This is a genomic window from Paraburkholderia elongata (assembly GCF_013177735.1).
Lineage (GTDB): Bacteria > Pseudomonadota > Gammaproteobacteria > Burkholderiales > Burkholderiaceae > Paraburkholderia > Paraburkholderia elongata.
On sequence record NZ_WOEZ01000126.1, the window covers coordinates 1 to 114,885 of the forward strand.

The window sequence follows — 114,885 nt, forward strand, 5'->3', positions numbered from 1 at the left end:
ACGTGGTCGGTTTCCAGACCGAGGCGGACCGCCAGTCGTTCGTCGATTTTATCGAGCGCGGCCAGCACGGCACCTCGAGCGAAGACGGCATGGTGCACGCCTACAACCGCTTCCTGAAAGTGGCGGCGTACCCGATCGGCATCTATCCGGACGTGATCGCCAAGGCCGCCGAGCAGTTCACCGACCGCAAGCCGGTGCGCAGCCTGCGTGACGGCATGCGCGGGCGCAAGCTGATCATGAGCGTCGACCGGCTCGATTATTCGAAGGGGCTGGTGGAGCGCTTCCAGGCATTCGAACGGCTGCTGCTGAGTGCACCGGGTTGGCACGGGCGCGTATCGCTGGTGCAGATCGCGCCGCCGACGCGCGCGGATGTGCAGACGTATCAGCGCATTCGTCAGACGCTGGAAGGCGAAGCGGGCCGCATCAACGGCCGTTTCGCGCAACTCGACTGGACGCCGATCCAGTACCTGAACCGCAAGTACGAGCGCAATCTGCTGATGGCGCTGTTCCGTCAGTCGCAGGTCGGCTATGTGACGCCGCTGCGCGACGGGATGAACCTCGTCGCCAAGGAGTACGTCGCATCGCAGGATCCGGCTGATCCGGGCGTACTCGTGTTGTCGCAATTTGCCGGGGCGGCCGAGCAACTGCCGGGGGCGCTGGTCGTCAATCCGTTCGATCTGTCGCAGATGGCCGAGGCGCTGGAGCGCGCGCTGTCGATGCCGCTCGCCGAGCGCCAAGCGCGTCATGCGGACATGATGGCGCCGATGCGCGAGAACAATCTGTCGGTCTGGCGCGATACATTCCTGGGCGATCTGCGCAACGTCGCGACCGCCTCTTCGGTGACGGCCAAAGCGGTAAAGCTCGCTGACGTGACGGCATCGTCGTCGTAGCCGTATCGGCGGCGGCGCGGGTTCCTTCAAGAGCCGCGCGTGCTGGTCACGTCGAACTGATTGGAAGGTTGAAGCATTAAAAAGGGCGCGGATCGCGGCATGCGATTCGCGCTCTTGTTGTATCTGGGTTCAAGCGGATAACCTGCTTACGCCGGTCGTGCTCATAGGCCTGCAACGTATTCCGGCAACAACGCACTCGAATCTGCAAGCGCCGAAGCCTGCCACACGCTCACGCCGCTTGCACATTCGCGCGCTGCATCACCCGCAACGTGCTGACCACGGCGGCAACCGCTGAAAAGCACGCGGCCACATACAGCACGATAGTCGGCCCATGCTGCGGCGCGATGCCGAAAATCAGCGCGACCAGCGCCGCGCCGAGCGTCTGTCCGGTCAGGCGCGCGGTGCCGAGCATGCCGCTCGCGCCGCCGCTGCGCTCACGCGGCGCGGCGGACAACATGGTCCGATTGTTCGGCGACTGGAAGATCCCGAAGCCCGCGCCGCATAGCGCCATGCGCCACGCGATCTGCATGGGCTCGGGATGTGCGCCGAGGGTGGCGAGCAGCAGCAGGCCGATCGTCATCGCAGCGAGTCCGACGCCGCCCAGCCAGCCTGACGACACCTTGTCCGACAGTACGCCGGCAATCGGCGCGGCGATGATGATCACTGCCGGCCACGGTGTTATCAGCAAGCCAGTCTCTACTTGCGAGAAACCGAGCGTGTCCTGCAACAGAAACGGCAACGACACGAAGGCCAGCATCTGCGCGCAGAACGAACAGACCGAGGTGCCGATCGACAGGGCGAACACCGGAATCCTCAGCAAATCGATCGGCAGCAGGGGCGCGGACTGGGTCAACTGACGGCGCACGAAGAAGTAGCCGATGACAACCGCGCCGAGTGCCTCTGCGACAACCCAGCCGAAGTGCTCGCCATGACCCAGACCGTCGACGGCGAAAATCAGCAGGCCGAACACGGACGCGTTCATCACCGCGCTCAGGTAGTCATAGGGCGAATCGTGCCCGGGATTCATCGGCAGCGCCTTGAAGCCGCCGACAATCGCCGCGATCCCGATCGGCACGTTGATCGCGAACAGCCACGGCCACGAGGCGACGGCGAGCACCCCGGAGGCGACCGTCGGCCCGACCGCGGACGACACCGCAACGACCATCGCGTTGATTGCAACGCCGCGCCCAAGCTGCGTGGGCGGATAGATCATGCGCACGAGCGCGGCGTTCACGCTCATGATGCCCGCCGCGCCGAAGCCCTGGACCACGCGGGCGAGCGCGAGCGCCGGCAGCGAGGTGGACAACGCGCATCCGAACGACGCCACGGTGAACAGGATCAGCCCGGCCAGATAGATGCGCCGGTAACCGATGCGATCGCCGAGCGACGCGAGCGGCAGCAGTGAAATGGTGATGGCGAGCTGGTAAGCGTTGACGACCCAGATCGAGCCCGCTGCGCTCGCATGCAGATTGCGCGCGATGGTCGGCAGCGCCACGTTGGCGATCGCGCTGTCGAGCACCGCCAGCGTGAGGGCGAGGGCGATAACCAGCATCGCCCAGTAGCGTTGTGGAATCGGCAAGCCTTGTTCGGTGCTGTCCGCGAGCGGTGTGCCGGCGGCGAATGGGGCAGCCGAGGCGGCATCGGCCGGCATCGAACTGTCCTTGCGCGATGGTTGTGCGTGCATCGTTCTTCTGGATTTGGAGTGGGGCGGCTTATCGACCCTGCGACCGTGCGACCTTGCGACCCGGCGATGAACCACGCGCGCTACGTGCCGCCCTGGAAAGACAAGACGGCACGCAGCGACGATGCCGGCGCTGCAACAGCGCACCGGCATCGCGTCTTACGCATTATTTGAGTTCGTACAGACCGGTGTGGGTGGTCGAGTCGAGTTCGTTCAGATGCGTCATGAAACGCGCCACCGCATTAGTGGTGTCCGCGTTGATCGGCAGGTGCGGCACCTTCAGCGCATGCAAGCGGAAGATGTAGCGATGCGTCCGGTCGCCACGCGGCGGCGCGGCACCCCCGAAGCCGACCGTGCCGTAGTCGTTCCGTACCTGCAGTGCGCCTTGCGGCAGCAGCGAACCATCGTCCTTGCCGGCGTTGCGCGGCAGTGAGCGGACGTCAGCCGGAATGTTGACCACAACCCAGTGCCAGAAACCACTGCCGGTGGGCGCGTCGGGATCGTGAACGGTGAGCGCGAAGCTTTGGGTGTCGGCCGGCGGCGCATCCCACTGCAACGAGGGCGAGATGTTCTCGCCGTCTACACCGAAGGCCTTGTCGTGATATTCGTGGGCTTTCGGCATAAAGCCGTTGGCGGGGAAATCGTCGGACCAGAGACGGAAATCAGCCATCGTGTGCCTCCCTTCTTGAGTGTTCTGGGATGGTCGGGGCGTGCTTTCTTGCTGCCGGCGTGCCATTGAGTTGCTGGCAGGGTGTGGGTCACTTGTTGCCGGCTTACTGCCCGATTTCTGCAAGTTCGGCTCGCAAAAATGCCCCGAGCTAGCCAATCGAGTGTATCACCAGCGGCTTCCAGATTCGTTCGAACCGAGCAGGCTACAAGCAGCTTTCAGCCGCGTTCCTCGAAGCGCGGCGCATCGCTCTTCAACCACTCGACGAGCCGCTGCAACACGCCCTCGATATCGCGATTCGCTCCACGCAAAGCACATTCCCATACCACCCCGACGCGCCAGCCGCTCGCGAGCAACGCCGCCTGAACCTTGTCGTCGTTGCTGCGATTGCGGCCGATCTTGTCGCGCCAGAACTCCGGTCGCGTTTGCGGCCATTTGAAAAGATGACAGTCGTGACCGTGCCAGAAACAGCCGTGTACCAGTACGACCGCGCGGTAGCGCGGCAGCACGATGTCAGGGCGGCCCGGCAGGTCGCGCGCGTCCAAACGGAAGCGAAAGCCCTGGCCGTGCAGCAGGCTGCGGATCAGGATTTCCGGTTTGGTGTTGCGGCCGCGAATGCCGGACATCATCCGGCTGCGCGTTGCGCTGTCGACGATATCGACCATCGCTAGCGCCTGGATAACGGATCAGGCCGCTCAGGAATAGAGCGAAAGGGCTTGCTTCGAACCATTGTGCGTTTCCTCGGCGAGCAGGGTTTGCACGTGCGGCAGTATGATGCGCGCCACTTCCCGCATCACCGGCATGACGACGCTGTTGCCGAATTGCCGGTAAGCCTGCGTGTCGCTGACCGGAATCCTGAAGGTATCGGGAAAGCCCATCAGCCGGGCGCATTCGCGCGGTGTGAGGCGCCGCGGCCGCAATTGCTCGCCCTGATAGACCAGAATTTCGCTCCCGTCCTTGTGATAACGCGCGGAGAGCGTGCGCGTGACGCTGTCAGGATAAGCCATGCCGAAGCCGAAGCCATTCCCCGCTGCGCGATGCTTCGCCGCGTAGTTTTGCAAATAGGTCCAGAGATTCGGCGTGAGCGTGTACTTCGGTTGCACGCGTTTGCCGGCGTGGTCGAAGAAGCGATCGTGGTCCCACGGCAGCACCGGTTCGCTGCCGTCGGTGCGATGCAGGATCGAGCCGAGGCGCGGGCCGCTTTCCGGCAGACGCAGATCGTCCCAGGAAAACGACGTTTTGCCGCGAAAGCCGACGATGATGATGCGCTCCCGGTGTTGCGGCGTGAAATGCTGGCCGTCGACCACGCGGTAGTGCACTTCATAGCCGAGCTCGTCGCGCAGGGTCTGCAGGATCACGTCGAAGGTGCGGCCTTTATCGTGCGAGAGCAGATTCTTCACGTTCTCCAGCAGGAAAGCGGCAGGGCGCTTCGCCGCGATGATCCGCGCGACGTCGAAAAACAGTGTGCCTTGCGTCGTGCACTCGAATCCGTGCGGGCGGCCCAGTGCGTTCTTCTTGCTGACGCCGGCGATCGAGAACGGCTGGCACGGAAAGCCGCCGAGCAGCACGTCGTGGCTCGGCACTTCTTCGGCGGGAAACGAAACGATGTCGCCGATCAGCGCGTGTTCGGCGTCGGCTGGGTAGTTCTCGCGATAGGTTTTAGTGGAGAAATCGTTCCACTCGCTCGTGAATACGCAGTCGCCGCCGTGCTCCTCGAAACCCATGCGAATGCCGCCGATTCCGGCGAACAGATCGATAAAGCGGAACTGGGCGCCGCCCGTAGCCGTGCCGGCCTTCGCCCGGTCGCTGTTGTGCAGCAGATCGCGCAAGGCCGGTTCGAGCATGGACGGGCACGGCGTTTCGCCTTTTTCCCAGCGGCGTACCGTCTTGATGTCCTTACCGACGTGCGCTGCGATTTCGCGTTGGGTAAAGCGGGTGCGCGCTTGTCTAAGCAGATCGAGCGGTGCGGCGAGGGTCACGGAAGTCCTTGCTGGGAATTTTTGCGGACATTATGACCCAAGGTCGTCCCTTTTTCCTATTTTCGCCGACAAAGAGCAGAAAGTTTCCGGCAACGCAAAGACCGCTTTCGCCTAAACGTGACTGTCACAGTTGGACGTGTAGGCTTGTGGCGTGACGCGAATTCCCCGCGTTGCGACGTGTTCAGGCCGCGACAAGGTTCGCGGCCTTTTTTTAGCGGGGAGGAGGTCGGACTGGCCGGCGCGGAAGGCCGGCCATCAGGGCTTGCGGCGTGTCAGATATGACGGTCGGCGGCTACGAGGTGTAGCGGCTCGGGGAGCGCGGCTGCTGCCGGAGCCGGCTCAGCCCATACTGGCTGGGGATTGGCTTCGAACTGGTCGATCTGCAGCAGGAGGCTGTCGACCCCGCACAGTTGCGCATGGGACAGGTGGCCGGTGTCGAGCAACTGGTGCAGACGCTTGCGCCAATAGGCGGGGGGCAGAATCGGGCCGCCCAGATCGCCATGTAAGGACGGCCGCATTACACGCCCGATATGCGCGATGTCCTGGTCGATCAGCGCCGCCTGGGATGACCCCGTCAGCGTAGTGAGTGTGCGTTCCATAGCCCCTCCATGGCACCTTTACGGCAAGCGGTGGTGGGACTTTAGGGCTTTTTGAAATATTTTTCGCGGCCGGCTTCATCGGACAAAACGGGCTGGCACGGGCACAACTTGAAGGGAAAAGGAAACGGCGCTTCGGCGCTTTCTTTCGCCTGGGAGTAACCCGGGTTCGGCGCCGCGGACGCTCCGCGCACCGTGCGCCCACTTTAGACTTGGCGCATCCAATATGGAGGAGGCGCCCATGACACCCGAAAAAATGCTTTCGATGTTCGAGCGGCAGTATCTGGAGGGCAAAGTGCCCGTCGACCTCGAAACCACCTGTGCGAGTTACGCCACCTGGCTGGCTGCGGCGTGGGAGCAACTCGATGGCGAGCAGAAGACGTTGCTGCAGACGGTCGGCGCGACGCTGTGGCGCGACGGGTATAACCTGCGCGCCGGTACGGCGACCAAGGACTTGTGGTGAGCCTTGGTGCCTTCGCGCGGTTAGACGGTAGGGAAGAGCGCTGAGTGGCCATGCTTGCGTTGGGGTGTTTTGAGGCGAGCTCGTACGCGTTGTGCTGAGTCGGTTTATATTTGGCGGTCGCGCGTTCGAGTCTTTCTTTTCGGCCATCTGGCCGATCGCAGATTCCCGATTCCGATTTCCAGCCGCAGCTCTCGCACAAGGGTTACACCATCACCATGACCGATCTCTCCGCCTTCCCGATCACCAAGAAATGGCCTGCCGAGCATCCGGACCGGATCCAGCTGTATTCGCTGCCGACGCCCAATGGCGTGAAGGTGTCGATCATGCTCGAAGAGACCGGTCTGCCCTATGAACCGCACCTCGTGCGCTTCGATGCGAACGATCAGATGTCGGCGCCGTTTCTGTCGCTGAATCCGAACAACAAGATTCCGGCGATCATCGATCCGAATGGCCCTGACGGCAAACCGCTGCCGCTGTTCGAATCCGGCGCGATTCTGATCTACCTGGCGGAGAAGACGGGCAAATTGATTCCGCAGGATGCCGCCGGCCGTTATGAAGCGATCCAGTGGGTGATGTTCCAGATGGGCGGCATCGGCCCGATGTTTGGCCAGGTGGGTTTCTTCCACAAGTTCGCCGGCAAGGAATACGAAGACAAACGTCCGCGCGACCGCTATATCGCCGAGTCGAAGCGGCTGCTTGCGGTGTTGGATCAGCAGCTCGAAGGGCGTGACTGGATCTTGGGCGATGCGTACTCGATCGCCGATATCGCGACCTTCCCGTGGGTGCGCAATCTGATCGGCTTCTACGAAGCAGGGCATCTGGTCGGGATCGAAGACTTTCCGAATGTGAAGCGGGCGCTGGCGGCGTTCGTTGCGCGTCCGGCGGTAGCGAAGGGATTGGAGATTCCGAAGCGGCCGTCCTGATGGGTTAGTGCGGCCGGGGGCGTCGATCGTCTCCGGCCGTCGTTCCCTTCGGTTCGCGCGTTCTGCGTGGACCACCTGTTCCCTCTCCCGATCATCTTCCTCGGACTTAAAGCAACTTCAAGTTCATTCCGCTGATGTTTCATCAGTGGTTGCACCCGCAACTATCGTCCCCTCGCGTGAGCGCTATTTTCGAGCGCTGGACGATCAGTGCCTTTTTATAGCTTCCCGGTCATTGATGCTGATTTTTGCGGCATCGAGAATCTGCCCGTCGACGTCGCTTTATCTGCGGCACTCACAACAAGACGACAGCATTCCGGGAGACACGCGATGCAATTTGAACTCAACGGTCGGCCTTTCTCATTCGATGGAGAGTCGGACACGCCGCTGCTATGGGTGATCCGCGAGCATGCCATGCTGACCGGCACGAAGTACGGCTGCGGGATCGGTGCATGCGGCGCATGCACCGTGCATCTGGAAGGCGAAGCGGTGCGCTCGTGCGTGATGCCGGTCTCGGCCGCGGCGGGCAAATCGATCCGCACGATCGAGGCTTTGTCGCCCGACGGGGCGCATCCGGTGCAACGCGCATGGGTTGCGAAAGACGTGCCGCAATGCGGCTACTGTCAGTCTGGCATGGTGATGGCCGTTGCCGCGCTGCTCGCGCAGCATTCTAAACCGACCGACGCACAAATCGATCAGTCGATCACCAATTTGTGCCGCTGCGCGACCTATCAACGTATCCGCGAGGCTATCCATGTCGCAGCGGAACACTGACGCAACGCGCGGGCATCGGGCGCAAAGCGGTGCAGTCGCAGCTTCGGCGAGCCGCCGTGGGTTTTTGAAGCGTGGCCTCGCGATCGTAGGCAGCTTTATCTTGCCGCTCAGTTTCAGCGAATTCGCAAAGGCAAGCGACGGCACTGCGCACAGCTACGAAATCAACGACTGGGTTCGGATAGACGCGAGCGGGCATATCGTGATCGGTCTGTCGCAAGCTGAAGTGGGGCAAGGTGTGTATACCGGCTTGCCACAAGTGCTTGCCGATGAAATGGACGCCGACTGGCAAAAGGTCTCCGTCACCTTCGTGACCGGCCGCGACGCGTATCGCATCGACGCGGCCAATGAGATGCCGCAGCAATTCGTCGGCGCGTCGATGTCGGTGACCATGTTCTATGAACGCTTGCGGATCGCCGGTGCGCAGGCGCGGGCCGCCTTCATCGAAGCGGGTGCGCGCCGCTTCAAGGTGCGCAGCACGCAATGCACGGCGGCCAAAGGGCAGGTCGTGCATATCCCTAGTGGCCGCGCGTTGAGTTACGGCGAACTGGTAGTGGATGCCGCGAAGATTCCATTGCCGGCCCATCCCCGGCTAAAACCCGAGTCGGCGCATAAGCTGATTGGTCAGCCGCTGCACAAGCTCGATGCGCCCGCCAAAGTCAACGGTTCGGCGCAGTACGGGCTCGACGTGCAGGTGCCCGGCATGCTGGCGGGCGCCGTCAAAATGGCGCCGACGCTCGGCGGCAAGCCGCTGCGCGTGACCAATTCAGACGCAGTCCGAAAGATGTCCGGCGTGGTCGATACGGTGCTGGCAAGAGATGCGCTGATAGTTGTCGCCGAGACGTACTGGCAGGCGAAGAAAGCGTGTGACGCTGCCGAGGTCGAATGGGATACGCCGGCCGGTGGCGCGTTCGATAGTGCGACGATCCTGAGCGAATGCAAGGGCGCATTGCAATCCGATCACGCGGTGGTTGCCACCCGCATTGGCGATCCGGACGCGCGGTTCAGCGGCGCGCAATCAAACGCGCACGCAGACGCACGAACAATCGTCCAGGCTGACTATCACACGCCGTACATCGTCCACGCGACCATGGAGCCGGTCAACGCGACTGTCCATGTGCGCGACGACGAGATCGAAGTGTGGGGCCCGATCCAGGGGCAAGACAAAGTCCGCTGGACGATGGCCGCGATGTTCAAGCTGCCGGCCGACAAAGTCATCGTGAACACCACGTTTCTCGGTGGCAGTTTCGGCCGCAAATATGTGCCCGACTTTGTCGTGCATGCGGCGGTGGCCTCGAAAGCGGTCAAGCGTCCGGTCAAGGTGATCCGTTCGCGCGAAGATGACATTCAGCATGGGTTCTACCGGCCGTGCGCGTCGGCGCGCATGCGTGCGGTACTCGGCGAGGATGGCATGCCCATTGTGCTGCATGCCCGCGTGGTGGGGCACTCGCTCTACAAGTCGATCAAACCCGACTACTTCGAGAAGGCTGGCGGATGGGACGAAACGATGCTCGACGGCATCTACGATCTTTGCTACGGCGTGCCCAATCTGCTAGTCGATTCGGTGAGCGTACCGCAGCCGATTCCGGTTAGCTTCATGCGCAGCGTCGGCAGCACCTCGAGTGTGTTTTTTCTCGAAAGCTTCATCAACGAATTGGCCGACACCGCGGGGATTGATCCGCTGCGCTATCGGCGCACCTTGCTGCGCCACGATCCATTGAGCCTGGCTGTGCTCGACGCCGCCGCGGCCAAAGCGAACTGGTTCGGCAAGCGCGCGCCCGGGCTGCATCGCGGCGTCGCGTTCTGCCTTTATACCGGCCGTGGCGGCGCGTTTTCGACCTACGTCGCGACGATCGTCGAACTGCGTATCGTGAACCGGCGCGTAAAGGTCGAGCGCGTGGTGTGCGCCGTCGATTGCGGCCGGCCGATCAATCCGATGCTGATTCAGGAAATGATCGAAGGCGGTATCGGCTTTGCGCTGACGAACACCTTCAAAAGCGAAATCACCTTTGCGAAGGGCGCCGTGGTGCAGAGCAATTTCGCCGATTATCCGCTGCTCAATCTCTCCGAGATGCCAAGGGTGGAAACCGTGATCGTGCCGAGCGACCGCGTGCCGCAAGGCTGCGGCGAGGTGGCATTGCCGCCCGTCGCGCCGGCGGTCGCCGCGGCGCTCTTCCGTGCGACCGGACAACGGCTGCGTTCGATGCCGCTACCGCAAAGCTTCGACGTTTGATGCGTAGAGGCGGCGTGCGCTGCCGCCAACCCTTTTCCCTACTTGTTGAAGGCGACCTTATGAAACGAACTGCTTTGATCGTTGCGCTGGCGTGCATTGCTGCACAGGCGCATGCGGATACCGACTTCGCCCGCGCGCGGGCGATTGCCGGCGAACATGCGTGCCTTGGCTGTCATGCAGCGGACAAGAAGCTTGTCGGACCCGCCTATCGCGACGTGGCCGCGCGCTACAGCGGCCAGAGCAACGCCGCGGCTCTGCTCGTCAAACATGTGCAGCAGGGCAGCGCCGGCGTGTGGGGCAACGTACCCATGCCGCCGAACCGGATCGATACCGCCGATGCGCGTCTCGTCGTCAACTGGGTGCTCGCAGGCGCACCGGATCACTGAGGTATTCATGAAACGTCCGCGAACAGGCGGGCGTTTTAGCTTCGCTTTCTCGCTCACCGGAGCGCCGGCCGCCGAATCGCCGGCCGCCGGATCGCTAGGTTCAACAGAGCTGCATAAGCAGCCTAAATGATTCGGATGACTAATTTGACAAAGGTCTGGAAATGAAAAAATATCTTGCGGCAGCGTGTCTCGCCGGCGTTGCTGGCATGGTCCACGCACAAAGCAGCGTGACGCTGTACGGGATCGTCGATACGGGAGTGCAGTTCTACAACCATGCGGCGGCCGGCGGCTCGGTCGTGGGCATGCCTGCCCTGACTGGCGAAGTCCCGTCGCGCTTCGGCTTGCGCGGCGCCGAAGATCTAGGCGGCGGCATTCAGGCATTCTTCCAGTTGGAAAGCGGTTTTGCGACCGGTACCGGCGCGCTGAACTACGGCGGCCGCCTGTTCGGCCGCGCGGCGAATGTCGGGATCAGCAGCCAGTACGGAACGCTAACGCTCGGGCGCCAGATCAACATGTCGTACTACGCGCTGTTGCAGGCCGACGTGATCGGTCCGTCGATTCATTCGATGGCGAGCTTCGACACCTATCTGCCGAATGCGCGTAGCGACAATGCAATCGGTTACCTCGGCAAGTTCGGTGGCTTGACGATGGGTGGCACGTACAGCTTCGGCCGCGATGCGGCGGGACCGTCCGGCCCCTCGGCCACCGATTGCGCGGGGCAGGTCGCCGGCAACTTCCTCGCGTGCCGGCAATACACGGCGCTCGTCGCCTACGATTCGGCGCACTTCGGCGCGGCGGCATCGTACGACGTGATGCGCGGCGGCACGGGCGCGTCGGCGCCGTTGACGAACAGTGCGTACACCGACACACGGACCATCGTCGACGCTTACGTCAAATACGGCGACGCGAAACTCGGCGGCGGATGGGAGCGGCGCAATACCTCGGCGGCAGTTCATACGCAGACGGATCTGTTTTTTGTCGGCCTGAACTACTTCGTGCTGCCGTCGCTTTCACTCGACACGCAAATGGTGCGATATAACGTCAGAAGCGTATCTGACTCGACGTTGCTGATCGCGCGCGCCACCTACTTGCTGTCGAAGCGCACCTCGGTGTACTCGTCGGTCGGGTATATGTTGAACAGCCAGAAGGCTGCCGCGCCGGTGGCCGCGGCGGGGACCGTGCAAGCCGGCGCCGAACAGCTCGGCGTGATGGTCGGCATCCAGCAGCGCTTTTAGCATGATGCGAATGGCCGTTGGCGTTTCGCACGGGGATGACGCTGCGCACATCACAGAGGGGTGAACCATGGATCTGCTGAGCGATGTGCTATCCGATTTGCGGGCCGACACGGTCGTCACGGGGCGGTTTTCGCTGGCGGCGCCGTGGGCCATCAACAAGCCCGCGGTCGTCGGCGCGCCGTTTCGGACCTGCTCGGGCAATCCGTTCTATATCGTCGTCAAGGGCATGCAGCCGGTGCGTGTCGAACCCGGTGACTTCGTGCTGTTGCCGCACGGTCATGAGCATGTGATGTGCTCGGCGCTCGACGAAGTGCCAGTCCCGTTCGACGAGTTGATGGCGAGCCAGGGCATCCAGCCGCGCTTTGACACGCCGCTGGCGTTTTCGGCGGGCGGGCAAGGTGCGGTGAGCGAACTCTACACCGGCATCGTGGTGTTCCGCGAATCGATGCGCAATCCGTTTCTCGGTGTGCTGCCGCCGTTGATTCACATTCGTGCCGGCGACGCCGCGATTGCGCCGTGGCTTGCCACGACGCTGACCAGCTTCGTTCAGGAATCGATGGCGGCACAGCCCGGCTGGGCGATGGCCGCCGCGCGCCTTGCCGACGTGCTGTTCGTCCATTTGTTGCGCGCGCATCTATCGGCCAGCACGGGCGGGCACACCGGCTGGCTGCGCGGGATGGCCGATCCGCAGATCGGCCAGGCGATGGCGCTGATTCATCGCGCGCCCGCGAAAGAGTGGACCGTTGCGAACCTGGCTACGGCGGCGGGCATGTCGCGCTCGGGCTTCAGTGTGCGGTTTGTGGAGCTGGTCGGCGAAACGCCGATTGCGCATTTGACCGCGTACCGGATGTATCTCGCGGCAGGCGAGTTGATGCGCGGCAGGAGCCGCTTGATCGAGGTGGCCGAGAACGTGGGTTATGCGTCGGAGAAGGCATTCGCGCGCGCGTTTCGCCGCTGGGCCGGGATGCCGCCGAAAGCGTACGTGAGATCCGCGCCCGATCCACTTGATTTGGAGCGTCGCGGTGCTCGATGAAGTGTGGGCGGGTATTTCTTCCGGTCTTTCAGGGAGTGATGGCGGCGCGTTGAGTCCGGCGGGTTCTCCCAACTTGGTGCCGGCACTCGTGCGCGGGCTTCAGCTCATGCAAGCGTTTTCAACCGCACGGCCGAAGCTGCAGATGAGCGAGTTGGTGGCGTATGTGGATGCGCCGCGTAGTACGGTTGCGCGATTGGTGCGGAGTCTGGTGGCGCTTGGCTTTCTGGTGGCGGACGATGCAGGGCGATTGAGTCCGGGGCCTGCTGTTCTGGGTATCGGCGCGAGCTATCTGGTGGGAGCGGAGGCGGTGCAGATTGCTTCTGCGATTATCGAGGAACTGGCGAATCAAACGCTGGCCGCCGCGCAATTGCTTGCTGTCGATGGCGCTGAGGTTGTGGTGCTGGCGCAAGCGTTGCCCGTCGCAGTGCGTGGCGCGTGCGCGGTGACACGCGTAGGCGCACGGTTTGCAATTGGCGGAACGGGGTTGCGCGTCTGGCTATCAGGCTTGGCAGATGGCGGCTCCGCGGGAGGGCAATGCGCCACTGTTGCGGACGGTGGTGAATGGACACCCGGCGATGTGGTTGCCGGCGGTGGACGTTCAGATGATGTCAATGCGCTCCCGCTGATGGCCGCGCCGATTCTGCGCAGCGGACGAGTTGTGTATGCGTTGTCTGTTGGCGTGCAGGAGGGCGTGGATGCGGTGTCGATGGTCGAGCGGGCGGCGCTTGGGGTTACGCATGCAGCGGAGCGGTTTGCTCGGGCGCTGAATGGGTGACGGCTTGCCCCGTTTTTGCGTAAGCCGCCAGCATGCGCGCGAGTTGGACTAGCGTGCGTCGAGAAACCCACTTCGAAACGCGCTCAATGCGTCTTCCGACCCGTCTGCGTAGTCATCGAACATCTGTCCAGCGGCGCGCGCCAGCACGTCGCCCCTGAGCAGATCGTAGGTCGTGTGGTCGGTCAGGATTGCGTCGATCGCCTCGGTCGTCGCAGCCAGTGCGACGGCTCTCGCGTCGCGGCCCAGCAGTCCGCATGCGGCGAGTGTCAGGTCGAACTCGTGCTGTTTGAGGAGGCCCTCGCCAACTTCCCAGATCCGCTCGGTATTGCCGGCTTCCAGGTAGTTACGAAGCAGAACCAGCAGGTCAGACGCGTCCTTGTTCGTCAGGGCGCGCCGGTCCTTCCAGGCCAGGATCTTGAGCAAGGCGAGCGCGGGAAGCGTCACGACAGGAACAGCCAGACCCTCATGTATTTCGACCTCCACAGCCGTGTCGACGGCCTCCTGAAATCCCAGGACGTTCATCACAGTTTCGCCGGCGGGCGGCCAGGCAATGGAGCCTTCAGGCTGTTCGATCTGGCCGAAGGGGACGAGATCCAGAAGGGGCATGGATCGTCCAACTGCTGGATCAGTGAAAATCAGCCTTTGCTGCGCGTTCTCATCCCTTTTGAAACACCCGGTCGCCTCAAGCGCGGCGATAAGGGATTCATGTGCGTCCCAGCTGACTGCGCAAACCGCGACGTCGACGTCACTTGTCGCGCGGTCAGGGCGTTGCCCATAGACGTGCCAGAGCAGGATGTCGCGCGCGGTGGCACCGGCCACAACAAAGGGCGTGTTAATACCTCGCGTCGCCTCGCTCACGCGATTGAGCAGCGTTATCGCTGCCGGATGAAGCGGGCGGTCCTCGCTGGCCTTAAGGCGCAATTTTGGAGAGGTACTGTTCATTGATGACTTGAGCGGTGTCGAGGTTTCGGCTGTCGCCAGAGGCGACTAGATCGGCGTAGATCAGAAGAGGGTGGACAAGCGGGAGGCTCGCATCCGGCAGCCAACCCTGCGAGAGCCGCTCAGGCCAAAAGGCTTGGACAATCTCGACGTCGCCACTCGGGTCGGGTCGCAACCGAGCCTTGAACATGAACTCGTGCTCCGGCGCGATCTGACTGTAGATCGTGACGTGAGCGGACAGCAGATCGTGCGTCAGAATCTCGGCCGCCGCCTCCCCGCCGAGCCTGGCGTCGAACTGTGTAAAGTCGAATGTCTTCCACCAATCGCGGGAGGTGCTGGCAAATCGACGTGAACTGAGTTTGGCGCGTAGCCGCGAGGGGTACAGGCTCGCCCATTCCTGGACGTATTTCGACCAGTCAGGAATCGTGCGATCGCCGTTCCTGCGCGTCGCGAGAAGGCCGCGGTAGATAAGGTCGTCGACCACCTGGTTGACTGTGCTCAAAGCGACACCCGAGACATCGGCGATCGTCCGGTACGGTTGGTTGGCAAGGCCGGGCTGCGTCGCCAGGGCAAACATCACCTGGAGGCCCTTGCGCGTGGTTGCGCGCGTGGTTGGCTTGCTTTTGATCGTCTGCGGCTTGGGTCGTCCGGCGATCAGGATGGTCGCTTCGGGTTCGCTCAGATAAACGTTGCCGGCCGTGTCGAGAAAAGGTTGCTCAAGCTCGACCAGATGCGACGCGAGATCCGGCTCAATGAACGGCGCGACCAGCATCAGTCGGCGTTGGTCGCGGCCCTCCAACTCTGTCGAATACAGACGTTGCGGCGCGAGCAGCACGCCCGGCAAGGTGACCCTCTCCTCCAAATGCACCGGCATCGTGAATTTCTTGCCGGCCACGTCAAACTCGATGGCTGCATCCACCATCGTGCTACTGAAATCTTGCGCGGCTGTAGGCGCCGCGCTGAAGACACGCGTCGAGTTCGCGAAGGCATTACAGGCGTTAGCCAGAATCTGGTAGTCCGTGATTGAGAGCACTTTCCCGGATGGCATTGCTAGCCCCTCTGTACGATTTTTAACCAGTGTACCGAAAAATCGTACAGAGTCAATAAATCGTACGGATGGTTGATAATTTATTGATTTAGAATAGTTTTGTGTGCGATAGAGACCCTTTTGTACGATTCAAAGATCGCGTACGATTTTTGAGAACAAGCAATAAAAATCGTACATTAGGGGTGCAAATAAGACGGTCGAAGCCTCCCACGACGCCAAAGGAAGCTGTCGCGTCGATCATGGCGTAGGAAGTGGCGCGTGGCCCATCCACTCCCGCACGCGTTCCTTCTTTGCGCCAATCTGCGCACGGTCGAAAAGGCCCGGCAATTTCCTTGAGCAGCTCAAGCGAAACATGGGCAACGACGGCAGCAAAAAGCCCCGCAGCGCAAGGCATTCGGGGCTTTTATAGGCAAACTTGGGTGACGCTGGGAAGCTAGCTGGTCCCCCCGACAGGAATCGAACCTGTATCTAGCGCTTAGGAGGCACTTGTTCTATCCATTGAACTACGGGGAGAGGACCGAACCAAAATAATCGCCGCAATCCCGCCGACTAACAACCCCCGGCAGGGACCAGGCGAGTCCAAATTCGCCAGCGAGCGCAGAGTATATCAAACACGCTCAGCCGCGAGGAGGGCTGCAAAGCCCGTCCCACAAAGCAAACGGCCCAGCAGGCTTCACCCACTGGGCCGCGCGAACCGCCCGGCGCACTACCGCACTAAACTACATCAAGCAGCGCACCACGGTTCAATCGAGCTCACTCAGAATTCCACCACCGCAAACTCCGCTTTGCCTACATCGCACAGCGGGCAGCGCCAGTCGTCCGGAATCGCGGTGAAGCGCGTGCCCGGGGCGATACCTTCTTCGGGAAGGCCTTCTTCTTCGTTGTAGATCCAGCCGCAAATCAGGCAGACCCAGCTCTTATATTCAGTCACTTCAATTACTTCGCTCACGACGTACTCTTCTTTGGTTCAGTGCAATGATCCGCCCAGTCTGCCCCTTTTTTGGGCACGGCGGCGACCCGCAATATTACCGGAATTTGTCAAATGGGCCGCTAATTACCCATGCGGCATCGCCGCAAAGCGCCTGAGACGGGCCCGGGCCCGCGCGACGGACCCGTCATACACAGCGTGTATGCTTTGATCCGCAGTTCATCTTTTGGACAGGCGCAGCGGGCGCCTGGCATGCGTTGCGACGATCGGACTCAGGCAAAACCGGAGCCGCAATCGGCGCCTGCATGGCCCGCGCATGACTCTCGTTTCCCAAAAAGGAGAAAAACGATGTTTAAAAACAAATGGTTGGCCGGTACGGTGCTGGCCGGGTTGCTCGCCGTATCGGGCGCGGCGCAGGCCGCAGGGGTGTCTTTTGTGCAGCCGGCGGACGGCGCAACCGTCAGCAATCCGGTGCACGTGGTGTTCGGTGTCGACGGCATGAAGATCGCGCCGGCCGGCACGATGACGGAAGGCACGGGCCATCATCATCTGCTGATCGACGGCAAGCCGCTTCCCAAGGGCGAAGTGATTCCCGCCAACGACAAATCGCTCCACTTCGGCAAGGGCCAGACCGAAACCGATCTGACGCTGCCGCCGGGCGACCATACGCTGACGCTGCAATTCGGCGACGGCGCGCATCGTTCGTATGGCCCGGACATGAGCAAGACCATCACGGTGCATGTGAAGTAATCTGCACGCTCGAATGGACCGGGCGTGTGCAAGCGCCGCCCGGCCGCGTTTCGCCGCTCAGAATCCGTTTTGCAAGCCGGCCATTCAGCCTGTCTCTTCCGGCATACAGGCACCCGCCCGCGCGCCCGGTACAATGAGCAGTTCCGACTCATCGCTGTCTTCTCCAATTCTCCATGTCGCTTTACACCATTACCGGGGCCCAACTGGCGTTCGGTCACGTCGCGTTGCTCGATCACGCGGATTTCTCTCTCGAAGCGGGCGAGCGCGTTGGGCTGATCGGCCGTAACGGCGCGGGCAAGTCGTCGCTGCTGAAAATCGTTGCCGATCTGACCAAGCCGGACGATGGCCTCGTCACGCGCCAACAGGGTCTGACGTCGGTCTATGTGCCGCAGGAGCCTGAGTTCGATACGGACGACACGGTGTTCGAAGCGGTCGCTGCCGGCCTGACCCACGCCCGCGAGCTGCTGGATCAATACGACGCGGTCGCCAATCAGCTCGCCGACGAGCCGGAAGGCCCGGAGCACGACGCGCTGATGTCGCGCATGAACACGCTGCAATCGGCACTTGACCATTCGGACGCCTGGAACTGGAGCACGCGCGTGGCCACCACGCTGCAGCAGATCGGTCTGAATGGCGAGGCGCGGGTCGGTTCGCTGTCGGGCGGGATGCAGAAGCGCGTCGCGCTGGCGCGCGCGCTGGTCGTGCAGCCGGACGTGCTGCTGCTCGACGAACCGACCAACCACCTCGATTTCGACGGCATTCGCTGGCTCGAGGAACTGCTGGTCTCGCTGCGCGCGGGTTTGTTCTTCATCACCCACGATCGCGCGTTTCTCGACCGTGTCGCCACGCGCATCGTCGAACTGGATCGCGGGCGTCTGCTGTCGTATCCGGGCAATTTCAGCGCCTACCAGACTAGGAAGGCGCAGCAGCTTGAGGTCGAGCAAGTGGAAGCGGCCAAGTTCGACAAACTGCTCGCACAGGAAGAAGTGTGGATTCGCAAGGGCGTGGAAGCGCGCCGTACGCGCAGCGTCGGCCGGATTGCGCGGCTCGTGGAGATGCGCAACGAGCGTGCCGAACGCCGTAACGTGCAGGGCAACGTCAAGCTCGACGTGGGCCAAGGTGAGAAGTCCGGCAAGATCGTCGCCGAACTGACCGACGTCACCAAGCGCTATGGTTCGCGCACGGTGGTCGACAACTTCACGGCCACGGTGATGCGCGGCGACAAGATCGGCTTTGTCGGTCCGAACGGTGCGGGCAAGACCACGTTGCTGAAGATGATCCTCGGCGAGTTGCCGCCGGACGAAGGCACGGTGCGCATCGGCACCAATTTGCAGGTCGCGTACTTCGACCAGATGCGCGCACAGCTCGATCTGGACAAGAGCCTTGCCGATACGATCAGCCCGGGTAGCGAGTGGGTCGAAGTCAACGGTCAGAAGAAGCACGTGATGAGCTATCTGGGCGACTTCCTGTTCGCGCCGGAACGCGCGCGGTCGCCGGTCAAGTCGCTGTCGGGCGGCGAGCGCAACCGCCTGCTGCTGGCGCGTCTGTTCGCACGGCCGGCCAACGTGCTGGTGCTCGACGAACCGACCAACGACCTCGACATTCCGACGCTCGAATTGCTCGAAGAACTGCTTACCGAATACGACGGCACCGTGTTGCTGGTCAGCCACGATCGCGCGTTTCTGGACAACGTCGCGACCTCGGTGATCGCTTCGGAAGGCGGCGGCAAGTGGCGTGAGTACGTCGGCGGCTTTACCGACTGGCAGATTCAGCGCGATCGCTCGCAGCAGATGGCGCAGGAAGCGCAGAAAGAAGCAGCTAAAGAAGTGGCGTCGAAGGACAGCGGGGCAAGCGGCGCGGGCCGCAATACGCAGCGCGCCGCCAAGCTGTCGTTCAAGGATCAGCGCGAACTCGAGGCGTTGCCGGCGAAAATTGCCGCACTCGAAGCCGAGCAGAAAACCATTGGCGCTCAACTCGAAGACGGATCGGTCTTCGCGAAAGATGCGCAGGAAGGCACGCGTCTGACCGAGCGGTACGCCGCGATCGACGAGGAACTGCTGATCGCGCTGGAACGCTGGGACGAGCTGGAAAACAAGCGCAAGTGATGCGCGGGGGCGGCGCGATCCGAGCTTGCGCCGATTTCATGCCTGGGTCGAGGCCGCGGCTGCGCAGCGGTCCCGTCGCGGTTTTTTCACGGTCCCGTAGCTGTCTCATCGCGGTCGCATAATTGGCCGAAGCTGTGCGCTGCCCCTTATCCAAACGGCCAATCCCACATGTCGTGAATTGCCGCCTGTATCGAAATCAGTAAAATACCCCGCGAACAGGCTTCCCCGGCGTTCGCACCGGCTGGCCGTTGCTGGGCTGTAGAACCGGCATCGAGCCGCCGTCGAGCGCGCCTACGGGAAGCCAGGCGATAAAACAGCTTGCCCGCACTGCGGGCACCCCACCTAACCCCGTTGTTTCGTTTCGCTTTTTTTGAAAACTCAACGCATTGTCCACGGACCTGTCCACAGGACCTGTGGACAACGATGAACCGACGCACCCGAGTCAACCATGTCTACGAAAAAGCCAAACGCCGCGTATAGCGAAGCGTCGATCAAGGTGTTGAAGGGCCTGGAGCCGGTCAAGCAACGGCCCGGGATGTACACCCGCACCGAAAATCCGCTGCACATCATTCAGGAAGTTATCGACAACGCGTCGGACGAGGCCCTCGGCGGCCACGGCCGGCAAATCACGGTCACGCTGCACGCGGACCATTCGGTCTCGGTCGAAGACGACGGCCGTGGTATTCCGTTCGGCCTGCATCCGGAAGAGGGCGTGCCGGTTGTCGAAATCGTTTTCACGCGCCTGCACGCGGGCGGCAAGTTCGATAAAGCCGCCGGCGGCGCCTACACGTTCTCGGGCGGCCTGCACGGCGTCGGCGTGTCGGTCACCAACGCGCTGTCCACGCGCCTCGACGTCACCGTGTGGCGCGATGGCAAAGTCGCCGAGTTGAGCTTTGCCAATGGCGACGTCGCCAAGCAACTCGAAGTGCGGGCTGCAACAAAGGCCGACAAGAAGTCCGGCACGCGCGTCACCGCGTGGGCCAATCCGAAATATTTCGATTCGCCGAACCTGCCGCTCGGCGAACTGCAACGTCTGCTGCGCTCGAAAGCGGTGCTGTTGCCGGGCGTCGAAGTCACGCTGATCAACGAGAAAACCGGCGAGCAGCAAACCTGGAAATACGAAGACGGTTTGCGCGGTTACCTGCTCGAAGGCATGAACGGCAGCGATCTGCTGATTCCGCTGTTCGAAGGCGAGCGCTATGTCGAAAATTCACGCACCAGCGAAGAGACATTTGCTGAAGGCGAAGGCGCCGCATGGGTCGTCGCGTGGAGTGAAGAAGGCACGCTGATGCGCGAGTCGTACGTCAACCTGATTCCGACGCCTGCGGGCGGCACACACGAATCCGGTTTGCGTGACGGTCTGTTTCAGGCGGTGAAGAGCTTTGTCGAGTTGCACAACCTGCAGCCGAAGGGCGTGAAGCTGCTGGCGGAAGACGTGTTCGCGCGCGTGTCGTTCGTGTTGTCGGCGAAGGTGCTTGATCCGCAATTCCAAGGGCAGATCAAGGAGCGCCTGAATAGCCGTGATGCGGTGAAGCTGGTGTCGTCGTTTTCGCGGCCGGCTTTGGAGTTGTGGCTGAATCAGCACGTCGAGCACGGCAAGAAGCTCGCCGACCTCGTCATCAAGCAGGCGCAGGCGCGCACCCGTGCAGGCCAGAAGGTCGAGAAGCGCAAGAGTTCGGGCGTGGCCGTGCTGCCGGGCAAGCTGACCGATTGCGAATCGACGGAAATCGGCCGCAACGAACTGTTCCTCGTGGAGGGCGATTCGGCGGGCGGCTCGGCGAAGATGGGCCGCGACAAGGAATACCAGGCCATCCTGCCGCTGCGCGGCAAGGTGCTGAACACATGGGAAACCGAGCGCGACCGCCTGTTCGCCAACAACGAAGTGCACGACATTTCGGTGGCGATCGGCGTCGACCCGCATAGCCCGGACGACAAGGTCGATCTGTCGAATCTGCGCTACGGCAAGATTTGCATTCTGTCGGACGCTGACGTCGACGGCTCGCACATCCAGGTGTTGCTGCTCACGCTGTTCTTCAAGCATTTCCCGCAGCTGATCGAACGCGGGCATGTGTGCGTGGCGCGTCCGCCGCTGTTCCGGGTCGATGCGCCCGCGCGCGGCAAGAAGCCGGCGCAGAAGCTCTACGCGCTCGACGAAGGCGAGCTGGAAGCGATCCTCGACAAGCTGCGTAAAGACGGCGTACGCGACACGCAATGGTCCATCAGCCGCTTCAAAGGCTTGGGTGAAATGAGCGCGGAGCAGTTGTGGGACACGACGATGAACCCCGACACGCGGCGCCTGACGCCGGTGGCGCTCGGCGAACTCGACTATGACGCCACGGTGGCGCGCATGACGATGCTGATGGGCAAGGGCGAAGCGGCGTCGCGGCGCAGCTGGCTGGAAGAAAAGGGCAACGAAGTGGAAGCGGATATCTGAGCGTCTTTTAAAGCGCTCACGGTTCGCACGAAAACTTCACGCCAAACACGGATACGGAATCTAGATGGACGACGATAACACTCTCGACCTTTTCACCGAGCCGCCGCCCCCGGAAGGCGACTTTCTCACGCTCGGCAACTATGCGGAACGCCAGTACCTCGACTATGCGGTGAGCGTGGTCAAGGGCCGCGCGCTGCCGGATGTATGCGACGGCCAGAAGCCGGTCCAGCGCCGCATCCTGTACGCCATGAACGACATGGGGCTCGGAGACAACGCCAAGCCCGTCAAGTCGGCGCGCGTGGTCGGCGACGTGCTGGGTAAGTACCACCCGCACGGCGACCAGTCGGCGTACGACGCGCTGGTGCGTCTCGCACAAGATTTTTCGATGCGCTATCCGCTGATCGACGGCCAGGGCAACTTCGGTTCGCGCGACGGCGACGGCGCAGCGGCGATGCGGTACACCGAAGCGCGCCTGACGCCGATCGCGAAGCTCCTGCTCGATGAGATCGACCAGGGCACGGTCGACTTCATGAAGAACTACGACGGCGAGTTTGAAGAGCCGAAGCTGTTGCCCGCGCGCTTGCCGTTCGTGTTGCTGAACGGGGCATCCGGCATTGCAGTGGGGCTGGCCACGGAAATCCCGTCGCACAATCTGCGCGAAGTGGCGGCTGCGGCGGTCGCGATGATCCGTCATCCGAAGATCGAGCACGCCGAGTTGATGCAACACATCGCGGGGCCGGACTTCCCGGGTGGCGGCCAGATCATTTCGAGCGACGCCGAGATTTCCGCCGCGTACGAAAGCGGTCGCGGCAGTCTGAAGGTACGTGCTCGCTGGAAGATCGAAGAGCTCGCGCGCGGCCAGTGGCAACTCGTGATCACCGAACTGCCGCCGAACACGGCCGCGCAGAAGGTGCTCGAAGAAATCGAAGAGCAGACCAACCCGAAGATCAAGCTCGGCAAGAAAGCGCTCACGCCTGAACAGTTGCAGACCAAGCAGACCATGCTCGCGCTGCTCGACGCCGTGCGCGACGAGTCGGGCAGGGACGCGCCGGTGCGCCTCGTGTTCGAGCCGAAGTCGAGCCGCATCGATCAAACCGAGTTCGTCAATTCGCTGCTCGCCCATACGAGCCTCGAATCGAACGCGTCGCTCAACATGGTGATGGTGGGCGGCGATGGCCGGCCGCGTCAGAAGGGCTTGAGCGAAATCATCCACGAGTGGATCGCGTTCCGCTTCGCGACGGTTACGCGCCGCGCGCGCCACCGTTTGCAAAAGGTCGACGACCGGATTCACATCCTCGAAGGCCGGATGATCGTCTTTTTGAATATTGACGAAGTCATCCGCATCATCCGCGAATCAGACGAACCAAAGGTCGCGCTGATGGCCGCGTTTGGTTTGTCGGACCGCCAGACCGAAGACATTCTCGAAATCCGCTTGCGTCAGTTGGCGCGGCTCGAGAAGATCAAGATCGAGAAGGAACTGTCCGAACTGCGCGACGAGAAGGCCAAGCTCGAAGAACTGCTCGGCAGCGAATCGGCGATGAAGCGTCTGCTCATCAAGGAAATCGAAGGCGACGCGAAGCAATACGGCGACGAACGCCGCACGCTGATCCAGCAGGAAAAGCGCGCCACGTTCGAAGCACGCGTGGTCGACGAGCCGGTGACGGTGGTGGTGTCGCAGAAGGGCTGGGTACGCGCGCTGAAGGGCCACGGCCTGGATGTGGCCGGCTTCACGTTCAAGGCCGGCGACGGGCTCTACGCAGCGTTCCAGTGCCGCACACCGGATACGCTGGTCGCGTGGGGCAGCAATGGCCGTGTCTATTCGGTGGCGGTTGCGATGCTGCCGGGCGGGCGGGGTGATGGCGTGCCGGTCACGTCGCTGATCGAACTCGAATCGGGCAGCCACCTGATGCATTACTACGCAGCTTCTGCGGATCAGGCATTGCTGCTCGCATCGAGCAACGGCTTCGGCTTTGTTGCCAAGGTCGGCGACATGGTGAGCCGCGTGAAGGCCGGCAAGTCGTTCATGACGATCGACGCGGGTGCCACACCGCTCGCGCCGATGCCGATGCTGCCGGATGCGACGCACATCGCGTGTCTGTCGTCAGGTGGGCGCCTGCTGGTGTTCGGCCTCGACGAGATGAAGACGCTCTCGGGCGGCGGACGCGGCGTCACGCTGATGGCGCTCGACGACAACGAAACGCTGCTGCAGGCGCTGTCCATCAACAAAGCGGGCGTGATGTTGATCGGCACGCGTCGCGGTGGCCGTGTCGACGAAGAGAAGCTGAGCGGCGCCACACTCGCGCCGCATATCGGCAAGCGGGCGCGCAAGGGGCGTGCGCCTGAGAGCAAGATGAAGCTCGAAGGTATGCGTCCGGTGCTCGCGGCGTAATAGTAAATAGAAGTAGATAGAAGTAGAGTGGGGCCAGGCATGAACGCGGCGTGTGCTTCGAAGCGCAAGCAGCAACATCGCGCGCTTTGAAGCGCACGCTGCGCGTAGCAAAAGTCCGGGGTGTAACGCCGTCGCGGTATCGGGCGCGTTGCAATAACAACTACAAAGAATGTTAAGACGCTGCCAGCGCACGGAACTGCACGCATAGCGCGCGGTCGAACGCGCTCAATAACCGCTACTAATATCACTCGTCATAAGCGGTGTGGCGTCGTCGGGAGAGGAAAACAACATGAACAAAGCTATCGAACTCGCGCTCTTTTTGCATCTGCTCGCGGTCGCGGTGTGGGTAGGTGGGATGGTGTTCGCGCATTTCTGTCTGCGCCCGGCCATTGCGGATCTTTCGCCGCAACTGCGCTTGCCTTTGTGGGAATCGGTGTTCGGCCGCTTCTTCAACTGGGTCGCCGCGGCCGTGCTCGTGATTCTCCTCACCGGTGGTTTTCTGCTGATGCAATTCGGCGGCGGTCACGCTACGTGGCCGTTGCATGCCATGGCCGGCCTCGGCATCGTGATGATGCTGATCTTCGGGCACATCCGCTTCGCCGTGTTCCCGCGCATTCGCCGTGCGGTGCAGGCGCAGAAGTGGCCGGACGGCGCGCAGGCGGTCGGCACGATCCGGCGTCTGGTACTGGTGAATATCGTGCTGGGCGTAGTGACGATCGGTGTGGCTGTCCTCTCACGCGGGTTCTGAAATCGCCGTTTGAATCTTGGGCGTGGCTTTGCCTACGGTATGGCGCCGTAAGCAAGCCACAGTCCACACACGACCGCCACGGTCCCGTACACCACATACACCGGCACCTTGAGCTTCGCGAAGCACATGGCGGAGAACAGCGCCGTCACCAGATACACCGGTTTGAACGGCACATGCCCCGCGATGCGCAGTACGGCCACCGCCAGAAACGCGGTAGTGACCGCGCGCAAGATCCGCATGCCGTGCTCGAAACGCGGATTGGCCTTCAACTGATGCAGATGCCGCTGCGCCAGCACTACCAGGCAGCCCGACGGAACAAAAAGCGCGAGCGTAGCAATCAGCGCGCCCACCCAACCATCCACCAGATAGCCGAAGAACGGCACCACGTTCAACAGTGGTCCGGGCGACAACGGGGATAGCGAAAACGCCAAGGTGAAGTCGTTATCCGATACACCGATCGCCGGCGTGACGAACAGTGTCTTGAGGACCGGCAACGCCGAGAATCCGCCACCGAACAACGTCATACCCGCACCGGCCAGCCGCGGCCATAGCAGCGCCAGTTCATAGCGATGTGGCAACGGCAGTGCGAATATCGCCAGCAACACGCACAATCCAGCCAGCATGTGCCAGTCGCTGCGACCGATCGACACGACGATGCGCGTATTGCGGACCGGGCTGACCAGCCAGCCGACGCCGAAAGCCGCGCTGAGCATCACCACGTAGGCCGCGGGACTGCGCGCATAGAAGAGCGCCACACACCCGAGCACCGCGGCGATCCATTCGAGCTTGCCGCGCACCAGCGCGCGCGTCTGTTTGTACCACGTGATCGCAATCAGCGTGGCCAGCACCACGCTGAAATGATTGAGCAAAGTTTGAGAGGCAGCGGCGCGCACGAGCGGCGTGCGATAGAAGGTCGCGAACAGCGTCATCAACATGAAAAAGGGCAGCACGCTCGCGATGCCCGCCACCCAGGCGCCGGCGCGTCCACGCAGCGCATGCCCGAGTTGCACGGCGACATTGCAGCCCACCGGTCCGGGCACCATCCAGGCAAGCGCGATCAGATCGGAAAAAGCGACGCGCGAGAGTCGTCCCTCGCGTTCCACGTAGTGATTTTCAAGTTGCGCCATCAGCGCGAGGCCGCCCCACGACAGCGCCGACAGGCCAAACACGACCCGGAACAGTGTCCATAGCGGTTCTCGTTTTCCTCGCCTGGCGGCATCCTGGGTCGTGATCGTCTGCATGGCGCCGCGGGCCCCGGCACGCGGGCGGCCCGCCCCTTTTGGATCATCGTTGTGTGTGGTTTGGCGCGGCCTGCGGCCGACATCGCGCTGTAACGCGGTACAGCGTGAATGTAGCTGGTTTTGCGATGCCGCGGTTGGATAAGCGCGGGGGCGCTGCTTACACGCTTATAGGCTGAATGGGGAGCGCTTGTGCGTGACAAGCGCGCCACTGCCGGACCGCACACTCAGCTATTGGTGCTGGACACGCTGTTGGTGCTGTCGGTTTCATGCGCGGTGCGGTGACCCTTCATGCCGCATACGCCGAAGCGTTCGAGCAGCGCAGGAATCGCGTCGACCGGTACCGGACGCGAGAACAGGAAGCCCTGCGCTTCGATATGGCCGAGCGCGGCGAGCCACGCAATCTGCTCTTCGGTCTCGGTGCCTTCGACCACCACCGTGAGCCCGAGCGAACGCGCCAGGTTGACGATCGCGGTGACCATGACGCATACGCTGCGGTCGCCGGGAATCGCCTGGACGAACGAACGGTCCACCTTCAGCGTGTCGACCGAGAAGCGGTTCAGGTAGGAGAGCGACGAATAGCCTGTGCCGAAGTCGTCGAGCGCGATGCGCACGCCGAGGCGCTTCAACGCGAAGATCTTCTCCGAGACGAGTTCGGGGTATTCCATCATCGCCGTCTCGGTGATTTCGAGTTCGAGGCGGCGCGCGGAGATGCCGCTTTCCTCGATTGCGTGCGAGATGGTTTCGTACAGATCGCCGCGCCAGAACTGCACTGCGGAGATGTTCACCGCGAGCGACAGCGTGTCGTAGCCCTGTTGCTGCCACAACGCCAGTTGGCGGCAGGCGGTTTCGATTACGAAGTCGCCGATCGGCACGATCAGGCCGGTCGATTCGGCGACCGGAATGAATTCGTTGGCCGGAATCAAGCCGTGTTGCGGATGGTTCCAGCGCACCAGCGCTTCAAAACCGGTGATGCAGCGGCGCGTCAGATCGATCTTCGGCTGATAGGTGAGAAACAGCTGGCCTTCGGCGAGCGCGACGCGCAGCTGCTGTTCCCACTTCATCAAATGGTCCGCGCGGTGCGACAACTGCGGCGAATAGAACTGGTAGCAGTTCTTGCCCGCGTCCTTCGCGCTGTACATCGCGAGGTCGGCTTTTTTCAGCAGGTCGATTTCGCTCTCGTTGGCGACCGAGTAGAGCGCGATGCCGATGCTCGCATGCAATACGAACGAACTGCCGCGCACTTCGAAGGGCTTGGAGAACGCTTCGGCCGCCGCTTCGGCAAGTGTCACAGCGCGCTTCTCGACGTCGTCGCCCTTGATCACCACGACGAACTCGTCGCCGCCGATGCGGCTCAACGCGCCGCCGTCACCAACCGCGGTGGCGAGGCGCGAGGCCGTCATTTGCAACACGATGTCGCCGGCGTTGTGGCCCAGCGTGTCGTTGACAGTCTTGAAGTTGTCGAGGTCGATGAAGAGAATCGCGAGGCGCCCGAGATTGGCGGGCTGTGCCACGTCGTGCCGTAAAGTTTGCAGCGTCGCATAGCGATTGCGCAAACCGGTCAGCAGATCGTACTCGACCAGATGCGTCATCTCGCGCTCGCGCCCGAGCAGCTTGCCGATCAATCCGGTGGCCACCGCGAAGAAGCTCAACATCGCGAGTGAGATGAAGCCCGCCATCATCAGATAGACGTTGCGCGTGTGGTTGTAGTCGGCGAATTCTTCGGCTTGCGACAGACCTACCAGCACGCCGAGCGGATAGCCGTCGATATGCCGGTACGAGACGATGCGCGTGACGTTGTCGATCGAATCGACGTAGGTGCCCGACACGTGCTCCGAGGTCGGATACAAGCCGCTCGCCGAGAATGCGCCATTGGCGCTTACGGCGCTGCCCGTGCGGCGCGCCAACACCGTGCCGTTGTCCGAGATCACCGCGATCACGCCTTCGCGGCCAATGGCCGCGTTGTTGTAGAAGTCGCTGGTGAAATAGCTTGGATCTTCGGAGACCACCACGACCCCTGCGAACGAGCCGTCGGGATGATTCAGACGCCGCGTCATCTGCAAGGTCCAGTGGCGGGATACGCGGCCGAGCACCGGCTTGCTGATATACAACTGGTCGTCGTTTTCGTGTTCGTGGACCTTGAAGTGTTCGCGGTCCGACAGGTCGATGTGCTTGGGATTGAGTTCGGCCGTGTTGGCGATCAGCGTGCCGTGCTCGTCGATCAGCGACACCTGCACCAGCGTCTCGCTTTGCACCACGCCTTTTTCAACCGTGCTGGCCAGATCGAAATGATTCGGCGTTTTCTCGAACTCGTATTTGACGAAGCGGGTGATCTGGTCGACCTGGTGAATCGCTTTGACCGTGTGCTGCTCCAGTGCCGCGGAGAGAATCGCAGCGGAGGCCATCGCTTCACGATTCGTGGCTTCTTTCTCAACCGACAGGCGCGCGAAGATCACCGTCCAAAGCAGGATCAGCACCAGCACGCCGAGCGCGGGAATGGCGAGCAAGGCACGGCGGCGCGACACGACAGGATCGCGACGGGGTTTGGCTTCGCGCTGGTCGGAGAAGCGGGGCTGGCTCATCGGGCTGCCCGTTCCCTGGTGCAGGCCAATTGCAACTGCGCGAGCGTCGACTGCGCTAATTTCATAGGTGGCTGCATGGTGACCAAGGTGCCGGGACTGCTGCGCAGTGGAACGGAGCGTGGCGTCGTGCCTGACCATCCGCAGGTCATCGGGTACGTCTCGATATTACTTAATGCCACTGGATTAAGGAAGGGTCCGCGCATCGGGTATACGCGGGCGCCACAGACCGTTCCGGCCGGCTGAATTCGCAGCCGGCGCGGCCAGCCTTGGGGCTGCAGCCTGGCAGTCGTTTTCGAATATTTCATCGGGGTCCGGAATTCAGGTGTGCCAGGCCTCTGATCATGCATGACGCATTAGTTGTGCAAACCGTGCGGCGTTTTGTGGTCAAGCGTGGCCGGAAGCGGCGAGACACGGGCGGCGTTCAGCGGCAGGCCGGCGGTCGCTAGCCTGTAATCGGGAACCGCGCCGTTCATGGTAACCGGAACGTGCCGTCGACGATCGTCACCGACGGCCCACCGATCCACGTCTTGCCAGCTGCGTCGTCGTAGTGCACCGAAACGTTGCCGGCGCGACCCAGTACGGTGCCCTGGCGTGCCGTGTAGTGTGAGCCCGGGCGCAACTGCTGGGCACTCAGGAGGCCCGCGAGCGCGGCGTTCGCGCTACCCGTGACCGGATCTTCGCCGACACCGAAACGGCCGCCTGCCATCAGGCAGCGCACCTCGAAGGTGGCCGGACCGTCAGCGCCGTGCGGTCCGTAGACGGCGAGACCATGGGTGTTCATCGCATGCACGATATCGGCGAGCGCAGCGGCGTCGGGTTCGAGCGCGAGGCAGTCGAGCGCTGAATTGACGCGCACCACGAGCCATGGCGCACCATTGTCGACCGCGCAGGGCGTTGCGCTGAAATCGATCGCGTCGCTACGCAAAGCCGTAGTCAGTGCCGCGTACTGATCTTGGGGAAGCGGCGTGACGCGCGCGGGCGGCGCGGCGAAAGCCCATCCGCCTTGCGCCTTGCCGGTCGATTCAGATTCAGTCAGCGCTTGCAATTCGACGAGACCCAGGCCGCATTGCTGTACCAGCTTGTCGGCCTGCTTCGGTCGATATCCACTCTCGAGCAACGCATGCGCGGTGCCGAGTGTCGGATGACCGGCGAACGGCAATTCGCCATGCGTCGTGAAGATACGCACGCGATAGTCGGCGTCCGGGTCGGTCGGCTTCAGCAGGAAGGTGGTTTCGGACAGATTGGTCCAGTGCGCGATCGCCTGCATCTGATCCGCATCGAGCGCGTCGGCGTCGAACACGACTGCAAGCGGATTGCCTTTGAACGGCACCGACGTGAACACGTCGACCTGTTTGAAACGAACGGTGTTGGCGGGCATCGGGCGCGATCCGGCGAATCCAGCAGATTGATAGGGTTCGGGGATTCTACCTGGTGACAAAGGAACGATCTACCTTGCCACAAAGGCAAAACGCGCCGCAGGCGACAGACACCTTGCGACGCGTTCAGTATGTTCAGAACGACCGGCCGGGCGAACCGGCAGCAAGTTCTGTTCAAGTTTGTTATTCGACTTCGGCGATCATTTCGATTTCGACGCATGCGCCGAGCGGAATCTGCGCCACGCCGAACGCCGAGCGCGCATGCTTGCCGCGCTCGCCGAACACATCCGCGACCAGTTCGGACGCGCCGTTGGTCACCAGATGCTGCTCTGTGAACTCGAGCGTCGAGTTGACGAGGCTCATCAGCTTGACGATGCGCGTGACGCGATTCAGATCGCCCACATGCGCGTGCAGCGTGGCGAGCAGGTCGATCGCGATCGAGCGTGCGGCGGCCTTGCCTTCTTCGGTGGTGAGCGTGGCGCCGAGCTTGCCGGCCCACACCTTGCCGTCCTTCTTGGCAATGTGACCGGACAGGTACACCGTGTTGCCGCTTTGCGCGCTCATCACATAGGCGGCTGCCGGAGCACCTGCGCTCGGCAGTTCGATGCCCAGTTCCTTAAGCTTGTCGTACACATTCGTTTGAGCCATGGTGCATCCTTGGTCAGTAGTGAAATTCGGTAACCCGGCGGGGCGGCCGGGGTCGCTTAGACCTTCGCGCGGATCAGCGCCGCGAGACGCGACACGCCTTCGTCGATCTTGGCCGGCGGCACCGTGACGAACGACAGGCGCAGCGTGTTGTGCTGGGCTTCACTCGCGAAGAACGGACCGCCCGGCACGAACGCCACGTTCTGCGCGACGGCTTCTTCCAGCAGCTTCATGCTGTCAATCTGTGCGGGCAGATTCACCCACACGAACATGCCGCCTTCCGGACGATTCCAGCTTACGCCTTCAGGCATGTAGCGTTCGAGCGAAGCGAGCATCGCCGCGCATTGATCGCGGTACAGCTCGCGAATGGTCGGCACGTGCGTGTCGAGGAAGCCGTCCTTGATCACTTCGTACACGATGCGTTGCGTGAAGCTCGGCGTGTGCAGGTCGGTGGCTTGCTTGGCCTGCACGAGCTTGAAGATCAACTCTTCGGGCGCAATGATGTAGCCGACCCGCAGGCCCGGCGCCAGCACTTTCGAGAACGAGCCGAGATGGACGATGTGATCCGGCGCCATCGACAGCATGGTGGGCAGCGGTTCGCCGGCGTAGTCGAGCGCGCCGTAGGGATCGTCTTCGATCACCGGGAACGGCGCGGTCTTCGCAAACGCGGCCAATGCGCGGCGACGCTCGACCGGCAGGCGGCGGCCGGTCGGATTCTGGAAGTTCGGTTGCGCGTACAAGAGGCGCGCGCCGGCCGTCAGTTCGGGCGTAAGCGCTTCGGGAATCAGGCCTTGCTCGTCGGTCGGCACCTGCACGTAGCGCGGTTCGTACATCGAGAACGATTGCAGCGCGCCGAGGTAAGTCGGCGTTTCGACCAGCACGGGGCTGTCCGGGCACACCAGCACTTTGCCGAGCAGGTCGAGCGCTTGTTGCGAGCCGGTCGTGATCAGTACCTGCGAAGGGCGAATCTGCGCACCGTTCACCGAATAGCGTTGCGCGACCCATTCACGCAGCGGCAGATAGCCTTCGGTGGCGCTGTATTGCAAAGCCGCGGCGGGCGCGTCGCGCAGAATGCGGTCGGATGCTTCGCGCATACGTTCGGCCGGGAAGGTCGCCGGCGAGGGCAGGCCGCCCGCGAACGAAATGACTTCGGGCCGTTCCGTAACCTTCAGGATCTCGCGGATCGCCGAGCTCGTGAGCTTGCGTGCGCGTTCGGACAGTTGCCACGTGGGGGCTTTCAAGTCGCTTTGGTCCATGGTCTCCTCTGCTGGTATCTCTGGAAGCGGTCAAAATTTCAATTATCGCGCGAGTTTGTGACCCGCGCGCGCTGCTTATTTAAGGGTCCGTAGACCCTCGGGTGTTTCAAACTCGGCGACGAGCGCCACTGCGCCTTCCGTGGGCTCGAGTGCGATCAGGTGCGTCGCGCCCAGCCAGTGCAATTGCGCCGCAATGATGTCGGCTTGCGGGTGTGCGGCTTTCAAAGCTTTCAGTGCGATGCCCGTTTCCGGCAAGGCCGCCGACGGATGCCGCAGCGTGTCCCACTGGATCAGCGACGGCAGTACGCCGTCGCCGGCGCCTTCCCACGCGGGGAACGCGCCGTCGTCGGGCACCGTCAGACCCCAGCTGAAATCGCCACGCGTCATCGGCACGATCGGTGCAATGCGCTGCGGATACTGCGCCTGCCACGCGGTGAGCCGCTTCGGGCGGTCAACTCGGGCAACCCAGTGCGACAGGTACGGCCCTTTTTCGAGCCGCGCTTGCGTCGCCGGGTCGTCGAGGGCGAACAGGCGGGCGCGGGGCGCGGCACCCTCCGCGGGTTCTGCGGCTTGCGGGTCGACCGCGATCACCTCCAGATACACGCCGCCCCACAGGTTCAGCAGGCGATTGTGCGTGCGCATCAGTGGATGCGCGCCCCCGCCGGCCGGTGCGACGCCGAGCGTGTCGGCGACGTACTGCGTGCCCTCGTCGAGGGTACGGGCGGAAATCACGAGGTGATCGAGACGGAGCGAATGGGCGGTCATGGCGGATCAGGAAAACGGTTTCTGCGGTAAGCCGGAACGCGTGCCGGATGCGGCAGCAGCGTGGCCGGGGTCGTAAGCATAACCGTTTGCCGGGTCGGCGGGCCAGGCGGATGGCGTTTGGGCGGGTCTTTCCCGATGTCGCTCGTGTGCAGTGCATGCCGCCCGAGCCGCTTCATCATCCGTTGCTTATCTTAAATGTAGCCTTGAATGTAGCGGCGGCGACCGGCACAGTAACGGTACAATCGATTCGATACCGTTCGGTACAGTTGGAGCCCGTTATGTCCGTCCCGCTTGCCCAGATTCCCACTCCTCACGATACGGCGTCGCTGACGCTGGTCGAGCAGCTCGTCCAGTGGGCGCGCCGCCGCATCGAGGAGCGCGTGTTCCGTCCCGGCATGCGCATGCCGTCGATCCGCAAGCTGGCGCTGGACAAGGGCGTGTCGCGCTTCACCGTGGTCGAGGCGTACGAGCGGCTGGTGGCGCAGGGCTACCTGGAGTCGCGGCGCGGTTCCGGTTTCTACGTGCGCGAACGATTGGGCTGCGCGCCGACGGCCGAGATCCGTTCGATCGCCGCAGCGGCCCCCGCGCCGGCCACGATCGACGTTGTCTGGCTGCTGCGCAATATGTTGCATACGGGCGCGCGCCCCGAGCGCAGCCCGGGTCTGGGCTATCTGCCGGGGCGCTGGCTCGACGGCGATCTGATCACCAACGCGCTGCGCACGCTCGGCCGGCAAAGCGGTGCGCAGATGCTCGGCATCGGCACGCCGCAGGGCTTTTTGCCGCTGCGCCAGCAATTGCAGACGCGGCTGGAGGAGCTGGAAATCGGCGCTTCGCCGGATCAGATCGTAATGGTCTCCGGCATTACCCAGGCCATCGACCTGATTTCGCGGATTTACGTTAAGCCGGGCGATGCGGTGATCGTCGGCGATCCGGCCTGGTTCCAGATGTTCGGGCGCTTCGCGTCGCAAGGCGCGCGGCTGGTCGGCATGCCGTACACGCCGGATGGGCCGGACCTCGACGCGCTCGAATCGCTCGTCGAAACCTGGCGGCCGAAAATGCTGGTGATCAATTCGGTGCTGCAGAATCCGACCGGCACGTCGCTCACGGCCGCGCAGGCGTTCCGCATCCTGCGGCTTGCCGAAGCGTACGACTTCATCGTCGTCGAAGATGATATTTACGGCGATCTGTGCCCGCCGAGCAATCCTGGCACGCGGCTCGCGAGCCTCGACCAGTTGAAGCGCGTGATTTACCTCAGCAGTTTTTCGAAGACGCTCGCGCCTAATCTGCGTGTGGGTTTTATCGCCTGCGCGCCGGAGGTGGCCACGGCTGTCAGCGATCAGAAAATGCTGGTCGGCATGACGAGCCCCGAACTGAACGAGCGCGTGCTCTACAAGATTCTCACCGAGGGCCACTATCGCCGGCATGTCGAGCGGCTACGCGCGCGCCTGGACGGTGTGCGCGAAAAATCCGTGCGGATGCTGGAGAAGACCGGCATGAAACTGTTCCTGACGCCCACGGCAGGCATGTTTCTGTGGGTCGACACCGGCGTCGATGCGAGCGCGCTCACAGCCGCCGGCCACGAAGACGGCTTTCTGTTGACGCCCGGGAGTCTGTTTTCGCCGCAGCAATCGCCGACCACGTGGATGCGCTTCAATATCGCCAATTGCGGCGATCCTGAACTGTCGACGTTCCTGTGCCGCTATCTGGATAGCGTCGCACGGCGCGCCTCTTGAAACCGCGCCGGCTTGCCCCAATTTAGCGGGACAACCCGGCGGCACGGCCTCGGCGCCACATGTGGCCCGCGGGCCGTGCGCCACGCCTGACTAGATAGAACCCCATTCGTAACAGAGAGGAAGTCCGACCATGGCACAAGAAACCATGAGCTTTCAGGCAGAAGTTAAACAACTTCTGCACCTGATGATCCATTCGCTGTACAGCAACAAGGAAATCTTTCTGCGCGAGCTGATTTCGAACGCGTCCGACGCGGCCGACAAGCTGCGCTTCGAAACGATCGAAAACAGCGCGCTGTACGAAAACGATCCGAACCTGCGGATTCGCGTGTCGTACGACAAGGCCGCGCGCACCGTCACCATCGACGACAACGGCATCGGCATGAGCCGCGACGAGACGATCTCGCATCTCGGCACGATCGCGCGTTCGGGCACCAAGGAATTCTTCGGCAAGCTCTCCGGCGACCAGCAGAAAGATGCGGCGCTGATCGGCCAGTTCGGCGTGGGCTTTTACTCGGGCTTTATTGTCGCGGAAAAGATCACGGTGGAAACGCGCCGCGCCGGTTTGCCGGCTTCGGAAGGCGTGCGCTGGGTAAGCGCGGGCGAGGGCGATTTCGCGGTGGAGAGAATCGAGCGCGCCGCGCGTGGCACGACCATCACGCTGCATCTGCGTGCCGATGAAGACGACCTGCTGTCGTCGCATCGTCTGAAGTCGATCATCCAGAAGTACTCGGATCACGTCGCGCTGCCGATCCTGATGGCGAAGGAAGAGTGGGACGCTGAAAAGAGCGAGATGGTCACGAAGGACGAGGAAGAGACCGTCAACCAGGCGAGCGCACTGTGGACCCGTTCGAAGAACGACATCACCGAAGAACAGTACAAGCAGTTCTACCAGCACCTGTCTCACGATCATCAGGATCCGCTGACGTGGACGCATAACCGCGTCGAAGGCCGCAGCGAATACACGCAACTGCTGTACGTGCCGACGCATGCGCCGTTCGATATGTTCAACCGCGATCATCGCGGCGGCCTGAAGCTGTACGTGAAGCGCGTGTTCATCATGGACGACGCCGAACAACTGCTGCCCGCGTATCTGCGTTTCGTGAAGGGTGTGGTCGATTCGGCTGATCTGCCGTTGAACGTGTCGCGCGAAATTCTGCAGGAAAGCCGCGATGTGAAGGCGATTCGCGAAGGCGCGACCAAGCGTTCGCTGTCGATGCTCGAAGAATTGGCCAACTCCGAGAACGAAGCCGACAAGGAAAAGTACGCCGGTTTCTGGAAGGAATTCGGTCAGGTGCTGAAGGAAGGCGTCGGCGAAGACTTCGCCAATCGCGAGCGTATTGCCAAGCTGGTGCGTTTTGCGTCGACCCATACGGAATCGCCGGAGCAGACCGTGTCGCTCGCCGACTACGTCGCGCGGATGAAGCCCGAGCAAACGAAGATCTATTACGTGACTGCCGATACGTGGCAGGCCGCGACCCACAGCCCGCATCTCGAAGTGTTCCGCAAGAAGGGCGTGGAAGTGCTGCTGCTGACCGATCGCGTCGATGAATGGATGCTGTCGTTCCTGAACGAATTCGACGGCAAGCCGCTGCAAAGCGTCGCGCGCGGCGATCTCGATCTGGGCGCGCTGAATGACGAAGAAAAGCAGGCGCAGGAGAAGGTCGGCGAAGAGTTCAAGCCGCTCGTCGAGAAGATGAAGGAAGCGCTGAAGGACAAGGCCAAAGACGTGCGTTTGACGTTCCGCCTGACCGATTCGCCGTCTTGCCTCGTCGCTGACGATGGTGAAATGAGCGGCTACCTGCAGCGTATGCTGAAGGCCGCTGGCCAGGACGCGCCGTCGTTCCACCCGATTCTCGAAGTGAATCCGGAGCATGCGCTGGTGAAGGGCTTGCACGCGGAGAGCGCGAACTTCGACGACTGGTGCCATCTGCTGTTCGATCAGGCTTTGCTTGCCGAAGGTGGCGCGCTGGAGGATCCGGCGAGCTTCGTGAAGCGTACGAACGCGTTGTTGTTGGCGCGTGCGGGTTGAGTTTTCGAGTTTGAATTGAGCCTGGATCGGCGTTGCTTTGACGCTTGTAGTTGAAAAATGCGCTGCTTCGGTAGCGCATTTTTTTTTGACCTCTTTATCCAAGCAAACCTATTCAACAACACTAAATTGAGATTGATTTGTGAGATGTGAAAACACGGTTTTGTCTTATGCTGGCTCGACCGAAATTCGGATGCTTAAGGGATTATTTGCAGCCTCCACGCCCTTTATGCACCGAGTCTTATTTCTGCGATTGCGCCTTCCGGCGTTGCGACAATTCTCTGTATTCCTATGTCCGATTCCACCTTGGTAAAACCCGCCGATCCCGTGTGTCTTCTGTGGTCGATCTTGCGCGAGCAAGGTTTCGACGCCGCCGAGCGACGAGCCCTCGAACTCGTTGCAGAGGGTGTCACGCCCCAATTGCACGCAGACCTGTGCGCGAGCGCAGGGCGTTTTGAAGCGGCGTACCACAGTGCATCCCAGGCGCAAGCCGAAGTGAACGGTGCGCGTCATGGTCGGCTGGCGCTTTTCGCAGATGCACTCGGCAACCTCGAGGCCGCGCAGCGCAACAGTGAACTGGCGGCGAGTATGCAGCCGCATGCGGCGACGGTCGAATGGATCGTCTGGTTGATCGACCATTGCGGCGCGCCTTCGGCGGCGGCGCACATGTTGCGCGCGTATGAGCAACACGCGCCGCAAGATGCCCGAGCGCCCTTGTGGTTGGCGATTGCGCTTGCGGCGTTGCCGGATGCGAGCGCGCGAGCCGAGCGTCGCGCGGCGCTGTTGCGGGCCTATGCGCTCGATCCGGCGATCCACCCCGCGTTGCCGTTGCAGCTCACGCTGGCTTTCCGGGAGGTCCGCGATTGGCCCACGGTCGAACGCGTTTGTCGCGAGGTGCTGACGAGCCATCCCGCCGATGTCGAAATCGCCTGGCAACTGAGCCACGCGCAATGGCAGTGCAACGACGCCGCCGCGGCAGAGGCAACCATGCGCGCTGTCGATGCTGCCGCGCCCGGCAATGCCCACGCGCTGGCTGCAATCGGCATGTATCTCGCCGAATAGGCGCGTTTTGCCGACAGCGAAGCGACGCTGCATGCAGCCCTCACGCTCGACCCTTCCGCGTCGCAGGCGGCCGTCGATCTGGCCGATCTGAAGTTGCGGCGCGGCGACTGGTCGAGCGCATGGCCGCACTTCGCGGCACGTCTGACGCGCGACGATCGCGAGCCGAACAACATCGTGACGGTGATGGAGCGATTGTGTGCGCGCTGGCAGGGTGAAACGCTAGCCGGCAAGACCTTGATCGTGCACAGCGAACAGGGCAACGGCGACGATATCCAGATGGTGCGCTTTGTGCCCGAGTTGGCGGCGCGGGTACGCGACGAGGGCGGCCGCCTCGTGCTAGCGGTGCGTCGGCCGTTACAGCCGCTATTTGCGCGCTTTTACGCGGACTGCGTGGCGATCGAAGACGACGCGCTCGGCAAGCCGCACTATGGTCTGCCGATCATGAGCGTGCCGTCGGTGCTTGGCTTGCAGCCTGACCAGGTACGTGGTGCAGCCTATCTGTATGCCGATGCAAGCCGCGTGGCCGGATGGCGCGAACGGGTCAGCACATGTGGCGGGGAAGCGGCGCGATTACATGTCGGCCTGGTATGGTCGGGCAGCCCGACGCATCGTCGCGACGCGAAACGGTCGATTCCCCTTGCAGCACTGGCTCCCGTGCTCGCGCTACCCAATGTGGTGTTCTATCCGTTGACGCCGGGCCGTGACGCCGATGTGGCGGCCTTGAATGCTCACGGGTATCGCGTTTGCGATCTGACCGCGCACTACCAGGCCAGTTTCGACGACGTGGCCGCGCACGTGAGCGCGCTCGATGCAGTGGTGACCATCGATAGCGCGCCTTTGCATCTGGGCGGCGCGTTAGGGCGTCCCGTGCTGGCGATGCTCGATCACGTGTCGCACTGGTGTTGGGGCAATGAGGAAGCGCAACCGTGGTACGACTCGGTCGAACTGTTCCGGCAACCGCAGCCGGGGGCGTGGGAGCCGGTAGTCGAGCGCGTGGCGGCCCGTTTGAGGGCGATGCTAAGCGCGCGATAGTTGTTCGCGCGAATCGCGCGGAAACTGGAAAGGCGCGCCTATGAGAACGCACACGTAAAAACGCCCGCAATGACGCGGGCGCTTTTACGAACCGGGCGTCAGCTGGCTAACGCCTACTTCCGTCCCATCAGCGTATCCATCGTTTCGCCGCGCACGACGATTTCCGTGCGCCGGTTCAGCGCGCGTCCTTCGGCTGTATCGTTGCTGGCGACGGGGTTGTTGTACGCGTTGCCCTTGGTCCGGATGCGGTCCATCGCCACGCCACGCGCCACGAGCGCATAACCTACCGCAGTGGCGCGCGCTTCGGAAAGCTGTTGGTTATAGTCGAGCGTGCCCACATTGTCGGTGTAGCCCTCGACCAACACGGGTTTCTTGCTGCGCTTGAGCAGAACCGCTGAGCGGTTGACGACTGCCGCTGCATCGCCGCGTACTTCGGATTTGCCGAATTCGAATAGCGCGGCTTCGGGCAGCTTGACTGAGACACCGTTAGCGACTGGCGTCACCTCGATGCCGACTGCCTTGTTCAACGATGTTTCTTTATCGCGATTCAGCGGGGCTGCGCAACCTGCTATCAGCAGGACAGACATGGCGCACGCAGTTACGCCCAGGAATTTTTTCATGTTTCGTTTTTCTCCTTCGGAATTCGATCACATGGCACGCCCTTCGACCGCGGGCGAACCGCCGGCTTTGTAAAGCACGACGGTTGTATCGCGCGTCGCTGGACGAGGAGAATCGGAACTGTCTGAAATCGATGCGTTGATTGAGGCGGTTTCGCCTCGTATTGAAGATCGACTACAGTTCCCGACAGGACGGCAGGTAGGGGACTCGCGAACCTCTGACGCTGCGCCGTTATAATCCGACACCATGCCTATCCGTTTCGATGCCGCCGACGCCCACTGGCGCGTCGCGCCCTTACCCGGCTTTAGCGCCGCCCAGAAAGACTGGTTGACCCGCGGTGGATCGCTGACCGCGCATCTGCGCACGCTCGGCGAAGTCGCAGTGCGCGTGACGCGCGAAGCCGTCGCGCTGCCATGGGCCGACGAGCATGCCGCGCTCGGCCTCGTGCCGCGCGCGCCGGTGTGGGTTCGGGAAGTGGTGTTGTCAGTGGACGGCGTGCCGTTTGTCGCGGCGCACAGCGTCGCGCCGCTGGCGGCTAGCACCGGCGTGTGGCAGGCCACGCGTCGGCTGCGCACACGGCCGCTCGCCGAGTTGCTCTACAGCGATAGCAGCGTCGCGCGTTCGTCGCTGGTGAGCCGGCGGCTGACGGTGCGTCATCCCCTGTACCGGTTGGCTGCGCGTGAGATCGGCGAAACGCCGCCGCATGCGCTGGTCGCGCGCCGCTCGGTGTTCGAGCGTCACGGTGCGCCGCTGATGGTGACCGAATGCATGTTGCCGGCGCTGTGGGCGCAGCTTGCGCACCTGGCGAATCTTGTCAATGCGGCGAGCACACCGTCTGCGCACCCCGCGTCTCCGTCCGCGCCGCAGCGCAGTCACGTGCGGGAGCATGGCCGGCCGCTCGAGCATACGGCGTCGCGCGCTCATGGTGCGCCGCGTGCGGAGCAAGGAGACCTTTCCGAACGGGGCGCGCGTGAATCCGGGCACTTGCCGGCATCAGACGGTAAGGTGAAGCGCTGATGCTGCGCGGTTTTCCTCCCGTCGTCGCGGCTAATACGCATACGCTGATTCTCGGCAGTTTTCCCGGCGAGGCGTCGCTAGTGGCGACGCAGTATTACGCGCATCCGCGCAATCAGTTCTGGCGTTTGCTCGGCACTGTACTCGACGAACCGCTTCCCGAACTCGCCTATGACGAGCGGCTAGGGCGTTTGTTATCGCGCGGCATCGGCGTGTGGGACGTGCTCGCCGCCTGCGAGCGCGAGGGCAGTCTCGACGCCGCGATCCGCAACGCCAGCCCCAACGATTTCGCTTCGCTGCGTGCCCACGCGCCGAAGCTTGCCAAAGTCTGCTTCAACGGCAAGACGGCGGGCCGCTTCGCGGCGGTGATCGGCGAAGCCGGCTACGCCACCCTCGTATTGCCTTCGTCGAGTCCGGCGAATGCTATGCTCTCGTTCGACCAAAAATTGCGTCTCTGGCGCGACATCCTTACATGACGAAATTGATCAAGCGCGCCTCGGCTGAAGCACGTGCTTTCCGCAACAAAGACGCTGACGGCGGCGACCACACGCTGAACAAACAAAAAGTAGTGCGCAACAAAAGGCGCGCGCTGCACAACGACGACCTGCAGGACGCGCCGCAAATCGAAGCGCCGCGCAAGCCGCGTTTCGCACCGGTCACGTTCTCGGAAGAGGGCGGCGTGCGCTTCCTGCACTTCGGCACGGAATGGGTGCAAGGCGCGATGCGTCTGCGCAAGCCGGATCACATCGAACTCGAATACGCGCAGCAGATGATGGCCTGGCTGCTGTTCATCGAAACGCCCAAGCGGATCGTCCAGCTCGGTCTCGGCGCAGCCGCACTGACCAAGTTTGCACACCGCTTCCTGAAGCGCGCCAAAGTCGAAGCAGTCGAAGTGAACCCGGCCGTTGTCGTGGCCGCGCGCACGATGTTCGAACTGCCGCACGACGACGCGCGTCTGACCGTGCACGAAATGGACGCATGGGACTTCGTCAACGACCGCGCCAACCACGGTGCGATCGGCGCGTTGCAGATCGACGTCTACGATGCGACCGCGCGTGGCCCGGTGCTCGACAGTGTCGGCTTTTACCGTGCGGTGCGCGCATGTCTGACCGAAGCGGGCGTGGTGACGATCAACCTGTTCGGCGATCATCCGAGCTTCGTGCGCAACATGAAGCGTCTGAACGAAGCGTTCGACGGCCGCGTGGTCGCACTGCCGGAAGTGCATGACGGCAACCGCATCGCGATCGCGTTCTCGGGCCCGGCGCTCGACGTGCCGTTCACGGCGCTGCAAGCGCGCGCGAAGCTGATCGAAGCGGAACTCGGCTTGCCGGCGCGCAAGTGGATCAAGGGTCTGCAGGAATCGACCGGACAGAACGGCGGCTCGTTCTCGATCTGATGAGTGAAGCGGTCGGGCCGGGCAAGCCGGCTCGACCGCGGTAAGACTGAAAAGGCCGCCGCCGTTGCGCCCGCGCGACGGTCTTCAACGCCACAACCCATCGCGCATCGCACAGCCGATCCGCGTTCCGCTCAGGGGCTCACGCGCGAGCCCGGCATAAGTCACCCGGTCTCAGGCTCGCTGCCGCACCGAGCGTCGCGCCATGCATCAAAGTCTGGTCCCGCCCGCGTCAAAGCCCCGTCCCGCCAGCCTCCAAACCACTGTCCCGCCTCGGGTCGTCCCTGCTTGACCGGACGTTCATCGCTCCTATACTCTTTCGAAGCTTTCGGGGCACCCGTGGCCTACCTGCGACGGGGGATCCACCACCCGTCAAACACGGGCCAACATTTCAATAATAGGGAAGAGGAGACGTCATGGCTCACGACGCCGACGCGAACAAGGCCAGCAAACGTTGGCTCTGGTTGCTGCTGTTGCCCTGGATCGCAATGATCTGGGTGCCGTCATATAACAAGGTCGAACCGCAGCTGTTCGATTTTCCGTTCTTCTACTGGTATCAGCTCCTGTGGGTGCTGATTAGCGCGATCATCACGGCGCTCGTGTACTTCAAGACCAAGACCCGTTCGACGGGCAGCTCGCAAGGGGGCGCACAACAATGAACGCCACCGCAACTTTCGTCTTCGTCCTGTTTTTCATCGGCGTCACCATTCTGGGCTTTATCGCGGCCCACTGGCGGCGCGGCGATCTCGCCCATCTGGAAGAGTGGGGCCTCGGCGGCCGGCGCTTCGGCACAATCGTCACGTGGTTCCTGCTGGGCGGCGACCTGTACACCGCCTACACTTTCATCGCTGTACCGGCGCTGGTGTTCGGTGCGGGCGCAACCGGCTTCTTCGCGCTGCCGTACACGATCCTGATCTACCCGTTCGCGTTCGTGGTGTTCCCGAAACTGTGGAGCATCGCCAAGCGTCAGGGTTACGTGACATCCGCCGACTTCGTCTCGGCCCGCTATGGCAGCCGCATGCTCGCGCTGGCGGTTGCCGTCACTGGCATCGTCGCGACGATGCCGTACATCGCGCTGCAACTGGTCGGTATCGAGGTGGTGATCGGCGCGCTGGGTTTCGACACCCAGGGCTTTGTCGGCGATCTGCCGCTCATCATCGCGTTTGCGATCCTCGCGGCCTATACGTACACCTCGGGCCTGCGCGCGCCGGCCATGATCGCGGTCGTCAAGGACATCCTGATCTACATCACGATCTTCGCCGCGATCATCGTGATTCCGCCGCAACTGGGCGGCTTCGGCCATATCTTCAGCGTGGTGCCGCCGGCCAAGCTGCTGCTGAAAGCGCCGGACGTGTCGAGCCTGAACGGCTACAGCGCGTACGCGACGCTTGCGGTCGGCTCGGCGCTCGCGCTGTTCCTGTACCCGCACTCGATCACCGCGGTGCTGTCGTCGAACTCAGGTAACACGATCCGCCGCAACATGGCGATGCTGCCGGCTTACTCGCTGGTGCTCGGCCTGCTCGCGCTGCTGGGCTTCATGGCCTTGGCGTCGGGCGTGAAGGACATGCCGGAATTTGCGCCGTACTTCAAGGCGTTCGGCCCGAACTTCGCGGTGCCGGCGCTGTTCCTGCACTTCTTCCCGTCGTGGTTCGTCGGCGTGGCGTTTGCGGCGATCGGTATCGGTGCGCTGGTGCCGGCGGCAATTATGTCGATTGCGGCAGCGAACCTGTACACGCGCAACATCCACAGGGAGTTCGTGAACCGTAACATGTCGCATGAGCAGGAGACCAACGTCGCGAAGCTGGTGTCGCTGATCGTCAAGGTCGGCGCGGTCGCGTTCATTCTCGGTTTGCCGCTTACGTACGCGATTCAGCTGCAACTGCTGGGCGGTATCTGGATCATCCAGACGCTGCCGGCTATCGTGCTGGGTCTGTACACGCGCGTACTCGACTACCGTGGCCTGCTGCTCGGCTGGGCGGCCGGTATTGCCACCGGTACGTGGATGGCGATTTCGCTGAAGCTGGCGAGCTCGATCTTCACGATCCACCTGTTCGGTTTCGCGATTCCCGGCTACGCGGCAGTGTGGTCGCTCGTCGTGAACCTGGTGGTGTCGGTGGTGGTGAGTATTCTGGTGCGTGTGCTCGGCATGCAGCGCGCCGAAGACCGCACCCGTCCGGAAGATTATCTGGACGTGGTCGAAGGCTAAGTCAGCCGCTCAATCTCGCCTGAAAAAGCAACGCCCGCAGACAAAAGTTTGCGGGCGTTTGTCTTTCCGGAGCACTCCAGGGCACGATAGCGGAACCGTCCTTCAAAGCGTCCGTCGCGCCGCCATGGCTTCTGCCGATCCCCACCGCGTCATTGCCCGCCGCTCGGCCATTAGCCGCATGGTGCGCACGATCACGTCGCCGTACTACCGCTATCGCCACGCGAAGATGCTGCATAGCCTGCGCGTCGGCGTCGCGATGCTGGTGTCGATTCTCGCGACCACCGGTATCAACATTCCTCACGGCATCTGGTCGTCGGTGACCCTGCTGGTGGTGATCGGCGGCTTGCAACATCACGGCAATATCCGCAAGAAGGCCGCCGACCGGGCTGCGGGGACGCTGCTCGGCGCGTCGATTGGGCTCCTCTTGATCCTGCAGCAGAATCTGCTCGGCTCGCTGCCGCTCACCTATGTGCTGATGTCGATCGTCGCGGCGATCTGCGCATGGTTCGCGATCGGTTCGTCGGGATATATCGGTCTCTTGACGGCGATTACGATGTGCATCGTCGCGGGTCATGGCGACAATCTCATCGACGTCGGTCTATGGCGCACGCTGAACGTGCTGATCGGCATTGTGATCGCGCTGGCGTTTTCGTTCGCGTTGCCGCTGCACGCGACTTATTCGTGGCGTTATGGGCTCGCCGCCAATCTGCGCGAATGCGCGCGGATCTACACCCGTTTGCTGGAAGGGGAGACCATCAGCGAGGACGAACAGGTCAAACGCTTCCTCGCGATCAACAAGCGGCTGGTTCAGTTGCGCTCGCTGATGCCTTCGGTGGCGAAGGAGATCGATGTGCCGCAGGCCCGGCTCGAGGAGATCCAGCGGCTGCATCGCTCGGTGCTCAGTTCGCTGGAATTGCTGGCCACCGGCCCGCTGATGCGTGCCGATGCCGCGGCGCGCGCTGCGTATGCGCGGGAGTGCGGCGTCGAAGTGCATGCCGTGCGCGGCATTCTGCTGGCGATGGCGCGCGGCCTGCGCTTTGGCCGCGCGACGCACTTCGGCATTCCGGCCGCGTCGCCGCTCGCACAGGCGCATAGCGACGCGGCGCTTGAATTGCCGCCCGACTTGCAAGGGCCGTATTGGCTCGGGCAGCGGCTAGCTGAACAGGTGGACCGGTTGCGCGCTTTGTTGCTGGAGACCGAGCCCAACTGGAACATCGAGCGGCATTCGCGCAACTTGCTGAAGGCATAAGGCGGCTGCGGCCACCGCAGCCGGGGCCGACCGAGGTAGCCCCAGCAGCGCTCGGTAAGCGTGAAGGCCTTACTCCTCCGGCACCGTCACCATCCAGCCGAGGCCGAAGCGGTCCACTACCATCCCGAAGCCTTTGCTCCAGAAGGTCGCTTGCCACGGCATCATGATCTTCCCGCCTTCCGCCAGTGCATTGAAGTATTTTTCGGCCGATGCCGCGTCGTCGGCCGTCAGCGACAGACTGAAACCGTTCATCGGACCGGCATCGGGGTCGCAGTGGCCGTCGGACGCCATCCAGGTCGTCGAACCGGATTTGATGCTCGCGTGCATGATCTTCTCCTCCGTGCCAGGGCGCAGCTGGCCCTGCGCGTCAGGCGGCGCCTCCTTGAAGCGCATCTGGAATAACACTTCGGCGCCGATTGCTTCGCCGTAAAACTTCAGCGCTTCTTCGCAACGGCCGTTGAAGAAAACATAAGGCTGAACGTACATGATCGTCTCCTGGAATGTGGGTCAGCGGCGCCGCGTTCCTTCGGTCGACGGCCAGGAGGAGCGGGCGTGCAGACGATTGTAGTCGTCCGTTGTGGCAGCAATTGTGACTTTATGTTGGAAGCGCAGTTGGGCTTGACGTGGACCCAATAAAACGCCGCCAGAAACGGCACGCGGCCCTGAACCGGAAGGCTCAGGGCCGCGTATTTGGCCACATGTGCCACCGCTTACTTATAAGCGGCGCAGGCGAAGCTTAACGCAGCGCTTCGATCAGCTTTTCCAGCTTGACGGCGTCCGCCGCGAACGCGCGGATGCCTTCAGCGAGCTTTTCGGTCGCCATGGCTTCGTCGTTGACGAGGAAACGGAACGACGATTCGTCGACCGGCACGCGTTCGATGTCCGCACCCGAGCCGAGCTCAGGCGACAGCTTGCGCTCGACCTTTTCAGTGCTCTCCTGCAGCTTTTGCAGCAGATCCGGGCTGATGGTCAGCAGATCGCAACCGGCCAGTTCCAGAATCTGGCCCGGGGTGCGGAAGCTCGCGCCCATCACCTCGGTCTTGTAACCGAACTTCTTGTAGTACGCGTAAATGCGGCGCACCGATTTGACGCCCGGATCGTTGGCGCCGCCGTCTTTCGCTTCGTCCCATGCGCTGCCGGCGTTCTTCTTGTACCAGTCGTAAATGCGGCCGACGAACGGCGAGATCAGTTGCGCACCCGCTTCGGCACAGGCGGCGGCCTGCGCGAGCGAGAACAGCAGCGTCATATTGCAGTGGATGCCTTCCTTTTGCAGCACTTCGGCGGCGCGGACGCCTTCCCACGTGGAGGCCAGCTTGATCAGCACGCGTTCGCGGCCGATGCCATGGTCTTTGTACAGGGCGATCAGCTCACGGCCCTTGGCGATCGACGCTTCGGTGTCGAACGACAGGCGCGCATCCACTTCGGTCGACACACGACCCGGGATGATCTTGAGAATTTCGGTGCCGAATGCGATCAGCAACTGGTCGATGATCGCGCCGACCGGCTTCGACGCGTGGGCTTTCACGGTCTTTTCGAGCAGCGGCCGGTAGTCGTCTTTTTGCACGGCCTTCAGAATCAGCGACGGATTGGTGGTCGCGTCCTGCGGCTTGTACTGGGCAAGCTGCTGGAAGTCGCCGGTATCGGCCACGACGGTGGTGTATTGCTTGAGTTGATCGAGTGCGGTTGTCATGTTCGAGCCTTCATGGCGCGCGTGCGCCGTGGTTCAGGAGAAATGAGGTCGCCACCGGACGGAAAAAACAAAACAGTGCCGGCGGCCGCGGGTCACGCTGCAGCGTCCGCCCGCCATGTTGCCGGGAAACGCTGCCGGATGCTTCTATTCTATGGCGGATTCAGGCGCGCCGGGCGTTCAGCACCAGTTGCGTCAGCACGCCCGCCACCAGCCCCCAGAACGCCGAGCCGATCGACAGCAGCGTGAGGCCCGAGGCCGTCACCATGAACGTCACCAGCGCCGCCTCGCGCTGCTTCGTGTCCTGCATCGCGTTGGCGAGGCCGCTCATGATCGAGCCGAACAGCGCCAGCGCCGCGACGGAGACCACCAGCGCCTTCGGCAAGGCGGCGAACAGCGCGGCAATGGTCGCGCCGAAAATCCCGGCGATCAGATAGAAAATGCCGCACCAGACTGCTGCGGTGTAACGCTTGTTGCGGTTTTCGTGCGCTTCGGGGCCGGTACAGATCGCCGCCGTAATGGCCGCAAGATTGATACCGTGCGAGCCGAACGGCGCGAGCAGCAGCGAGGCGATGCCCGTTGTCGAAATCAGCGGCGCGGAAGGCGTGGTGTAGCCGTCCGCGCGCAGCACGGCGATCCCCGGCACGTTCTGCGACGCCATCGCGACGACGAATAGTGGAATGCCGATGCTGATGCTCGCCGCGACCGAAAACACCGGCATCGTGAACACCGGATGGGCGAGCGCGACGTGAAAGCGGCTGAAGTCGAGCAGCCCGAGCCCACCGGCGGCAGCCGTGCCGACGATCAGCGTCGTCACGATCGCATAGCGCGGCGCGAGGCGTTTGACGACCAGATAGGTGAAGAACATCGTCAGCACGAGCGCGGTCTGGAACTGCGCAGCGCGGAAAATCTCGATGCCGATCTCGAACAGAATGCCCGCCAGCAAAGCCGAGGCGATGCCTGCCGGGATTTTCTTCATCAGCGTATCGAACCAGCCGGTCAGGCCGACCACCGTCAGCAACACCGCGCAGACGATGAACGCGCCGATCGCCTCAGGGTAGGCCACATGCGGCAGCGACGACACCAGCAGCGCCGCGCCGGGCGTCGACCATGCAATCACGATCGGCGCGCGAAAGCGCAGCGAGAGGCCGATCGTGCAGACGGCCATGCCGATCGACAGCGCCCAGATCCAGGACGAAATCTGCGCATCCGTGAGATGCGCGGCCTGGCCTGCCTGGAACATCAGCACGAGCGAGCTGGTATAGCCCGTCATCATCGCGACGAAGCCGGCGACGAGGGCGGACAACGACGTATCGGCAAACGGTCTGAGCCGCCCGGCGTGTGCGTCGGCAGAAGACAAATCGGGCGATGAAGACGGATTCATGCAGAAGCTTTCTTATAGTTGGAGTGAAAACGTGATCTGATTATTTGCTCAACATGCGCATCGCCGTTTCGAGTCCGGCGAGGGTGAGCGGATACATGCGGTGGCCGAGCACTTCCCGGATCGCGCTGACCGACTGCCGGTACGCCCACAAACCTTCCGGCTCCGGATTGAGCCATGCGTAGTGCGGGAAATGATCGGCGAGGCGGCGCAGCCACACGGCGCCGGCTTCGGCGTTGTTGTATTCGACCGAGCCGCCCGGCTGCAGCACTTCATAGGGGCTCATGGTCGCGTCGCCGACGAAGATCAGCTTGTAGTCGGGCGTGAACTTGTGCAGCAGGTCCCACGTCGGCATGCGCTCGGCGTGACGTCGGCGATTGTTTTTCCACAGGAAGTCGTACACACAGTTGTGGAAGTAATAGAACTCGAGATGCTTGAATTCGGCCTTGGCGGCGGAAAAGAGCTCTTCGGTGCGTTTGATGTGATCGTCCATCGAGCCGCCCACGTCGAGCAGCATCAACACTTTCACCTTGTTGTGCCGCTCCGGCACCATCTTCAGGTCGAGCCAGCCGGCGTTTGCCGCGGTGCTGCGGATCGTGTCGGGCAGATCGAGCTCTTCGGCGGCGCCTTCGCGGGCGAAACGGCGCAGGCGGCGCAGCGCGATCTTGATGTTGCGCGTGCCGATTTCGACCTGATCGTCGTAGTCGCGATAGGCGCGCGCTTCCCACACCTTCACCGCCGTGCGATTGCCCGCCGCGTCGCCGCCGATGCGTACGCCCTCAGGGTTATAGCCGCCGTTGCCGAACGGCGAGGTGCCGCCCGTGCCGATCCATTTGTTGCCGCCTTCGTGGCGCTCTTTCTGTTCGTCGAACAGCTCCTTCAGGCGCTCCATCAGCTTGTCGAGGCCGCCCATCGCTTCAATCTGCGCTTTTTCTTCGGGCGACAGATCGCGTTGCAGCTTCTTCTTGAGCCAGTCGAGCGGGACGTCGAAGGCGAGTTCCGAGGCTTGCGCGACGCCCTTGAAATACGCGCCGAACGCCTGGTCGAACTTGTCGAAATACTGCTCGTCCTTGACCAGCGTGATGCGCGCGAGATAGTAGAACTCGTCGAGCGACGGCGCGATCACATTGGCTTTCAGCGCCTCGAGCAGCGTCAGGTATTCCTTTACCGACACCGGCAGTTTGGCGGCGCGCAGCGAGTAGAAGAAGTCGATCAGCATGCTGTGTCCTCGGCGGCGGCAGGTAGGCGGTGCGCCGCGCTCATCAACGGGTGTTCGCGGTCAATCAACGGTTGTTGCGGTTCATGAAGATCAGCCGCTCGAACAGGCTCACGTCCTGTTCGTTCTTCAGGAGCGCGCCGTGCAGCGGCGGGATGATCTGCTTCTGGTCGGACGAGCGCAGCGCTTCGGGCGGAATGTCTTCGGCGAGCAGCAGCTTCAGCCAGTCGAGCAGTTCCGACGTGGACGGTTTCTTCTTCAGACCGGCGACGTTACGCAACTCGAAGAAGCTCTGCATGGCCGAGGCGAGCAGTTCCTTCTTGATGCCGGGGTAGTGCACCTCGACGATCTGCTGCATCGTCACCGGGTCGGGGAACTTGATGTAGTGGAAAAAGCAGCGGCGCAGGAACGCGTCGGGCAGTTCTTTCTCGTTGTTCGACGTGATGATCACGAGCGGGCGCTCTTTGGCGCGGATCAGCTCGTGGGTCTCGTACACGTAGAACTCCATGCGGTCGAGTTCGCGCAGCAGGTCGTTCGGGAATTCGATGTCGGCCTTGTCGATCTCGTCGATCAGGAGCACTGTTTGCTCCTCCGACTCGAACGCCTGCCACAACACGCCCTTGACGATGTAGTTGCGGATGTCCTTGACGCGTTCGTCGCCGAGCTGGGAATCGCGCAGGCGCGACACCGCGTCGTACTCGTACAGGCCTTGCTGGGCCTTGGTGGTGGACTTGATATGCCACTGCAATAGCGGCATGCCGAGCGCGGCGGCGACCTCTTCGGCGAGCATCGTTTTGCCGGTGCCGGGTTCGCCCTTGATCAGCAACGGGCGCTTCAGCGTCATCGCGGCGTTGACCGCGAGCTTGAGGTCGTCGGTGGCGACGTACTGCGATGAGCCTTCAAAACGCATGGCGAGATGCTCTTTTTTGGGAAAAAACCCAGTATAAGTCAGAAGGCCTGTTGCGCTGAAACGGGCTCGCGTATGGTTTCACCCGCGGTGTCGGACGCCGAAGCGAGTCCCCATGCGGGGCTCGCGAGCGGCCCGTACTCGCCCGGCGTGCCCGGTGGGCGGGCGCGCCGGGTGTTGCGGGCTGGGCGGGCGGATCCCGGTGGTCGGTGTAGAGTCACGCGGAACTGGCGCGGCGGGGCAGAAATGGCGCTAGCCGTGGTTTTGCGGCGGCCGGATGCGCCGCTGGCCCCGCGCGGTGGACGTTCGGCGCGGCGTCGCGGTACAATTAGCCCGATTTTTTTGGCCTGCGTGGCTACCCTATAAGAATAACGGCGCGGGCCGTTGCCTTTTTGGGCGCCCGTTTCCCCTCAAGCCAGGTTACATGCTATGAATAAATTCGTCGGCAAACACGTCGTGATCGCAGCGCTGTCGGTGCTCGCGGGCTATGCGGCCAGTGCGCAGGCAGCGGATGTCGTCGGCAACGCGAAGGCGGGCCAAGGCAAGGTCGCGATGTGTATTGGCTGCCACGGCATCCCTGAATACCGCACGGCTTACCCTGAGGTCTACCGCGTGCCCATGCTCGGCGGCCAGAATCAGGCGTACCTCGAGAACGCCATGCACGGCTACAAGAAGGGCGACCGCCACTTCGAAACGATGCGCGCGATCACCACGTCGCTGTCGGATCAGGACATCGCCGACATCGCTGCCTACTACGCGGCGCAAAATTCCTCTTCGAAGAACAATCCCGACAAGTGATCGGCTGCGGTCATCCGTCCGGTCACTCGGCTATTTATATTCGCGGGATAGGAGAATTCATGAATAAGCCCCAACAGGCACTCCACACGGTGTTCAAGGCTGCATGCGCGTCGGCGGCAGTCATCGGTCTGGTTGCAGCGAACGTCGCGCACGCCGCTGACGCCGGCAACGGCAAGGTGCTGGCGGACAGCCACAACTGCGCGGCTTGCCACGGCGTCAACCTGAACAAGCCGGTGAGCCCGGAATATCCGAAGCTCGCCGGTCAGCACTCCGACTATGTCTACTGGGCGCTGCGCCAGTACCAGATGGGCAATGGCAACCCGCACCTCGGTCGCAACAATGCGATCATGCAGGCGCAGGTGCAGAGCCTGTCGCAAAGCGACATGAAGGACATCGCGGCCTACGTCGAATCGCTGAACGGCGATCTGGTGCAGAAGAAGTAACAGCGTCGCGCTGTTTTTGCGTTGCTTGCAGATTGAACAACACCCCGCTTCGGCGGGGTGTTGTGCTTTAGGCGCCGTGATTCGCGCGGTGTGGCGGATGGATGGTGCGGCGGCTCGCGGCTCGAACCTCGGGCGCGTTCGCGGCGGGGCGTTTGGCGCCCTTAAATCCCTTGATCTCTTTGAATTGCTTTGAGTAATCGCTCAGTCGCGCGTGGCGCGCTGCTCGATACGCTGCAAGTAGGCATCCGTGTCTGGCGGGGTGCCGGTGCGCTGCGCTTCCCAGATGGTTTCGCCGAGGCAGTCCATGATCGCGTGCTGCGCCTCGTGGGTCGAGCCGAGACGGGCGGCGAGCCGCTCGTGCGCCGCGCGGATGCCCGGCGGCTGGTCGATCGACAACTGTTCGGTGATCGCCAGATGCATCGACAGATGCAGGAACGGGTTGGTCTGGCCGCGTTCGGGCGAGTAGTCCTGCGCCTGGGCGGCTTCCATGTTGGTTAGATCGGCGTGATATTCCGGATGCTCGACGATCCAGTCGGCAGCGATCGCTTCGAGCGGCGTCAGAATCTCGCCGTGACGCTGTTTGCGCCAGGTGTCGGTAAAAAATTGACGGACTTCGTCGCGGCTGGGATTAAACATCGTGGGAACAGTGCGGTTAGTGTGGGGCTGAGTGCGGGGCTTGGCGTGGGGCGTAGTGCGGCGCGCTTCAGGCTTACGTGCAGGGCGTCATTTTACGCCGGGGTAACGTAGCTTGCTGGCGGCGCGGCGCCCTCAAAGATCCGGCGGCGGCGTTTTGGGCCGGAATTCGCACAGTGGCTCGATCACGCAATGCCAGCATTCCGGCCGGCGCGCTTTGCATACGTAGCGGCCGTGCAGAATCAGCCAGTGGTGGGCATCCTGCTTGAACTCGGCGGGCGTGAATTTCTCCAGCGCCGCCTCGACCGCGCGCACGTCTTTGCCGGGCGCGAGCCCAGTTCGATTCGCAACCCGAAAGATGTGCGTATCGACGGCGATGGTCGGATGGCCGAACGCGGTGTTCAGGATCACGTTCGCCGTTTTACGGCCGACCCCCGGCAAGCTTTCGAGCGCTTCACGATCCTCAGGCACTTCGCCGCCGTACTGGTCGAGCAGAATGCGGCAGGTTGCGATCACATTCTTCGCCTTGGTCCGATACAGGCCAATCGTCTTGATGTAGCCGGCAACCCCTTCTTCGCCGAGATCGAACACCTTCTGCGGCGTGTTCGCGAGCGGGAACATCTTGCGCATCGCCTTGTTCACCGACACGTCGGTGGCCTGCGCCGACAGCAGCACGGCAATCAGCAGTTCGAACGGTGTGGTGTACTCGAGCTCGGTCGTGGGATGCGGGTTGAGACTCTGAAGCGTCTCGTAGATGGCGCGGCGTTTGTTCGCGTTCATGCGCAGCGTAGAGTTAAGGGTTAGCGCTTCGTTGGCGGCGTATCGGTGTTACCCGCAGTGCTACCCGCGGTGTTGTCCGCGGCGAGTCCGAGACGGCGGCGGCGTGCTTCGGCGGCGTCGATCTGCGCCTGCACGTCGGCGCTGACGCGTTCCGTATTTTGCGGACCTTGCCCCTTGGCGGCCAACTCTTCTTTCTTCTGACGCGCGCGATCGAGCGCGGCCTGGATGATCGCGCGCTTTTTCGCTTCGGCGGAGTCCGCTGCGGGTGCAGCGGTTGTTGCCGTGGCATCGGTTTCCATAGCTTGAGCGGGTGTGCTGCTGACTGCTCGCCGCGCTGCAGCACGCGCCTCGGCCGCTTCGCGTTCGCGTGCGAGACGGGCTTCCCGCCGGTTGTGGCGCTCGCGCGCGGCGTCGGCCTGGCCTTGGCTCCATGCGTTCCAGCCGGTTGCCTCACCGGTGACCGGCAGCATCGCGATGCAATCGACCGGGCAGGGGGGCACGCATAGGTCGCAACCGGTACAGAGTTCGGCGATCACCGTATGCATCTGTTTCGGTGCGCCAACTATTGCATCGACCGGACAGGCCTGCATGCACAGCGTGCAGCCGATGCAAACTTGTTCGTCGATAACCGCCAGCGGACGCGGCCGTTCGACGCCATTGGCGGAATTGAGCGGGATCACCGGTTTGCCGAGCAGCGTGGCGATCCGGGCGATGCCTTCGGCACCGCCCGGCGGGCACTGGTTGTAGTTGGCTTCGCCATTGGCGACGGCCTCGGCATACGGACGGCACGCCGGATAGCCGCACTTGGTGCATTGCGTTTGGGGCAGCAGATCCTCGATGCGGTCTGCGAGTGTTTTGGAGTCGATCACGGTCACAACGTTGGTGCTTGCCTTGCGGCCGCGTAGCTTGAACTAAATAGCACATTATCGCCGATTTCCCCAATTGCCATCCGCAATCCATGTGCCATAATCGAAGCGCTTTTTCGAAAGACCGCATAAGGGTGTTCCCCCAACCAGCCCGTTCAGTGCTGTCGGTGCAAGGCCCAAGGAGAGGCCGGCGGTACGATCCGGATAACGCGGCTCACGAAGACGATGCCACCATGAATCAGCCGAAAATCAAAAGAGATCCTGAAGGCACGCGGCGCCGCATTCTGCTTGCGGCGGCCGAAGAGTTTGCAAATGGAGGGTTGTTCGGCGCGCGCGTCGATCAGATCGCCCGCCGCGCGGAGACTAATGAACGCATGCTCTATTACTACTTCGGTAGCAAGGAGCAGCTTTTCACTGCGGTACTCGAGCACGCATTCAGCGCGCTCAATGAAGCGGAACGCGCACTCGAACTGAACGGCATTGCGCCGGTCGAGGCGGTGACACGTCTCGCGCATTTTGTTTGGGATTACTACCGCGATCATCCCGAGTTGCTGCGTCTCGTCAACAACGAGAATCTGCATGAGGCACGCTACATGCAGAAGTCGACGCGCATCCGCGAAATGATCTCGCCGATCGTTGCCACGCTCGGCGGCATTCTTGAGCGGGGTCAACGTGCGGGGCTGTTTCGCAACAACGTCGATCCGCTGCGCTTTTACGTGACGCTGTCCGGCATGGGCTACTACATCGTGTCGAACCGCTTCACGCTCGAAGCGACACTCGGTCGCGATTTCAGCACTGCGAGCGAACGCAGTGAGGTCATTCAGATGAACACCGAGTTGCTGCTTGCGTATCTGTTGCGGAAATAAACTGCAGCGCGGCTGCGGCTCAACGGCATAAGAAGCGTCAGAAACGACAACGGCCTCTGAAGAAGAGGCCGTTGTTTATATCCGTGCGCGCGGTGCTCAGGCTTCGACTTTTTCCTTCGTTACCTTCGGCGCCTTGTTGTGCTCGAGGATGAAGTCGCGCAACTGCGGATAGATGATGGTGCGCCAGCGGCGGCCTGAGAAAATGCCGTAGTGGCCGCATTTTTCCGCGGTGAAGTGACGCTTGTTCTCCTCCGGAATGCCGCTGCACAACTCTTGCGCGGCGAACGTCTGACCGTCGCCGGAGATATCGTCCAGCTCGCCTTCGATGGTGAAGAGCGCGGTCTTCCTGATGTCCTGCGGACGCACCCGCTCGCCTGCGACGTCCCACGTGCCTTCGGCCAGACGGAATTCCTGGAACACCACGCGGATCGTGTCGAGGTAATAGTCCGCGGCCATGTCGAGCACGGCGTTGTACTCGTCGTAGAAGCGGCGATGCGCTTCGGCATCGTCTTCGTCGCCGCGCAGCAGGCTTTGGTAGAAATCCCAGTGCGAGGCCGCGTGCCGTTCCGGATTCATCGCGACGAAGCCAGTGTGTTGCAGGAAGCCCGGGTAAACCTTACGGCCCACGCCCGGATAGTTCGGCGGCACCGTGAAGATCACGTTGTTCTCGAACCATTCGTACGAGTGCTGCGTGGCGAGCGAGTTGACCGAGGTCGGGCTCTTACGCGCGTCGATCGGGCCGCCCATCATCGTCATGGTGCGCGGCGTGTCTTCGCCGCGGCTCGCCAGCAGCGAAATGGCGGCGAGCACCGGGACGGTGGGCTGGCATACCGAGATCACGTGCAGATTCTTCGCGCCGATGTGGTGGATGAATTCCTGGATGTACGCGATGTAATCGTCGAGATGAAACTCGCCTTCTTCGAGCGGCACCATGCGTGCGTCGATCCAGTCGGTCAGGTAGACCTTGTGGTCTTGCAGCAACGTGCGCACCGTATCGCGCAGCAGCGTGGAGTGGTGCCCTGACAACGGCGCGCACACCAGCACGACCGGCTCATCTTTCAATTGGGTAACAGCGTCGCTGTCGTCCGCGAAACGCTTGAAGCGCATCAGGCGGCAAAACGGTTTCTCGATGATCGTTTGTTCGATGATCGGAATGTTATGACCGTCTTTGACAATTTGATGAAGGTTGAACTCGGGCTTTTCGTAATCTTTGCCGAGCCGGTACAGCAGTTCATAACCGGCGGAGAGGCGTGTGGCACCGGGCACATAGGCCAATGGGCTGGCGGGATTCGCGAACGATTTCGACGCAGCCTGGGCCCAGGCGGTGAGGGGGCTCAACATCGCCCGTTGGAATTCGTGCAGTTGGTAGAGCATGGGTGCTCCGTTTAAGCGGTTCGCATGGGGCTTGGCAAACACGCATGTGGCGTTGCGGCAGGCCGTATAGGTTGTGGGCACATTGATTTTCGGCCAACAGTCTGCTCGATCATACTGAACAAAGCGTACTTGTGCAATGCAGCAATTTGCGTGCGGGCTGCGCGCAAAATGTCATTAAATCATGCTACTGGCGATGCTGCCGCGCCGCTATCGGGAGTTGCCGCAGCCTCAAGTTCCGTGGCCACGCTGCCGTTATGCGGCGGCTGCCCGGTCGCCTGGGCCATCGCCTGTTCGTGTTTCATCAGGTTCAGGCCGGTGTGCACCAGCGCCACATGCGAAAACGCCTGCGGGAAGTTGCCGACCAGGCGCTTCGCGGTCGGATCGTACTCTTCCGCGAGCAGACCGACGTCATTGCAGAGGCCGAGCAGCCGTTCGTACATCGCGACGGCTTCATCGATGCGGCCCTGCAATGCCAGGTTGTCCACCATCCAGAACGAGCACGCGAGGAAGGTGCCTTCGCCGGGTGGCAGGCCGTCGTCATATTCGGTGGTGCGGTAGCGCATCACGAAGCCGTCGTGCATCAAGTCCTTTTCGATTGCCGCTACCGTGCCCGTGATGCGCGGATCCGCTGGAGGGAGGAAGCCGACCAGCGGCATCAGCAGGACGCTCGCATCGAGCTGGTCGCTGCCGTAGGACTGGGAGAACGCGTTGAGCCCCGGATTCCATGCCTTGGCGCAGACTTCCGCGTGGATTGTCGCGCGGGTTGCACGCCATTCGTCGAGTGGGCCTTCCAGCTTGAACATTTCGGCCGACCGAATCGCGCGGTCGTAGGCGACCCACGCCATCACCTTGGAGAAGGTGAAGTGCTGGCGGCCGCCACGGGTTTCCCAGATGCCTTCGTCCGGCTCTTCCCAGATCTTGTCGAGGTGGCCGAGCAACGCGCGCTGCACGTTCCATGCGGTGTCGTCCGCCTGCAGGCCGCCGACGCGCGCGAGATGCAGCGCGTTCATCACTTCGCCGTAAACGTCGAGCTGGCGCTGGCCGACCGCGTTGTTGCCGATCCGCACGGGTTTGGCATCCTGATAGCCCGGCAGCCAGTCGATTTCGAACTCGGGCAGGCGCCGCTCGCCGGCGATCCCGTACATGATCTGCAGCTGATCGGGCGCGCCGGCCATCACGCGGCCGAGCCAGCTGCGCCACGCGCGGGCTTCGTCGTAGTAGCCGCCGCGCATCATCGCGAGCAGCGTGATGGTGGCGTCGCGCAGCCAGCAGTAGCGGTAATCCCAGTTGCGCGTGCCGCCCAACTGTTCGGGAAGAGACGTGGTGGGCGCCGCGACGATGCCGCCGGTCGGCTCATACGCGAGCGCCTTCAGCGTAATTAGCGAACGGCGGATCGGCTCGGCCCATTTACCTTCGACGGTGCTGCGCGCCGACCAGTCGAGCCAATGGTTCTCGGTGCGTGCGAGCGACGTATGCGGATCGCGGCCCGGCGGAATACGCAGATGCGAGGCTGCATAGGCCAGCGAAAACGGCACGCGCTCACCTTCGCTCACGGTGAATTCCGCGACGGTCTTCATGTTCTCGCCGCGCAACTCGACCGGCGTGCGCAGCACCGCGGTATCGGGGCCGACGATCGCCTTGATGCCGCTGTCGTGCTTCAGCCGATCGACCCACGGAACCGAAAAGCCGTAGTCGAAGCGCAGCACCAGTTCCATCCGCATGCGCACCGTGCCGCGTTTGCCGACCACGATCCGCACCATCTCCGACCAGCCGTTGCCCGGCGGCATGAAGTCGATCAGCGTGACCGCGCCTTCGGGCGTTTCGAAATCGGTTTCAAGGATGAGCGTTTCGCCGCGGTAACGGCGCGTGATCCTCGGCGGCGTGTCCGAGACCGGCGAAATCAGCCAGCGGCCGTTGTCGGGCGTGCCGAGCAGGGCGGCGAAGCAGGCGCCGGAGTCGAAACGCGGCCAGCAAAGCCAGTCGACGGATCCTTCCCGGGAGACGAGCGCGGCCGTGTGGCCGTCGCCGATGAGCGCGTAGTCTTCGATGAGTGCGGGCATGGAGGAGCGTGTCGGTTTTACGCGAGGCGGGGGGCGCCGCGCTTGGGGTGGTTGTTTTTACCGGACTCGCGCGATGCGTTTTGGTTCAGCACGCAATGCGGCAAAACGCGGGTTGGTAATTGTCAAATCACTGCCTACAATCATTTTTCATGCCGATGCGCGGAGCTCTCCGGATCATGCACCGGCCTTGCCCATGGCGAATGCAGACGCCGCTTTCGAGGACCGAAGCTATGCTGAACCCGTCGAAATCCGATTGCATCACGATTCTCTCCGCCGCCAGCGAATTGGCTGACGATTCGATGTTGCCGCTCGAACATGGCCGGTTGGGCCTGAGCCGCAACGGAATGCTGGCCGCGGCGGCCTTTCTGGTCGAACGGGCCTGCTTCCGGCGTCATCAGGAAGGTGACGGTCATTATGCCGTCGGCGGATTGTCGTTGCAGGGGCGCTTGCGGCTCGACCAGCTTTCGAACGGCTGACCGTCCGCCGCGCGGGTTTGCGCCGCGCGGCTGTCTTGCATCTGGCACGCTGCGTCTGGCGCAAATCTGTCACGCACGTACCGCTTTGCGGTGTCAATTGTTGCTGCGGCTGCAGCCGTCATCAATACGCGTACCGTTTCCACACACGCACGCCGTTCGTGCGACACGTTGCCGGACCGGCACTGCGCCCGGTCGCGCGTCCCTTCCTGCTCATCTTGCTGACTCCCGTCGTCTAGAAGTGCGACGCCCCCATGCCGAAGATCCCAATGATGCCGATGATGATCAGATAGAGCGCGACGATGTAGTTCAACAGGCGCGGCATCACGAGAATCAGAATGCCGGCGATCAACGAAACGAGCGGGCCCAGGCTGAGTGTGACGTTCATGAAGACTCCGTAGTGTGAGAGGGGTGAGACGCGATTGAAAAAACTTATACTTGCCTCGATAAAACAATTCGACCGATTGCGCGGCAGACCGGAGACACCAATACAACCGAATAACCGATGTCCAGGAGGTCGCATGCTTCGTAGTCACCGGGCCGCAGTGCGTGCCGTTTCAAACTCTCCTTCTTCTGCTGCTCAATCCACCTCATGGCGCGGCGGCCGGCCAGCTCCTCTGCGCTCCGCCCGCTCGATAATAAAAGGTTTCGTGCTCATGGTCTCGATTGTTGCTTCGCATGCGTTTGCGCAAGATGCCGGCCCGGCTCCCGCCGACGGCGTCTATGACATGCTGGTCGGCACTTACACCGGCGGCAAGAGCGAGGGCCTGTACGTCTATCGCTTCGACACGAAGACGGGCGAACCGACCCGCGTGTCGGTCGCGCAGACAGTCAACCCGTCGTACCTGGTGGTGAGCCGTGACCGGCGCTTCGTCTATGCGGTCAACGAATTGCCCGGCGACAATGGCCCGGCGACGCAACGCGGCGGCATCAGCGCGTTTCGCTTCGACGCCGCGAGCGGCCAGCTGACCTTTCTCAACAAGGTCTCGTCGGACGGCAATGATCCGTGTTATCTGAGCGTGTCGCCGGACGGCAAATATCTGCTGACTGCGAACTACTCGGTGGCGGCCGATCCGGGCGGCAGTTTCGCGGTGTTCCCATTGCAGGCGGATGGCCAGGTGGGCGCGTCGGTGCTCACGGTGCACCATGAAGGCGGCGGTCCTGTGAAGGGACGTCAGGACAACTCGCACGTTCACTCCACCGTGTTCTCGCCGGACGGTCACTACCTGTTCGCCCAGGACCTGGGCGCCGACAAGCTGTACTCGTACCGCTATACGCCGGACGGTAGTCGCGGCCTGTTCGGCCCGACCGACTGGCGTTACACCCAGGAGAAAGCCGGCACGGGCCCGCGTCACCTGGTGTTCGGCGCGGACGGCAAGCATGCGTATCTGACGAGCGAACTGGCCGCCACGGTCAGCACCTTCAACTACGCTGACGGCAAGCTCGCGCAGGTGCAGACGATTTCGCTGACGGAGCCAGGCTTCAAGGGCGCAGTGGGCGCCGCGGCCATTCATCTGTCGCCGGACGGACGCTTCCTGTACGCCACCAACCGTGGCGATGCGAACGAAATCGTGATCTTCTCGGTCGATCCGGCCAACGGTCATCTGAAGAGGATCGGGCATCAGCCGAGCCTCGGCAAGTCGCCGCGCGAATTCGCGATCGACCCGACCGGCAATTGGCTGATTGTCGGCAATCAGAACAGCGATACGGTGGTTGTGTTCAAGCGCGACCAGCAGAGCGGTTTGCTCGAAGCGAATCCGAAGCAGTTCGAACTGGGTTCGCCGGTGGATTTCAAACTGGTGTCGCCGTCGTGAATCGTGATTGCGTGCGCGCAAAATGAACGTGCATGAGCATGCGTTTGGCGCGTGATCTTGAATGCGCGTAGGCATTCGATTTGTTGCCGCGCGACTTGACCACGCGCGTTGCATGAAAAAACGGGCCGCTTCGAGCGGCCCGTTCGTTTGATGCTGGCTTTGGTCGGCTGCTGCCGGCTGTGCGTGCTTATTTGTGTGTTATTCCGCCGCTCCTGGCGCGAGCACTTCACGGCTGCCGTTGATACCCATTGCCGACACCAGGCCCGCCGTCTCCATCTGCTCGACGAGGCGCGCCGCACGGTTGTAACCGATGCGTAATTGCCGTTGTACCGACGAGATCGATGCGCGCCGCGTGCGCACCACGAAGGCGACGGCTTCGTCGTAAAGCGGATCGGCTTCGGCATCCGGCGTGTCGCCGAACAAGTCGGGCGACGCGCCTTCGGTGGCCGGGCCGTCGAGAATGCCTTCTTCGTATTGTGGTTCGCCGAACTGCTTCAGATACTCGACGATCCGATGCACTTCCTCGTCGGCGACGAATGCCCCGTGCACGCGTTGCGGGTAGCCCGTGCCCGGCGGCAGGAACAGCATGTCGCCCTGGCCGAGCAGCGATTCGGCGCCCATCTGATCGAGAATCGTGCGCGAGTCGATTTTCGACGACACCTGGAACGCCACGCGCGTCGGAATGTTCGCCTTGATGAGGCCGGTGATCACGTCCACCGACGGACGCTGTGTCGCCAGAATTAGGTGAATACCGGCGGCGCGCGCCTTCTGCGCGAGACGCGCGATCAGCTCTTCGATCTTCTTGCCCGCGACCATCATCAGGTCGGCCAGCTCGTCGATCACCACGACGATCAGTGGCAGCGCCGCGAGCGGCTCGGGTGCTTCCGGTGTCAGCGAGAACGGGTTGCCGAGCTTCTTGCCCTTGGCTTCCGTATCGCGGATCTTCTGGTTGAAGCCGGCCAGATTGCGCACGCCGACCGCGGACATGAGCCGATAGCGCTTTTCCATTTCGCCGACACACCAGTTCAGCGCATTGGCCGCCAGCTTCATATCGGTGACGACCGGTGCGAGCAGATGCGGAATGCCTTCGTACACCGACAGTTCCAGCATCTTCGGGTCGATCATGATGAGCCGCACTTCTTCAGGCGTCGCCTTGAAGAGCAGCGAGCAGATCATGGCGTTGATCGCCACGGACTTGCCCGAACCCGTCGTGCCTGCCACCAGCATGTGCGGCGCCTTCGCGAGATCGGCGACCACCGGATGGCCGGTGATGTCCTTGCCCATCGCCAGCGTCAATTGCGAATGCGAGTTCTGGTAGACGCTGGCTTCAATGATTTCGGACAGGCGGATCGTCTGCCGCTTGGCATTCGGCAACTCGAGACCCATGCAGGTCTTGCCGGGAATCGTCTCGACCACGCGAATCGACGTGAGACCGAGGCCGCGCGACAAGTCCTTCATCAGGCCGACGATCTGACTGCCGCGCACGCCGAGCGCCGGCTCGACTTCGAAGCGCGTGATGACCGGGCCGGCCGAATGGCCGACCACAGTGACCGGCACCTTGAATTCCTGCAGACGCTGCTCGATCAACAGGCCGGTTTCGATGAGCTTTTCTTCTGAAACGGGTTCGACGTCGGTGTCGGCGAACGCGAGCAGGTCGAGGGTTGGCAACTCGACCATCGATGCCGCCGGCGCGTGGAATTCGAAGCCGTTGGCCGGGCTGTGGCCGCGCTGCGGCGCGCGCTGGACTGCGGGTTCGGCGGGTTCCACTGGTTCCGCGGGCTCGGTCGAGGGTCCGGTGGCGAGGTAGGCTGCAGATGGCGCAGTTTGGGTGGTCGAGATGCTCGGTGCGGCCGGCGCTGCCGGTACGCCCGACGCGTAAGCTAGCCCGTTGGCGGCTTCGTCGACGATGGCGGGAGAGGTCACCGGGGCGGCCTGAACCGCGAAACTCGGGAAGCGAACCACGTTCGACGCGTGCGATGTGGTGCTTTGCGGCTCTACTGCCGTGACGACGGTCGAAGCGTCCGAGGCGGCTGACGAGTTCAAATCGTCCGATACGTCCGATACGTCCGATAGGGCAGGGGCGTCCATCGTTTCTGCGTCGACCGGCGCGGATGTTTCGCTCGCGCTCGCGACGTGCCACGGCGGCGTGGCGTGATGCATCGCCACGGGCGTCGCGATGTGCGCTTGCGTGGGTGCAATCTGCACAACATGCGTCGTCGCGTCCTGCGACGGCACCGCAGCCTGACTGATCGGCTGCTCGCGTTCAGCGGGCGGGTTTGTACTGCTGTCGCTCTGATCTGCGAGTTGCGTCGGTTCGTTTTCGACGAACGGAGACGCGTCCGTTTGCGCGCCGCTGGCTTCCAACTGGGCTGCAAAGATTTGAAACGGTGTGGGCGTGGGCACCGGCGCTGCATACTGCGTGGCTGGTGCTGGTGCTGGTGCTGGTGCTGGTGCTGGTGCTGGTGCTGGTGCTTCTGCTTCTGCCGATGCCTCCGCCGGTGCCGATGATTCTGCTTGTGTCGATGCCGATGTTGGTGCTGCCGCCAGTGCCGATGCTTCTGTTTGTGTCGGTGCCAATGCCGACGCGGATGCCGATGCCGATGCCGATGCCGATGCCGATGTCGATGTCGATGTCGACGCAGGCGCCGCGGCTAACGATGCCTGGATGATTGGCGGCTCAATCGGCCATTGCACCACGGGTTCGATGTCTTCCTCGATCGGTGCCTCGGATGCGACTTCGATTCGCGGCGTTTCGACCGGCGACTGCGCCGGCGTATGGTCCGGCAGAGCCTCGACTACGTCCTGCAACGGCGCGCTTACACTCGGCACCGCGGCCATTTCAACTTCGCTTGCACGCGACGAAGCCACACCAGCCACATCAGATTGCCCAGCCTCGACCGGCAGCTCGGTGCTCAACGGAGTCGTCGCGACCGTCGCGTTTTCCGCGCTGCTGCGCGCGAGGCTGACGCCGGCGATGTCGGTCCAGCGCGCGGCGTTCTCCGCAATACTGCGAAGCGTCTCCTGGACGCTGGCAGGCGGTGTGACCTTTTGCGCTGTGGCCATCGGCCGGGTATAGCTGGGTGCCGGCGCACTGAGCGAAGCCGGGCGCCGCGTGGGCTGCGCCGGCGTGATGTTGGTGTTCGCGAGCGGAGCGGGCGAGAACGGCTGCTGGGCCGCCGTGGAGCGACTTCCTTGAGATCCTCCAGCGGCTGAACCCTGGGTCGTCGACGGACGGCCTGTGCCAGCCGAGGCGTTCGTCGCCGAGCCGGCTATCGAACCGGACGCCATCCGCGCTGCCGCCAACGCGCGCGCCGCTTGTGCTGTTTGTGCCGCAGCAGCCGGAGCGGCAACCGCACCCGCCAAACCAGCCACACCTGTCATGCCCGAGCCGACCGCCGACGATCCCACCGGACGTTGCTCGCCAACCGAGCGTCGACCAACCTGCGATGCGCCATCGCGAACTGGAGTTGCTGTTGTTCCTGATGCCGCGGTCGAACCGGCTGGCGCTGCGGGCGCGCGTGGCGCTGTTGCCGGCTCACGCAACCATCCGGCCGGCGCAACCGGCTCGGCCGGCATCCATTCAGCCCTGTCCGGGTTCAGCGAGTGCGCCTGTGTCGGCGTCTGCGCTTGCATCGGCACTTGCCGCGGCGCCTGGCGCGGCGGCGTACCGGCTGACGTACGCAGCACCGGCTCCGGCTGCGCGGCCTGGCTGCGCGTTTTCATTGCGCCGTCGCGCCAGCTCGCCCCGGCGCCGCGCGCCGCCGTATCCCTGGCCGCCGCCGCACCAGCCGCACCGCGGCCACTCGCCGGCGGCCGCCAGACGGTCGGGCGCGCATAACGTCCATTGCTTTTAGGCGCCATCGTATTGGTGGTCGGCGATACGTGCGACGGCAAACCGTCGTCGACGCTGCGATGGCGGCGCGCTTCCTCGTCGCGTTTGGCGAGGCCGCGTGACAGGCCGAGGCCGAATGCACCATCGGCCCACACGGCGACGTCGCGCCAGCGGAAGTCGATCAGCCAGGGCAGGCTGATCAGGAGCAGGGCGAGCGCCGCGAGCGGCGTGCCGATATGCCCGAGCAGATGACCTAAGCCCGCCGCCAGCGCATGGCCGAAGCCATTCACGCCGGCCGCGCCGATCAGCGACGCCTCCAGCGTGCAGCTCGCGACCATCGCGCAGACGAAGCCGAGCCAAAGGCGGATCGTGCCGGGGCCGCGCAAACCTGCGCCGCCTGGCAGCGCCGACTTCACGAGGCGCCACAAAAGAGGAATAAACCAGACGGCTGACCCGCCGAACCAGCCGAAAACTACCGTGTGCATACTAGACATCAACGAATGACGGACGCGCAAAAACGCAATCCGTCGAGTTTAACCGGCGAAGCCCGATGCTTCGAAGGCAGACGCAAGTATGCTTGCGTCAAATCGGAAAGCCGATCGGCTTACCGCAGGACTGATTGATCCGCGTACCCGTCACTTGGCGCTACGGTCGAAGGTGAGCGTGTCGCCGTTATCGAGCACCAGTTGCATCTGCTGCGGCGCGCGCATCTGCACGCCGGTGCGGTCGATGTGCGTCAACGCGTCGAGATACGGGCCTTCGATCTGTCCGCCTGGCGTCATGCACGCCATGCGCGTGCCGCCCAGGGTGCCGAAGCTCAGCTTGCCGTCTTTCAGCGCGTACGAACCCATGTAGCGATTGCAACCGGAAAAGCCGCTGGCGTGGCGCTGGCCTTTGTCGGTGGAGAGCACGAGTGTGATCGGCGCGCCCTGATCGGCGGACGGAATCGCGCGCGCCGTGCCGTCGGCCTGTTTCCAGCCGGTGAGCACCCAACTCGTGTCGTCGAGCAACTGGGTGGCGGCCGGATTGAACGGATCGGGCGGTGTGGCTTCCGAGTCGGGATGCTTCGGGATAGCGCACGCGCTGCATAGCGCGGCGACGCTCAACGCGGCGATGGCCGTGCGCGCATAGGGGATGAAGCGCGCAACACGTCGCGCGGAGGAGCTTTGGAGCATGACGTCGTTCCTCTTCAAACTGGCGAAGGCGTAAGGGTAACGCACTAAGCTCGCCGCACGCGAGCGCAACGGCGTGAGAGCGGACTTAAACACGTGCGTCGCAGCGAGCGCCGCAGCGCCTTCTGGGCGCCTTACGCACAAATAGCAACGCGGACCCGGCGAGCAAGGCGCGGCGGGGGGCTCGCGACGTCGGCGCATCGGGTGCGGAGCGGGGTGCGCATGTTAACATCGTGTTCTAACCAATCCCACCCTCTTTTGACTTTTATCTGGAGACCCCATGCAGATCGGCCAACGGATCGGCACGCCCCTTTCTGATTCCGCCACGCGCGTCATGCTGCTCGGCGCCGGCGAGCTCGGCAAGGAAGTGATCATCGCGCTGCAACGACTGGGCGTCGAAGTGATCGCCGTCGACCGTTATCCGAATGCGCCGGGCCATCAGGTCGCACATCGCTCGCACGTGATCGATATGACCGACCGCGCCGCCTTGCGCGCGCTGGTTGAGTTGGAGCGTCCGCACCTGATCGTCCCCGAGATCGAGGCGATCGCCACCGACGCGCTTGCCGCCATCGAAACCGACGGCCTCGCCGAAGTGATCCCGACCGCGCGCGCCACGCAACTCACGATGAACCGCGAAGGCATCCGCCGTCTGGCCGCCGAAGAACTCGGCCTGCCGACCTCGCCGTACGCGTTCGCCGATTCGCTTGAGGAACTGCGCGCGGGCATCGCCAAAGTCGGCTATCCGTGCGTCGTGAAGCCGGTGATGTCGTCGTCGGGCAAGGGGCAGTCGGTGTTGAAGAGCGATGCGGATGTCGAAACCGCCTGGCAATATGCGATGGCGGGCGGCCGTGTGAATCACGGCCGCGTGATCGTCGAAGGCTTTATCGACTTCGAATACGAAATTACCCAGCTGACCGTGCGCGCGATCGATCCGGCGAGCGGCGAAGTCAGCACGTATTTTTGCGACCCGATCGGCCACGTGCAGGTGGCGGGCGACTACGTCGAATCGTGGCAGCCGCAGCCGATGAGCCCGCTCGCGCTGGAACGTTCGCGCGAAGTGGCGCACAAGGTGACGGCGGCATTGGGCGGCAGGGGCCTGTTCGGCGTGGAACTTTTCGTGCGCGGCGATGACGTATGGTTCTCGGAAGTCAGCCCGCGTCCGCACGATACGGGTCTGGTCACGCTGTGCTCACAACGCTTCTCGGAGTTTGAACTGCATGCGCGCGCCATCCTAGGCTTGCCGGTGGATACGTCGCTGCGGGCGCCGGGCGCGTCGGCGGTGATTTACGGCGGTCTGGACGAGGCGGCTATCGCTTTCGAAGGTGTCGCGGCGGCGTTGGCCGTGCCGAACGCGGATCTGCGTCTCTTCGGCAAGCCGGAGAGCTTCGTCAAGCGCCGCATGGGCGTGGCGCTGGTCACCGGCGAGACTATCGACGAAGCACGCTCGCGTGCGAAGCAGGCCGCAGCGGCGGTGCGGCCGGTTTCCACGAAGTAAGGCGCGTCGACGTGCGCTGCGAATTGCGGCAGCTTACTGACGTGCGATGTTGATCTGCCACGCAGTCACCGCGCGTTTCGCAAGCGCGTTGCGCGCGGAATCTGAATCATTGAAGCTCATTGAAGCCGAGGTACGTATGGCCCTGGGGTCCCGCAAGAACATGCGGCTTGGAAGGCTGGGCCGTCTCGGCGCACTTGGTGTGATGCTCGCGCTGTGTGCCGGGTTGACAGGGTGCGGCCTCGCCGCTGCGCCGTGCCGGATCGCGTCGGCCGGTTTGAAGATCGTGCCGCTGGTCGGGCACGTCGCCGCCGCGCCGACCGACGCTTGCGCCGATGTGATCGATCCATAAGCAATCCACGACAGATTCACGATGGCTCTGTGAGCGTTCTGGGCGCGCAATACAGCCGCAACCACAGCCGCAACCACAGCCGCAACCACAGCCGCAACCACAGCCGCAACCACAGCCGCAACCACAGCCGTAACTACAGCGGCAACCCCAACTGCAGCGCGAGGCGCGCCGTCCGTGCTTAATGTGCAACAACGATCGAGGCATCTCATGAAGAAATGGCTTGTCGCAGTCACAACGGCAGCGGGTCTCGCGGCGCAGTACGGCAATGCATGGGCCGAGCCATTGCGCCTCGCCGAGATTCAGGCCAAGAATCGCCAGACGCACAAATACACCTGCGCGACCGGCAAGATTCTGCAAGTGACCTACTGGAACACGGCGAACGGTCAGAGCTTCGCGCTCGTGCCTGTCAAGGGGCAGCAACTGCTGTTCGTCAACACGATATCGGCCTCCGGCGCGAAGTATCAGGCCGGCAGCTACACCTGGTGGACCAAGGGCCCGCGCGCCGATCTGTACGACGCGACGGACGGCGAAAACGCCCCGCCGATGCTGTCCGACTGCGTCACCATCAATCGCTGAGCATGATGCGGCGGCTTTCTTCAAACACGCCGCTTGCCTCACCCTACGTTTGCCCCTGCCTTGCGGCATTGCCCGCCTGCGCGCATCCTTTCCGTTCGAGTAGTAAGCTGTCCGGCGTGGCATCCGCGGTGTCCGCTGCCGTTGCTGTCGCCATTGTTGCCGGTAACACCGTTATCACCGTAATGTCAGGCCGCGCATGGCTCGCGCGGTTGTCGTCGTCTTCGATCGTCCGATACCGGACCTCAACGGGCGGGCCCATGGCCCGTGTCCGTTTCATCAAGCGAGACTCTCCATGAAAGCATCGGACCTGTTCGTCAAATCGCTGGAAGCCGAAGGTGTCGAGTACGTGTTCGGCATCCCCGGTGAAGAAAATCTCGATCTGCTCGAATCGCTGCGCCGCTCGAAAATTCGCCTGATTCTTACGCGTCACGAACAGGCGGCCGGTTTCATGGCCGCCACGTATGGGCGCCTCACCGGCCGCACCGGGGTGTGTCTGGCCACCTTGGGGCCGGGCGCGACCAACTTCGTGACCGCTGCGGCTTACGCGCAGTTGGGCGGCATGCCGATGCTGATGGTGACAGGGCAAAAGCCGATCAAGACCAGCAAGCAGGGGCATTTTCAGATCGTCGACGTGGTGCGGATGATGGAGCCGCTCACCAAGTACACGCGGCAGATCGTGTCGATCAGCAATATTCCGGCCGCCGTGCGCGAGGCGGTTCGTCAGGCGGAAGAAGAACGGCCCGGCGCCACGCACCTCGAATTGCCTGAAGATGTCGCGCACGAGGAGGGCGACGGCCATCCGATCCCGAAAAGCTTCAGCCGCCGTCCGGTCGCCGAAGAAAAAGCCGTGGCGCGCGCGGTCGAGGCGATTACGAACGCGAAGCATCCCTTGCTGATGATCGGCGCGGGCGGCAACCGCAAGACCACCACCAGGATGTTGCGCGAATTCGTCGACCAGATCGGCATTCCGTTCTTTACGACGCAGATGGGCAAGGGCGTGATCGACGAATCGCACCCCATGTGGCTCGGCAATGCGACCTTGTCCGACGGCGACTTCGTGCACCGCGCGATCGATCACGCGGATTGCATCATCAATGTCGGCCACGACGTGATCGAGAAGCCGCCGTTCTTCATGCGCAGCGGCGACGCCGGCGAGAAGACGGTGATTCACGTCAACTTTCTCGGCGCGGAAGTCGATACGGTGTATTTCCCGCAGATCGAAGTGGTCGGCGATATCGCCAATGCCGTGTGGCAGCTCAAGGAAAGTCTCAAGGAGCGGCAGGAGCATTGGGACTTCACGCGCTTCAAGGAGATCAAGCAGCACTTTGAGGCGCATCTGGTCAAGGGCCAGCACGACGACCGTTTCCCGATGTACCCGGTGCGGATCGTCAACGACGTCTACGAGACCACGCCGGTGGACGGCATCGTGTGTCTGGACAACGGCATGTACAAGATCTGGTTCGCGCGCTATTACCGCGCGCACGAACCGAATTCGCTGCTGCTCGATAACGCATTGGCGTCGATGGGCGCCGGGCTGCCGTCGGCGATCGCGACCAAGATCGTGCACCCGGACCGCAAGGTCATGGCCGTGTGCGGCGACGGTGGCTTCATGATGAATTCGCAGGAGCTGGAAACGGCGGTGCGTCTGAAGCTCGATCTGGTGATCCTGATTTTGCGCGACGACGCGTTCGGCATGATCCGCTGGAAGCAGGAAAACATGAACTTCCCGGACTACGGCATGACGCTGAACAACCCGGATTTCGTCGCGTATGCAGAGAGCTACGGCGCGAAGGGGCATCGCATTGAATCGGCCGCGGAATTCGCGCCGCTGCTGCGCGAATGTTTCGCGACGCCGGGTGTGCATGTGATCGATCTGCCGATCGACTACTCGGACAACGAGCGCGTGCTGAATCGCGAGATCAAGCGGCTGAGTGCACAACTATGAGCGCACAACTATGAGCGGGACAGTGATGGACGGAACAGCCATGAGCGGCAACGGGGCATAGCCCTTGCTGACTGCATGGCTGATGTCAGGCATTGGATCAAGGAGAACGCGTCATGTTGAACAAGACTTACCCGTACTACCTCGCCAACGTTGCGGTGGCCGCCAACACCGATCTCGAAGTCACGGATAAATTCAGCGGCGAAGTGGCGACCCGTGTGGCGATGGCGGACGCGGCGGCGATCGACAAAGCGATCGGCTATGCCGTCGAGGCGATGCCGGCGTTGCGCGCGTTTCCGCCGTTCAAGCGCCAGGCCGTGCTCGAACATTGCGTGAAGCGGTTTCGCGAGCGTTACGACGAATTGGCGCTTGCGCTGTGTATCGAAGCCGGCAAGCCCATCAACGACTCGAAAGGCGAGGTCACGCGTCTGATCGATACGTTCAAGGTGGCGGCTGAAGAGTCGGTGCGCATCGACGGCGAGATCATCAATCTGGAGATTTCGCCGCGGGCGAAGGGCTATCACGGCTATGTGAAGCGTGTGCCGATCGGTCCGTGCTCGTTTATTTCGCCGTTCAATTTTCCGCTGAACCTGACCGCGCACAAGGTCGCGCCGGCGATCGCGGCGGGCGTGCCGTTCGTGCTGAAGCCGGCGAGCCGCACGCCGGTCGGCGCGCTCATCATGGGTGAGATTCTTGCGGAGACCGACTTGCCGAAAGGCGCGTTCTCGATTCTTCCGGCGCATCGCGACGGCGCCGATCTGTTCACCACCGATGAGCGTTTCAAGCTGCTGTCCTTCACCGGCTCGCCGGCGGTGGGCTGGGAACTGAAGAAGAAGGCCGGCAAGAAGAAGGTGATTCTGGAGCTGGGTGGCAACGCGGCGGCGATCGTCGACGGCGATCAGGGTGGGAAGCTCGACTATGTGGTCGACCGGCTGGCGTTCGGCGCGTTCTATCAGTCGGGGCAGAGTTGCATCGGCGTGCAGCGGATTCTGGTGCACGCGAAGGTCTACGACGCGCTGCGCGAGAAGCTGATCGTGAAGACCAAGTCGCTTGTCATGGGCGATCCGAAAGACGAAAAGACCTTTGTCGGGCCGATGATCTCCGAATCGGAGTCCAACCGTCTCGCCGGCTGGATGGAAAGCGCGGTGCAGGCGGGCGCGAAGATCATCGCCGGCGGCAAGGTCGAGGGCGCGATGTTCGAGGCCACGCTGCTCGAAGGCGTGAAGCGTGACACCGATCTCTATCGCAAGGAAGCCTTCGGCCCGGTGGCGATTCTGGAGCGTTTCGACGATTTCGACGCCGCGCTGGCCACCGTCAACGACAGCGACTTCGGCTTACAAGCCGGCGTGTTCACCGATTCGCTCGCCCATGCGCATCGCGCGTGGGATCTACTCGACGTGGGCGGCGTGGTGATCAACGACGTGCCGTCGTTCCGGGTCGACAACATGCCGTATGGCGGCGTGAAAGATTCCGGACTCGGGCGCGAGGGCGTGCGCTACGCGATCGAGGATATGACCGAGATGCGCTTGATGGTGATGCGCGAGACGTGGTGACGGGCGCGAGCGGGCGGTTGAGTTGGAGTGGCTCCTGGCGCCTGGGTGGTGCGCCGCCGTTCCCTGGTTGGCGGCTGGTCGGCGGTTGCTGTCACGCAACTGTCGCGTAGGCGAACTACGCTGCCAGCGAGGCGCGCGGGCGTTTAGGGTCATTTCGCGACATGTTGCGACGATCCGGCGACGCCCGCGCCTAACCGCTGCCGGCCGGCTTTCGCCTACGTAAGCGGGAAGATAAGCAGAAAGCCGGCAGATGCGCCATGAGTGTTTTTGCTGAAGTGCTACAATACCGGCCTTTCCGGCGGGTGTTTCCGCCGGCCGGAGCCGGCCGCATTTTTCCCGTAATACTGACGGGTCCCGTGCGGAACGCCGTGGCTCCGCCTTCATCCTGATGCCCTCTGCGGTTCCGACCGCTGCCGCGCGCACCGCGCCAAGCGCATTTTTAGCGAAAGCCACCATGTCCGACACAGCCGTCACGCCCAGCACTGCGACTTTTGATCAATTCGGTCTCGCGCCCGACATCCTGAAAGCCGTCAAAGAATCGGGCTACACCATCCCTACGCCGATCCAGGAGCAGGCGATTCCCGTCGTGCTGGCCGGCCGTGACATGATGGGCGCCGCGCAAACCGGCACCGGCAAGACCGCGAGTTTTTCGCTGCCGATCATCCAGCGCTTGCTGCCGCAGGCCAGCACGAGCGCATCGCCCGCCCGCCATCCGGTGCGCGCGCTGATCCTCACGCCGACCCGCGAACTGGCCGACCAGGTGGCGGCGAACGTGCAGTCGTATGCGAAGCACACGGCGCTACGCAGCGCCGTGGTGTTCGGCGGTGTCGACATGAATCCGCAGTCCGAGCAGTTGCGCCGCGGCGTCGAAATTCTGATCGCTACGCCGGGCCGTTTGCTCGATCACGTGCAGCAGAAGACCGCCAATCTCGGCCAGGTGCAGATCCTCGTGCTCGACGAAGCCGACCGGATGCTCGATATGGGCTTCCTGCCGGATTTGCAGCGCATCCTGAACCTGCTGCCGAAGGAACGTCAGACGCTGCTGTTTTCGGCCACGTTCTCGGGCGAAATCAAGAAACTTGCCGCTACGTATCTGCGCGACCCGCAGACGATCGAAGTCGCGCGCAGCAATTCGACTGCGACCAATGTGACGCAGATCGTTTATGAGGTCGCCGAGGGCGACAAGACCGGCGCTGTCGTTAAATTGATTCGTGACCGCGGCCTCAAGCAGGTGATCGTGTTCTGTAACAGCAAGATCGGTGCGAGCCGTCTGGCGCGGAGCCTGGAGCGCGACGGTGTGGTCGCGACTGCGATTCACGGTGACCGGACGCAGAATGAACGGATGCAGGCTCTGGATGCGTTCAAGCGTGGCGAGATCGAGGCTCTGGTGGCGACCGATGTCGCCGCGCGTGGGCTCGATATTGCGGAACTGCCTGCTGTGATCAATTTCGATCTGCCGTTTAACGCCGAAGATTATGTGCACCGGATTGGGCGCACTGGGCGTGCTGGTGCTTCTGGCGATGCTTTGTCGCTTTGTAGCCCGAATGAGCGGAAGCAGTTGGCCGATATCGAGAAGCTGATCAAGCGGCCTCTGGATGTGCAACACCTGACTGTGGATACGCCGGTGCGGCATCACCATGAAGAGCGTCCGCCGCGGCGTGAGCGGGTTGATGGCCGTGCAGAGGGACGTGAAGAGCGGGGCGGTCGTCGGCGGTCGGGGGCTTCGGGTTCGGGGTCGTTCGATCGGCCGCATCATCATCGTGCGCAGCCTGTGGATGATTTTTTCCTCAAGCCTTATGAGCCTTCGCCGGCATCCATTCGGAAAGTTGAGGAGGCGGCTGCTTCTTCGGCTGGTGCTCCGCAGAAGTCGGGTTCTAAGCAGCCGTTGGCTGCGTTGCTCGGTGGGTTTGGGATGCCTAGGAAGACTTCGTCGTCGTCTTGATTTTTTGGTTTTTGGGTTGTGGTTGTGTGCCTGTGGCGTTGGCCTTTCCTTGATCTGACTTCTTTGGCCTTTCCTTGAATTGATATTGGTCTATTAGCGTTCGCCCCTGTGCGGGGCAGGCACTTACTTTCTTTGCCGCCGCAAAGAAAGATAAGCAAAGAAAGCGGCTCACACCGCTAATTCTTAAGCGGGTCCCTCGCGCAGTTGCAGTAGTGGTGCATCTGGAATCCGTGTTCTCGCACATTCGGCGTGAGTGACAAAGCCGTCATTCTTCCGGCGGCGCTGCGCGCGCCGTAGCGGTACTTCTTCAAACCCCTCGACCTCTCCGCTGGCGCCTCGCGGGTGTCAACCTGTTTGGTTTGCCTTCGACGCTTTTGGGCGCTAATTGCGCTGCACTCACATGCCCACGCGCTTTGCCCATGCCGCCGTTGCGGCGGCATAGAAACCTTCTAGCGTCGTGTGTTCGTTGCCGCTTATCTCAAGTCCCAAGTGCCGCGCGGCTGCTCTCAGCGTATCAAGGGGTTTGTCGTTGTCCAGCGCGGTTGCGCCGTTTTGCTTGCTGAGCTTTTCGCCCTGATCGTTCGTGACCACCGGTACGTGCAAATACTCCGGCGTCGGTACGCCCAGGCAACGCTGCAGGTAGATCTGGCGGGCCGTTGAATCCATCAAGTCCGCGCCTCGCACAATGTGCGTAATGTCCGCGTCCGCATCGTCGACCACCACCGCCAGTTGGTACGCCCACTGGTCGTCGGCGCGCCTCAGGACGAAGTCGCCGACCTCGGTGGCCAGGTTCTGCGTCTGCGTGCCCTGCCAGCGATCTTCGAATGTGATCACCGCCGCGTCGCCGTCGGGTACGCGCAGGCGCCATGCGCGCGCTCGTTTGCCATGCAGGCCGTCGCGGCAGGTGCCGGGGTAGGCGAGCGTAGTGTTGCGCGCGTGCGCATGCAGCAGCGAGTCAGCAATCTCCTTGCGCGTGCAGCCGCATGGATAGACCAAGCCGGTAGCCTTCAATTGATCGAGCGCTTCCTGATAGCGCGCAATACGATGGCTTTGCCAGACGGGCGGCTCGTCAGCATGCATGCCGAAACGGTCGAGGGTCGACAGAATGTCCTCGGCCGCGCCAGGGACGGTGCGAGGTCCGTCAATGTCTTCGATCCGCACCAGCCACGCACCGCCATGCGCGCGTGCGTCCAGCCAGCTTGCGAGCGCGCTCACCAGTGAGCCGAAATGCAAGGGCCCAGTAGGCGACGGCGCGAAGCGTCCACGATAGGTCATGGATTAAACGGGTGAGATTGCTCTCATCACGCGGCGCGTGCCGCCTTGCTGTCCGGATGGCATTCCGGACACGTTTTGCCCGCCACGTACATCGGCGATTGCTGCGATTCGGGCGTCACCACCGCGCGGCAGCCGAAGCATTGGACGGTCGCGGTCGGCTCCAGTTGCGGGTTGAGCGCGGTGCGGTAGTCGAATACGAAGCAGTCGCCGTGATAATGCGCGCCGCCGACTTCCTCGAAATACTTCAGGATGCCGCCTTCGAGTTGGTAGACGTTCTCGATGCCGACTTCCTTCATGTGGATCGCCGCCTTCTCGCAGCGAATCCCGCCCGTGCAGAACGACACCACCGTCTTGCCTTCCAGATCGGCGCGGTTCTGCTCGATTACTTCAGGAAACTCGCTGAATTTCGTAATGCGGTAGTCGAGCGCTTCGTCGAACGTGCCGACGTCCACTTCGAATGCATTGCGTGTGTCGAGCATGACGACGGGGCGGCCTTCGTCGTCATGGCCGCGGTCGAGCCAGCTTTTCAGCGTGGGGGCGTCGACGAACGGCGCGCGGCCGAGCTCCGGCCGGATCGCCGGCTTTTTCATCGTGATGATTTCGCGCTTGAGCTTGACCAGCATGCGGCGAAACGGCTGCTTTTCCGACAGGCTTTCCTTGAATTGCAGATTCGCGAACTTGCCCTCGAACAGCGCATCGTGACGGATGTAGTCGATGAAGGCGTCCGCGGCTTCGCGCGAGCCCGCGACGAACAGGTTGATGCCTTCCGGCGCCAGCAGGACGGTGCCGCGCAAGCCGAGCGTATTGCAGCGCTCGGTGACGAGCGGGCGCCATGCGGCGGTGTCTTCGATAGTCGCGAAATGATACGCGGCGAGATTGACGATACTCATGTGTGTCCAGCGGTAAGAAGTGTGCGCGGCGCGGAAAATGGGGCGCATTGAGCAGCCCGCATCAGGCTCCATGCGGCGCGGCCACGTCGAATAGGGCGAAACTCGTATTATCCCTCAAGCTGGCGCTTCTTCCGACTCGGCCGAATGGCCAGTCTGTTGCGGCAGCTCAAATCGCCCGCAAATCACCGGTGTATGGCGCTCCCGCGTTTCGCTCCTAAGCCGAACGGCTAACGCGCGGTTTTGGCCTGAAAACTCCGGAAGGGTGGAGTTACAATGTCGCCCATGTCAGATCCCCGCTTCGTTCATCTCCGCGTCCACTCCGAATTCTCGATTGCCGATGGCATCGTGCGTCTTGACGACATCGTCAAGGCCGCCGCCAAAGACGGTCAGGGCGCGCTCGCCCTTACCGACCTCGGCAACGCGTTCGGCCTCGTCCGTTTCTACAAGGAAGCCCGCGGCAAAGGGGTCAAACCCATTGCCGGCTGCGACGTCTGGATCACCAATCCGGACGACCGCGAGAAGCCTTCCCGTTTGCTGCTGCTGGTCAAGAACCGGCGCGGCTATCTGAATCTGTGCGAGCTGCTCAGCAAGGCATCGCTCACCAACCAGTATCGCGGCCGCGCGGAAGTCGAAGCCGACTGGCTCGAATCCGGGTTGGGTGAAGGCCTGCTCGCGTTGTCGGGTGCGCAACAGGGCGACATTGCCCTCGCGCTCGCCGCCGGCAACGAAGAAGCGGCCAAACGCAACGCTTTGCATTGGGCGAAGGTGTTTCCTGGCGGCTTCTATATCGAACTGCAACGGTGCGCTCAGCCGGGCGGCGAGCAGTACGTGCAGCAGGCGGTTGCGCTTGCCGCGTCGCTGAAATTGCCGGTGGTGGCCACTCACCCCATGCAGTTCATGACGCCGGACGATTTCACCGCGCACGAAGCGCGCGTGTGTATTTCCGAAGGCGACATCCTGGCGAATCCGCGCCGCTCGAAGCGCTTTACGTCCGAGCAGTATTTCCGCACGCAAGAAGAGATGGCGGCGCTGTTCGCGGACATTCCGTCGGCGCTCGCCAATAGTGTCGAAATCGCCAAGCGCTGCAACCTGACGCTCGAACTCGGCAAGCCGAAGCTGCCGCTCTTTCCGACGCCCGACGGCATGTCGCTCGACGACTACCTCGTGCAATTGTCGAAAGAGGGCCTCGAGAAGCGTCTCGAACAGTTGTACCCGGACGAGGCGGAACGCGAAGCGCAGCGCGAAACGTATTACCAGCGCCTCGAATTCGAGTGCGGCACGATCATCAAGATGGGCTTTCCCGGCTACTTCCTGATCGTTGCGGACTTCATCAACTGGGCGAAGAACAACGGCGTGCCGGTCGGTCCGGGCCGGGGGTCGGGTGCAGGTTCGCTGGTCGCGTATGCGCTCGGCGTGACCGACCTCGATCCGCTGCGCTACAACCTGCTGTTCGAACGGTTCCTGAATCCGGAACGGGTCTCGATGCCCGACTTCGACATCGACTTCTGCCAGCACGGCCGCGACCGTGTGATTCAGTATGTGAAGGAGAAGTACGGCGCAGACGCCGTGTCACAGATCGCCACCTTCGGCACGATGGCGGCGAAAGCGGCGGTGCGGGATATCGGCCGCGTGCTCGATCTCGGCTACATGTTCACGGACGGCATCGCCAAGCTGATTCCGTTCAAGCCCGGCAAACACGTCACCATCGCCGACGCGATGAAGGAAGAGCCGCTCTTGCAGGAGCGCTTCGACAACGAAGACGAAGTGCATCAGCTGCTCGAACTCGCACAGCGCGTGGAAGGCCTCACGCGTAACGTCGGTATGCACGCCGGCGGCGTGCTGATCGCGCCCGGCAAGCTGACCGATTTCTGCCCGCTCTATACGCAGGGCGACGAAAGCGGCGTCGTGAGCCAGTACGACAAGGACGACGTCGAAGCCGTCGGCCTCGTGAAGTTCGACTTTTTGGGTCTCACCACGCTGACAATTCTGGATTGGGCCGAGCGCTATATCCGCCGTCTCGATCCGTCGAAGAAAGACTGGTCGCTCGCGCAGGTGCCGCTCGACGACGCGGCGTCGTTCTCGATCCTGAAGAAAGCGAACACGGTCGCCGTGTTCCAGCTGGAAAGCCGCGGCATGCAAGGCATGCTGAAAGACGCGCAGCCTGACCGCTTCGAGGACATCATCGCGCTGGTCGCGTTGTACCGTCCGGGCCCGATGGACCTGATCCCGAGCTTCTGTGCGCGTAAGCACGGCCGCGAAGTGGTGGAGTATCCGGATCCGCGCGTCGAACCTGTTCTGAAAGAGACCTACGGCATCATGGTCTACCAGGAGCAGGTGATGCAGATGGCGCAGATCATCGGCGGCTACTCGCTGGGTGGCGCCGACTTGCTGCGCCGCGCGATGGGTAAGAAGAAGGCCGAGGAAATGGCCGAGCACCGCGAGCTGTTCCGCCAGGGCGCCTCGAAAAACGGGCTGACCGGCGAGAAGGCCGACGAAATCTTCGACTTGATGGAGAAGTTCGCGGGCTACGGCTTCAACAAGTCGCACGCGGCGGCGTATGCGCTGCTCGCGTACTACACCGCATGGCTGAAGGCGCATCATCCGGCCGAATTCATGGCAGCGAATATGTCGCTCGCCATGGACGACACGGATAAGGTCAAGATCCTGTTCGAGGACTGTCTCACGAACAAGATGGCCGTGCTGCCGCCGGACGTCAATCTGTCGGCGTACCGTTTCGAGCCGGTCGCGGAAACGGACGGCAAGCGGTCGAAAACGATTCGCTACGGCCTCGGCGCGATCAAGGGCAGCGGCCAGAACGCGATCGAAGAAATCCTGCGCGCACGCGAAGAAGGTCCGTTCATCGACATCTTCGACTTCTGCAACCGGGTCGACCGCCGGATCGTCAATCGGCGGACTGTGGAAGCATTGATCCGCGCGGGTGCGTTCGACACGCTGCACGCGAACCGCGCACAGTTGATCGCCTCTGTCTCGCTGGCAATGGAAGCGGCCGAGCAGGCGAGCGCCAACGCGATGCAGGCGGGCCTGTTCGACATGGGCGACGCGCCCTCGCAAGGTCATGAACTGGTCGACGAGCCGGAATGGCCGGAAAAGAAGAAGCTGCAGGAAGAGAAAGGCGCGCTCGGCTTCTACCTGTCGGGCCATCTGTTCGATGCCTATAAGGACGAAGTGCGCCGTTTCGTGCGCCAGAAGATCGGCGAACTGAAGGAAGGGCGCGACAAGCTTGTCGCTGGCGTGATCGCGTCGCTGCGCACGCAGATGACACAGCGCGGCAAGATGCTGATCGCGCTGCTCGACGACGGCACCGGCCAATGCGAAGTGACCGTGTTCAACGAGACCTTCGAAGCGCACAAGCAGTTGTTCAAGGAAGACGAACTGCTAGTCGTGCAGGGCTCGGCGCGTAACGACGCATTCACGGGCGGCATCCGCTTCACCGTCGATACGGTGATGGATCTCGGCCGCGCCCGTTGCCGTTATGCGGAAGCCGTGAAGGTGCAGATGAACGGCAACGCGGACGCGTCGGCATTGCGGCGCGTGCTCGAAGCGCATAGCGCGGGTAAGGACGAGCCACAAGCTGTACCGGCGCCGGCCGCGTCATCGCGTGGTGGCAATGGAGGTGGCCGCAACGGCGGGGGCTATGGCGGCGGTGGTGGTCAGCGCCAAGCTGTGCAGATTCCGAACGGTCTCGCCGTGCAGGTGGTTTATCGCAGCGAGAATGCACAAGGTGAAATGCGTCTGGGCGATGCGTGGCGCGTAAAGCCGACCGACGAATTGCTCGCGGCCTTGCGCGGCGAGTTTGCTGGAAGCTCGATCGAAATCGTCTATTGATGGCTGGTTTGCCCGCGCGGCGCGCGTGGGCAAACCGTTTGCGAGCCGTGGCCATGACGCTATGCTGGTTCGGACCATGCCGAATGCCAATTGCCGCTTGCCCGTGGCTAACGAATGCAGAGCACCGCCAACGCGCAATCGGCCCCCATCAACGAGCCCTGGCCACTAGCGCTGCGCCTTCTCCCCCATCCGCGCCAGCTTCAAAAACCGGTAGTAAACCGTTTCTGCGTTGAACACCGCGATCATGAAACCCGCGCGGCCGTCGAGAAATCCACGCCGCAACACATAGGTCCGCACGAAGGCCCAGGCGCCGCGCCCGAGCGCCTTGCCAAAACTGCCGCGCTTGCCTGCCGCATGACGTTGCTGTGCGCCCGCTGTCGAATACGCGTCGAGCTTGCGCAATACGCCTTCGAAGTCTTCGTAGGAGTAATGCATCAGTTTGCCGGTCAGGCGCTGCGACGACGTGTCGAACACCAGGCGCTCGTGCACGAGGTCGTCGGAGAAACGCGCGGCGCCACGTTTGAACAGGCGCGGAATCCAGTCCGGATACCAGCCGCTGTGGTGAATCCAGTGGCCGCAAAAGCTCGACAACCTGTCCACCGCGTAGACATCGGCGGTGGGTGCGGCCAGCGCCGCGCGGATCGCCGCGGCCAGTTCCGGCGAGACGATCTCGTCGGCGTCGAGAGAGAGAATCCAACTGGTGGTGAGCGCATCCACGGCGCGGTTCTTTTGCGGACCGAAGCCCGGCCAGTCGGTTTGCTCGAGCACGTGCGCGCCGTGTGCTCGAGCAATGTCAGCGGTACCGTCGGTGCTGCCGCCGTCGATCACGACGATCTGATCGGCGAAGGCCACGGCCTGCAGGCATTCGGCCAGTCGCGCCGCCGCGTTTTTGGTGATGATGGCGACGCCGAGGGTGGTTTCTTGCATACCTGAATTGCGTGGAGGGTGCAGGGTGGCGGAACGGGTCGCGCAAGTATACAACCCAGCGCAACCCGGCCGATCCATAACCCCCGGCCATTATCCCCAACCGTTTACAATGCTGTTTTTTGATATTCCGCGCGTCAGGCATTCCGCCCGCTGTGCGGATGCTGTCCCGCCTTCTCAGAGGATTCCTTGAGCGCGAAGCCAACGTTAAGCAAACCCATCGGTTCAGGTGAGGCATCGTCGCCTGCCGTCGTCTTTCGACGCTTATGGCCTTATATCAAGCCGCTGCTGTGGGTGGTGGTCGGCGCGATCATCGCCATGGCCGTGAGCGCCAGCACTGACGCGGCGATTCCCGCCTTGCTCAAGCCGTTGCTGGACAAGGGCTTCGGCGCGCATGCCAGCGACAATGCCAAGTGGTTCGTGCCGGCCGCGGTCATTGGCCTTGCGCTGGTTCGCGGCGTGTCGCAATACGCGTCCGGCTATCTGCTCGCCTACGTGTCGAACAAGATCCTGCTCGAACTTCGCCTGAAGATGTTCGACCGCATGATCCACACGAGCGTGGCGTTCTTCCAGCGCGAAACCGCGAGCACGGTGATCAACGCGATCGTCTTCGAGGTGAACCAGATTCTCAACGTGCTGTTGAGCGTCATGGTCACGCTGGTGCGCGATTCGCTGACGGTCATCTTCCTGCTCGGCTACCTGTTCTATCTGAACTGGCGCCTGACGCTGATCGTCGCGGTGCTGCTGCCGGGGATCGGCTGGTTGGTCGGCAAGATCAACCGTCGTTTGCGGCGCCTGAACCGTGAGCATCAATTGCTGACCAACGAGCTGTCGTACATCGTCGAAGAGACGGTGGGTGGCTACAAGGTCGTCAAGGTGCACAACGGCGAGCAGTACGAGACGGACCGCTTCACGGCGATGAGCAAGCGTCTGCGCGGTTACGCGATGCGCATGATCGTCTCCGGCGGCCTCGCGCAACCGTTGACGCAGTTCCTGGCGTCAATCGCGCTCGCCGTGGTGATTACGATCGCGGTGGTGCAGTCGTCGTCGGATCAGACCACCGTCGGCGGCTTTGTGGCGTTCGTCACGTCGATGCTGCTGATCATCTCGCCGCTGAAGCACCTGATGGACGTGAACCAGCCGTTGCAACGCGGCATGACGGCGTGCGAACTGATTTTCGGCCTGATCGACGAGCCGTCCGAACCGGAGGGCGGCGGCAAGCCGCTCGAGCGCGCCCACGGCGAAGTGGAATTCCGCGACGTCTCGTTCACCTACGGCAGCAATGCCACGCACAACCGCCACACGCTCGACCATGTGTCGTTCAAGGTGGCGCCGGGCGAAATGGTCGCGCTGGCGGGCCCGTCGGGCAGCGGCAAGACCACGCTGGTGAACTTGCTGCCGCGCTTTTTCGATCCGACCGGTGGCGAGATTCTGGTCGACGGGGTCGCGTTGCCGGAATACGGCCTGCACGCGCTGCGCAGCCAGATCGCGATGGTGAGCCAGGACGTGGTGCTGTTCAACGACACGGTGGCCAACAACGTCGCTTATGGGCAGACGGCCGATCCGGACAAGGTCAAGGCGGCGCTGCGCGCGGCGAACCTGTGGGATACCGTCGAGGCGATGCCCAATGGCATCGATACCCTGGTCGGCGACAACGGCATGATGCTCTCGGGCGGTCAACGTCAGCGTCTGGCGATCGCGCGCGCGATCTATAAGAACGCGCCGATCCTGATCCTCGACGAAGCCACCTCGGCGTTGGATTCCGAATCCGAACGCCACGTGCAGGCGGCGCTGGAAACCTTGATGAAGGGCCGTACCACGCTCGTGATCGCGCACCGTTTGTCGACCATCGAACGCGCCGACCGGATTCTGGTGATGGAAGCAGGGCGTATTGTCGAGCGCGGCAGCCATCGCGAGCTGCTGGCGCAAGGCGGGCTGTACGCGCATCTGCATCGCATCCAGTTCCAGCAAGACGCAGCCTGATCTGGCCTGGTGGCTGGGTTGATCGCCTCGCGGCCGGCCGTTTCAGCGGCCGTTTTTTCGCACGATTCGTTTGAGCCAGATTCCCGGCGCGTAGACTGCCGGACATGTCACGTACAGAAACATGCGGATGCGCAACCCGAGCTTCACTTTGGGACTGCGTGTGAGCAGTCCAATACGTTCGCCAAGGCCGCCGGCTTCGAACATCGCGTGAATGAATTGTTCGCGCGCGAGCTTGGGCGCCATCGCCGCGCGCATGCGTTCGCCCACGCCGCCGATATCGGCGTCGCGCTGCAACTGCGCGAGTTCCATGAGCCCATAGCGATTACTTTGGCGCATTCGCGTAATCAACTCATCCACCGATCCATAACGGCGTTTGCGCGACAGTCCGCCGCGCCGGTAGCGCACCAATGGCTCGCGCAGACTCGCGGCCCCGCCTGACAGGATCGCGCGCAGCACCATGATCTGATCTTCCGCGGCGGCGCCTGGCAGCATGGGGCCGAAGCGCTCGAACAGCCGTCGCGTCCATGTGTGCGCGGCGCCGATGAGCCACGGGCGGCTGGCGAGCCAGTCGTCGAAACTGCGATAGGTGTCGAGTTCGGTTGGCGTCATCCGTTCGTGGACGTTGCCGGCTTCGTCCATATCCGCGAGGTCGGTGGCGATCAGGTCGGGGCGGCGATCGTGCGCGAGCCAGAAGTCGACCACCCGCTCACAACGGTTCGGCGCGGACATGTCGTCGCCTGCGGCAACGAAAAGCAGCTCTCCCTGCGCCATTTGCGCGAGTTGCGACAGATGCGCGCAAATGCCCTGATTGACCGCGTTGCGGCGCGCGATCACCTTGTGCGGTCCGCGGTAGCCAGCGATCGCGGCTTCGATCGCGGCGAACGTGGCGTCGCTGGAGGCGTCGTCCGAGATGATGATTTCGAGCGGTGCATAGGTTTGTGCGAGTGCGCTGCGCACTGCGTCGGCGATCTTCTTTTCCTGGTTGTAGGTGATCAGCAGGATCGATACCAGCGGGCGGTCAGAGTCAGACGGCGTGGAGGCAAGGTTTGTCGACGGGCTATCGGTCATGGAATAGGTTGGGGTGCGGTTCGGCTAGATTCTAATCGGTGACGGGAGGGTTGCGTCATGTAGCGCCCCAAGCCCATCCTTTACAATTGCCGCTGTCCCGAAAACCAGATCGCGCGGTTCTTCGCCACGCGGGCGCCTCACAGAGAACCGTTCCTTGTCCGACCCGACCCGGCGTCCTGTCACCGACATCGCCCTGACCGCCCAGGCGCTGAAAAATAGCGGCGGCGCCGAACGCTACACGCGCGACGTGATTGCCGGCTTGCATCGGATGGGGCTGCGTCCTACGCTCTTCGCCCGCGAGATCGATCGCGCGCTGCCTGAGGCGGCATGGATCGACGCTCAACCGCTCAATGTCCGCTGGGCGCCGCGCAAGCTTCGCAACCTGGCGTTCGACTGGCGTCTCAAGCAACGGCTGAAACGGCATCGTCCGGCGTGCGTCTTCGCGATCAATCACTCCACCCATGCCGACGTCGCATTGTGCGGTGGCACGCATCCGGGTTCGCTCGAGGCCGCCGGCCGCGCCGCGCGCCGCAGCGACGAATGGCAGATCGACATGGAGCGGCGCGTCTATTCGCAGGCGCGTTCGATCGTCGCGCACTCGCAATTGATGAGCCGCGAGTTGCAACGCTTTTACGGCGTGCGGGCCGACCGTATCGACGTGCTCTATCCGCCGGTGGACACAGCACGCTTCCAGCCGCTGAACGATGTTGAACGAGCGGCGGTGCGCCGCCAGTTCGATCTGCCCGAAGGCCGCGTGATCTTCGTGTTTTCGTCGACCAGTCATGAACGCAAAGGCTATCCCTTGCTGGAAGCGTTTTTTGCACAGACCACGCTGCCGGTTTGCCTGGTCGTGGCCGGCCGGCCGGTGCCGAAAACCAGCAACACTATTCGCTATGTCGGGTACTGCAAAGAAATCGAAAAACTGTTCGCCGCAGCCGATTTCACCGTGGTGGCGTCGGCGTACGAACCGTTTGGTCTGGTGGGAGTCGAGTCGGTGATGTGCGGCACGCCGCTTGTGATCGCAGATAACGTCGGATCGGCGGAGACGGTCACCGGTGCGGCGAAGATCGAGTTTTCGCGGCAGTCGGCGGGGAGTTTCGAGCGCGCCATTCAGGCCGCGGTGGAGCGTGTGCAGGGCGGCTACGCGCGCATCGCGGAGCCGCTACGCAGTCTGGTCTACGACCCGAGCGTCGATGCTCATGTCGCCGCGCTCTACGAGATGTTCACGCGTTGAGCCCGCCGCACCGCGCGCGGATGCCGGGCGCGGCTGAAATGGGGGCGAATCAGGCCTTGACGCCGGTCGTGGTCTGACGGGCGGCGCTTGACCCTGCCGATTGCGCCGTAGCCAATTCACGCTTGCGCGCATCGATCACCGCTAAAAACGTAGCGATCAGCAGCGCGAGCAGGACCGTGACCATGATCGGCACGAGGACGTCGATGGTCAGTCCGAAAATCACCGTGCTGGTGGCGACCGCGAGACCCGCATAGGACGCCGCGCGAATCGCCGGATCATTCGACCGCCTGTGACGCCAGAAGTACACCGAGATGCCATAGTAGAACAGCAACAGGCACATCACGCCGATTGCGCCCATCTCGGCGAGGGTCGAGAAAAAGTCGCTATGGGCGCGCTCGTTGACGATCTCGGTCTTCACTTCGCCACGCTTGGCCAGCACACCCAGTTCGTCCACCAGACGCCCCTTGCCGACGCCGTACACCGGATGATGCGTAAAGATCAGCCGCGACGCATTCCACAACTGTAAGCGCAGCCCAACCGACGTGTAGTCTTCGCCCTGATGCATCATCGAAACATCGTTCCCGACTTCGCCGAGCCGCTTCTGAATTCGCTCGGTCGACAGCAGCGCACCCGCGCCGAGCACGATTACCAGCGTCGCTATCAGGAGACGCTTCTTGTGTGCGTACCACTGATACTGCATGCCGAGCAGGACGACGAACACGGGCACGGCCAGCCAGCCGCCGCGGCTGCCCGATAGATATGACGCGTAACCGCCGCACACCAGGGCCAGCAGTCGGAGCCCTAGCACGCGCCAGTCACGCGGCTTGTCCCAGCCTAAAGTGAAAACCGAGAGAAAGCCGAGCAGCAGCGCCGTATCGCCGAACGGAATCGCATTTGTATAAGAATTGTTCAGACGATTCGCATCCGTCCAGCCGCCGGCGGGTTGATCGACGAGCGCCCAGATGCCCACCGCCAGCGCGCCGGCGGCACAACCCCAACCGATCACGCGCAGATGCCGGGACGGCAATTGCCGCAGCAGCAGAAAGACCGGCAGGGCCAGTACGAAGCGCGACAACGCGTCGAACTGACGCGGCAGCCAATAACCGAACACGGCTTGCTGGACGGCGATTGCTACGACGAAAGCCAGCATGCCGATGGTGAACCAACGGTAGGTGCGCAGGCCGGAGAAGTATCCTGGCGTGCGCCGGTTGGCCACGGCGGCGCCGAGCGCCAACGCGAGAATCGCGAAAAAGCAGTAGCCCGTGCCGCCGCGCCACACGAGATTGACTGCGGGCGCGAAAAACAGCAGGGCTGTGCAGAGCCAGACCAGACTGGGAGCAAAAATCATAGGGCAACAATATGTAAGAACACTACCGTTCCGGTGGTGGAGTTGCTATGGCCGGATCCTTGGGGCATTTTTTAAGACGGTAGAGCGATCGCGATTATAACCGCGCGTCTCCTTGCAAAATGCTTGCCGAAGCACATAGCAGGTTGCCCTTCGGCGGGGCGCGGCAATCGGTGCCGCCTTGCGCGGAAAGTCCTGCTCGAAGACAGCCGCCATGGCTTTCGAGCCCTGGTATTTGTCGTATGAGCGGGCGGCGGCGGTACAATCCCGGGCGAAACTTATGGGCGATGCTGTTTGGGCCACCGGTGCGGTGCCAGGTTCCCGCAGCGCCCGCAGGCACTCGCGCCGCCTGCGCTTCTCCGACGCCAAGCTCAACGGACCGAATCGATGTTCTCAATCATCATCCCGACCTGGAACAACCTGCCTTACCTGCGGCTCGTGATCGAGAGCCTGCGGCGTCATTCCACGCACACGCATCAGATCATCGTGCACGTGAACGACGGCTCGGACGGCACGCTAGCCTGGGTGCGCGACGAGGGTATCGAACACACCGCATCGCCCGGCAATATCGGCATCTGTCACGCGGTCAATATCGCGGCGGCGCGCGCCACGCAGGACTACATCGTCTACATGAACGACGACATGTACTGCTGCCCCGGCTGGGACGACGCGCTTATCAGGCGTCTCGCGCAGATGCCGGCCGACAATCTGTTCATGTTGTCCGGCACGATGATCGAGCCGGTTGACTCCGGCAATCCGTGCGTCGTCGTGCAGAACTTCGGCCGCGACGTGGAAAATTTCCGCGCCGACGACCTGGTGGCCGCCACGCCGAAACTCGTGCGCGCCGACTGGCGTGGCGCCACGTGGCCGCCAACGCTCGTGCATCGCGACTGGTGGCACAAGGTCGGCGGCTATAGCAGCGAATTGAGCCCCGGCATGAGCAGCGACAACGACTTTTCGATGAAGCTGTGGGACGCCGGTTGCCGGGTGTTCCTCGGCGTCGGCGACAGTCTGGTTTATCACTTTCAGCAGAAGAGCACCGGTAAGGTCGTCAAGAACGATGGGCGCCGCCAGTTCCTGAACAAGTGGGGCATGACGCAAGCCACTTTCGACCGTTATTTTCTGCGGCGCGGCACGGCGGTAGAAGGCGGCCAGGCGGTCAGCGAACCCGAGCGGACCGGCCGCCTGCGGCGCGCGCTGCTCAAGTCGCGCATCAAGCGCGCGTTCAGCTGAAGCAGGCGTGCGTTACACGCCGCCCGTCACCAGCGGCAGCACCGTCAAATCCGGATGCGTGCCGTCGACGATACTGCGTCCAACATGCACCCCTTCGTAGAGCGCTTCATCCTTGCCGGCAAAGCTCTCTTCGCCGTCCGCATGGAAGGGTACCGTGTGCCCGGGGATGGTCGGATCGGCGCCCGGATGGCACACGTAACCGACATACGTGTAGCGATTATCAGCCGCGGCTGGCGGCGGCTTCGTTTCGTCGGGCGGGCTTTTCAGGAAGGGCGCCACGTGAATTTCGAAACCCTCGTACTCCACCATCTGCCAGGGTGCGGTTTCATCGGCCATGGCCGCCTCCGTCTATGTCGTGCGTCTATCAGAAAGTCTAGGTGATTTGAACCTGAAGCGCGCCGTAAGACTGATGCGGCAAACCACGATGGCTTGTCCGCGCCATCTTCGCCGTCATATAGAATGACGCGCTTTGCCCGTACAAGACCCTGCCCATGTGGTTCAAAAACCTTCAGTTGCACCGTCTTCCCGCTCCGTGGTCCGTAACCCATGAACAAATGGAGAAATGGCTCGCGCCGCACGCGTTCGCGTCCGGCAACAGCGTCGAGATGCAAAGCCACGGCTGGGCGTCGCCACGCGACAATGACTCGCTGGTGTATTCGCTCAATGGCCAGATGCTGCTGGTGTTTCGCGCCGAAAAGAAACTGCTGCCCGCTTCGGTCGTCACGCAAGTGACCAAGGCGCGTGCGCTCGAACTCGAAGAGCAGCAGGGCTTCAAACCCGGCCGCAAGCAGATGCGCGAACTCAAGGAACAGGTGACCGACGAACTGCTGCCGCGCGCCTTCAGCATCCGCCGCGACACGCGTGTGTGGATCGATACCCGAAACGGCTGGCTCGTGATCGATGCGGGCTCGCAAGCAGTCGCCGACGAGGTGCGCGGCCTGCTGGTGAAGTCGATCGATCAACTGCCGCTCGGCACCGTGCGCGTCACGCAATCGCCGGTTGCGGCAATGACCGAATGGCTGCTTTCCGGTGAAGGTCCCGCGGGCTTCACGCTCGACCAGGACACCGAGTTGCGCTCGCCGACAGAAGGCAACGCGACCGTGCGCTACGTTGGACATACTTTGGACGCCGAAGATATGCGCCGCCATATCGAAGCCGGCAAGCAATGCATGCGGCTCGCGATGACATGGAACGATCGGGTGTCGTTCGTGCTCACGCCAACGCTCACGATCAAGCGTATCGCGCCGCTCGATGTCCTCAAGGAAGCGAGCGATCCCACCGCGCAGAACGACGACGAGCGCTTCGATTCCGACGTCACGCTGATGACCGCCGAACTCGACCGCATGCTGAGCGATCTGCTCGACGCGTTGGGTGGCGAACAGGGCGAGGCGATGCCGCAAGTCGCGGCTGCCTGAGTGACGTTTCCCTGAGTGGATCTCGCCACGACCGTGCGGCGTCGATGCGCAATGCATTCGCGAAGCGGCGCTGCGTGACAGCGCCGCCGCGCGCAGACCACCTTTACACCGAACCCTGCTACGCCGGCGCCGTGAATATGGTTAAGATTGCGCTCATCAAGGCGCATCGATCACGGAGGGCTTGCGATGGTTCGACTGGTTATGATCCTGCTGGGTGTCGATTACCTGCGCACGCGCTGGCGCTCGTTGCAGTTGATCGGCTGGGTGAGCCTCGTGCTCGGCGTGGCGGTGTTCATCGACGCACTCGATAGCGCGCTCTATTTCCCGATCACGCCGTTTGCCTTATTGCTGCTGCTCGAAGGGCTCGCCACGCTGGCCGTCGCCTGGACCGGCATGGGCGGGCAACGCACGCTGCGCTATGTGAAGGGCCTCGCATTCTGCTTTGCGGCGGCGCTGATTCTCGCCGGCCATCATCACGGCAACTTCATTCTGTCGATGATCTTCGGCACGCTCTTTCTGGCCGACGGTCTGCTGCAGATCGTCTCCGCGAAGGTCGTCCGCTATCGCACCTGGCGCCTCGCAATGATCGGCGGCGGCGTTGAAATTGCGCTGGCGATTTTCTTCTATCAACCTTATCCGACGCATTATGTGGGCACCGTGCCGTACTGTCTCGGCCTCGGCCTCGGCCTGATGTTCGGCGGCTGGAACATGATTTTGCTGAGTACGCGCGTGCGGCGTCTCGCGTCGAATCCCGCGGTTGCTTCGGACGATGCAACCGCTGATGCAGCCAACTCCGCTGCGAGTGCGGTTGCTTCCGGTCGGCTAAGCGCAGTCGAATGGGACGGCCCGCCCACCGCCGATGAAGACGCGTTGACGGTTCATGTGTGGACGCCGGTGGGCTCGTCCAGGAGCGAGGCGCGGCGGCAATTGATCGTCGATCGCTATATCGCGGCGGTGGATCGTAACGGTGTGATATCAACCGGGCATGCCGCGCTCGAATCGCCAGAGGGCATCTATATCAGCTTGTATCCGGGCGTCGAGATTGATCGTTCACCGGACGATTTCGCACGGCTCCTGCGCGCGACGCGCGAGAACGACGTGCCCGGCGTATTCCAGCCCGATTACCCGACCGAGTCGAAAGCATGGTGTCCGTCCACGGTTCAGGTGCGCATTCGCAATTACGATCCAGCACGCCTGCGCCGCTTCTGGGACACCTATCGTCAGGACACGACCTACAACCTGACGCACCGCAATTGTTCGAGCAGCGTATCGCGCGCTCTTGAAGCGGCGATCGAAGGCGCGTCGGCGCGCGTATGGGGCAGCCTCGGCGGCTGGCGGCCGTTTTTGCGCGTGATTACGACGCCGGAATTGTGGGTGGCCGCGCAACTGCGCAAACGCGCCGCGACGATGGCGTGGACGCCCGGCCTCACGCTCGACTATGCGCGCGCGCTCAGCATGCTCGCCGACCCGCGTCCGTCGGGTTGGGTGAAGATGGCGCGCCTCGCTGTACGCAGAATGGTGCGTTCGCGGCAGCAATGGCGCGAAGAAGAGCGCGGCGCGCCAGCCTCACAGGAAGCCGGGCGCGGGCATGCCGCCAGTACCGTGCGCGATTGAAGTGCGCTTGAGACAGGCGCGCGGCGCGACTTGCCCAACTTCGACGTCACGGTAAAAACAGCAGGCGTATCAAGAGCTTGCCGATTTTGCCGGTTAGTTATGCACAGATTTGCAAACAGATTCTGTTGATAACTTCCACGGGCGCGGCGTTGCCGCCAAATGAGTAATTTCAACCAATATGGCGGGTGTATGCTCAAAGCGAAAGCTTGTCGATGACAGCGCCCCACCACGCCCGACCTGGGCCGTGGCTCATTCAGGATCAAGCCGTGCCGGGTGCTCAGCGCCTGCTGCGGCAGCGGGTTTTACCAGCGTGAACGTGATGCTCAGGACGAACCCAGTTGCATCGATCGGCCTGTCAGATGACTGAGCCCCAGCGTTTCACGGTGCGTCACATCAGCGTCTACCGCTACTCGGAACCCGTGCGGTTCGGCGAACATCGGATGATGTTCCGTCCCCGTGCCAGCCACGACTTGCGTCTTGTCACGGACCAGTTGGTGATTACGCCGACGCCGTCGCGGCTGCACTGGTTACATGACGTGTTCGACAACTCCGTGGCGGTCGCGAGTTTCGCGGGCAAGGCGAGCGAATTGCGCTTCGATAGCGAAGTGACGCTCGAACACTTCGAAACGCCTATGCCCGATTACGCGCTCGAGCCGTACGCGGTGAACTGGCCGTTCGCCTACACCAACGAGGAAGCGTCCGATCTCGTGAATGCACGCAGCCGCCAGTATCCGGACAGCGACGTGGACGAGTGGGCGCGCCGCTTCATTCCTGTGCAGGGCGGCGGCGGAGCGAACGGCAAGAACGGCACCGGCGGCACGATGGCGCTGCTGCGCGCGATGACGCTCGAAATAAAAAGCACGTTTTTCTATGTGCGCCGTACGGAGAAGGGCGTGAACCGTCCTGGCGACACCTTGCGCAACCGCAGCGGCAGTTGCCGCGATTTCGCCGTGTTGATGATGGACGCGGTGCGCTCGCTCGGTCTCGCGGCGCGCTTTGTGAGCGGTTATCTGTTCGTGCCCGAGCACGACGCGACGCAAGGCGGCGGGGCGACGCATGCGTGGTTACAGATCTTTTTGCCAGGCGCCGGCTGGGTCGATTTCGATCCGACCAACAGCATAGTCGGCAATCGCCATCTGATTCGGGTGGCGGTGGCGTGGAACTACTACCAGGCGTTGCCGTTGTGGGGCACATGGCATGGTGCGCCGCATTCGTTTCGCGGTTTGCAGGTCGATGTGAGTGTGACGAAGGCGAGTGAGGGGCGAGCCGGGTGAATGGGCTTGTACAAATCGAACGTGTTAGCTGGGAGCGTCAACTCAGGTTGCTCACCGGGCGTGTCGATTGAACGTATCAACTGGAAGAGGGCGCCGTCATGAAATTGCGCGTTGGCTACGAGCTGGTCTATGAGTGCGTGCAACCGACGCCGATGATGTTGATGTTGAACACGCACTATTCGCACGCGCAGGACGTGCTGAGTGCGGATTTGCTGGCGGTCGATCCGCCGGTGCCGATCAGGCAGTATCGCGACGGCTTCGGCAATTTATGCAGCCGGGTCGTGGCGCCGCAGGGACGGTTTGCGTTGTCGACGACTGCGGTGCTCGAGGTCTCGTCCGAGCCGGAGAGGCGGCCGCCGTTGACCGAGCAGCATGCGGTGGAGGCGTTGCCTGACGATTCGCTGGTATTTCTGCTGGGCAGCCGTTATTGCGAAACTGATTTGTTATCCGAATTTGCGTGGCAGACGTTCGGCAAGATGCCGCTCGGTCGCGTGCGAGTGGATGCGATTTGCAACTACGTGCACGAGCACATTGTGTTTGGCTACGATTTCGCGCGGCCGACCAAGACCGCTTGGCAGGCGTGGCAGGAGAGGAAGGGCGTGTGCCGGGATTTCGCGCATCTGGCCGTGACATTGTGCCGGGCGATGAATATACCGGCGCGGTATTGCACAGGATATATCAGCGATGTCGGCACGCCACCGCCTTATGCGACGATGGATTTTGCTGCGTGGTTCGAGGCTTATGTCGGTGGGTGCTGGCAGACGTTCGATCCTCGGAATAATGTGCCCCGTACGGGGCGAGTTTTGATGGCCCGGGGACGAGACGCGGCTGATGTCGCTATCAGTAATGCGTTTGGGCCTACGCAACTGCTGAAGTTCGATGTGGTGTGCGAGGCCATATAGGGTTCATTCGCCCAGCACCAGCGCGCGCCGCCGCCGCAACAGCGCCGAGCCGATCGACACCGCCACGCCGGTGCAGCCCATCGCCACCGAAAGAACCACGATCAGCAAGCCGGTTTGCGCCCGTGCCGAAAACACGCCAACCAGCAAACCGGCGAGCGGTTGCGTCATGTTGTTCAACAGGATCACCACGCCGGTCGTCTTGCCGTAGTCCTCGGGCGGGATGATTTTCTGCCGTGCGCTGCGGATGTAGACATTGAACATCTTGTCGAAGCCGACAATCAGCAGAAAGCCGAGCGCATAACCCGAAGGTGCCGCACTCGCACCGGCGATCACGCCACCGGCACAGATCGAGACGAACGCGACCCGGCCGAGTGTCTGCGCAGGCCAGGCGTTACGCGCGATCGTCAAAAGAATCAGCACCGTGGCCACGGCGCCAGCGGTCTGCAGGCCGGCATAGTAGCGGTTCGATTGCGCATGAAAGCCGGTCACCATCGCAGCGGATGTCGCGAGGGTCACGCCGATCACCAGATTTTCGGCAGCGGCGAGCAGCACGATTTTTTTCAGGCCGGGTAGCATCAGCACATGGCGCAGCGCGATGCGCAGGGGCATTGTCCAGTGACCCGGTGCGGCGGGAGGGGGATCACCGGCGCTAAAGCCGCTGGTGCGTTGCCACAGCAGAAGCGCCGCATCGGCAAGCAGAAACAGCAAGCCGGTTGCGCCAACCACCGACTCCCAGCGCCACAAGCCAAGCAGCAGTGCGGCCAGCATCGGGCCCAGTACGAAGCCCAACTGGTCGGCCAACTGCGAGTAGGCGAGCACACGCTGGAACTGCTGCGTGCTGAAGATTTTCGGCAGCATCACTTCGCGTGCGACCAGCCCTTGGCTTGTGAGCACGCCGCACAAGGCCGACAGCGCGATCAGCCAGCCGATGCCGCCAAACAGCGCATAAGCCAGCACGCCGCCGAAACACACCAGCGCGCGCACGGTCTGGCTGACCCGCATCAGCCGCAGAGGCGAGATGCGGTCGCACAAGGCGCCGAAGAAGGGAAAGACCAGGTAGCGCGGCAGCGTTTCGATAAAGAACGCGAGACCTGACCACGATACCTGGTGTGTCGTCTGAAACACGACGAGCGGCACGAGGAACAGCAGCACCTGATCGGCGAGACGCGCGACAAACAGCGAGCAGAAGAATGCCTGATGGTTGACGCGCACCGTTCATGTCTCGCCGTTTATGGGTCGAGACCGATCCTATCAAAGATTGCGTCAGCCGCCCCGATAAGCCTGTTCGAGCAATGCGATGTCGAGCTTGACCATTTTCATCATGGCTTGCATCACACGGCTCGCTTTCGCGGCGTCCGGGTCGCGCAGCATCTGGGGGAGTGCGTCCGGCACGATCTGCCACGACACGCCGAACTTGTCCTGAAGCCAGCCGCATTGCATCGGCGCGCCGCCGTCCAGGAGCTTCGCCCAATAGCCGTCGACCTCCTGTTGCGACGCGCAGTGCACGAACAGCGAAATGGCCGGCGTGAAGCTGTATTGCGGGCCGCCGTTCAAGGCCGCGAACTCCTGACCTTCCAGCTCGAAGGTGACGAACAGCACGTCCCCCTTCGGCCCGGGACCGGCATCCGTGTAGTGCATCGTGGTGGTGATGCGCGAATCGGGGAACACCGACGTGTAGAAGCGTGCGGCTTCTTCCGCGTTACCGTCGAACCACAGACATGGCGCAATCTTTTGCATACGACCTCCTCGTCATGGATGGGGCGCGGCTTATTTCTGGTCGCACTCCATATTCTGCATAGCTTGCTGAATCTGTTCCGGACTCAGGTCGCGCTTGTGCGTGGCGAGCGACCAGCTATGCCCGAACGGGTCCTTCAGCTGGCCGTAGCGGTCGCCCCAGAACATGTCGGCAACTGGCATGGCGACGGTCGCGCCGGCCTCGACGGCCTGCTTGAAACTGGCGTCGACATCTTCGACGTAGTGGTGAATCGTGACCGGCGTGCCTTTCAGCGTGTTCGGGCCCAGCGCGTTGTGATCAGGCCATTCGTCGGTCAGCATCAGCATGGAGTCGCCGATCTTCAGGCAGGCGTGCATTACCTTGCCGCCGGGCCCGGGCAGGCGGTGCTGCTCGACGGCGTTGAAAGCCTTGATGTAGAACGTGATGGCGTCTGCGGCGTTGGCGCAAATCAGATACGGGATCAGCGAGTGCATCCCGTCCGGGATCGGTTTGACAGCGGGGCTGGACATGACGGCGACTCCTTGAAGTAACAGGTTCGTGAGTTGAAAGACCGACTGCGTGAGCCAGGCCTTCCACGTTACGACGAGTGCATCGCCTTTGAATCGACACTCCGGAAAAAATATTTTTAAGCACGCCCGTGCGGCGGGGGCGTAAGCGTTGGCATGGACATTGCCGTGCGGCGCGTGGTCGCCGCGCAGGTTCAACCGGCCGGGTTGTCTTCTTGCGGCGGTATTTCAACCCGCCGGATTGTCGTCGTCCGGCGGCGCGGAGGGTGCGAATGGTGCAGACGGCGTCGCTGCTGCGCTGGCCGGCGCGCCGAGGATGCTGATCTGGAACGTCGGGGTCGCCGCGAGCGACTGCAACGTCGCGTCTTCCGGGATGTGTTCGAACAGCGGCAGGATCACCGAGCCGCCGATCACCGCGCGCCGGCTATTGTCGGCCGGACGTAAGCCCCATACGTCCTGGTAGACCACCGGCACCGCGACGCCGTTGCGGGTCGTGTTGCCGATGTACAGCATCACATGTCCGCCGATGTAGATCAGCGTGCGCAACGGTTCGCCATGCTGGGCGAGGTAGTCGAGCCGTTGCGCCGGCGTCGACGCGGACAGATCGATCATGCGGCCGGCGCTCATCTGCGTCGACGAATGACGTGGCAGCCACACGCCGAACGTCGCGAAGATGCTTTGTAGTTCCGACGAACAATCGTTGTAGAGACCGCTATTGCCCCAGCCGTACGGCCGCCCGATCAGCGTTTTCATCAGCATCGCCAGATGCCTCGGGGTGGCGGCAAGCGGCATCGGGGCGATCTGCGCATCGCTCAGGTGGGCGGTGCGGATGATCGCCTGGCCGTCCACATCGCGGGCGGGGACCAGGAGTTTGCGGGAGGCGGGAGCGTCGGCGGCTTCACTCGCTGTTTTGTTGGCCTGCGTTGCGGGCCGCGTGGCGTTGTCTGGGATGAGCGGCAGCAGCGTGCCGGCGGGCGCGTCGAAGCGGAACACGCCGCGGCTGTCGCGCACCGGCGCCGAGGCGACCGTCACCGCGCCCAGCGACTTCGCGGTGGCGGCGCGCCACGTGTCGACGAAGGTGTCGCCGGTCAGACCGACGCCGTCGCTGCGCATCCAGCCTTGCACGTCGGGCGTCTGCACGTAGCGCCACGCACCGTCGGCGCTGCGGCCCAGCACATACAGCGGCGTGCCGGGGCGTACCGCCGAGATCTGCAGGTTGTCGAACGGATAGCCTTCGCCGGCCAGATGGCGATCGTAGAACGACGGATCCGTGGTCGGCAGTTCGCGCACCATCAGGTTGCTGGTGGCGATCGCGCGGCGTTCGGGCTTGTAGACGGCCTCCTGCGTGAACTGGCCGACGTCCATGTTTTGCGCGATGGCGTCGATCCACGCCTTGTCATGCGGCCGGAAATTCTCGCCGTAGCCGAGTGCCTCGCCGCTCTTGCCGGTGTTGTCGAACTTGTCTATGCGGCGCTGCTGCAACGCGACAATGTCCGCGCCTTGCTGGCGGTAGACGCGTATCGTCACGTATGCGGAATTCCACGGCGAAGGCGCGCTCGTGCCGGTGCCGAAATAGCGCGCGTAGAGGGCTCTGAATTGCGCCTGCTGATCCGCGGGGCTCAGGAACGGCTGGTCGTAGCCGGGGCTGTCCGGTTCGAGCCAGTGGTCCACGTTCTGATCGTAATTGGCGATCGGGAACAGCGCGACCGTATCGACGCTCGCGTGGGCCTCGCGTGTCGGCGACGGATTGCTGCAGGCGGCGAGCGTCGCGGCGGCTGCGAGGGCGACGCATAACGCGGTGGCACGGCGGGCGAGCGGCAATCGCGCGGCGAGGCGTGTAGCAAAGAGTGCGGCAGTGCGGGGCAGAACGGCGACAGGCATAGGGTTCGACGGTGATGGTCCAAGGGCACGATGATACGGTGTCACGCGACGGGCCGGGTGGTGGATGCCTGCGCTGTGCCTTCCCGGCGTTATGAGTGTTTTTACACAACGCTTATGTGTTTTCATTGGAGTTCGAATCGTCAATAGCTGCTGTGCCATACCGCGCTTCACGCACAAGCGGCCGCTCAGGCCGGGTGTTTCGTTACACTCGGCACATCGCCTCGAATCGTCTTTCACGAGGCTCCACAACCAGGAGAACAACATGCAAACCAGCGCACGCAATCAATTCGCCGGCGAAGTCGCCGAAGTCAAACATGGCGCCGTGAACGACGAAGTCACGTTGCGCACCCCGGACGGTCTTGAGATCGTCGCGATCATCACGCACGGCAGCGCGACGTCGCTCGGCCTCGCTGCCGGTAAGAAGGCGTTCGCGCTGGTCAAGGCGTCGTCGGTGATCGTGATGGTCGACGTGGCGAAGAGCCAGGTGTCGGCGCGCAATTGCATCGCCGGTACCGTGTCGGCTGTCACGAAGGGCGCCGTGAATTCGGAAGTGACCATCAGCGCGGGCGGCGCGCAGATTGCTGCGATCATCACCAATGAAAGCGTCGACCGGCTCGGTCTCGCGAGCGGCAAAGCGGCGACGGCGATCTTCAAGGCATCGAGCGTGATCATCGGCGTCGAATAACGATCGACGCATGGCGTTATCCACCGGCTTAACGTCTGGATAAAGCCATCAGGCTGTGTGTAGATCGGGCGGAAACAGGGCGGCATGCGCAGCGCGGCGCGCCGTGAAGGAAACGGCGGCTTGCTTTACACTGCACGCCTCGCTGTTCCTCTTTCCGCTCTCATCACGGACGCCGTCATGTTCGAAGTCTCCTCCGCGTCGCATCTCCCCAAAGCCGCGCAATATGAAGAACTGGTCGCCCAGGCGCGCGCACTGCTCGCCGGCGAAACCGACTGGATCGCCAACGCCGCGAATTTTTCTGCGTTCGTGTTCCATTCCCTAAGCGATCTGAATTGGGCCGGTTTTTACTTCCACGATGGCCGCGAACTGGTGGTCGGACCGTTCCAGGGCAAGCCCGCTTGCGTGCGCATCGCGCTTGGCAAGGGCGTGTGCGGCACGGCTGCGCAATCCCGTCAGACACAAGTGGTGCGCGACGTGCATGAATTCCCCGGCCATATCGCCTGTGATTCGGCATCGCAATCGGAAATCGTCGTGCCGCTCGTCGCGCCGGACGGTACGCTGATCGGCGTGTGGGATGTCGACAGCCCGGTCGTCGCGCGCTTCGACGCAGAAGACGCGAAGGGCATGGAAGCGCTGTGCGCGGTGTTTATCGAAGCCGCGCTGCCGCGCGCATCGTAGGCCTTTCAGGAAGCGCTGATCCAGCGGTGCGGTGGCACCCTATGCTTTTTCGTACATAGACTAGATGCACTTCAGGGGATGGGTCGGCGGACCTCATCCCGCTATCGTTCTCTCCACGCGCTCAAGACGCCCCGAAGGAAGTCCCCTTGGGAGACAGCACATGAGCGCGACGAACCCCCAACGGGTTTTGGAGACATGCATGAGTTCCGCCACCGTTACAGCTACCACTACGCCGCTGACATTCCAACGTTCCCCCGCCTTACCCCGCAATTGCACCTTCGATAGCCACGACTGGGACATTCTCAGCCGCTACTGGCATCCGGTGGCGTTCGCCGCCGACGTGACCGACAAACCCATCAGCGTGACGCTGCTCGACGAGCCTTTGGTCGTGTTCCGCTCGAACGGTCAACTGGTGAGCGCGCGCGATATCTGTCCGCATCGCGGTGCGCCGCTCAGCCAGGGGTGGGTCGATAACGGCAACATCGTGTGCCCGTATCACGGCCTCGCGTACGGTAGCGACGGCAAGTGCAAGCACATCCCGTCGCAAACGGACGGCCCGATTCCTGATCGCCTGCGTCTTGTCACCTATGCGACGCAGGAAGCCTACGGTCTCGTGTGGGTCTCGCTGGGTGGCGGCACGGAAGCGTTGCCCGCGTTTCCCAGCGCCGATCCTCGCCGACCGTTCGTCGGGTGCGTACCGTCGAGCGTTGGCCGAGATCGGCCTCGGTCAGGCCTATGTGCGCTAGTTCGCAGTGCGGTTCACGATTGGTGATTGGTGATTCGGGAGAGAAGCCATGAAAGTATGGGAATGCGTGATCTGCGGCTTTCGCTATGAAGAAGCACTGGGTCTGCCGGAAGCGGGCATTGCCCCGGGCACGCGCTGGGAAGACGTGCCGGACGACTGGCTGTGCCCGGACTGCGCGACCGGCAAACACGACTTTGAAATGCAGGTGATCGCATGACGGCTGCTCAGCATGAGGACAAGGGGCAGCCGGTGGTGATCGTCGGCACGGGCATGGCGGGCTATACGGTCGCGCGCGAATTGCGCAAGCTCGATAGCACGGTGCCGATCGTGATGATCAGCCGCGACGACGGCAGCTTCTATTCGAAGCCGATGTTGTCGAATGCACTGGCAATGAAGAAAGAACCGCAAATGCTGGCGAGTTTCGACGCCATGGCGATGGCGGCGCAACTGGGCGCGTGGATTCGCGTGCATCAGCGTGTGGAGCGCATTTTGCCGGCCGAGCACACGCTCGTTGTCGACAACGCGTTGCTCGGCTACAGCAAGCTGGTGCTGGCCACGGGCGCTGACCCACGCCGCCTGAAGGTGGCGGGTGACGGCGCGGCCGACGTGATGTCGATCAACGATCTCGGCGACTATGCGCGCTTCAGGTTGGCGCTCACGTGTTGCCGCTCAGTGGCGATTCTGGGAGCGGGTCTGATCGGCTGCGAGTTCGCCAACGATCTGGCGGCCGCCGGTTATGCGGTCAGTCTAATCGATCCTGCTTCGACACCTCTAGCTCGCTTACTTCCGCGAGACGTGGGTGAGATTTTCGCTCGCGCGTTGGACGATGGCGGCATCCGTTTTCATCCTGGCCGCAGTGTGAATCGTATCGACCGCGTGTCGGACGGTTACCGGCTGACGTTCGCCGAAGGCGAGCCGATCGACGCGGATCTGGTCGTGTCGGCGGTCGGCCTCGCGCCGCGCACGGCGCTTGCCGCGGCAGCTGGTCTTGAAATCGATCAGGGCATTCGAACCGATGCGTGGTGCCGCACCAGCGCGCCGGATATCTACGCACTCGGCGACTGTGCCGCGATCGACGGCAAAGTACAGCCGTATGTCCTGCCGATCATGCACGCCGCGCGAGCGCTTGCGCGCACGCTGGCCGGGCAGCCGACGCGCGTCGCTTTTCCGGTGATGCCGATTACCGTGAAGACACCCGCGAGTCCCGCCGTTGTCGTGACACCCGAGGGCGAGGGCGCATGGTCGATCGAAACCGCCGGCGACGCGGCGAAGCACGCAGCGCGCGCCGTGTGCCGGCATGCCGCCAGCGAGCGTCCGTTGGGCTTCGCCCTGCTTGGTGCGGCGATCGAGGGCAAGGCCGCGTTGATCAAGGCCATGACAGAGGGGCCATTGACTACTAGCGCTACCAGCTGACCCATAACAATCTTCCGTCTGACCGACCTCACTTTGTGATCGCTCGGTGTTTTAAAGGGCCTGTCACCTGCAACACATCCGATGATCGCATTCGCGCCGCAAGCTTTGCTTGCGGCGTTTTTTTATCTGCCTAAACTGCCTGAGGGACGTGCGTGCCGGTAGCAAACGCTTAGGAAACCAGATCTTTGGCGACGTTGGCAATCAACCTGCGCAGCCAGATCGCGGCGACGCTGCGATGAGTGCGGTCGTGCCAGAGTTGATAGTAGGTGAGCGCCTGCGGTTCGCCGGGAATCGGCTCGATACGCAGTGGCAGCAGCTTGGTGTAGTGCGTGGCGAGCGCGCGGGTGGTGGTGAACAGCAGATTGGAACGCGCCAATACGTAGGGCGCCATGCCGAAGTAGGGCAGCGTCGTGGTAACGGTGCGCGATAGGCCGTTGCGGGCGAGTTCGACATCGACCGTGCCCCATGACGTCGTGTTGTAGGTCATCACGGCCAGGTGTTCCGCTTCTTCGTAGACAGGCTTGCTAAGCTGTCCCGGTTTGACCGGGTGGCCGTTGCGCATCAGGCACACCAGTTCGTCCTTGCACAGCGGTTGCAAATGCAGATGCTCCGGCGGCGTGCGCCAGTTGCCGATCACCAGATCGAGAAAGCCGCTTTCCAGACCGTGTTCGTAGCCGCCGTCCACCATCATCAGATGCCTGAACTCGAGCTTCGCTCCGGGCGCTTCGCGATGAAATGCATCGACCACGGCGGGGACGAAAAACGCATCGAGATAGTCCGGCGAGCCGATGCGAAAGGTCTGGCTGGTGGTGGCCGGATTGAACGACGTGGTGGGATGCAGAATGGCCGCGATATTGTTCAGCGCTTGCGCCGCGGGTTCGATCAATGTGAGTGCATGTGCGGTGAGGACCATCCGGCTGCCGCTGCGCACCAGTAGCGGGTCGCCAGTCATGTCGCGCAGTTTGCGCAGCGCCACGCTGACGGTCGGCTGCGATTGTCCGAGCAACGCTGCCGTGCGCGACACGCTCGATTCGGTCAATAGCGTGTGCAGCACCTTGAGAAGGTGCGAATCGATGATTTCCTTGGACATGAAAAGCGGGACCCTGTTTCGTGCGGATCCATGCAGTGACGCGGTGGCTTTCTATTGAAGGATCGCAAGCGAAATATATCGACGGATATAACGGTCGTCAATCCGTCGAAGCCCTGTGCGAAGGCGTCGAAAGCCGGTGTGCGTTGAGTCATGAGGCGCGGAGTATTCCGGCAATAGCGGACGCTTTATGATGCGCGACGACGGGCGTGCTGCTGCCGGAATTGGGGAATACACCGAGGAAAACGATTGCCGCGAAGAATGCGCGGCTGGCGCGGTGGCCCCGGGCAGGAAAGCCGCTATCATACGCACGACTACCCGGCGGATCGGACGGAATCTGCCGGCTTTGCCGGTTGCGCCGTACGCGTCAAGAAAAACGCTCACTCGCTTTTAATACCCAGGAAATTCAAAGGCCGGCGCGATGCAAGACCACCACTACGACGCCGAAGCGCGCACGCGCGACGCCGCGCTTGCGGCGGCGCCGTACGGCATGTTCATCTGCACGGCCGACGGCACGTTCGACACCGTCAACGCTGCTTTCGAAAGGCTGACCGGTTTTACCGCCGAAGAATTGATCGGCCGGCGCACATTTGAGTCCTTGCACGACCCGGCCGAACTCGCGAAGCGGCGCGCCGAATTGCCGCCGCTGTCGGCGGTAAGCTCGCGCTATGAAGGCGAATGGACCTATGCGCGGCGCAACAGCAGCCCGATTCGCGTGGTGTTCGCGCTGGCGCCGCTCGCTGCCGAGCCGGCGCACCCCGGCGGTCTAGTCACGGAGCCCGCGCGCTACGTCGGCATTGCCATCGACATGACGCGTTACGCGCAATCCGAAGCGCGCCTGTGGTACGTCGCGCATCACGACGGCGTGACCCGCCTGCCGAATCAGACGCTTTTCATCGAACGGCTGGAGCTCACGATCGCGCGCTGTCAGCGTAGCGGCAGCGGCTTTACGGTGCTGATCGCCGAGCTCGATCATTTGCGCAAGCTGCGCGATGCGCTCGGTTTGCATGCGGCCGAGCTCGTGTTGCAGATCGTCGGCGAGCGGTTGCGCGGTCTCTTCCCTAACGACGGTACGATCGCCTCGATCGGTGGCACGCAATTCGCGCTGGTGATCAATGAAACCGGCGCGGCAGCCGATGCTTTCGCGGCCGAGGCACTGGGCCGCATCTCCGAATCGATCGACTACGCGGGCACCGCGCTGAACATCACGGCGAGTATCGGCATCGTCGCCTATCCTGCCGACGGCGCCGACGCGCCGACGCTGATGCGCCGCGCGGGCGTGGCGTTGTCGGCGGCTTCGACGGTGAACGGCAATGCGGTGCGGCGCTTTTCCGCCGCGCTCGAAGGCCAGGCGGCGCGCCGCTTCGAACTGGAGGCGATGCTGCGTGAAGCGCTCGAACGTCAGCAACTGCATCTCGTGTATCAACCGCAGGTCACGCTCGCCAACGGACGCATCGCGCAAGTGGAGACGCTGTTACGCTGGAATCATCCTCAGCGTGGTTTGATCAGCCCGGTCGAATTCGTGCCGGTCGCGGAAGAGTCGGGTCTGATCGAACGGATCGGCGAGTGGGTGATCCGTACCGCGTGCCGCGATGCCGGCAAATTGCTGCGGCTCACCGGTAACTTGCCGCGGATCGCGGTGAACGTGTCCCCGCAGCAGTTCCAGCGGCACACTCTGTTCGAGACGATTCGCTCGGCGCTCGAAGACGCCGCGCTCGACCCTTCGTACCTTGAAGTCGAAATCACCGAGGGCGTGTTGCTCGGCGATACCGAGCAGGCGTTGCAGACGCTGCATGCGTTGCGCGAATTGGGCGTTGAAGTCGCGGTGGATGACTTCGGTACCGGCTATTCGAGTCTCGCCTATCTCACGCGGTTTCCGCTGAACCGCCTGAAAATCGATCGCTCGTTTGTGATGCGCATGAGTACCGATCCGCAATGCGCGGCGCTCGTCGGCGCCATTATCGCCATGGCGCATGCGTTGAAGCTGCGGGTGACGGCCGAGGGCGTGGAGACAGCCGAACAGGCCGCGCAACTGGAAGCGCTGGGCTGCGACGAGGCGCAAGGATTCTGGTTTTCCCGGCCCATCACCATCGCGGCGTTACGCAATTTGCTGAAGCCGTTTGGTACCGTTTGACGATCTGCTTGATGATCTGGTTAACGTCGGCAACCCCGCTGCCAACTCAAAGTCGTGGTCCTTGAGTCGCCGCAGCGCGTCGCTCGTCGTGCAAGACGCGTATCGCCCAGCTAAGCAAAAAAGAGAAAGGGGCCGACTGGCCCCTTTTCGTTGGATCGCGTTACTACTTGGAACTCAGTGTGCAGCGTCGTCCGCTGCAGTGAGCGCCGTGCCGGCCATGCCGGATACCCGCTTGATGCTGTCCTGCATCACGTTGCCAGAATGAATCATCGAGGCCATCACGGATTGCATTGCGCCAAACGCGCTATCCGAGCTGAGCGGCGCGGTCTGGCCGAAACCCGAGCCGAACTGTGCCACGCTGGCGCCGAACTCTTCGCGCAGTGCTTCGCCGGCCTTGGTCAACGCCGCGATGAATTGCGCGTCGATTTCCTTGACGTGCTGCGCGTACGACAAGGTGCGTTGAACCAGTTGCTGCTGCACATCCGACACGCCGGCGAACGGCGCGGCGTTGAACTGGCCGGCCGACAATGCGTTCTTGCTTTCGGTGACCGTTGCCTTCAGTGCCGCGAGATTGAGCTCGCCGAGTTTCTGCAGACACGCCAGCCCATCGAGTTGCAAGGCGGTGAAGATGTTGAAAGTGCGTTGGCCAAAGGCGGCGCTATGTTCAATCGCGGGGCTCTGCATGGTGATCTCCAAAGTGACCCGGGGCAGGCGCCCAAAGGATTTCGGAGGCCAGGTCTCACGCGAGACAGCAGGTCGACGCAGCGCAGTGATTTTGCTGCGCTGCAACATGGGCCACTCTATACCTTTGCGGCAGGATGTACAGCGTTTTCGTCAAGATGATTCGTCAGTCTAAAGGCGCTTAGTGTGTGCCTGACGCACGCGGATGGGCCAGAAAGAAGCGCAGCATCTCGGCTGCCGCATCGGGGCCGGATGGGTCCGTGTACGAGCCGCGCTGACTGCCGCCTGCCCATGCGTGGCCCGCGCCGTGAATCGACCAGTACTCCGCTTCGACGCCATTCGCCGCGACAAGCCGCTGCACTGTGCAACCGCGCTGGCCGTTCGCAGTGCCTGCTGCATGTGACGGCGCGCTGACTGTCGTGACGCCGGCGTCGAAGCCTGCTACGAGCGCTGCGGCGTTCGAGGGATGCACCGTCGTGTCCGCGTCGCCATGAAACACAATGAGCGGGCGTTGCGGTTCGATGCGTGGCCGGTTGCGATGCGCACGGCCACCCTTCATCGCGGCGAGCGCCGAGGATAGATTCTTCGCGCATCCGTAGGGGAGGCCGGAATGCACGCAGGCTGCCGCGTACAGGTCGGGGGAGGTCTTCAGCATGACATCCGCCATTGCGCCGCCCGCCGACAGACCCGCCACGTACACGCGCGCCGGATCGACGCGATAGCGCGCGATCACCTCACGCGTGATACCCGCGATCAACGACGGCTCGCCCTGGTCGCGCTGCTGGTCGGCAGGCTTGAACCAGTTCCAGCATTTCGAATGATTGGCCGCTTTCGACTGATTCGGATACACGACGATGAAGCCGTGACGCTCGGCCATTTCGTTCATGCGCGTGCCGGCTGCGAAGTCGTCGGCGTTTTGCGTGCAGCCGTGCAGCATCACGATTAGCGGCAACGGTTCGTTGTTGTAGACGGCGGGCACGTAGAGCTTGTATTGGCGTTGGCCCGCGCTGTTGCTGAACGTGTGGGTGCTGAAGGTGCCGGGCGTGTCGGCGTCGAAAGTGCGCTCGGCAGGGGCGTGCGGCGTGGTGTTGGCGTGTGATTGCGCCTGACTTTGTGCTTGATTTTGTACTCGCGTTTGCGCCTGCGTCCATGCTTGCGCCCATTCGTTGACGCTCTGTGGCATGTGCGGGGTTTGCGCATGGCCTGCTTCGGCCTTGCTGCCCGCGAGCGCGCGCTGAACCGCGGCGGTCGCTTCCTTCGGCCCCTTCGTGCGCAGCAGGTCGAAGGCTTCTTTCATCGACTTCAGGAAATCTTCATTCATTTTCATGATCGTTGGCTATTGCGTTGACTTGCATTGGGCGTGGCTGGGTCAGGCGATGAGCTTCACGGGTTCAACCACGGGTTCAACATGTGTTCAACCATAGGATTAGCCATGCCACGCGCGGCTACCTGATGCGGCCGGCGAGCGCGGCCTTGACCGCGGGCGACGCGTGAAATGCGCCAAGCACCACCACCGATTCGATCGTGGCCGCCGCGAGTTCCGGCGAGACATCGGCTGCGATGCTGGCGAGGCCAAGTACATGAATGTCCAGTCGTTCGTTCGCGGCTTGAGCTGCTTCGAGGTCCCGCCTCGAGAAATGTTGCAAGCCGAGCACTAGCGCGCGCCGCGTCACTGTTTCCGTGACGATCTGCGCGTGTACGGCGAGCTGGTTGCGGATCGCCGTACGGATCAGGTCGGTGCGGTTCGAGTAAAAACCCTCTTCGACGAGTAAGTCGATCTGGCCTAGGTCGACCGGGCCGAGGTTGATGGTGATTTTTTCGGTCTCGCCGCCTTTGGGGCGGGAGGTGTCGATGAGTTTGAGGTTGGCCATTTCTATTCCGTTTGATGTTCGTCCGGCATCCATATGCCATCCGATCAACATCCAATGGGATGGTTATACGCGCCTGGTTCGGATGGCGTCAATGGGGAAATTGAGGGCCGGTTGAGGTTCTTTGGACGGCGACATTGCTTGCGGCAATCCGCGTAAGTTGCGGGAAGAGGAGAGGGGCCGACTTGCGCAAGCGGGCACGATGACCACCGTCATCGGAGTTCCGTTCGTGCTGCTGAGTGCGCTGGTTTTTCCGGCCTGGGCGAAACCGATTGCCACCGACCCGTTTCCGCCCTTTGATGGGGTTCGACGAGCATCCCGAGTTGGGTCGTTTCAGACATTCATGAGGGTTCGAAAGCGACCACTCGAAATTCGCAACTGGGCCGTTCGACCCAGCAACATTGTGTACGTTACTCCGCGCCGTACACGATGTTAACGTTTGTCAAATAACACGCCGCCGGAGGCGATTCAGTCAACGACACCGCGCTATTGCCCGTTGAGAGGGGATCGGCGAATCACCTGCCGTGCGTAGTCACTGTGGCCACATGCCAAGTGCATTCATCGAATTATTTCTCGGAGTAAGGTATGAAATATCCTCTCTTGGCATCGTTAGTCGCGAGCCTTGGAATTGGCATATCCGGCGCTGCGAACGCCGTCAACGTGGACGTCAATATCGGCACACCTGCCCCTGTAGTAATCGCCCAGGCACCGGTTGTTATTGGCTGGCATGGGGATCGGTACTACGACGGTCATCGTTACTGGGAACGGAATGAGTGGGAAGACCACAACCACCATGGCGATCATGGCCATTGCCCTCCGGGACACGCTAAAAAGGGCGAGTGCTAACAACATCGCATAGCGGTCAAGCTGCTTTTGCGGGCCTTACGGCCTGTTTTCTTTTTCGTAAGCAGAAGCTGGCAACTGGTCGCTACCAGTAAAACGTGAGCGGTCGATATCGGTCACAATTCCGCCGGTCGAAGCAGTATCACGAACGCCTCTTCATCGCGGAACCCGGAAATTCGTCGTCGGTCGGCGATCGACCTTCCGGACTCGACCCTGAACTTTCATAGTCGACTTTGAGTAGACCGTCGAGCAGTAGCCGCAGCTTCCGGCGCGACAAGGAAAAGAGGTCTGCTGCGATCGCACCTGAAGAACGTCATGCCGATCAAATCTGGCTTCTCGAAGTACTCGACAGTCTGCATCTTGGTCGCTCGCGCGAGTGGGGATGCAGAAGGGTCGGCTCACGACTCATCGAGTGCCGTTCTCCTGCGCGAGCCGGTGCCAACGAAGCCGTCGAGTGCCCCCCGATTGACGCGAATGTAGGTCAAAAATAGCGCAACACCGGTGCTTGACACATCGGGGTCCAGCACCGGAACCACGACGATTTCAACGCCGAGCGCTACGCCGGCTACGTCGTCAGACCGTCTACTTTGTTTCTTCGGGGATCAAAGTGCGATGTCATCTAGTTGGAGTTCAACGCCTTCCGGCCTCACAAATGACTTTAATTGCACAACCGGTCCTAACGCTCTGTTCGGGTGGGTTGAGCCTGCCGCTAACCCGACCGGCACATTTCCGCGACGCTCGCAGCCGCGCACACGCTCGCGGCGATCGCTCTGCTAGTGAAGCTGTCGGGCGGTACACCTCCCGCACGCAAGCGGCGCATCGTCATTATCATGACTTAACGGAAAACGTCGTTTCCAGTTCGCCGCCTTCGGGCGGCTTTTCCGTAAACGAGTCACGAGCCGGGACGCAAACCGATATATTCTTTTAAAAAACGTGGCGGGGGTTCCTCCAGGAGATCAAGATGGGCGAACTCTTTTACTACTTGAGCGCCGCGATGATCGGCGGCGGTTTCGGGACAAGTGGAATCGTCGGGCAAGTGTTTCTCTGGAGTGGTCTAATTTTGATCGCCGCGTCTTTTGCGTTCAAGGAAGGGGACTGACAGGTGGGCACCGGACTCGCCGAATGGCTTGATGCAGATATTTCGGCAGTGTGCACGGTGATTCTGCATTGACAGATCATGGAACGACCACAAGTGTCACGATCACAGGCGGCGCAGCACAGTCCAGCAATACTGTGAACATCAACGGCGGCCGATTCGCTTCTGGAGGCGGTGGTAGTGGCAGCGTGAACATTACCGCCGGTGGTGGTGGTGCGGGTAGCATCGCAAGGCCCGATCTATACAGGCGGTAGCTAGTAAAGGGCGAATACAGCCTATCGTATGTGTGGAGCACCACAAATCAGATCCAACCGGCGGCGCTTTCATGGTATAGACTCCCGCAAAAGTAGAATGAAACGGGGAATGCCATGTCGGTTACATCAAAATCGCGTCGGGCAGGCAGATTGATGAGAAGCGCATCATCATCTATGCACTCGCGGCGCTCATCGCGCAATGCCTTGTGCTCGCGATCGTGGGTTTGCGGTATTACGCATTCTCCGACCGATCAGCCCCAATGGTCGGGGCTGACTTCGTAATCTTTTGGTCAGCAGCCCGCGTGGCGCTCGAGCATGGCGCAACCGCCGTGTTCTCGCCGCATTGGATGCGCCCAATTGAATCGGCACTATGGCCGCATGATTCGTTCGCGCCGTGGCCGTACCCGCCGACGTTCTTGCTCGTCGTTATCCCGCTTGGGCTGCTCTCATTCGGCGGCTCGCTCATTGCTTTTCTCGCGATTGGCGTCGCTGCATACGCCGCAACAGTAGCGAGGATTGCCCGCCAGGTCAGCCGCAGTGCATTCATGGTGATGATCGCTTTTCCCGGCGTCGCGGTCGCGATCATCACCGGTCAAAACTCACTTCTCGCGGCGGCGATCGCCGGCGGCGCGTTCGCGCTGCTGTCTTCCAGTCCGATACTTGCTGGCGCATGTATTGCCGCGCTAGCCATCAAGCCGCAATTCGGCATCCTGTTTCCCATCGCATTGATTTGCGGATGCCAGTGGCGCGCGCTGGCATCGGCCGCCGTATGCAGCGCCGCGTTTGTCGGCATAAGCGCGTTGGCGCTAGGTCGAACGGCGTGGATCGCATTTGCTTCATTCCTGCCTCTATTCAATAGGCTCGCCGTCGAACACGGGCGCGAGTTGTGGAGCGGAATGCCGACCATATTCGCGACCGCACGTCTTGCCGGCTTATCCGTGCCGGCTTCGTATATTGTGCATGCAGCAGTCCCCGTCCCGGCCGTGATCGCAATGGCTTATCTATGGGTCAAGGACGCTCGGTTAGAGCTCCGCGCCTCAGCCTTGGTGGTCGCGACGCTGCTAGTTCAACCGTATTTCATGTATTACGACCTCGCATGGATCGCGCTACCGATAGTGTTTCTTCTTCGGGATGCTGAGCGAGCCGCATTGGGCCGCGCCGAGTTGATTGCGCTCGCGGCAGCTTGGCTGATGCCAGCGGTGGGGTTTTTCGCGTCACGGTTCGATATTCATCTCCAATTGGCGCCCGCCATTCTAGTCGGGCTGCTGGCGATCATCTTGCGTCGCCATTTCGCCTCACGGCCCCTTTCTTGTCATGCTAACCCGGAGCAAGATGCAGCCCCGATCGTTAAATCGTCGATTTGATCGGAGATCGGCCCGCTCATTGCGGAATGGACGGCAGTCGCAGCGCTGTAATGTAGTCCTACAGCGCATGTGCGCTGCAACCGGTTCCAATTGGGGCATCGTGAGCAAACCAAAGAAGCAGAGACACTTGCGCGTCGTCAGGAACGAGGCGGCGCCAGCGACTTCCATGTCGCATGAAAACGCCTCGTCCATCCTCCTGGACATCGCCGGCCGTATGCTTGTTACGTGCCATGTGGAGGCATCCATTGACGATTGCAGCGAACTGCTTAGGGGCATACTGATGGCCCAATCGGCGATACTTTGGAAGATGTAGGGTGCCTAACACGCCCGAACGGCCGCAACTACGGGAATTTCCCGTAATTAGGCCCGGCGGCGCAACCCCGGTAAATTTCTACCGCGCCCGTTGTCACGTCAGCAGGGTGACGCTCTCGAGGTCGGCGCAGCTCGCTCGGCATCGACGGGAATTTGTCACCCGTCGGTATCGCGATTCGGATGGGTAGCTAGGTGTGGTTTTTGGTGGTGGTATCTGCCTGAAACCCTTTGTAGATATGGGTTTTGCGAATTACATCAGCACAATATCGTACTGCTCCTGACTCAAATTCGACTCCACCTGCAACGACACCGGCTTGCCGATGAAATCCATCAGCATCGCCAGATGCTGTGACTCTTCCTCAAGAAACAGATCGATCACCTGCTGCGACGCCACCACGCGGAACTCGCGCGGATTGAACTGCCGCGACTCACGCAGAATCTCGCGCAGGACGTCATAACACACCGTACGCGGCGTCTTGACCTGCCCCTTGCCCTGGCACACCGGGCAGGGCTCGCACAACACATGCGCCAGCGACTCGCGCGTACGCTTGCGCGTCATCTCCACGAGTCCAAGCTGCGAGAAACCATTCACGGTCACGCGCGTGCGATCGCGCGACAACGCCTTCTTCAACTCGCCCAGCACTTGATCGCGATGCTCGACGTTCTCCATATCGATGAAGTCGATGATGATCACGCCACCCAGATTGCGCAGCCGCAATTGCCGCGCGATCGTGTGCGCGGCTTCGAGGTTGGTCTTGAAGATCGTATCGTCGAAGTTACGCGCGCCGACGTAGCCGCCGGTGTTCACGTCGATCGTGGTCATCGCTTCGGTCTGGTCAATCACCAGATACCCGCCCGACTTCAGATCGACCCGGCGTGACAATGCGCGCTGGATCTCCGCCTCGATGTTGTACAGATCGAAGAGCGGCCGCTCGCCGGTGTAGTGATGCAGCTTCGACGACACCGCCGGCGTGAACTCCGCCGCGAAGTCGGCGAGCATCTGATAGGTCTCGCGCGAGTCGACCTGAATGCGCGAGGTCTCGTCATTCACGAAGTCGCGCAGCACACGTTGCGAGAGATTCAGGTCCTGATATAGCAGGCTGGTCGGCGGCATGCGCTGACCTTGCGAGATGATCGTCGCCCATGTCTTGCGCAGATACGCGACGTCCGCGGCCAACTCTTCGCTGGTCGCATCTTCAGCGATGGTGCGTACGATGTAGCCGCCTTTTTCATCGGCGGGCAGCACAGCGGTCAAACGCGCGCGCACGGCTTCGCGTTCGGCTTCGCTCTCGATCTTCTGCGAGATGCCGATGTGCGGCTCCTGCGGCAGATACACGAGCGTGCGCCCGGCGATACTCACTTGCGTGGACAGTCTTGCGCCCTTGGTGCCGATCGGATCCTTCACGACCTGCACCATCAGCGTCTGACCTTCGAAGACGATCTTCTCGATCGGCTGATGCGGCGTCTGATGCTGCGGTTCGCCCGCAATGCGCGGATGCCAGATATCCGCTACGTGCAGGAACGCGGCGCGTTCCAGTCCGATGTCGATGAAGGCGGATTGCATGCCCGGCAACACGCGGACGACTTTGCCGAGATAGACATTGCCGACGCGTCCCCGCGACAGCGTTCGTTCGACGTGAAGTTCCTGGACGGCGCCTTGCTGGACGAGCGCGACGCGCGTTTCCTGCGGCGTGACATTGATCAGGATTTCTTCATTCATGGTGTTATTTTAGAAGTCGATGCGCGCTGCACGCAGGAGGGCAGCGGTTTCAAAAAGCGGCAAACCCATGATACCTGAATAGGACCCGTCGATATGCTCGATAAACTCCGCGGCGCGTCCCTGCACACCATATGCGCCCGCCTTGCCGAGCGGTTCGCCGCTTGCAGCGTAGCGGCGCACGGCGTCCGCTTGCAGTGCAGCAAAGCGCACCTTCGATACCGATAGTGCAGCAGGCAGCAAAATGCCTTCCGCATCGACCACGGCGACCGCCGTCAGCACTTCATGATCGCGGCCCGCGAGGCGCGTGAGCATTGCGACGGCATCGTCGGCGTCGACGGGCTTGCCGAGGATCGCGTCGTCGATCGTGACGGTTGTGTCAGCAACCAGGATTGGCTGTGCGGCGTGCCCACCTGCCACGAGACGCGCGCGCGCAGCGTGCGCCTTGGCGATGCACACGCGCTGCACATAGTCGCGCGCGCGCTCGCCGGGTAGCTCGACTTCGAGCGCTTCGGCATCTTCATCGGGGCGCGGCAGCAGCAATTCGAAACGCACGCCGAGCTGTTGCAGCAGCTCCTGACGGCGTGGACTCTGGGAAGCGAGGTAGACGAATGGATGCAGCGAAGCAGCGGGCGTTGGCATGAACAGGTCTCGATGAGGCAGGTTGCGTCAATGCGCAAGGAGCGCGCGATGAGCTTGTCGGTCAAGCGACGTTCGGCGTGTAAAAGAACACGACAAAGGACTCGACGAAAAACGCGTCGATAGGCGTGTCGATAAACACGTCTAAAAGCGCATCTACAAGCGCGCCAATCGGCGCAGGCAACGAGACCAAAAACGCGCGATCTGTCCGCAGCCTCGTTCGCTCACGCGCGGTGATAGGGGTGATTTTGCGTGATGGTCCACGCGCGGTAAAGCTGTTCGGCGAGCAGCACGCGCACCATTGCGTGCGGCAGCGTCAGGCTGGAAACACGCAGCAGCATATCGGCGCGTGCTTTCAGATCGGGATCGAGCCCGTCGGCGCCGCCGATCAGAAACGCCACGTCGCGGCCGTCCTGCTGCCAGCCGGGCAGGGCGCCGGCGAGCTGCATCGTGGTCCAATCCTTGCCGCGTTCATCGAGCGCGACAATGCGCGCGTTCTTCGGCAACGCGGCTTCGATTTTCTGCCGCTCGGCCGCCATTACGCTTTCGGCCGGCCGCCCCGACGAACGCTGCTCGGGCTTGATCTCGCGCAGTTCGATGCGCAGCTCGGGCGGCATGCGTTTCGCGTATTCGTCGAAGCCGGTGGCGATCCAGTCCGGCATCTTGTGGCCGACGGCGAGGATGTGCAGTTTCATCACGGATTTAGTCGCGGACTACGCGTCGCAGGCTTAAGCGTTTTGCCAGCGAGGCGCAGGTGCTTACTTGCGGCGCGCCGCCGTCTTGCGTGCAGGCTTTTTGGCAGCCGGCGCTTCTTCCTCTTCGTCCTCGTCGTCGAGCGGCTCGCTCGCGCTGGCGCCACCGAACGGATTCGGCGTCGACAGCTTGATGCGCACTGGCTTGTCACCCCAGATTTCTTCGAGGTTGTAGTACTGGCGCAGCGCCGGTTGCAGGATGTGCACGATCGCGTCGCCGCAATCGACCAGCACCCATTCGCCGATGTCTTCGCCTTCGGTGCTGATGACGTCGCCGCCGTTTTCCTTGACGCTCTCGCGCACGCTCGAAGCGAGTGCCTTGGTCTGGCGGTTCGAGGTGCCGCTCGCGACGATCACGCGATCGAACAGCGCGGTCAGGTGGCTGGTGTTGAACACCTTGATGTCTTGCGCTTTGACGTCTTCGAGAGCGTCGACGATCACGCGTTGCAGTTTGCGAATATCCATGGGGTTACCGGTGGTACAGATGATGTTGAAGAATATAGTCCCACACCGCAGTGGGGACATGGTTTGCGGCCCGGGCCTGGCTCTTGTCTTGCGGTTCGCCGCCCGCGAGGGCAAGCCGCTGGGTCACCTGTTCGCGCAGATAGGCGCGAATGTCGGTGGCCGAGACGTTGAACGCAAGCGTCGTATCGATCAGCAAGTGGCCGCAGGGCGTGGCTTGCAGAACGTCGGCGCGGGCACGGCGCGCGTCGATTTCTTTCGCGACCACGGGCGGAATCGACGCAAGGTCGAAACCGGGGCGCGTGGCCGCGCAGATGTGGGCGAAGTCGAACAGGCGCCGCCAGTCGCGCCATGTGTCGAGATGCACCAGTTGATCCGCGCCGACCAGAAGCGCAATCGACGCATCCTGACCTTCGCGTTCACGCCAGCGTTGCAGCGTGTCGATCGTGTAAGTCGGGCCGTTGCGATCGATTTCGTCGGTCGCGACGCGCACCGTGACGCCCGGTAGCACCAGCGCGCTTGCCGCGGCGCGCGTCATCGCCAGCCGGTGAACGGCCGCCGACACATCCGATTTCTGCCACGGCTGGCCGGCTGGCAGCAGCACCAGTTCAGTCAGTTGCAGCACGTCGGCGAAACGCCGCGCGAGCGCGAGGTGGCCGTCGTGGATCGGATCGAAAGTGCCGCCGAGCAGTCCGATCCGGCGAGGCAGGGCGACAGGATGAGCGTTCGGCTTCAGGTGAAGATCCTTTGTCGTGGTCACGTGGTGTGAGGTGCGGGCTTAAAGCCTCACACCCACTCGCGCGGCACGAGAAAATCGCTGTAAAGACGCGCTTCCGGCGTGCCCGGTTCGGGCTGCCAGTTGTAGCGCCAGTTCGCCACAGGCGGCATCGACATCAGAATCGATTCGGTGCGTCCGCCGCTCTGCAGCCCAAACAGTGTGCCACGGTCGAAGACCAGATTGAACTCGACGTAGCGGCCGCGCCGGTATGCCTGAAAGTCCCGCTCGGCTTCGCCGTACGGAATGTTGCGGCGCTTTTCGATGATCGGCATATACGCTTTGAGGAATCCCTCGCCGACGCTTTTCAGCATCGCGAACGATTGATCGAAGCCCGGCGCCGAGAAATCGTCGAAGAAAATCCCGCCGATGCCACGCGGTTCGTTGCGGTGCTTGAGGAAGAAGTACTCGTCGCACCAGCGCTTGAAACTCGGGTAGAGGTCCGCGCCGTAAGGCTGCAGTGCATCGCGGCAGACACGATGAAAATGCTGCGCGTCTTCCTCGTAGCCGTAGTACGGCGTCAGATCCATGCCGCCGCCAAACCAGAACACCGGCTCTTCGCCGGCCTTGGTCGCGATCAGCAGGCGCACGTTCATATGCACGGTCGGGCAGTGCGGATTGTGCGGGTGCAGCACGAGCGAAACGCCCATTGCCTCGAAACCGCGGCCAGCCAGTTGCGGGCGCGCCGCGCTCGCCGAACCCGGCAATGCGTCGCCTGCTACGTCCGAAAAGCCGATGCCGGCGCGTTCGAAGAAGTTGCCGCCTTCCAGAATCCGCGTGCAGCCGCCGCCGCGCAGCTTTTCGCCGGGGGCGCGCTGCCATGCGTCGGTCGCGAACGGCTTACCGTCGAACGCGCTGAGCGTGTCCGCGATATGCGTTTGCAGGCCTTGCAGCCAGCTGCGCACGGCCTGTGCGTCATAGCTCGAATCGG

101 protein-coding genes and 1 tRNA gene (1 of these 102 only partly in view) are annotated in these 114,885 nt (G+C 62.6%); 52 read left to right on the plus strand and 50 right to left on the minus strand.

What is annotated here, in order from left to right:
• Positions 1-890 (plus strand): alpha,alpha-trehalose-phosphate synthase (UDP-forming) (locus GNZ13_RS23430; protein WP_172168504.1); only part of this gene is annotated, 890 nt, incomplete at its 5' end.
• A 229-nt stretch (positions 891-1,119) separates the two neighbouring features.
• On the opposite strand, the gene GNZ13_RS23435 is transcribed toward GNZ13_RS23430, so the two are convergent.
• From GNZ13_RS23435 to GNZ13_RS23455, 5 genes are all read right to left on the minus strand, one after another.
• Positions 1,120-2,574, minus strand: a complete 1,455-nt coding sequence (locus GNZ13_RS23435; protein WP_172168506.1) for an MFS transporter — start codon at positions 2,572-2,574, stop codon at positions 1,120-1,122.
• Between the two features lie 163 nt (positions 2,575-2,737).
• Positions 2,738-3,241, minus strand: coding sequence for a YbhB/YbcL family Raf kinase inhibitor-like protein (locus tag GNZ13_RS23440; protein ID WP_172168507.1), 504 nt, complete (start codon positions 3,239-3,241; stop codon positions 2,738-2,740).
• Positions 3,242-3,456: 215 nt separating this feature from the next.
• A complete protein-coding gene (locus GNZ13_RS23445) occupies positions 3,457-3,903 on the minus strand; it encodes a very short patch repair endonuclease (RefSeq protein WP_172168509.1) in 447 nt (148 codons plus the stop codon).
• Positions 3,904-3,933: 30 nt separating this feature from the next.
• The gene (gene dcm, locus GNZ13_RS23450; protein ID WP_172168511.1) at positions 3,934-5,217 is read right to left on the minus strand and encodes a DNA (cytosine-5-)-methyltransferase; all 1,284 of its coding nucleotides are present in this window, start codon (positions 5,215-5,217) and stop codon (positions 3,934-3,936) included.
• A 272-nt stretch (positions 5,218-5,489) separates the two neighbouring features.
• Positions 5,490-5,816, minus strand: coding sequence for a hypothetical protein (locus GNZ13_RS23455; protein ID WP_172168513.1), 327 nt, complete (start codon positions 5,814-5,816; stop codon positions 5,490-5,492).
• A gap of 238 nt (positions 5,817-6,054) precedes the next feature.
• Here GNZ13_RS23455 and GNZ13_RS23460 point away from each other — a divergent pair, with 238 nt between their 5' ends.
• The 8 genes from GNZ13_RS23460 to GNZ13_RS23495 all read left to right on the plus strand — a co-directional run bounded on the left by GNZ13_RS23460 (position 6,055) and on the right by GNZ13_RS23495 (position 13,629).
• Entirely contained in the window at positions 6,055-6,276 is a 222-nt protein-coding gene (locus GNZ13_RS23460) for a hypothetical protein (protein ID WP_172168515.1), read from the plus strand.
• A gap of 215 nt (positions 6,277-6,491) precedes the next feature.
• Positions 6,492-7,199 (plus strand): glutathione S-transferase N-terminal domain-containing protein, encoded by a 708-nt coding sequence (locus GNZ13_RS23465; protein ID WP_172168517.1) that lies wholly within the window; start codon positions 6,492-6,494, stop codon positions 7,197-7,199.
• A 327-nt stretch (positions 7,200-7,526) separates the two neighbouring features.
• Positions 7,527-7,970 (plus strand): (2Fe-2S)-binding protein, encoded by a 444-nt coding sequence (locus tag GNZ13_RS23470; protein ID WP_172168519.1) that lies wholly within the window; start codon positions 7,527-7,529, stop codon positions 7,968-7,970.
• Entirely contained in the window at positions 7,951-10,200 is a 2,250-nt protein-coding gene (locus tag GNZ13_RS23475; RefSeq protein ID WP_172168521.1) for a xanthine dehydrogenase family protein molybdopterin-binding subunit, read from the plus strand. The genes GNZ13_RS23470 and GNZ13_RS23475 overlap by 20 nt, the downstream gene beginning before the upstream one ends.
• Before the next feature lie 59 nt (positions 10,201-10,259).
• Positions 10,260-10,586 (plus strand): c-type cytochrome, encoded by a 327-nt coding sequence (locus GNZ13_RS23480; RefSeq protein ID WP_172168523.1) that lies wholly within the window; start codon positions 10,260-10,262, stop codon positions 10,584-10,586.
• 161 nt (positions 10,587-10,747) lie between these two features.
• Positions 10,748-11,821: a porin gene (locus tag GNZ13_RS23485; RefSeq protein ID WP_172168525.1), complete on the plus strand. Its 1,074-nt coding sequence runs from the start codon at positions 10,748-10,750 to the stop codon at positions 11,819-11,821.
• Between the two features lie 67 nt (positions 11,822-11,888).
• Positions 11,889-12,854 carry an AraC family transcriptional regulator gene (locus GNZ13_RS23490; RefSeq protein WP_172168527.1) on the plus strand — a complete coding sequence of 322 codons (966 nt, stop codon included), beginning with the start codon at positions 11,889-11,891 and terminating at the stop codon, positions 12,852-12,854.
• Positions 12,844-13,629, plus strand: a complete 786-nt coding sequence (locus GNZ13_RS23495; RefSeq protein ID WP_172168529.1) for a helix-turn-helix domain-containing protein — start codon at positions 12,844-12,846, stop codon at positions 13,627-13,629. Before GNZ13_RS23490 ends, GNZ13_RS23495 begins: the two co-directional genes overlap by 11 nt.
• A 48-nt stretch (positions 13,630-13,677) precedes the next feature.
• On the opposite strand, the gene GNZ13_RS23500 is transcribed toward GNZ13_RS23495, so the two are convergent.
• The 4 genes from GNZ13_RS23500 to GNZ13_RS23515 form a co-directional block, all read right to left on the minus strand.
• Positions 13,678-14,571 carry a nucleotidyl transferase AbiEii/AbiGii toxin family protein gene (locus GNZ13_RS23500; RefSeq protein WP_172168531.1) on the minus strand — a complete coding sequence of 298 codons (894 nt, stop codon included), beginning with the start codon at positions 14,569-14,571 and terminating at the stop codon, positions 13,678-13,680.
• Entirely contained in the window at positions 14,540-15,601 is a 1,062-nt protein-coding gene (locus GNZ13_RS23505) for a type IV toxin-antitoxin system AbiEi family antitoxin (RefSeq protein ID WP_328807279.1), read from the minus strand. Before GNZ13_RS23505 ends, GNZ13_RS23500 begins: the two co-directional genes overlap by 32 nt.
• A gap of 453 nt (positions 15,602-16,054) precedes the next feature.
• Positions 16,055-16,129 (minus strand) — tRNA-Arg (locus GNZ13_RS23510).
• Between the two features lie 244 nt (positions 16,130-16,373).
• A complete protein-coding gene (locus GNZ13_RS23515) occupies positions 16,374-16,565 on the minus strand; it encodes a rubredoxin (protein ID WP_172168535.1) in 192 nt (63 codons plus the stop codon).
• Positions 16,566-16,892: 327 nt separating this feature from the next.
• On the opposite strand from GNZ13_RS23515, the gene GNZ13_RS23520 reads away from it, so the two are divergent.
• The 5 genes from GNZ13_RS23520 to GNZ13_RS23540 all read left to right on the plus strand — a co-directional run bounded on the left by GNZ13_RS23520 (position 16,893) and on the right by GNZ13_RS23540 (position 24,970).
• Positions 16,893-17,294, plus strand: coding sequence for a DUF4399 domain-containing protein (locus GNZ13_RS23520; RefSeq protein WP_172168537.1), 402 nt, complete (start codon positions 16,893-16,895; stop codon positions 17,292-17,294).
• 173 nt (positions 17,295-17,467) lie between these two features.
• The gene (locus tag GNZ13_RS23525; RefSeq protein ID WP_172168539.1) at positions 17,468-19,399 is read left to right on the plus strand and encodes an ATP-binding cassette domain-containing protein; all 1,932 of its coding nucleotides are present in this window, start codon (positions 17,468-17,470) and stop codon (positions 19,397-19,399) included.
• Between the two features lie 448 nt (positions 19,400-19,847).
• Entirely contained in the window at positions 19,848-21,833 is a 1,986-nt protein-coding gene (locus GNZ13_RS23530) for a DNA topoisomerase IV subunit B (protein WP_172168541.1), read from the plus strand.
• A 64-nt stretch (positions 21,834-21,897) separates the two neighbouring features.
• Entirely contained in the window at positions 21,898-24,222 is a 2,325-nt protein-coding gene (gene parC, locus GNZ13_RS23535; protein WP_172168543.1) for a DNA topoisomerase IV subunit A, read from the plus strand.
• A 289-nt stretch (positions 24,223-24,511) separates the two neighbouring features.
• Positions 24,512-24,970 carry a CopD family protein gene (locus GNZ13_RS23540; protein WP_169486642.1) on the plus strand — a complete coding sequence of 153 codons (459 nt, stop codon included), beginning with the start codon at positions 24,512-24,514 and terminating at the stop codon, positions 24,968-24,970.
• 32 nt (positions 24,971-25,002) lie between these two features.
• On the opposite strand, the gene GNZ13_RS23545 is transcribed toward GNZ13_RS23540, so the two are convergent.
• The 6 genes from GNZ13_RS23545 to GNZ13_RS23570 form a co-directional block, all read right to left on the minus strand.
• A complete protein-coding gene (locus tag GNZ13_RS23545) occupies positions 25,003-26,211 on the minus strand; it encodes a chromate transporter (RefSeq protein ID WP_172168545.1) in 1,209 nt (402 codons plus the stop codon).
• A gap of 224 nt (positions 26,212-26,435) precedes the next feature.
• Entirely contained in the window at positions 26,436-28,790 is a 2,355-nt protein-coding gene (locus tag GNZ13_RS23550) for a bifunctional diguanylate cyclase/phosphodiesterase (RefSeq protein WP_172168547.1), read from the minus strand.
• 469 nt (positions 28,791-29,259) lie between these two features.
• A complete protein-coding gene (locus tag GNZ13_RS23555) occupies positions 29,260-30,168 on the minus strand; it encodes a PhzF family phenazine biosynthesis protein (RefSeq protein WP_172168549.1) in 909 nt (302 codons plus the stop codon).
• 181 nt (positions 30,169-30,349) lie between these two features.
• Positions 30,350-30,814, minus strand: a complete 465-nt coding sequence (locus GNZ13_RS23560; RefSeq protein ID WP_172168551.1) for a RidA family protein — start codon at positions 30,812-30,814, stop codon at positions 30,350-30,352.
• A gap of 56 nt (positions 30,815-30,870) precedes the next feature.
• Complete coding sequence (locus GNZ13_RS23565; RefSeq protein WP_172168553.1) at positions 30,871-32,067, minus strand: aminotransferase-like domain-containing protein; 1,197 nt, start codon at positions 32,065-32,067, stop codon at positions 30,871-30,873.
• Between the two features lie 75 nt (positions 32,068-32,142).
• Positions 32,143-32,832, minus strand: a complete 690-nt coding sequence (locus GNZ13_RS23570) for a VOC family protein (RefSeq protein WP_172168555.1) — start codon at positions 32,830-32,832, stop codon at positions 32,143-32,145.
• Between the two features lie 278 nt (positions 32,833-33,110).
• On the opposite strand from GNZ13_RS23570, the gene GNZ13_RS23575 reads away from it, so the two are divergent.
• From GNZ13_RS23575 to GNZ13_RS53905, 4 genes are all read left to right on the plus strand, one after another.
• Positions 33,111-34,565 carry an aminotransferase-like domain-containing protein gene (locus GNZ13_RS23575; protein WP_172168557.1) on the plus strand — a complete coding sequence of 485 codons (1,455 nt, stop codon included), beginning with the start codon at positions 33,111-33,113 and terminating at the stop codon, positions 34,563-34,565.
• Positions 34,566-34,695: 130 nt separating this feature from the next.
• Positions 34,696-36,594 carry a molecular chaperone HtpG gene (gene htpG / locus GNZ13_RS23580; protein WP_172168559.1) on the plus strand — a complete coding sequence of 633 codons (1,899 nt, stop codon included), beginning with the start codon at positions 34,696-34,698 and terminating at the stop codon, positions 36,592-36,594.
• A 288-nt stretch (positions 36,595-36,882) separates the two neighbouring features.
• Complete coding sequence (locus GNZ13_RS53900) at positions 36,883-37,653, plus strand: hypothetical protein (protein ID WP_328807280.1); 771 nt, start codon at positions 36,883-36,885, stop codon at positions 37,651-37,653.
• A gap of 93 nt (positions 37,654-37,746) precedes the next feature.
• Positions 37,747-38,685 (plus strand): glycosyltransferase family 9 protein, encoded by a 939-nt coding sequence (locus GNZ13_RS53905; RefSeq protein ID WP_328807281.1) that lies wholly within the window; start codon positions 37,747-37,749, stop codon positions 38,683-38,685.
• Positions 38,686-38,798: 113 nt separating this feature from the next.
• On the opposite strand, the gene GNZ13_RS23590 is transcribed toward GNZ13_RS53905, so the two are convergent.
• Entirely contained in the window at positions 38,799-39,305 is a 507-nt protein-coding gene (locus tag GNZ13_RS23590) for an OmpA family protein (protein WP_172168561.1), read from the minus strand.
• Between the two features lie 244 nt (positions 39,306-39,549).
• Here GNZ13_RS23590 and GNZ13_RS23595 point away from each other — a divergent pair, with 244 nt between their 5' ends.
• From GNZ13_RS23595 to GNZ13_RS23620, 6 genes are all read left to right on the plus strand, one after another.
• Positions 39,550-40,320 (plus strand): chorismate--pyruvate lyase family protein, encoded by a 771-nt coding sequence (locus GNZ13_RS23595; RefSeq protein ID WP_172168563.1) that lies wholly within the window; start codon positions 39,550-39,552, stop codon positions 40,318-40,320.
• Positions 40,320-40,793 (plus strand): DNA-deoxyinosine glycosylase, encoded by a 474-nt coding sequence (locus tag GNZ13_RS23600; RefSeq protein WP_172168565.1) that lies wholly within the window; start codon positions 40,320-40,322, stop codon positions 40,791-40,793. The genes GNZ13_RS23595 and GNZ13_RS23600 overlap by 1 nt, the downstream gene beginning before the upstream one ends.
• Positions 40,790-41,713 carry a class I SAM-dependent methyltransferase gene (locus tag GNZ13_RS23605; RefSeq protein WP_172168567.1) on the plus strand — a complete coding sequence of 308 codons (924 nt, stop codon included), beginning with the start codon at positions 40,790-40,792 and terminating at the stop codon, positions 41,711-41,713. Before GNZ13_RS23600 ends, GNZ13_RS23605 begins: the two co-directional genes overlap by 4 nt.
• 413 nt (positions 41,714-42,126) lie before the next feature.
• Positions 42,127-42,369, plus strand: coding sequence for a DUF3311 domain-containing protein (locus GNZ13_RS23610; RefSeq protein ID WP_172168569.1), 243 nt, complete (start codon positions 42,127-42,129; stop codon positions 42,367-42,369).
• Positions 42,366-43,916, plus strand: coding sequence for a monocarboxylate uptake permease MctP (gene mctP, locus GNZ13_RS23615; protein WP_172168571.1), 1,551 nt, complete (start codon positions 42,366-42,368; stop codon positions 43,914-43,916). The genes GNZ13_RS23610 and mctP overlap by 4 nt, the downstream gene beginning before the upstream one ends.
• A gap of 124 nt (positions 43,917-44,040) precedes the next feature.
• Positions 44,041-45,165, plus strand: coding sequence for an FUSC family protein (locus GNZ13_RS23620; RefSeq protein WP_172168573.1), 1,125 nt, complete (start codon positions 44,041-44,043; stop codon positions 45,163-45,165).
• 69 nt (positions 45,166-45,234) lie between these two features.
• On the opposite strand, the gene GNZ13_RS23625 is transcribed toward GNZ13_RS23620, so the two are convergent.
• The 5 genes from GNZ13_RS23625 to GNZ13_RS23645 all read right to left on the minus strand — a co-directional run bounded on the left by GNZ13_RS23625 (position 45,235) and on the right by GNZ13_RS23645 (position 50,359).
• Positions 45,235-45,651 (minus strand): VOC family protein, encoded by a 417-nt coding sequence (locus tag GNZ13_RS23625; protein ID WP_172168575.1) that lies wholly within the window; start codon positions 45,649-45,651, stop codon positions 45,235-45,237.
• A gap of 250 nt (positions 45,652-45,901) precedes the next feature.
• The gene (tal, locus tag GNZ13_RS23630) at positions 45,902-46,855 is read right to left on the minus strand and encodes a transaldolase (protein WP_172168577.1); all 954 of its coding nucleotides are present in this window, start codon (positions 46,853-46,855) and stop codon (positions 45,902-45,904) included.
• Between the two features lie 160 nt (positions 46,856-47,015).
• Positions 47,016-48,236 (minus strand): benzoate/H(+) symporter BenE family transporter, encoded by a 1,221-nt coding sequence (locus GNZ13_RS23635; RefSeq protein WP_172168579.1) that lies wholly within the window; start codon positions 48,234-48,236, stop codon positions 47,016-47,018.
• Between the two features lie 40 nt (positions 48,237-48,276).
• Entirely contained in the window at positions 48,277-49,452 is a 1,176-nt protein-coding gene (locus tag GNZ13_RS23640; RefSeq protein ID WP_172168581.1) for a vWA domain-containing protein, read from the minus strand.
• A 64-nt stretch (positions 49,453-49,516) separates the two neighbouring features.
• Positions 49,517-50,359 (minus strand): AAA family ATPase, encoded by an 843-nt coding sequence (locus GNZ13_RS23645; protein ID WP_172168583.1) that lies wholly within the window; start codon positions 50,357-50,359, stop codon positions 49,517-49,519.
• Between the two features lie 426 nt (positions 50,360-50,785).
• On the opposite strand from GNZ13_RS23645, the gene GNZ13_RS23650 reads away from it, so the two are divergent.
• Both GNZ13_RS23650 and GNZ13_RS23655 read left to right on the plus strand, forming a co-directional pair.
• Positions 50,786-51,154 carry a c-type cytochrome gene (locus GNZ13_RS23650; protein ID WP_172168585.1) on the plus strand — a complete coding sequence of 123 codons (369 nt, stop codon included), beginning with the start codon at positions 50,786-50,788 and terminating at the stop codon, positions 51,152-51,154.
• A 59-nt stretch (positions 51,155-51,213) separates the two neighbouring features.
• Positions 51,214-51,597, plus strand: coding sequence for a c-type cytochrome (locus GNZ13_RS23655; RefSeq protein WP_064272216.1), 384 nt, complete (start codon positions 51,214-51,216; stop codon positions 51,595-51,597).
• A 201-nt stretch (positions 51,598-51,798) separates the two neighbouring features.
• Here the strand turns inward: GNZ13_RS23655 and GNZ13_RS23660 are convergent, their stop codons facing one another.
• From GNZ13_RS23660 to rsxB, 3 genes are all read right to left on the minus strand, one after another.
• The gene (locus tag GNZ13_RS23660; protein ID WP_172168588.1) at positions 51,799-52,233 is read right to left on the minus strand and encodes a DUF1841 family protein; all 435 of its coding nucleotides are present in this window, start codon (positions 52,231-52,233) and stop codon (positions 51,799-51,801) included.
• A 132-nt stretch (positions 52,234-52,365) separates the two neighbouring features.
• Positions 52,366-53,010, minus strand: a complete 645-nt coding sequence (gene nth, locus GNZ13_RS23665; protein ID WP_172168591.1) for an endonuclease III — start codon at positions 53,008-53,010, stop codon at positions 52,366-52,368.
• Between the two features lie 20 nt (positions 53,011-53,030).
• Positions 53,031-53,885: an electron transport complex subunit RsxB gene (gene rsxB / locus GNZ13_RS23670; RefSeq protein ID WP_407945657.1), complete on the minus strand. Its 855-nt coding sequence runs from the start codon at positions 53,883-53,885 to the stop codon at positions 53,031-53,033.
• A 224-nt stretch (positions 53,886-54,109) separates the two neighbouring features.
• Between rsxB and GNZ13_RS23675 the strand changes: the two genes are divergently transcribed.
• Complete coding sequence (locus GNZ13_RS23675) at positions 54,110-54,742, plus strand: TetR/AcrR family transcriptional regulator (protein WP_172168597.1); 633 nt, start codon at positions 54,110-54,112, stop codon at positions 54,740-54,742.
• A 96-nt stretch (positions 54,743-54,838) separates the two neighbouring features.
• Here the strand turns inward: GNZ13_RS23675 and GNZ13_RS23680 are convergent, their stop codons facing one another.
• The gene (locus GNZ13_RS23680; RefSeq protein WP_172168600.1) at positions 54,839-56,116 is read right to left on the minus strand and encodes a polyhydroxyalkanoate depolymerase; all 1,278 of its coding nucleotides are present in this window, start codon (positions 56,114-56,116) and stop codon (positions 54,839-54,841) included.
• A gap of 179 nt (positions 56,117-56,295) precedes the next feature.
• Positions 56,296-58,176 (minus strand): glycoside hydrolase family 15 protein, encoded by a 1,881-nt coding sequence (locus tag GNZ13_RS23685; protein WP_172168603.1) that lies wholly within the window; start codon positions 58,174-58,176, stop codon positions 56,296-56,298.
• 230 nt (positions 58,177-58,406) lie between these two features.
• On the opposite strand from GNZ13_RS23685, the gene GNZ13_RS23690 reads away from it, so the two are divergent.
• Positions 58,407-58,652 carry a hypothetical protein gene (locus tag GNZ13_RS23690; RefSeq protein ID WP_172168606.1) on the plus strand — a complete coding sequence of 82 codons (246 nt, stop codon included), beginning with the start codon at positions 58,407-58,409 and terminating at the stop codon, positions 58,650-58,652.
• Between the two features lie 232 nt (positions 58,653-58,884).
• Here the strand turns inward: GNZ13_RS23690 and GNZ13_RS23695 are convergent, their stop codons facing one another.
• Complete coding sequence (locus GNZ13_RS23695; protein WP_172168609.1) at positions 58,885-59,037, minus strand: DUF3096 domain-containing protein; 153 nt, start codon at positions 59,035-59,037, stop codon at positions 58,885-58,887.
• 133 nt (positions 59,038-59,170) lie between these two features.
• Between GNZ13_RS23695 and GNZ13_RS23700 the strand changes: the two genes are divergently transcribed.
• A complete protein-coding gene (locus GNZ13_RS23700) occupies positions 59,171-60,463 on the plus strand; it encodes a lactonase family protein (RefSeq protein WP_172168612.1) in 1,293 nt (430 codons plus the stop codon).
• A gap of 198 nt (positions 60,464-60,661) precedes the next feature.
• Here the strand turns inward: GNZ13_RS23700 and GNZ13_RS23705 are convergent, their stop codons facing one another.
• Positions 60,662-64,780, minus strand: a complete 4,119-nt coding sequence (locus tag GNZ13_RS23705) for an FtsK/SpoIIIE family DNA translocase (protein ID WP_172168615.1) — start codon at positions 64,778-64,780, stop codon at positions 60,662-60,664.
• Between the two features lie 150 nt (positions 64,781-64,930).
• Entirely contained in the window at positions 64,931-65,470 is a 540-nt protein-coding gene (locus GNZ13_RS23710; RefSeq protein ID WP_172168618.1) for an META domain-containing protein, read from the minus strand.
• Between the two features lie 277 nt (positions 65,471-65,747).
• Between GNZ13_RS23710 and purT the strand changes: the two genes are divergently transcribed.
• The 3 genes from purT to GNZ13_RS23725 all read left to right on the plus strand — a co-directional run bounded on the left by purT (position 65,748) and on the right by GNZ13_RS23725 (position 67,887).
• The gene (purT, locus tag GNZ13_RS23715; RefSeq protein ID WP_172168620.1) at positions 65,748-66,962 is read left to right on the plus strand and encodes a formate-dependent phosphoribosylglycinamide formyltransferase; all 1,215 of its coding nucleotides are present in this window, start codon (positions 65,748-65,750) and stop codon (positions 66,960-66,962) included.
• A 136-nt stretch (positions 66,963-67,098) separates the two neighbouring features.
• Complete coding sequence (locus GNZ13_RS23720; RefSeq protein WP_172168622.1) at positions 67,099-67,311, plus strand: DUF6726 family protein; 213 nt, start codon at positions 67,099-67,101, stop codon at positions 67,309-67,311.
• 207 nt (positions 67,312-67,518) lie between these two features.
• Positions 67,519-67,887 carry an MliC family protein gene (locus tag GNZ13_RS23725; protein ID WP_172168624.1) on the plus strand — a complete coding sequence of 123 codons (369 nt, stop codon included), beginning with the start codon at positions 67,519-67,521 and terminating at the stop codon, positions 67,885-67,887.
• A gap of 43 nt (positions 67,888-67,930) precedes the next feature.
• On the opposite strand, the gene GNZ13_RS23730 is transcribed toward GNZ13_RS23725, so the two are convergent.
• Positions 67,931-68,146 (minus strand): hypothetical protein, encoded by a 216-nt coding sequence (locus GNZ13_RS23730; protein ID WP_172168626.1) that lies wholly within the window; start codon positions 68,144-68,146, stop codon positions 67,931-67,933.
• 33 nt (positions 68,147-68,179) lie between these two features.
• On the opposite strand from GNZ13_RS23730, the gene GNZ13_RS23735 reads away from it, so the two are divergent.
• The 3 genes from GNZ13_RS23735 to GNZ13_RS23745 all read left to right on the plus strand — a co-directional run bounded on the left by GNZ13_RS23735 (position 68,180) and on the right by GNZ13_RS23745 (position 73,324).
• The gene (locus tag GNZ13_RS23735) at positions 68,180-69,832 is read left to right on the plus strand and encodes an acetolactate synthase large subunit (protein ID WP_172168628.1); all 1,653 of its coding nucleotides are present in this window, start codon (positions 68,180-68,182) and stop codon (positions 69,830-69,832) included.
• 113 nt (positions 69,833-69,945) lie between these two features.
• Positions 69,946-71,382, plus strand: coding sequence for an aldehyde dehydrogenase family protein (locus GNZ13_RS23740; RefSeq protein ID WP_172168630.1), 1,437 nt, complete (start codon positions 69,946-69,948; stop codon positions 71,380-71,382).
• Between the two features lie 454 nt (positions 71,383-71,836).
• Positions 71,837-73,324: a DEAD/DEAH box helicase gene (locus tag GNZ13_RS23745; RefSeq protein ID WP_172168633.1), complete on the plus strand. Its 1,488-nt coding sequence runs from the start codon at positions 71,837-71,839 to the stop codon at positions 73,322-73,324.
• A gap of 396 nt (positions 73,325-73,720) precedes the next feature.
• Here GNZ13_RS23745 and gluQRS read toward each other — a convergent pair whose 3' ends face one another.
• Positions 73,721-74,599 carry a tRNA glutamyl-Q(34) synthetase GluQRS gene (gene gluQRS, locus GNZ13_RS23750; RefSeq protein WP_172168636.1) on the minus strand — a complete coding sequence of 293 codons (879 nt, stop codon included), beginning with the start codon at positions 74,597-74,599 and terminating at the stop codon, positions 73,721-73,723.
• Positions 74,600-74,625: 26 nt separating this feature from the next.
• Positions 74,626-75,489 carry a sulfurtransferase gene (locus GNZ13_RS23755; RefSeq protein ID WP_172168639.1) on the minus strand — a complete coding sequence of 288 codons (864 nt, stop codon included), beginning with the start codon at positions 75,487-75,489 and terminating at the stop codon, positions 74,626-74,628.
• A 273-nt stretch (positions 75,490-75,762) separates the two neighbouring features.
• Here GNZ13_RS23755 and dnaE point away from each other — a divergent pair, with 273 nt between their 5' ends.
• The gene (gene dnaE / locus GNZ13_RS23760) at positions 75,763-79,335 is read left to right on the plus strand and encodes a DNA polymerase III subunit alpha (RefSeq protein WP_172168642.1); all 3,573 of its coding nucleotides are present in this window, start codon (positions 75,763-75,765) and stop codon (positions 79,333-79,335) included.
• Positions 79,336-79,500: 165 nt separating this feature from the next.
• Here dnaE and GNZ13_RS23765 read toward each other — a convergent pair whose 3' ends face one another.
• Positions 79,501-80,262, minus strand: coding sequence for a glycosyltransferase family 2 protein (locus GNZ13_RS23765; protein WP_172168644.1), 762 nt, complete (start codon positions 80,260-80,262; stop codon positions 79,501-79,503).
• Between the two features lie 186 nt (positions 80,263-80,448).
• Here GNZ13_RS23765 and msbA point away from each other — a divergent pair, with 186 nt between their 5' ends.
• Entirely contained in the window at positions 80,449-82,242 is a 1,794-nt protein-coding gene (msbA, locus tag GNZ13_RS23770) for a lipid A export permease/ATP-binding protein MsbA (protein WP_172168646.1), read from the plus strand.
• Positions 82,243-82,284: 42 nt separating this feature from the next.
• Here msbA and GNZ13_RS23775 read toward each other — a convergent pair whose 3' ends face one another.
• Entirely contained in the window at positions 82,285-83,310 is a 1,026-nt protein-coding gene (locus GNZ13_RS23775) for a glycosyltransferase (RefSeq protein ID WP_172168648.1), read from the minus strand.
• Between the two features lie 154 nt (positions 83,311-83,464).
• Between GNZ13_RS23775 and GNZ13_RS23780 the strand changes: the two genes are divergently transcribed.
• Positions 83,465-84,544 carry a glycosyltransferase family 4 protein gene (locus GNZ13_RS23780; RefSeq protein WP_172168650.1) on the plus strand — a complete coding sequence of 360 codons (1,080 nt, stop codon included), beginning with the start codon at positions 83,465-83,467 and terminating at the stop codon, positions 84,542-84,544.
• A 49-nt stretch (positions 84,545-84,593) separates the two neighbouring features.
• On the opposite strand, the gene GNZ13_RS23785 is transcribed toward GNZ13_RS23780, so the two are convergent.
• Positions 84,594-85,892 (minus strand): O-antigen ligase family protein, encoded by a 1,299-nt coding sequence (locus GNZ13_RS23785; RefSeq protein WP_172168652.1) that lies wholly within the window; start codon positions 85,890-85,892, stop codon positions 84,594-84,596.
• 384 nt (positions 85,893-86,276) lie between these two features.
• On the opposite strand from GNZ13_RS23785, the gene GNZ13_RS23790 reads away from it, so the two are divergent.
• Positions 86,277-87,122, plus strand: coding sequence for a glycosyltransferase family 2 protein (locus GNZ13_RS23790; protein ID WP_172168654.1), 846 nt, complete (start codon positions 86,277-86,279; stop codon positions 87,120-87,122).
• A 12-nt stretch (positions 87,123-87,134) separates the two neighbouring features.
• Here the strand turns inward: GNZ13_RS23790 and GNZ13_RS23795 are convergent, their stop codons facing one another.
• Positions 87,135-87,458: a hypothetical protein gene (locus tag GNZ13_RS23795; protein ID WP_172168656.1), complete on the minus strand. Its 324-nt coding sequence runs from the start codon at positions 87,456-87,458 to the stop codon at positions 87,135-87,137.
• Positions 87,459-87,613: 155 nt separating this feature from the next.
• Between GNZ13_RS23795 and GNZ13_RS23800 the strand changes: the two genes are divergently transcribed.
• The 4 genes from GNZ13_RS23800 (at position 87,614) to GNZ13_RS23815 (ending at position 92,327) form a co-directional block, all read left to right on the plus strand.
• Positions 87,614-88,537, plus strand: a complete 924-nt coding sequence (locus GNZ13_RS23800; protein ID WP_172168659.1) for a recombination-associated protein RdgC — start codon at positions 87,614-87,616, stop codon at positions 88,535-88,537.
• Positions 88,538-88,723: 186 nt separating this feature from the next.
• Entirely contained in the window at positions 88,724-90,151 is a 1,428-nt protein-coding gene (locus tag GNZ13_RS23805) for a DUF308 domain-containing protein (RefSeq protein ID WP_172168662.1), read from the plus strand.
• Between the two features lie 359 nt (positions 90,152-90,510).
• Positions 90,511-91,425 carry a transglutaminase family protein gene (locus GNZ13_RS23810; RefSeq protein ID WP_172168665.1) on the plus strand — a complete coding sequence of 305 codons (915 nt, stop codon included), beginning with the start codon at positions 90,511-90,513 and terminating at the stop codon, positions 91,423-91,425.
• Positions 91,426-91,523: 98 nt separating this feature from the next.
• A complete protein-coding gene (locus GNZ13_RS23815; RefSeq protein ID WP_172168668.1) occupies positions 91,524-92,327 on the plus strand; it encodes a transglutaminase-like domain-containing protein in 804 nt (267 codons plus the stop codon).
• A gap of 3 nt (positions 92,328-92,330) precedes the next feature.
• Here GNZ13_RS23815 and GNZ13_RS23820 read toward each other — a convergent pair whose 3' ends face one another.
• The 4 genes from GNZ13_RS23820 to GNZ13_RS23835 form a co-directional block, all read right to left on the minus strand.
• Positions 92,331-93,539, minus strand: a complete 1,209-nt coding sequence (locus GNZ13_RS23820; protein ID WP_172168671.1) for an MFS transporter — start codon at positions 93,537-93,539, stop codon at positions 92,331-92,333.
• 51 nt (positions 93,540-93,590) lie between these two features.
• Positions 93,591-94,064, minus strand: coding sequence for a VOC family protein (locus GNZ13_RS23825; protein ID WP_172168674.1), 474 nt, complete (start codon positions 94,062-94,064; stop codon positions 93,591-93,593).
• A gap of 30 nt (positions 94,065-94,094) precedes the next feature.
• On the minus strand, positions 94,095-94,571 hold the full coding sequence (locus tag GNZ13_RS23830) for a VOC family protein (RefSeq protein ID WP_172168677.1): 477 nt from the start codon (positions 94,569-94,571) through the stop codon (positions 94,095-94,097).
• A 225-nt stretch (positions 94,572-94,796) separates the two neighbouring features.
• Complete coding sequence (locus GNZ13_RS23835; RefSeq protein WP_172168680.1) at positions 94,797-96,449, minus strand: SH3 domain-containing C40 family peptidase; 1,653 nt, start codon at positions 96,447-96,449, stop codon at positions 94,797-94,799.
• A 262-nt stretch (positions 96,450-96,711) separates the two neighbouring features.
• Here GNZ13_RS23835 and GNZ13_RS23840 point away from each other — a divergent pair, with 262 nt between their 5' ends.
• The 5 genes from GNZ13_RS23840 to GNZ13_RS23860 all read left to right on the plus strand — a co-directional run bounded on the left by GNZ13_RS23840 (position 96,712) and on the right by GNZ13_RS23860 (position 99,970).
• Positions 96,712-97,134, plus strand: coding sequence for a TOBE domain-containing protein (locus tag GNZ13_RS23840; RefSeq protein WP_093639496.1), 423 nt, complete (start codon positions 96,712-96,714; stop codon positions 97,132-97,134).
• A 177-nt stretch (positions 97,135-97,311) separates the two neighbouring features.
• Positions 97,312-97,812, plus strand: a complete 501-nt coding sequence (locus GNZ13_RS23845) for a GAF domain-containing protein (RefSeq protein WP_172168683.1) — start codon at positions 97,312-97,314, stop codon at positions 97,810-97,812.
• Positions 97,813-98,011: 199 nt separating this feature from the next.
• Positions 98,012-98,584, plus strand: a complete 573-nt coding sequence (locus GNZ13_RS23850; protein WP_172168686.1) for a Rieske (2Fe-2S) protein — start codon at positions 98,012-98,014, stop codon at positions 98,582-98,584.
• Positions 98,585-98,606: 22 nt separating this feature from the next.
• Complete coding sequence (locus tag GNZ13_RS23855; protein ID WP_172168689.1) at positions 98,607-98,774, plus strand: rubredoxin; 168 nt, start codon at positions 98,607-98,609, stop codon at positions 98,772-98,774.
• Entirely contained in the window at positions 98,771-99,970 is a 1,200-nt protein-coding gene (locus GNZ13_RS23860; RefSeq protein ID WP_172168692.1) for an NAD(P)/FAD-dependent oxidoreductase, read from the plus strand. The genes GNZ13_RS23855 and GNZ13_RS23860 overlap by 4 nt, the downstream gene beginning before the upstream one ends.
• Before the next feature lie 169 nt (positions 99,971-100,139).
• Here GNZ13_RS23860 and GNZ13_RS23865 read toward each other — a convergent pair whose 3' ends face one another.
• Positions 100,140-101,060, minus strand: coding sequence for a LysR family transcriptional regulator (locus GNZ13_RS23865; protein WP_172168695.1), 921 nt, complete (start codon positions 101,058-101,060; stop codon positions 100,140-100,142).
• Between the two features lie 418 nt (positions 101,061-101,478).
• Between GNZ13_RS23865 and GNZ13_RS23870 the strand changes: the two genes are divergently transcribed.
• On the plus strand, positions 101,479-103,191 hold the full coding sequence (locus tag GNZ13_RS23870) for a putative bifunctional diguanylate cyclase/phosphodiesterase (protein WP_172168698.1): 1,713 nt from the start codon (positions 101,479-101,481) through the stop codon (positions 103,189-103,191).
• Between the two features lie 174 nt (positions 103,192-103,365).
• Here the strand turns inward: GNZ13_RS23870 and GNZ13_RS23875 are convergent, their stop codons facing one another.
• The 3 genes from GNZ13_RS23875 to GNZ13_RS23885 all read right to left on the minus strand — a co-directional run bounded on the left by GNZ13_RS23875 (position 103,366) and on the right by GNZ13_RS23885 (position 105,743).
• Positions 103,366-103,875 carry a phasin family protein gene (locus tag GNZ13_RS23875; RefSeq protein ID WP_172168701.1) on the minus strand — a complete coding sequence of 170 codons (510 nt, stop codon included), beginning with the start codon at positions 103,873-103,875 and terminating at the stop codon, positions 103,366-103,368.
• Between the two features lie 178 nt (positions 103,876-104,053).
• The gene (locus GNZ13_RS23880; RefSeq protein ID WP_172168704.1) at positions 104,054-105,199 is read right to left on the minus strand and encodes an extracellular catalytic domain type 1 short-chain-length polyhydroxyalkanoate depolymerase; all 1,146 of its coding nucleotides are present in this window, start codon (positions 105,197-105,199) and stop codon (positions 104,054-104,056) included.
• Positions 105,200-105,317: 118 nt separating this feature from the next.
• The gene (locus GNZ13_RS23885; protein WP_172168707.1) at positions 105,318-105,743 is read right to left on the minus strand and encodes a CopG family transcriptional regulator; all 426 of its coding nucleotides are present in this window, start codon (positions 105,741-105,743) and stop codon (positions 105,318-105,320) included.
• A gap of 582 nt (positions 105,744-106,325) precedes the next feature.
• Between GNZ13_RS23885 and GNZ13_RS23890 the strand changes: the two genes are divergently transcribed.
• The 3 genes from GNZ13_RS23890 (at position 106,326) to GNZ13_RS23900 (ending at position 109,297) form a co-directional block, all read left to right on the plus strand.
• Complete coding sequence (locus tag GNZ13_RS23890) at positions 106,326-106,586, plus strand: hypothetical protein (RefSeq protein WP_172168709.1); 261 nt, start codon at positions 106,326-106,328, stop codon at positions 106,584-106,586.
• A gap of 958 nt (positions 106,587-107,544) precedes the next feature.
• Complete coding sequence (locus GNZ13_RS23895; protein WP_172168711.1) at positions 107,545-107,682, plus strand: hypothetical protein; 138 nt, start codon at positions 107,545-107,547, stop codon at positions 107,680-107,682.
• Positions 107,683-108,235: 553 nt separating this feature from the next.
• Entirely contained in the window at positions 108,236-109,297 is a 1,062-nt protein-coding gene (locus tag GNZ13_RS23900) for a glycosyltransferase family 87 protein (RefSeq protein ID WP_328807282.1), read from the plus strand.
• 562 nt (positions 109,298-109,859) lie between these two features.
• Here the strand turns inward: GNZ13_RS23900 and rng are convergent.
• From rng to hemF, 6 genes are all read right to left on the minus strand, one after another.
• The gene (gene rng, locus GNZ13_RS23905; protein ID WP_172168713.1) at positions 109,860-111,329 is read right to left on the minus strand and encodes a ribonuclease G; all 1,470 of its coding nucleotides are present in this window, start codon (positions 111,327-111,329) and stop codon (positions 109,860-109,862) included.
• Between the two features lie 9 nt (positions 111,330-111,338).
• Positions 111,339-111,968 (minus strand): Maf family protein, encoded by a 630-nt coding sequence (locus tag GNZ13_RS23910; RefSeq protein WP_172168715.1) that lies wholly within the window; start codon positions 111,966-111,968, stop codon positions 111,339-111,341.
• Between the two features lie 221 nt (positions 111,969-112,189).
• Entirely contained in the window at positions 112,190-112,660 is a 471-nt protein-coding gene (gene rlmH, locus GNZ13_RS23915) for a 23S rRNA (pseudouridine(1915)-N(3))-methyltransferase RlmH (RefSeq protein ID WP_063495252.1), read from the minus strand.
• 63 nt (positions 112,661-112,723) lie between these two features.
• Entirely contained in the window at positions 112,724-113,182 is a 459-nt protein-coding gene (gene rsfS, locus GNZ13_RS23920; RefSeq protein WP_172168717.1) for a ribosome silencing factor, read from the minus strand.
• Between the two features lie 4 nt (positions 113,183-113,186).
• The gene (locus GNZ13_RS23925; protein WP_172168719.1) at positions 113,187-113,939 is read right to left on the minus strand and encodes a nicotinate-nucleotide adenylyltransferase; all 753 of its coding nucleotides are present in this window, start codon (positions 113,937-113,939) and stop codon (positions 113,187-113,189) included.
• A gap of 26 nt (positions 113,940-113,965) precedes the next feature.
• On the minus strand, positions 113,966-114,885 hold the 3' portion of the coding sequence (gene hemF / locus GNZ13_RS23930; protein ID WP_172168721.1) for an oxygen-dependent coproporphyrinogen oxidase. It continues 4 nt past the right edge of the window; only the last 920 of its 924 coding nucleotides appear in the window; its start codon lies off the right edge, out of view — the gene reads right to left on this strand; it ends in the stop codon at positions 113,966-113,968.

Bases quoted from the DNA above. Each gene is read 5' to 3' on its own strand.
- GNZ13_RS23435 (WP_172168506.1), bottom strand. From the start codon at position 2,574: ATGCACGCACAACCATCGCGCAAGGACAGTTCGATGCCGGCCGATGCC.
- GNZ13_RS23440 (WP_172168507.1), bottom strand. From the start codon at position 3,241: ATGGCTGATTTCCGTCTCTGGTCCGACGATTTCCCCGCCAACGGCTTT.
- GNZ13_RS23445 (WP_172168509.1), bottom strand. From the start codon at position 3,903: ATGGTCGATATCGTCGACAGCGCAACGCGCAGCCGGATGATGTCCGGC.
- GNZ13_RS23455 (WP_172168513.1), bottom strand. From the start codon at position 5,816: ATGGAACGCACACTCACTACGCTGACGGGGTCATCCCAGGCGGCGCTG.
- GNZ13_RS23460 (WP_172168515.1), top strand. From the start codon at position 6,055: ATGACACCCGAAAAAATGCTTTCGATGTTCGAGCGGCAGTATCTGGAG.
- GNZ13_RS23465 (WP_172168517.1), top strand. From the start codon at position 6,492: ATGACCGATCTCTCCGCCTTCCCGATCACCAAGAAATGGCCTGCCGAG.
- GNZ13_RS23470 (WP_172168519.1), top strand. From the start codon at position 7,527: ATGCAATTTGAACTCAACGGTCGGCCTTTCTCATTCGATGGAGAGTCG.
- GNZ13_RS23475 (WP_172168521.1), top strand. From the start codon at position 7,951: ATGTCGCAGCGGAACACTGACGCAACGCGCGGGCATCGGGCGCAAAGC.
- GNZ13_RS23480 (WP_172168523.1), top strand. From the start codon at position 10,260: ATGAAACGAACTGCTTTGATCGTTGCGCTGGCGTGCATTGCTGCACAG.
- GNZ13_RS23485 (WP_172168525.1), top strand. From the start codon at position 10,748: ATGAAAAAATATCTTGCGGCAGCGTGTCTCGCCGGCGTTGCTGGCATG.
- GNZ13_RS23490 (WP_172168527.1), top strand. From the start codon at position 11,889: ATGGATCTGCTGAGCGATGTGCTATCCGATTTGCGGGCCGACACGGTC.
- GNZ13_RS23500 (WP_172168531.1), bottom strand. From the start codon at position 14,571: ATGAACAGTACCTCTCCAAAATTGCGCCTTAAGGCCAGCGAGGACCGC.
- GNZ13_RS23520 (WP_172168537.1), top strand. From the start codon at position 16,893: ATGTTTAAAAACAAATGGTTGGCCGGTACGGTGCTGGCCGGGTTGCTC.
- GNZ13_RS23525 (WP_172168539.1), top strand. From the start codon at position 17,468: ATGTCGCTTTACACCATTACCGGGGCCCAACTGGCGTTCGGTCACGTC.
- GNZ13_RS23530 (WP_172168541.1), top strand. From the start codon at position 19,848: ATGTCTACGAAAAAGCCAAACGCCGCGTATAGCGAAGCGTCGATCAAG.
- parC (WP_172168543.1), top strand. From the start codon at position 21,898: ATGGACGACGATAACACTCTCGACCTTTTCACCGAGCCGCCGCCCCCG.
- GNZ13_RS23540 (WP_169486642.1), top strand. From the start codon at position 24,512: ATGAACAAAGCTATCGAACTCGCGCTCTTTTTGCATCTGCTCGCGGTC.
- GNZ13_RS23545 (WP_172168545.1), bottom strand. From the start codon at position 26,211: ATGCAGACGATCACGACCCAGGATGCCGCCAGGCGAGGAAAACGAGAA.
- GNZ13_RS23550 (WP_172168547.1), bottom strand. From the start codon at position 28,790: ATGAGCCAGCCCCGCTTCTCCGACCAGCGCGAAGCCAAACCCCGTCGC.
- GNZ13_RS23555 (WP_172168549.1), bottom strand. From the start codon at position 30,168: ATGCCCGCCAACACCGTTCGTTTCAAACAGGTCGACGTGTTCACGTCG.
- GNZ13_RS23560 (WP_172168551.1), bottom strand. From the start codon at position 30,814: ATGGCTCAAACGAATGTGTACGACAAGCTTAAGGAACTGGGCATCGAA.
- GNZ13_RS23565 (WP_172168553.1), bottom strand. From the start codon at position 32,067: ATGGACCAAAGCGACTTGAAAGCCCCCACGTGGCAACTGTCCGAACGC.
- GNZ13_RS23570 (WP_172168555.1), bottom strand. From the start codon at position 32,832: ATGACCGCCCATTCGCTCCGTCTCGATCACCTCGTGATTTCCGCCCGT.
- GNZ13_RS23575 (WP_172168557.1), top strand. From the start codon at position 33,111: ATGTCCGTCCCGCTTGCCCAGATTCCCACTCCTCACGATACGGCGTCG.
- htpG (WP_172168559.1), top strand. From the start codon at position 34,696: ATGGCACAAGAAACCATGAGCTTTCAGGCAGAAGTTAAACAACTTCTG.
- GNZ13_RS53900 (WP_328807280.1), top strand. From the start codon at position 36,883: ATGTCCGATTCCACCTTGGTAAAACCCGCCGATCCCGTGTGTCTTCTG.
- GNZ13_RS23590 (WP_172168561.1), bottom strand. From the start codon at position 39,305: ATGAAAAAATTCCTGGGCGTAACTGCGTGCGCCATGTCTGTCCTGCTG.
- GNZ13_RS23595 (WP_172168563.1), top strand. From the start codon at position 39,550: ATGCCTATCCGTTTCGATGCCGCCGACGCCCACTGGCGCGTCGCGCCC.
- GNZ13_RS23600 (WP_172168565.1), top strand. From the start codon at position 40,320: ATGCTGCGCGGTTTTCCTCCCGTCGTCGCGGCTAATACGCATACGCTG.
- GNZ13_RS23605 (WP_172168567.1), top strand. From the start codon at position 40,790: ATGACGAAATTGATCAAGCGCGCCTCGGCTGAAGCACGTGCTTTCCGC.
- GNZ13_RS23610 (WP_172168569.1), top strand. From the start codon at position 42,127: ATGGCTCACGACGCCGACGCGAACAAGGCCAGCAAACGTTGGCTCTGG.
- mctP (WP_172168571.1), top strand. From the start codon at position 42,366: ATGAACGCCACCGCAACTTTCGTCTTCGTCCTGTTTTTCATCGGCGTC.
- GNZ13_RS23620 (WP_172168573.1), top strand. From the start codon at position 44,041: ATGGCTTCTGCCGATCCCCACCGCGTCATTGCCCGCCGCTCGGCCATT.
- GNZ13_RS23625 (WP_172168575.1), bottom strand. From the start codon at position 45,651: ATGTACGTTCAGCCTTATGTTTTCTTCAACGGCCGTTGCGAAGAAGCG.
- tal (WP_172168577.1), bottom strand. From the start codon at position 46,855: ATGACAACCGCACTCGATCAACTCAAGCAATACACCACCGTCGTGGCC.
- GNZ13_RS23635 (WP_172168579.1), bottom strand. From the start codon at position 48,236: ATGAATCCGTCTTCATCGCCCGATTTGTCTTCTGCCGACGCACACGCC.
- GNZ13_RS23640 (WP_172168581.1), bottom strand. From the start codon at position 49,452: ATGCTGATCGACTTCTTCTACTCGCTGCGCGCCGCCAAACTGCCGGTG.
- GNZ13_RS23645 (WP_172168583.1), bottom strand. From the start codon at position 50,359: ATGCGTTTTGAAGGCTCATCGCAGTACGTCGCCACCGACGACCTCAAG.
- GNZ13_RS23650 (WP_172168585.1), top strand. From the start codon at position 50,786: ATGAATAAATTCGTCGGCAAACACGTCGTGATCGCAGCGCTGTCGGTG.
- GNZ13_RS23655 (WP_064272216.1), top strand. From the start codon at position 51,214: ATGAATAAGCCCCAACAGGCACTCCACACGGTGTTCAAGGCTGCATGC.
- GNZ13_RS23660 (WP_172168588.1), bottom strand. From the start codon at position 52,233: ATGTTTAATCCCAGCCGCGACGAAGTCCGTCAATTTTTTACCGACACC.
- nth (WP_172168591.1), bottom strand. From the start codon at position 53,010: ATGAACGCGAACAAACGCCGCGCCATCTACGAGACGCTTCAGAGTCTC.
- GNZ13_RS23675 (WP_172168597.1), top strand. From the start codon at position 54,110: ATGAATCAGCCGAAAATCAAAAGAGATCCTGAAGGCACGCGGCGCCGC.
- GNZ13_RS23680 (WP_172168600.1), bottom strand. From the start codon at position 56,116: ATGCTCTACCAACTGCACGAATTCCAACGGGCGATGTTGAGCCCCCTC.
- GNZ13_RS23685 (WP_172168603.1), bottom strand. From the start codon at position 58,176: ATGCCCGCACTCATCGAAGACTACGCGCTCATCGGCGACGGCCACACG.
- GNZ13_RS23690 (WP_172168606.1), top strand. From the start codon at position 58,407: ATGCTGAACCCGTCGAAATCCGATTGCATCACGATTCTCTCCGCCGCC.
- GNZ13_RS23695 (WP_172168609.1), bottom strand. From the start codon at position 59,037: ATGAACGTCACACTCAGCCTGGGCCCGCTCGTTTCGTTGATCGCCGGC.
- GNZ13_RS23700 (WP_172168612.1), top strand. From the start codon at position 59,171: ATGCTTCGTAGTCACCGGGCCGCAGTGCGTGCCGTTTCAAACTCTCCT.
- GNZ13_RS23705 (WP_172168615.1), bottom strand. From the start codon at position 64,780: ATGCACACGGTAGTTTTCGGCTGGTTCGGCGGGTCAGCCGTCTGGTTT.
- GNZ13_RS23710 (WP_172168618.1), bottom strand. From the start codon at position 65,470: ATGCTCCAAAGCTCCTCCGCGCGACGTGTTGCGCGCTTCATCCCCTAT.
- purT (WP_172168620.1), top strand. From the start codon at position 65,748: ATGCAGATCGGCCAACGGATCGGCACGCCCCTTTCTGATTCCGCCACG.
- GNZ13_RS23720 (WP_172168622.1), top strand. From the start codon at position 67,099: ATGGCCCTGGGGTCCCGCAAGAACATGCGGCTTGGAAGGCTGGGCCGT.
- GNZ13_RS23725 (WP_172168624.1), top strand. From the start codon at position 67,519: ATGAAGAAATGGCTTGTCGCAGTCACAACGGCAGCGGGTCTCGCGGCG.
- GNZ13_RS23730 (WP_172168626.1), bottom strand. From the start codon at position 68,146: ATGGGCCCGCCCGTTGAGGTCCGGTATCGGACGATCGAAGACGACGAC.
- GNZ13_RS23735 (WP_172168628.1), top strand. From the start codon at position 68,180: ATGAAAGCATCGGACCTGTTCGTCAAATCGCTGGAAGCCGAAGGTGTC.
- GNZ13_RS23740 (WP_172168630.1), top strand. From the start codon at position 69,946: ATGTTGAACAAGACTTACCCGTACTACCTCGCCAACGTTGCGGTGGCC.
- GNZ13_RS23745 (WP_172168633.1), top strand. From the start codon at position 71,837: ATGTCCGACACAGCCGTCACGCCCAGCACTGCGACTTTTGATCAATTC.
- gluQRS (WP_172168636.1), bottom strand. From the start codon at position 74,599: ATGACCTATCGTGGACGCTTCGCGCCGTCGCCTACTGGGCCCTTGCAT.
- GNZ13_RS23755 (WP_172168639.1), bottom strand. From the start codon at position 75,489: ATGAGTATCGTCAATCTCGCCGCGTATCATTTCGCGACTATCGAAGAC.
- dnaE (WP_172168642.1), top strand. From the start codon at position 75,763: ATGTCGCCCATGTCAGATCCCCGCTTCGTTCATCTCCGCGTCCACTCC.
- GNZ13_RS23765 (WP_172168644.1), bottom strand. From the start codon at position 80,262: ATGCAAGAAACCACCCTCGGCGTCGCCATCATCACCAAAAACGCGGCG.
- GNZ13_RS23775 (WP_172168648.1), bottom strand. From the start codon at position 83,310: ATGACCGATAGCCCGTCGACAAACCTTGCCTCCACGCCGTCTGACTCT.
- GNZ13_RS23785 (WP_172168652.1), bottom strand. From the start codon at position 85,892: ATGATTTTTGCTCCCAGTCTGGTCTGGCTCTGCACAGCCCTGCTGTTT.
- GNZ13_RS23790 (WP_172168654.1), top strand. From the start codon at position 86,277: ATGTTCTCAATCATCATCCCGACCTGGAACAACCTGCCTTACCTGCGG.
- GNZ13_RS23795 (WP_172168656.1), bottom strand. From the start codon at position 87,458: ATGGCCGATGAAACCGCACCCTGGCAGATGGTGGAGTACGAGGGTTTC.
- GNZ13_RS23800 (WP_172168659.1), top strand. From the start codon at position 87,614: ATGTGGTTCAAAAACCTTCAGTTGCACCGTCTTCCCGCTCCGTGGTCC.
- GNZ13_RS23805 (WP_172168662.1), top strand. From the start codon at position 88,724: ATGGTTCGACTGGTTATGATCCTGCTGGGTGTCGATTACCTGCGCACG.
- GNZ13_RS23810 (WP_172168665.1), top strand. From the start codon at position 90,511: ATGACTGAGCCCCAGCGTTTCACGGTGCGTCACATCAGCGTCTACCGC.
- GNZ13_RS23815 (WP_172168668.1), top strand. From the start codon at position 91,524: ATGAAATTGCGCGTTGGCTACGAGCTGGTCTATGAGTGCGTGCAACCG.
- GNZ13_RS23825 (WP_172168674.1), bottom strand. From the start codon at position 94,064: ATGCAAAAGATTGCGCCATGTCTGTGGTTCGACGGTAACGCGGAAGAA.
- GNZ13_RS23830 (WP_172168677.1), bottom strand. From the start codon at position 94,571: ATGTCCAGCCCCGCTGTCAAACCGATCCCGGACGGGATGCACTCGCTG.
- GNZ13_RS23835 (WP_172168680.1), bottom strand. From the start codon at position 96,449: ATGCCTGTCGCCGTTCTGCCCCGCACTGCCGCACTCTTTGCTACACGC.
- GNZ13_RS23840 (WP_093639496.1), top strand. From the start codon at position 96,712: ATGCAAACCAGCGCACGCAATCAATTCGCCGGCGAAGTCGCCGAAGTC.
- GNZ13_RS23845 (WP_172168683.1), top strand. From the start codon at position 97,312: ATGTTCGAAGTCTCCTCCGCGTCGCATCTCCCCAAAGCCGCGCAATAT.
- GNZ13_RS23850 (WP_172168686.1), top strand. From the start codon at position 98,012: ATGAGTTCCGCCACCGTTACAGCTACCACTACGCCGCTGACATTCCAA.
- GNZ13_RS23855 (WP_172168689.1), top strand. From the start codon at position 98,607: ATGAAAGTATGGGAATGCGTGATCTGCGGCTTTCGCTATGAAGAAGCA.
- GNZ13_RS23860 (WP_172168692.1), top strand. From the start codon at position 98,771: ATGACGGCTGCTCAGCATGAGGACAAGGGGCAGCCGGTGGTGATCGTC.
- GNZ13_RS23865 (WP_172168695.1), bottom strand. From the start codon at position 101,060: ATGTCCAAGGAAATCATCGATTCGCACCTTCTCAAGGTGCTGCACACG.
- GNZ13_RS23870 (WP_172168698.1), top strand. From the start codon at position 101,479: ATGCAAGACCACCACTACGACGCCGAAGCGCGCACGCGCGACGCCGCG.
- GNZ13_RS23875 (WP_172168701.1), bottom strand. From the start codon at position 103,875: ATGCAGAGCCCCGCGATTGAACATAGCGCCGCCTTTGGCCAACGCACT.
- GNZ13_RS23880 (WP_172168704.1), bottom strand. From the start codon at position 105,199: ATGAAAATGAATGAAGATTTCCTGAAGTCGATGAAAGAAGCCTTCGAC.
- GNZ13_RS23885 (WP_172168707.1), bottom strand. From the start codon at position 105,743: ATGGCCAACCTCAAACTCATCGACACCTCCCGCCCCAAAGGCGGCGAG.
- GNZ13_RS23890 (WP_172168709.1), top strand. From the start codon at position 106,326: ATGAAATATCCTCTCTTGGCATCGTTAGTCGCGAGCCTTGGAATTGGC.
- GNZ13_RS23895 (WP_172168711.1), top strand. From the start codon at position 107,545: ATGGGCGAACTCTTTTACTACTTGAGCGCCGCGATGATCGGCGGCGGT.
- rng (WP_172168713.1), bottom strand. From the start codon at position 111,329: ATGAATGAAGAAATCCTGATCAATGTCACGCCGCAGGAAACGCGCGTC.
- GNZ13_RS23910 (WP_172168715.1), bottom strand. From the start codon at position 111,968: ATGCCAACGCCCGCTGCTTCGCTGCATCCATTCGTCTACCTCGCTTCC.
- rlmH (WP_063495252.1), bottom strand. From the start codon at position 112,660: ATGAAACTGCACATCCTCGCCGTCGGCCACAAGATGCCGGACTGGATC.
- rsfS (WP_172168717.1), bottom strand. From the start codon at position 113,182: ATGGATATTCGCAAACTGCAACGCGTGATCGTCGACGCTCTCGAAGAC.